Annotated in this window: 97 protein-coding genes (2 of these 97 running past the window's edge); 29 read left to right on the plus strand and 68 right to left on the minus strand. The window is 49.7% G+C overall.

The annotated features are described in order from the left end of the window. The 26 genes from VGN67_RS20145 to VGN67_RS20270 all read right to left on the minus strand — a co-directional run. Positions 1 to 183: the start of a glycoside hydrolase family 9 protein gene (locus tag VGN67_RS20145; protein ID WP_327488702.1), read on the minus strand. 1,572 nt of this gene lie to the left of the window's left edge; the window shows 183 of its 1,755 coding nt (coding positions 1-183); the start codon lies at positions 181 to 183; its stop codon lies beyond the left edge, outside the window. Between the two features lie 51 nt (positions 184 to 234). Beyond that, the gene (locus tag VGN67_RS20150) at positions 235 to 684 is read right to left on the minus strand and encodes a Dabb family protein (RefSeq protein ID WP_327488703.1); all 450 of its coding nucleotides are present in this window, start codon (positions 682 to 684) and stop codon (positions 235 to 237) included. A gap of 131 nt (positions 685 to 815) precedes the next feature. After that, positions 816 to 1,778 (minus strand): PmoA family protein, encoded by a 963-nt coding sequence (locus tag VGN67_RS20155; protein WP_327488859.1) that lies wholly within the window; start codon positions 1,776 to 1,778, stop codon positions 816 to 818. Positions 1,779 to 2,114: 336 nt separating this feature from the next. Next, positions 2,115 to 3,125, minus strand: coding sequence for a PmoA family protein (locus VGN67_RS20160; protein ID WP_327488860.1), 1,011 nt, complete (start codon positions 3,123 to 3,125; stop codon positions 2,115 to 2,117). A 114-nt stretch (positions 3,126 to 3,239) separates the two neighbouring features. After that, on the minus strand, positions 3,240 to 4,583 hold the full coding sequence (locus tag VGN67_RS20165; RefSeq protein ID WP_327488704.1) for a Gfo/Idh/MocA family oxidoreductase: 1,344 nt from the start codon (positions 4,581 to 4,583) through the stop codon (positions 3,240 to 3,242). Between the two features lie 48 nt (positions 4,584 to 4,631). Next, positions 4,632 to 6,011: a DUF1080 domain-containing protein gene (locus VGN67_RS20170; RefSeq protein WP_327488705.1), complete on the minus strand. Its 1,380-nt coding sequence runs from the start codon at positions 6,009 to 6,011 to the stop codon at positions 4,632 to 4,634. A 106-nt stretch (positions 6,012 to 6,117) separates the two neighbouring features. After that, the gene (locus VGN67_RS20175) at positions 6,118 to 7,050 is read right to left on the minus strand and encodes a sugar phosphate isomerase/epimerase family protein (RefSeq protein WP_327488706.1); all 933 of its coding nucleotides are present in this window, start codon (positions 7,048 to 7,050) and stop codon (positions 6,118 to 6,120) included. Between the two features lie 201 nt (positions 7,051 to 7,251). After that, positions 7,252 to 8,928 (minus strand): RagB/SusD family nutrient uptake outer membrane protein, encoded by a 1,677-nt coding sequence (locus VGN67_RS20180; protein ID WP_327488707.1) that lies wholly within the window; start codon positions 8,926 to 8,928, stop codon positions 7,252 to 7,254. Positions 8,929 to 8,957: 29 nt separating this feature from the next. Further along, complete coding sequence (locus VGN67_RS20185; RefSeq protein WP_327488708.1) at positions 8,958 to 12,047, minus strand: TonB-dependent receptor; 3,090 nt, start codon at positions 12,045 to 12,047, stop codon at positions 8,958 to 8,960. A gap of 422 nt (positions 12,048 to 12,469) precedes the next feature. Continuing rightward, positions 12,470 to 12,970: a hypothetical protein gene (locus VGN67_RS20190; protein ID WP_327488709.1), complete on the minus strand. Its 501-nt coding sequence runs from the start codon at positions 12,968 to 12,970 to the stop codon at positions 12,470 to 12,472. A gap of 363 nt (positions 12,971 to 13,333) precedes the next feature. Continuing rightward, positions 13,334 to 14,413, minus strand: coding sequence for an alginate lyase family protein (locus VGN67_RS20195; RefSeq protein WP_327488710.1), 1,080 nt, complete (start codon positions 14,411 to 14,413; stop codon positions 13,334 to 13,336). Positions 14,414 to 14,431: 18 nt separating this feature from the next. Beyond that, a complete protein-coding gene (locus VGN67_RS20200) occupies positions 14,432 to 15,754 on the minus strand; it encodes a BNR repeat-containing protein (RefSeq protein ID WP_327488711.1) in 1,323 nt (440 codons plus the stop codon). A 13-nt stretch (positions 15,755 to 15,767) separates the two neighbouring features. Next, entirely contained in the window at positions 15,768 to 17,675 is a 1,908-nt protein-coding gene (locus tag VGN67_RS20205; protein WP_327488712.1) for a heparinase II/III domain-containing protein, read from the minus strand. Positions 17,676 to 17,678: 3 nt separating this feature from the next. Beyond that, entirely contained in the window at positions 17,679 to 18,926 is a 1,248-nt protein-coding gene (locus tag VGN67_RS20210) for an alginate lyase family protein (protein ID WP_327488713.1), read from the minus strand. A 43-nt stretch (positions 18,927 to 18,969) separates the two neighbouring features. Then, complete coding sequence (locus VGN67_RS20215; RefSeq protein WP_327488714.1) at positions 18,970 to 21,030, minus strand: right-handed parallel beta-helix repeat-containing protein; 2,061 nt, start codon at positions 21,028 to 21,030, stop codon at positions 18,970 to 18,972. A 242-nt stretch (positions 21,031 to 21,272) separates the two neighbouring features. Then, entirely contained in the window at positions 21,273 to 22,259 is a 987-nt protein-coding gene (locus VGN67_RS20220) for a DUF4466 family protein (protein WP_327488715.1), read from the minus strand. A 16-nt stretch (positions 22,260 to 22,275) separates the two neighbouring features. Then, entirely contained in the window at positions 22,276 to 22,647 is a 372-nt protein-coding gene (locus VGN67_RS20225; protein ID WP_327488716.1) for a hypothetical protein, read from the minus strand. Positions 22,648 to 22,735: 88 nt separating this feature from the next. Continuing rightward, complete coding sequence (locus VGN67_RS20230) at positions 22,736 to 24,577, minus strand: RagB/SusD family nutrient uptake outer membrane protein (RefSeq protein WP_327488717.1); 1,842 nt, start codon at positions 24,575 to 24,577, stop codon at positions 22,736 to 22,738. Between the two features lie 11 nt (positions 24,578 to 24,588). Then, entirely contained in the window at positions 24,589 to 28,059 is a 3,471-nt protein-coding gene (locus tag VGN67_RS20235; protein WP_327488719.1) for a SusC/RagA family TonB-linked outer membrane protein, read from the minus strand. 197 nt (positions 28,060 to 28,256) lie between these two features. Further along, the gene (locus VGN67_RS20240) at positions 28,257 to 29,321 is read right to left on the minus strand and encodes a FecR family protein (RefSeq protein WP_327488720.1); all 1,065 of its coding nucleotides are present in this window, start codon (positions 29,319 to 29,321) and stop codon (positions 28,257 to 28,259) included. A gap of 220 nt (positions 29,322 to 29,541) precedes the next feature. Then, complete coding sequence (locus VGN67_RS20245) at positions 29,542 to 30,144, minus strand: sigma-70 family RNA polymerase sigma factor (RefSeq protein WP_327488721.1); 603 nt, start codon at positions 30,142 to 30,144, stop codon at positions 29,542 to 29,544. Positions 30,145 to 30,403: 259 nt separating this feature from the next. Continuing rightward, the gene (locus VGN67_RS20250) at positions 30,404 to 31,366 is read right to left on the minus strand and encodes an alpha/beta hydrolase (RefSeq protein ID WP_327488722.1); all 963 of its coding nucleotides are present in this window, start codon (positions 31,364 to 31,366) and stop codon (positions 30,404 to 30,406) included. A gap of 258 nt (positions 31,367 to 31,624) precedes the next feature. Further along, on the minus strand, positions 31,625 to 32,383 hold the full coding sequence (locus VGN67_RS20255; RefSeq protein ID WP_327488723.1) for a DUF2490 domain-containing protein: 759 nt from the start codon (positions 32,381 to 32,383) through the stop codon (positions 31,625 to 31,627). Positions 32,384 to 32,452: 69 nt separating this feature from the next. Beyond that, entirely contained in the window at positions 32,453 to 32,803 is a 351-nt protein-coding gene (folB, locus tag VGN67_RS20260; protein WP_327488724.1) for a dihydroneopterin aldolase, read from the minus strand. A 156-nt stretch (positions 32,804 to 32,959) separates the two neighbouring features. Then, positions 32,960 to 33,937, minus strand: a complete 978-nt coding sequence (locus VGN67_RS20265) for a DivIVA domain-containing protein (RefSeq protein ID WP_327488725.1) — start codon at positions 33,935 to 33,937, stop codon at positions 32,960 to 32,962. A 181-nt stretch (positions 33,938 to 34,118) separates the two neighbouring features. Continuing rightward, on the minus strand, positions 34,119 to 35,021 hold the full coding sequence (locus VGN67_RS20270; RefSeq protein ID WP_327488726.1) for a WD40 repeat domain-containing protein: 903 nt from the start codon (positions 35,019 to 35,021) through the stop codon (positions 34,119 to 34,121). Between the two features lie 177 nt (positions 35,022 to 35,198). Here VGN67_RS20270 and VGN67_RS20275 point away from each other — a divergent pair, with 177 nt between their 5' ends. Next, complete coding sequence (locus tag VGN67_RS20275; RefSeq protein ID WP_327488727.1) at positions 35,199 to 35,831, plus strand: 4'-phosphopantetheinyl transferase family protein; 633 nt, start codon at positions 35,199 to 35,201, stop codon at positions 35,829 to 35,831. Here the strand turns inward: VGN67_RS20275 and VGN67_RS20280 are convergent. After that, positions 35,828 to 36,676 carry a transglutaminase-like domain-containing protein gene (locus VGN67_RS20280; RefSeq protein WP_327488728.1) on the minus strand — a complete coding sequence of 283 codons (849 nt, stop codon included), beginning with the start codon at positions 36,674 to 36,676 and terminating at the stop codon, positions 35,828 to 35,830. The genes VGN67_RS20275 and VGN67_RS20280 overlap by 4 nt on opposite strands. Before the next feature lie 181 nt (positions 36,677 to 36,857). Here VGN67_RS20280 and galE point away from each other — a divergent pair, with 181 nt between their 5' ends. The 7 genes from galE (at position 36,858) to VGN67_RS20315 (ending at position 43,927) form a co-directional block, all read left to right on the plus strand. Further along, a complete protein-coding gene (gene galE, locus VGN67_RS20285) occupies positions 36,858 to 37,877 on the plus strand; it encodes a UDP-glucose 4-epimerase GalE (protein WP_327488729.1) in 1,020 nt (339 codons plus the stop codon). Positions 37,878 to 37,928: 51 nt separating this feature from the next. Then, positions 37,929 to 38,987 carry a dTDP-glucose 4,6-dehydratase gene (rfbB, locus tag VGN67_RS20290; RefSeq protein ID WP_327488730.1) on the plus strand — a complete coding sequence of 353 codons (1,059 nt, stop codon included), beginning with the start codon at positions 37,929 to 37,931 and terminating at the stop codon, positions 38,985 to 38,987. A gap of 85 nt (positions 38,988 to 39,072) precedes the next feature. Then, positions 39,073 to 39,936: a glucose-1-phosphate thymidylyltransferase RfbA gene (rfbA, locus tag VGN67_RS20295; RefSeq protein WP_327488731.1), complete on the plus strand. Its 864-nt coding sequence runs from the start codon at positions 39,073 to 39,075 to the stop codon at positions 39,934 to 39,936. A gap of 134 nt (positions 39,937 to 40,070) precedes the next feature. Next, on the plus strand, positions 40,071 to 40,715 hold the full coding sequence (locus VGN67_RS20300) for an O-methyltransferase (protein ID WP_327488861.1): 645 nt from the start codon (positions 40,071 to 40,073) through the stop codon (positions 40,713 to 40,715). A 61-nt stretch (positions 40,716 to 40,776) separates the two neighbouring features. Next, complete coding sequence (locus VGN67_RS20305) at positions 40,777 to 42,981, plus strand: LysM peptidoglycan-binding domain-containing protein (protein WP_327488732.1); 2,205 nt, start codon at positions 40,777 to 40,779, stop codon at positions 42,979 to 42,981. A 39-nt stretch (positions 42,982 to 43,020) separates the two neighbouring features. Further along, positions 43,021 to 43,608 carry a DUF3109 family protein gene (locus VGN67_RS20310; protein ID WP_327488733.1) on the plus strand — a complete coding sequence of 196 codons (588 nt, stop codon included), beginning with the start codon at positions 43,021 to 43,023 and terminating at the stop codon, positions 43,606 to 43,608. Continuing rightward, positions 43,595 to 43,927, plus strand: coding sequence for an MGMT family protein (locus VGN67_RS20315; protein WP_327488734.1), 333 nt, complete (start codon positions 43,595 to 43,597; stop codon positions 43,925 to 43,927). Before VGN67_RS20310 ends, VGN67_RS20315 begins: the two co-directional genes overlap by 14 nt. Before the next feature lie 59 nt (positions 43,928 to 43,986). On the opposite strand, the gene VGN67_RS20320 is transcribed toward VGN67_RS20315, so the two are convergent. Further along, complete coding sequence (locus VGN67_RS20320; RefSeq protein ID WP_327488735.1) at positions 43,987 to 44,391, minus strand: hypothetical protein; 405 nt, start codon at positions 44,389 to 44,391, stop codon at positions 43,987 to 43,989. A 506-nt stretch (positions 44,392 to 44,897) separates the two neighbouring features. Next, on the minus strand, positions 44,898 to 46,346 hold the full coding sequence (locus VGN67_RS20325; protein WP_327488736.1) for a sodium:solute symporter: 1,449 nt from the start codon (positions 46,344 to 46,346) through the stop codon (positions 44,898 to 44,900). A 111-nt stretch (positions 46,347 to 46,457) separates the two neighbouring features. On the opposite strand from VGN67_RS20325, the gene VGN67_RS20330 reads away from it, so the two are divergent. From VGN67_RS20330 to VGN67_RS20340, 3 genes are read left to right on the plus strand one after another with little or no spacing between them, the layout of a single operon-like run. Next, a complete protein-coding gene (locus tag VGN67_RS20330; protein ID WP_327488737.1) occupies positions 46,458 to 46,733 on the plus strand; it encodes an ATP-dependent Clp protease adaptor ClpS in 276 nt (91 codons plus the stop codon). Positions 46,734 to 46,779: 46 nt separating this feature from the next. Next, a complete protein-coding gene (recR, locus tag VGN67_RS20335) occupies positions 46,780 to 47,394 on the plus strand; it encodes a recombination mediator RecR (protein WP_327488738.1) in 615 nt (204 codons plus the stop codon). Between the two features lie 25 nt (positions 47,395 to 47,419). Continuing rightward, positions 47,420 to 48,133 (plus strand): superoxide dismutase, encoded by a 714-nt coding sequence (locus VGN67_RS20340; protein ID WP_327488739.1) that lies wholly within the window; start codon positions 47,420 to 47,422, stop codon positions 48,131 to 48,133. A gap of 73 nt (positions 48,134 to 48,206) precedes the next feature. Here the strand turns inward: VGN67_RS20340 and VGN67_RS20345 are convergent, their stop codons facing one another. Beyond that, entirely contained in the window at positions 48,207 to 49,553 is a 1,347-nt protein-coding gene (locus VGN67_RS20345; RefSeq protein ID WP_327488740.1) for a tetratricopeptide repeat protein, read from the minus strand. A gap of 254 nt (positions 49,554 to 49,807) precedes the next feature. Here VGN67_RS20345 and VGN67_RS20350 point away from each other — a divergent pair, with 254 nt between their 5' ends. Then, positions 49,808 to 50,350 carry a TlpA family protein disulfide reductase gene (locus VGN67_RS20350; RefSeq protein ID WP_327488741.1) on the plus strand — a complete coding sequence of 181 codons (543 nt, stop codon included), beginning with the start codon at positions 49,808 to 49,810 and terminating at the stop codon, positions 50,348 to 50,350. A 670-nt stretch (positions 50,351 to 51,020) separates the two neighbouring features. On the opposite strand, the gene VGN67_RS20355 is transcribed toward VGN67_RS20350, so the two are convergent. From VGN67_RS20355 to VGN67_RS20375, 5 genes are all read right to left on the minus strand, one after another. Further along, positions 51,021 to 51,833: a helical backbone metal receptor gene (locus VGN67_RS20355; protein WP_327488742.1), complete on the minus strand. Its 813-nt coding sequence runs from the start codon at positions 51,831 to 51,833 to the stop codon at positions 51,021 to 51,023. A gap of 130 nt (positions 51,834 to 51,963) precedes the next feature. Beyond that, positions 51,964 to 53,034, minus strand: coding sequence for a M42 family metallopeptidase (locus tag VGN67_RS20360; protein ID WP_327488743.1), 1,071 nt, complete (start codon positions 53,032 to 53,034; stop codon positions 51,964 to 51,966). Positions 53,035 to 53,185: 151 nt separating this feature from the next. Then, on the minus strand, positions 53,186 to 53,764 hold the full coding sequence (locus VGN67_RS20365; RefSeq protein WP_327488744.1) for an outer membrane beta-barrel protein: 579 nt from the start codon (positions 53,762 to 53,764) through the stop codon (positions 53,186 to 53,188). Between the two features lie 136 nt (positions 53,765 to 53,900). Further along, entirely contained in the window at positions 53,901 to 54,959 is a 1,059-nt protein-coding gene (locus VGN67_RS20370; protein WP_327488745.1) for a phosphotransferase, read from the minus strand. Between the two features lie 32 nt (positions 54,960 to 54,991). Further along, positions 54,992 to 56,551: an acyl-CoA carboxylase subunit beta gene (locus VGN67_RS20375; protein ID WP_327488746.1), complete on the minus strand. Its 1,560-nt coding sequence runs from the start codon at positions 56,549 to 56,551 to the stop codon at positions 54,992 to 54,994. Positions 56,552 to 56,633: 82 nt separating this feature from the next. Between VGN67_RS20375 and porQ the strand changes: the two genes are divergently transcribed. Both porQ and hslU read left to right on the plus strand, forming a co-directional pair. Next, positions 56,634 to 57,686, plus strand: a complete 1,053-nt coding sequence (gene porQ / locus VGN67_RS20380) for a type IX secretion system protein PorQ (RefSeq protein ID WP_327488747.1) — start codon at positions 56,634 to 56,636, stop codon at positions 57,684 to 57,686. Positions 57,687 to 57,827: 141 nt separating this feature from the next. Next, positions 57,828 to 59,231: an ATP-dependent protease ATPase subunit HslU gene (hslU, locus tag VGN67_RS20385; protein WP_327488748.1), complete on the plus strand. Its 1,404-nt coding sequence runs from the start codon at positions 57,828 to 57,830 to the stop codon at positions 59,229 to 59,231. Positions 59,232 to 59,316: 85 nt separating this feature from the next. Here the strand turns inward: hslU and VGN67_RS20390 are convergent, their stop codons facing one another. The 3 genes from VGN67_RS20390 to fmt are packed head-to-tail and all read right to left on the minus strand — an operon-like array spanning position 59,317 to position 61,941. After that, positions 59,317 to 60,417, minus strand: a complete 1,101-nt coding sequence (locus tag VGN67_RS20390) for an alpha/beta hydrolase (RefSeq protein ID WP_327488749.1) — start codon at positions 60,415 to 60,417, stop codon at positions 59,317 to 59,319. 54 nt (positions 60,418 to 60,471) lie between these two features. Continuing rightward, positions 60,472 to 60,966, minus strand: a complete 495-nt coding sequence (locus VGN67_RS20395; protein ID WP_327488750.1) for a dihydrofolate reductase — start codon at positions 60,964 to 60,966, stop codon at positions 60,472 to 60,474. Positions 60,967 to 61,011: 45 nt separating this feature from the next. Next, positions 61,012 to 61,941 (minus strand): methionyl-tRNA formyltransferase, encoded by a 930-nt coding sequence (gene fmt, locus VGN67_RS20400; RefSeq protein ID WP_327488751.1) that lies wholly within the window; start codon positions 61,939 to 61,941, stop codon positions 61,012 to 61,014. 237 nt (positions 61,942 to 62,178) lie between these two features. On the opposite strand from fmt, the gene greA reads away from it, so the two are divergent. Next, entirely contained in the window at positions 62,179 to 62,652 is a 474-nt protein-coding gene (gene greA, locus VGN67_RS20405; RefSeq protein ID WP_327488752.1) for a transcription elongation factor GreA, read from the plus strand. A gap of 75 nt (positions 62,653 to 62,727) precedes the next feature. Here the strand turns inward: greA and VGN67_RS20410 are convergent, their stop codons facing one another. Next, a complete protein-coding gene (locus tag VGN67_RS20410; RefSeq protein WP_327488753.1) occupies positions 62,728 to 63,432 on the minus strand; it encodes a hypothetical protein in 705 nt (234 codons plus the stop codon). Positions 63,433 to 63,549: 117 nt separating this feature from the next. Beyond that, positions 63,550 to 64,836, minus strand: coding sequence for a sodium:proton antiporter NhaD (gene nhaD, locus VGN67_RS20415; protein ID WP_327488754.1), 1,287 nt, complete (start codon positions 64,834 to 64,836; stop codon positions 63,550 to 63,552). A 135-nt stretch (positions 64,837 to 64,971) separates the two neighbouring features. On the opposite strand from nhaD, the gene VGN67_RS20420 reads away from it, so the two are divergent. Beyond that, positions 64,972 to 65,298 carry a hypothetical protein gene (locus VGN67_RS20420; RefSeq protein ID WP_327488755.1) on the plus strand — a complete coding sequence of 109 codons (327 nt, stop codon included), beginning with the start codon at positions 64,972 to 64,974 and terminating at the stop codon, positions 65,296 to 65,298. Here the strand turns inward: VGN67_RS20420 and VGN67_RS20425 are convergent. The 4 genes from VGN67_RS20425 to VGN67_RS20440 form a co-directional block, all read right to left on the minus strand. Then, entirely contained in the window at positions 65,281 to 66,477 is a 1,197-nt protein-coding gene (locus VGN67_RS20425; RefSeq protein WP_327488756.1) for a cation:proton antiporter, read from the minus strand. The two genes, VGN67_RS20420 and VGN67_RS20425, sit on opposite strands and share 18 nt — an antisense overlap. Positions 66,478 to 66,558: 81 nt before the next feature. Next, positions 66,559 to 67,566: a type IX secretion system membrane protein PorP/SprF gene (locus VGN67_RS20430; protein ID WP_327488757.1), complete on the minus strand. Its 1,008-nt coding sequence runs from the start codon at positions 67,564 to 67,566 to the stop codon at positions 66,559 to 66,561. A gap of 114 nt (positions 67,567 to 67,680) precedes the next feature. Further along, positions 67,681 to 67,791, minus strand: a complete 111-nt coding sequence (locus tag VGN67_RS20435) for a 30S ribosomal protein THX (RefSeq protein WP_327488758.1) — start codon at positions 67,789 to 67,791, stop codon at positions 67,681 to 67,683. A gap of 104 nt (positions 67,792 to 67,895) precedes the next feature. Further along, a complete protein-coding gene (locus tag VGN67_RS20440; protein WP_327488759.1) occupies positions 67,896 to 68,474 on the minus strand; it encodes an O-methyltransferase in 579 nt (192 codons plus the stop codon). Positions 68,475 to 68,932: 458 nt separating this feature from the next. Between VGN67_RS20440 and VGN67_RS20445 the strand changes: the two genes are divergently transcribed. Then, the gene (locus VGN67_RS20445) at positions 68,933 to 69,373 is read left to right on the plus strand and encodes a hypothetical protein (RefSeq protein ID WP_327488760.1); all 441 of its coding nucleotides are present in this window, start codon (positions 68,933 to 68,935) and stop codon (positions 69,371 to 69,373) included. Position 69,374: 1 nt separating this feature from the next. On the opposite strand, the gene VGN67_RS20450 is transcribed toward VGN67_RS20445, so the two are convergent. From VGN67_RS20450 to VGN67_RS20470, 5 genes are all read right to left on the minus strand, one after another. Further along, the gene (locus tag VGN67_RS20450) at positions 69,375 to 70,097 is read right to left on the minus strand and encodes a diphthine--ammonia ligase (protein WP_327488761.1); all 723 of its coding nucleotides are present in this window, start codon (positions 70,095 to 70,097) and stop codon (positions 69,375 to 69,377) included. A 69-nt stretch (positions 70,098 to 70,166) separates the two neighbouring features. Further along, positions 70,167 to 74,393, minus strand: coding sequence for a hybrid sensor histidine kinase/response regulator (locus tag VGN67_RS20455; RefSeq protein WP_327488762.1), 4,227 nt, complete (start codon positions 74,391 to 74,393; stop codon positions 70,167 to 70,169). A gap of 256 nt (positions 74,394 to 74,649) precedes the next feature. After that, a complete protein-coding gene (locus tag VGN67_RS20460) occupies positions 74,650 to 75,513 on the minus strand; it encodes a sugar phosphate isomerase/epimerase (protein ID WP_327488763.1) in 864 nt (287 codons plus the stop codon). 48 nt (positions 75,514 to 75,561) lie between these two features. Next, positions 75,562 to 77,274 (minus strand): GMC family oxidoreductase, encoded by a 1,713-nt coding sequence (locus VGN67_RS20465; protein ID WP_327488764.1) that lies wholly within the window; start codon positions 77,272 to 77,274, stop codon positions 75,562 to 75,564. Between the two features lie 118 nt (positions 77,275 to 77,392). Beyond that, positions 77,393 to 77,914, minus strand: coding sequence for a gluconate 2-dehydrogenase subunit 3 family protein (locus VGN67_RS20470; protein ID WP_327488765.1), 522 nt, complete (start codon positions 77,912 to 77,914; stop codon positions 77,393 to 77,395). A gap of 293 nt (positions 77,915 to 78,207) precedes the next feature. Between VGN67_RS20470 and lepB the strand changes: the two genes are divergently transcribed. Beyond that, a complete protein-coding gene (lepB, locus tag VGN67_RS20475) occupies positions 78,208 to 79,377 on the plus strand; it encodes a signal peptidase I (RefSeq protein ID WP_327488766.1) in 1,170 nt (389 codons plus the stop codon). Positions 79,378 to 79,470: 93 nt separating this feature from the next. Here lepB and crtD read toward each other — a convergent pair whose 3' ends face one another. Continuing rightward, positions 79,471 to 80,973, minus strand: coding sequence for a 1-hydroxycarotenoid 3,4-desaturase CrtD (gene crtD / locus VGN67_RS20480; protein WP_327488767.1), 1,503 nt, complete (start codon positions 80,971 to 80,973; stop codon positions 79,471 to 79,473). Next, positions 80,963 to 82,441: a nicotinate phosphoribosyltransferase gene (locus VGN67_RS20485; protein WP_327488768.1), complete on the minus strand. Its 1,479-nt coding sequence runs from the start codon at positions 82,439 to 82,441 to the stop codon at positions 80,963 to 80,965. Before VGN67_RS20485 ends, crtD begins: the two co-directional genes overlap by 11 nt. A gap of 408 nt (positions 82,442 to 82,849) precedes the next feature. Between VGN67_RS20485 and VGN67_RS20490 the strand changes: the two genes are divergently transcribed. After that, the gene (locus VGN67_RS20490; protein ID WP_327488769.1) at positions 82,850 to 85,282 is read left to right on the plus strand and encodes an outer membrane beta-barrel protein; all 2,433 of its coding nucleotides are present in this window, start codon (positions 82,850 to 82,852) and stop codon (positions 85,280 to 85,282) included. 197 nt (positions 85,283 to 85,479) lie between these two features. Here the strand turns inward: VGN67_RS20490 and VGN67_RS20495 are convergent, their stop codons facing one another. After that, the gene (locus VGN67_RS20495; protein ID WP_327488770.1) at positions 85,480 to 86,670 is read right to left on the minus strand and encodes a phosphoglycerate kinase; all 1,191 of its coding nucleotides are present in this window, start codon (positions 86,668 to 86,670) and stop codon (positions 85,480 to 85,482) included. Positions 86,671 to 86,895: 225 nt separating this feature from the next. On the opposite strand from VGN67_RS20495, the gene VGN67_RS20500 reads away from it, so the two are divergent. Further along, entirely contained in the window at positions 86,896 to 88,632 is a 1,737-nt protein-coding gene (locus tag VGN67_RS20500) for a VRR-NUC domain-containing protein (RefSeq protein ID WP_327488771.1), read from the plus strand. 188 nt (positions 88,633 to 88,820) lie between these two features. Beyond that, the gene (locus VGN67_RS20505) at positions 88,821 to 89,195 is read left to right on the plus strand and encodes a cytochrome C (protein WP_327488772.1); all 375 of its coding nucleotides are present in this window, start codon (positions 88,821 to 88,823) and stop codon (positions 89,193 to 89,195) included. Between the two features lie 218 nt (positions 89,196 to 89,413). Here VGN67_RS20505 and VGN67_RS20510 read toward each other — a convergent pair whose 3' ends face one another. After that, the gene (locus VGN67_RS20510; RefSeq protein ID WP_327488773.1) at positions 89,414 to 90,706 is read right to left on the minus strand and encodes a pitrilysin family protein; all 1,293 of its coding nucleotides are present in this window, start codon (positions 90,704 to 90,706) and stop codon (positions 89,414 to 89,416) included. Between the two features lie 83 nt (positions 90,707 to 90,789). Here VGN67_RS20510 and VGN67_RS20515 point away from each other — a divergent pair, with 83 nt between their 5' ends. After that, entirely contained in the window at positions 90,790 to 91,791 is a 1,002-nt protein-coding gene (locus VGN67_RS20515) for a glycosyltransferase family 9 protein (RefSeq protein WP_327488774.1), read from the plus strand. Between the two features lie 31 nt (positions 91,792 to 91,822). Here VGN67_RS20515 and VGN67_RS20520 read toward each other — a convergent pair whose 3' ends face one another. From VGN67_RS20520 to VGN67_RS20535, 4 genes are all read right to left on the minus strand, one after another. Then, the gene (locus tag VGN67_RS20520) at positions 91,823 to 93,232 is read right to left on the minus strand and encodes a tetratricopeptide repeat protein (protein ID WP_327488775.1); all 1,410 of its coding nucleotides are present in this window, start codon (positions 93,230 to 93,232) and stop codon (positions 91,823 to 91,825) included. A gap of 88 nt (positions 93,233 to 93,320) precedes the next feature. Beyond that, a complete protein-coding gene (locus VGN67_RS20525; protein ID WP_327488776.1) occupies positions 93,321 to 94,319 on the minus strand; it encodes an SDR family NAD(P)-dependent oxidoreductase in 999 nt (332 codons plus the stop codon). 135 nt (positions 94,320 to 94,454) lie between these two features. Next, the gene (locus VGN67_RS20530; protein WP_327488777.1) at positions 94,455 to 94,658 is read right to left on the minus strand and encodes a helix-turn-helix transcriptional regulator; all 204 of its coding nucleotides are present in this window, start codon (positions 94,656 to 94,658) and stop codon (positions 94,455 to 94,457) included. Then, positions 94,655 to 95,167, minus strand: a complete 513-nt coding sequence (locus VGN67_RS20535) for a hypothetical protein (RefSeq protein WP_327488778.1) — start codon at positions 95,165 to 95,167, stop codon at positions 94,655 to 94,657. The genes VGN67_RS20530 and VGN67_RS20535 overlap by 4 nt, the downstream gene beginning before the upstream one ends. 268 nt (positions 95,168 to 95,435) lie before the next feature. On the opposite strand from VGN67_RS20535, the gene metG reads away from it, so the two are divergent. After that, positions 95,436 to 97,511 (plus strand): methionine--tRNA ligase, encoded by a 2,076-nt coding sequence (metG, locus tag VGN67_RS20540; RefSeq protein WP_327488779.1) that lies wholly within the window; start codon positions 95,436 to 95,438, stop codon positions 97,509 to 97,511. Between the two features lie 120 nt (positions 97,512 to 97,631). Further along, entirely contained in the window at positions 97,632 to 99,185 is a 1,554-nt protein-coding gene (locus VGN67_RS20545) for a serine hydrolase domain-containing protein (protein ID WP_327488780.1), read from the plus strand. 94 nt (positions 99,186 to 99,279) lie between these two features. Here the strand turns inward: VGN67_RS20545 and VGN67_RS20550 are convergent, their stop codons facing one another. Together VGN67_RS20550 and VGN67_RS20555 are read right to left on the minus strand one after the other, a co-directional pair. After that, a complete protein-coding gene (locus VGN67_RS20550; RefSeq protein WP_327488781.1) occupies positions 99,280 to 99,687 on the minus strand; it encodes an Hsp20/alpha crystallin family protein in 408 nt (135 codons plus the stop codon). A gap of 751 nt (positions 99,688 to 100,438) precedes the next feature. Continuing rightward, a complete protein-coding gene (locus tag VGN67_RS20555; protein WP_327488782.1) occupies positions 100,439 to 100,753 on the minus strand; it encodes an HPF/RaiA family ribosome-associated protein in 315 nt (104 codons plus the stop codon). Between the two features lie 294 nt (positions 100,754 to 101,047). Here VGN67_RS20555 and VGN67_RS20560 point away from each other — a divergent pair, with 294 nt between their 5' ends. After that, positions 101,048 to 102,235: a hypothetical protein gene (locus VGN67_RS20560; RefSeq protein ID WP_327488783.1), complete on the plus strand. Its 1,188-nt coding sequence runs from the start codon at positions 101,048 to 101,050 to the stop codon at positions 102,233 to 102,235. Positions 102,236 to 102,323: 88 nt separating this feature from the next. On the opposite strand, the gene VGN67_RS20565 is transcribed toward VGN67_RS20560, so the two are convergent. Together VGN67_RS20565 and VGN67_RS20570 are read right to left on the minus strand one after the other, a co-directional pair. Continuing rightward, positions 102,324 to 103,250 (minus strand): sugar phosphate isomerase/epimerase family protein, encoded by a 927-nt coding sequence (locus tag VGN67_RS20565; RefSeq protein WP_327488784.1) that lies wholly within the window; start codon positions 103,248 to 103,250, stop codon positions 102,324 to 102,326. A gap of 161 nt (positions 103,251 to 103,411) precedes the next feature. Then, positions 103,412 to 105,133: a capsule assembly Wzi family protein gene (locus VGN67_RS20570; RefSeq protein WP_327488785.1), complete on the minus strand. Its 1,722-nt coding sequence runs from the start codon at positions 105,131 to 105,133 to the stop codon at positions 103,412 to 103,414. A 912-nt stretch (positions 105,134 to 106,045) separates the two neighbouring features. On the opposite strand from VGN67_RS20570, the gene VGN67_RS20575 reads away from it, so the two are divergent. Further along, the gene (locus VGN67_RS20575) at positions 106,046 to 106,516 is read left to right on the plus strand and encodes a YMGG-like glycine zipper-containing protein (RefSeq protein WP_327488786.1); all 471 of its coding nucleotides are present in this window, start codon (positions 106,046 to 106,048) and stop codon (positions 106,514 to 106,516) included. A gap of 83 nt (positions 106,517 to 106,599) precedes the next feature. Here the strand turns inward: VGN67_RS20575 and VGN67_RS20580 are convergent, their stop codons facing one another. Together VGN67_RS20580 and VGN67_RS20585 are read right to left on the minus strand one after the other, a co-directional pair. Next, complete coding sequence (locus VGN67_RS20580) at positions 106,600 to 108,966, minus strand: S9 family peptidase (RefSeq protein WP_327488787.1); 2,367 nt, start codon at positions 108,964 to 108,966, stop codon at positions 106,600 to 106,602. Between the two features lie 154 nt (positions 108,967 to 109,120). Beyond that, a complete protein-coding gene (locus VGN67_RS20585) occupies positions 109,121 to 109,609 on the minus strand; it encodes a CinA family protein (protein ID WP_327488788.1) in 489 nt (162 codons plus the stop codon). Between the two features lie 219 nt (positions 109,610 to 109,828). On the opposite strand from VGN67_RS20585, the gene VGN67_RS20590 reads away from it, so the two are divergent. Continuing rightward, positions 109,829 to 111,130 carry a DEAD/DEAH box helicase gene (locus VGN67_RS20590; RefSeq protein WP_327488789.1) on the plus strand — a complete coding sequence of 434 codons (1,302 nt, stop codon included), beginning with the start codon at positions 109,829 to 109,831 and terminating at the stop codon, positions 111,128 to 111,130. A 13-nt stretch (positions 111,131 to 111,143) separates the two neighbouring features. Here the strand turns inward: VGN67_RS20590 and VGN67_RS20595 are convergent, their stop codons facing one another. Together VGN67_RS20595 and VGN67_RS20600 are read right to left on the minus strand one after the other, a co-directional pair. Beyond that, positions 111,144 to 111,434 carry a type II toxin-antitoxin system RelE/ParE family toxin gene (locus tag VGN67_RS20595; RefSeq protein WP_327488790.1) on the minus strand — a complete coding sequence of 97 codons (291 nt, stop codon included), beginning with the start codon at positions 111,432 to 111,434 and terminating at the stop codon, positions 111,144 to 111,146. Continuing rightward, on the minus strand, positions 111,422 to 111,601 hold the full coding sequence (locus VGN67_RS20600; protein ID WP_327488791.1) for a hypothetical protein: 180 nt from the start codon (positions 111,599 to 111,601) through the stop codon (positions 111,422 to 111,424). Before VGN67_RS20600 ends, VGN67_RS20595 begins: the two co-directional genes overlap by 13 nt. Positions 111,602 to 111,653: 52 nt before the next feature. On the opposite strand from VGN67_RS20600, the gene VGN67_RS20605 reads away from it, so the two are divergent. Next, positions 111,654 to 112,193: a DinB family protein gene (locus VGN67_RS20605; RefSeq protein WP_327488792.1), complete on the plus strand. Its 540-nt coding sequence runs from the start codon at positions 111,654 to 111,656 to the stop codon at positions 112,191 to 112,193. 78 nt (positions 112,194 to 112,271) lie between these two features. On the opposite strand, the gene VGN67_RS20610 is transcribed toward VGN67_RS20605, so the two are convergent. Further along, positions 112,272 to 113,903 (minus strand): carboxylesterase/lipase family protein, encoded by a 1,632-nt coding sequence (locus VGN67_RS20610; RefSeq protein ID WP_327488793.1) that lies wholly within the window; start codon positions 113,901 to 113,903, stop codon positions 112,272 to 112,274. A 284-nt stretch (positions 113,904 to 114,187) separates the two neighbouring features. Between VGN67_RS20610 and VGN67_RS20615 the strand changes: the two genes are divergently transcribed. Next, positions 114,188 to 114,595: a DUF983 domain-containing protein gene (locus VGN67_RS20615; protein WP_327488794.1), complete on the plus strand. Its 408-nt coding sequence runs from the start codon at positions 114,188 to 114,190 to the stop codon at positions 114,593 to 114,595. 9 nt (positions 114,596 to 114,604) lie between these two features. Here VGN67_RS20615 and VGN67_RS20620 read toward each other — a convergent pair whose 3' ends face one another. Together VGN67_RS20620 and mnmA are read right to left on the minus strand one after the other, a co-directional pair. Then, complete coding sequence (locus VGN67_RS20620; RefSeq protein ID WP_349256115.1) at positions 114,605 to 114,889, minus strand: SelT/SelW/SelH family protein; 285 nt, start codon at positions 114,887 to 114,889, stop codon at positions 114,605 to 114,607. A gap of 160 nt (positions 114,890 to 115,049) precedes the next feature. After that, positions 115,050 to 115,343, minus strand: partial view of a tRNA 2-thiouridine(34) synthase MnmA gene (mnmA, locus tag VGN67_RS20625; protein WP_327488796.1) — the 3' portion only. Its footprint extends 816 nt past the window's final position; only the last 294 of its 1,110 coding nucleotides appear in the window; its start codon lies beyond the right edge, outside the window; it ends in the stop codon at positions 115,050 to 115,052.

A 115,343-nucleotide genomic window follows, 5' to 3' on the forward strand; every position in this document is an offset into this window, starting at 1 on the left:
ATTAGTTCCTGCTTCCTTTAACCGGAAGGTACTAGTCGTCCCCTCCCCTACTACCACGGCTAGTTTGGGAGCCTTGGGATAAAAGCCAATCTGGTTAAGACGAATGCGTTCGATGGGAGCCTGGGCTATCGACTGGCTTACCAGTCCGGTCAGTAGTACCAGCAGGGTATTTACCTTGTACATGTAGTTAAATAAAAAATGGATATTCAGAAAGTTGGCTTAGTGAGCTTACCACTACGCCCGCACCGGCCCTACTGAGTCGTAAACAATGACTTTTTCCCACAGATGCGAATAATCCTCAACAAACTTAAGGTGAATGGGATGCTTCTGGTAGACTTCCTGCTCGTCCAGGTTGTCAAAAAAACACAGCCAGGAAATGGCATACCCGCGCTCGATCACGTCCCGGGTAGTAGTGGCCGGAGTACCAATATGTACCATGCGAATGGTAGGTACTTTGGCCAACTTTTCCAGTCCTTCCAGCAGTTTAGCTTTGTCGGCCGCGCTGCCCGGTTTTTTCAGCCAGAAATAGACATGATGTACAAAAAGCCCTTTTTTTGGGCCCCCAGTGGAAACTGCCCCAGTGGATACTGCAGCATCCACCCTGGTGGCAGCGGCAGCTATGGTCGTACCAATACCCGCAAGAGTAGAATCTCTGAGAAATTTGCGTCGGGAAGAACTCTTCATTGAATTGATTAAATAAAAATGAATGTAAATAAAAGTAGTACAGCCGGTAAATGTACTGATAGTAATTCTATACAAAAAGCCACGGCGCAAGCCGTGACTTTCGGGAGTACTAAACCAGGGGCTGCTGCGTACTACTTCACCTTGGCGAACTCAGTTTCCAGTTCTTTCATCTCGGCATCCGGAATATGATCCGAATCAATCACCAGCCGGTAACGGAAGGTGGTTGACTCGCTATTTTTGAGCTTCAGGTTCAGGCTTTCTTTTCCGTTGGTAAACGCTTTCTGTCCCAACGGATTCACGGCAAAAAGCCCGTAGCCACGGGCATGCCAATAAGCCGGATAACCCACATTCTGAGGGTGATCGATGATGGCTACGCTGATTTTCTCCCCACCGATCTTTCCCCGCAGGTTAGTCCAGGCAGCACGCTTAGACCACACCTCTTCCCCTTCGACTCCATTACTGTTGCGGTAGTTGCCGGTTATACCTTCGTTGTTCATGACGGGTACTTTGGTCGCTACGCCGCTGGCGTCGGTATAAATTTCGGGCTTGGTAGAAGGATGCTCCAGCTCACGGGCTACCCGTATGGCAAAAAGACCATCTTTCACATCCGGAAACTCTACCTCGCCATTGGCAGCCGTCAGGGTGGTGATCCGGTCAATGATCCGGCGCTCACCCACGGCACCAAAAACATAGGTAGTATTCTCCTTTAGCATCACATTGCCGTTTTTATCCAGCCAGTCGGCCGTGACAGACAACTCACCCTTCCGCTTGCCGCTCTTCATAGACTTAACACCCGTATGGACAATAGTACCGTAGGTACCATTGGGCTTGGGCGGGGTATTAGAGTTATTCCAGAAATCGTGCTGATTTACATCTTCGTAGTTGAGCCAAACCCCCACGTGGTGCGGGTGGTCTACCCGCTCACCGGCGCGTGGATCCATGGGCCAGCCGCGGGTAACGAGGGTACCGTGCGAAGTACGGATGGGGTACAGGACCGCTTTCTTGAGCTTATCCGGTCCCGGATAAATGTAGGACGTAAAAGGCTTGCCGTCTACGGTCACTTCTACTTTTTGACCAGCTTGGTTATGGACCATTTCGACCCGCTGAGCACTGGCAGTACCCGCAAGTATTGCCAATGATAGGATTGCCGCAGCATTTGTGGTAGTTGATAGCTTAAATTGCACAGGTATCAGTAGTTAATTATTTATAGTCGGAAGCATTCTGAACAAGTTGCTCCCATCTGGCTTCAAACTTATAAATAAGCTACGAATGCCGGATATTTAATTGCTAAATTTTTAATAGTTCTAAAATAGTTGCGTCTGTTTCCGGCAGTCTTTGCTGACAGTTGATTTAAAACATAAAAATGATAGCCCCTTGAAAGCAGACCTTCAAGGGGCTATCATTAAAACAGAATAAGGATGTACCTGCTGTTACTTTACTTTGGCAAAATCAGTCGCCAGCTTATCCAGTTCGGCATCGGTCAGATGCTGTGAATCTACTACTAAGCGGTACCGGAACGTTTTGGATTCGCCTTTTTTTAATTGAAAATTCTGGGCTTCTTTTCCACTGGTAAACTCCTTGGTACCCATAGGATTTATGGCAAACAGACCGTAGCCACGGGCGTGCCAGTACGAGGGATAACTCACGTTCTGGGGATGGTCAATGATGGCTACATCAACTTTTTCTTTTCCGATCTGTCCGGTGAGGTTAGTCCAGACGGAACGCTTGGCCCATACGTCTTCACCCTTGATTCCTTCTTTATTATTATACTTTCCCGTAACGCCCTCATTATTGAGTGCAGGTACCTTGGTAGCAATTCCACTCGCGTCCGTAAAGAGTTCGGGCTTAGTGGAAGGATGTTCGAGCTGACGAGCCAGACGAATGGCGAAAACGCCTTCCTTGGAATCCTTAAAAGTAACATCTCCTTCCGGTGCGGTAAGGGTCGTAATCCGGTCAATGATCCGGCGTTCACCCTCTGCTCTGAAAACGTAGGTAGTTGTTTCTTTCAGCGTTAAGCCGCCATCCTGATTGATCCAGTCGGCAGTTACGGTTAGCTCACCTTTGTTCTTACCGCTTTTCATGGACTTGATACCCGTATGGTGAATATCGCCGTACTTGTTCTTGGTACGGTCTACGGCGTTAGAGCTATTCCAGAAGTCATAGCCGTTCACATCGCCGTGGTTGAGCCACACGCCCACGTGGTGCGGGTGATCCACCCGCTCGTCGGGACGAGGGTCCATGGGCCAGCCCCGGGTAATGGCCGTACCGTTAGCCGTCAGTACCGGATATAACACCGCCTTACGCAATACATCCTGGCCGGGATAGATATAAGCAGTAAAAGGTTTACCGTCTACGGTTACCTCTACTTTTTTATCAGCTTCATTATGGACCAGATCGACCCGCTGAGCACTGGCAGCACCCGCAAGTAATGCCAGGGCCATGGTAGCCGCCACCTTGGTAGTAGTCAACTTTATGGATTTCACAATAACAAAAGTTATAGGTTAATAAAATAAAAATCCGGTGACACGCGTGCCACCGGATCTAAAGCTATTGCATTAGCTGAGAACGATATCCGTCTTCTTAGGGTCCCAGGTAACACGCTTCCCGGTATGCAACGACTGTGTAGCCATGATATTAGCCACCGAGTGGTTGAATCCGGCACGAGCCGGTGCATTGGGCTGCTTGCGGCTGCGTACGCACTCCATCCAGTTACGCATGTGCATGGACGTCATCGGATCAGAACCTGTATTGGCACCGGTTTCCATTTTGATTCCAGCAGTACCCAGTTCCATTTTGGGCAGCAGGTTAGCCTGCATACCCATGGCTTTAGCCGGTCCGGCGGTCAGGCCGCCTTCGGGGGTAATCTGGTTGGTATCCAGGTTAATCATCCCGCCGTTAGAGTAGTAGTACTCCTTTACGTCACCAGCAGCCTGGTGCATCCGTGAGGAGTAGGTTACCTGGAAGCCTTTTTCTTTATTATCAAACGGACCGTAATCAAACACGGCCGTGAAGGTATCGGCATTGGTACGACCATCTTTCCAAACGTACACACCACCGTTGGCTACTACGCTACGGGGTGCATCCAGTCCCGTGAACCAGTGTACGGTATCGATCTGGTGTGACATCCACTGACCCGGAATACCCGATGAGTAGGGGTAGAACAAGCGGAATTCCAGATAGTAGCGGGGATTCCAGGCTACCTTAGGACGGTTGAGTTGGAAGCGATCCCAATCGGTATCTTCCTTGCGGATTTGAGCTACCAGATCTGGGCGACGCCAACGGCCAGGCTGATTAACATTCCAGGTCATTTCAACCATGGAAATATCCCCAAATTTACCAGACTTAATGAATTCATTGGCTGCGTGGTAGTTGGGGGCCGAACGGCGCTGCGAACCTACCTGTACGATCTGCTTTGAACCTTCCACCGTTCTAAGTGCCAGTTTGGCATCTTCCAGTGATTCAGCAAATGGTTTTTCGACGTATACATCACGACCCGACTTCACCGCATCAACGCAGTGCAGCGCGTGCTGGAAGTCAGCCGTACTGATAATAACGGCATCTACATCCTTACGGGCCAGCAGTTCATCGTTATTACGGGCTTTGAAAAAGTCTTTGGAAGCCGATTCTTTATCTTTGAAGTACTTTTCGGCCTCATCGCGGCGGCGATTCCAGATATCCGATACGCCCACAAACTCAAAATTCATCTCCTTGGCATGCCCGGCAAAGCTGGGAGCCAACGAGCTACGGAAACGATCAGAGAAACCAATGATGCCTACCCGTACCCGGTCGTTGGCTCCCAGTATACGACGATAGCTGGCAGCGCTTACTGCGTTGGCGCTTACGGCCAAGCCGGCCGAAGCCAGAGCAGTTTTCTTTATAAACTCTCTTCTACTGTTCATGGAAAGGTTTGATTTGAAATTTTAAGGGTTGATTATCAGAACGTAGTACTATATCTTTGGGTTCATTCTTTTTACCTTTAAATTACGATACGACACCAGGTCGCCGTGATCCTGTAGGAGCAGATTGCCCTGCTCAGCCACCCCAAACCCTTCGTGGTCTTTGTACTTGGAGCGGGCAACGAGCGCTTTATAAATAGCCGATCCGCGCTTAAACTCCAGTACTTTCTGACCATTCAGAAAATGTTCTACGGTACCATTCGCGTGTACAACTACCCGGCCGTTGTTCCACTCACCAATCTTCTTGACCGAGTTGCCGGGTTTTTCGGCCGGAATCAAATCGTACAAAGAGGCCAACGTACGGTTACCTACCACACCCATCTTGGCGTCGGGGTGGCGCTGATCGTCCAGCACCTGGTATTCGAGTCCCAGGCCAGACTTACCTTTTGAATTAAGCTCCTCATTTACAAAGTACTTAACACCGCTATTAGCCCCTTCGGTAAGTTTGAAGTCAAATTGAAATTCGAAAGCCGGGCCAAATTTTTCGCGGGTTACCAGGTCATTACCGGTCTCGGAACCGTCCGACTTGGCCACCGTAATGGTTCCGTCGGTGTGGCTCCAGCGCTTGGGAGGAAACTCCGTGCTGTTGTAACCACGCCAGTGGGTAGCGCTCTTGCCATCGAAAAGTAACTCCCAGCCCTGGGCTTTTTCGGCCTCAGACAAGTTATTGACCAGGTTATTAACTACCCTGATATTAGCCGGAGGCGAAGGCTGCAGATCGGTGGTTTTGATCCGTACGTTTTTCCAGCGAACCTGGGTACCTTCTTTTTTGGTGTCGTTGCCAATGCTGTGTACCTGTAGGCTGATAAAGCCTTCGGGCGTCATGTCATCAATAACGTGCGCCACGGGTACGCCGTTCAGGAAAGTACGGATAGAATTACCAATGGCTTCTATACGGTACTTATTCCACTCACCTTTTTTGAAAGCGGTTTTGGCCTCCGGATTCAGATCTCCGGGATAGAGCCAGCCCCGACGGGCTTCGTCGTATACGCCTGCTGACCATCCCCGGTCGCTGGGATCAATCTCAATCTGGTAGCCGTGTACGCGGCCATTCATGTAGTCAGGAGTGGAAAGGCTCCTGATCTGTATGCCGGAGTTAAGCTGGTTATCCACCATGACATCTGTTTCCAGAATAAAGTCACCGTAGTTCTTTTCGGTAGTCAAAAAAGAGTTAGGCGTATTCACTGCTGATGTGCCAATGATTACCCCATCTTTGACTTCATATTTGGCTTTTCCGTTCAGCTGTTTCCAGCCGGTAAGGTCTTTACCATTAAAGAGCATTTGCCAGCCATCTTTTGATTTCTGGGCTACGGCGCTGTTTAGAGAAGTTGCCAGGAAAAAGAGGGCAATCCAATACTTAAAGTTCTTCATGTATCTTTTATTTGAATTTGTTCCGCCCGAAGAAGGCGATGTACTTTATTATATATGTATATAACGAATATTTAGCTATGTTACCCTTACAACAATTTCGGGCTTATCAGATAAGCGGGTGGCGCAAAGTCTGTGTAATGTAATTTTTATTAATAATCGCGCATTCTCTAGGGGTCTTGCTCGGGTCAGGTACTCCGTCCAGCTCTACCACGGCCCAGCCGTTAAAGTTAATCTTGTTCAGGGCTTTAAATACGGCGGGTACATCAACACGCCCCTGACCCAGCTCCACAAATTTGTAGCCGTTTTTGGTATCGGCCGGCTTGGTATCTTTCAGGTGCAGCGCATGGATCATATCCTTGTATTTTAACACCGCTTTTTCGGGTTCACCTCCGCCCTGCTTGTAGTGGGCAATATCCAGTAACAATTTTACGTAGCGGGGGTCCATGGCCTGTACTATGACATCTATCTCCTCGGGGGTTTCGCCCAGCTGGTGCATGTGGTTGTGGTATACCGCCTGCACGCCCATATCGGCGGTTTGCTTCCCAATTTCGTTCATGACGGTAGCCAATCTTTTCAACTCTTCTGTAGAAGGAGCACGGTCTTTGGGACGGGCACTGTTAGTAAGTTGTAGAGAGCTACCTCCCAGCGCTTTTACAAAACTGGCGTGTGCTACGTGGGTATCAATGGTACTGGATTCCTTAGCCGGATCTATGTCCACATTTCCGCTCGAGAACATACATAACTGAAGTCCGTTTTCGGTGAGCAGCTGACGCAGTTCGGAGACTTTATTTCGATAGGGACCAAAGGTATTAGCCCGCAGTTGCACTCCTTTGTATCCAAGAGCCGCCAAATCTTTGATGGCCTGTTCGTCTTTCCCTCCCCAGGTGATGGACGAGTAGCCAATTCGTATGTTATTTTTTTTGTAAAGCTCTTCAGCCCAGGCCGAAGAAGTGACAAGTGCCGTAGCGGCTAAAGTGGCGTGGCGTAAAAAGGATCGGCGATCCAGCTCGTGGTACACCTTCTCGGTTTTAGTATTCATGGTACTTATGGTAGAAATGGGTATTCACTTAAAAGTATGAATCCGGAAATTTTTACTACTCCGAAAAGAGAAAAGCCCCCCAGTGGGAGACTTTTCATCTGCGGAATCAATCGTTATTCAGGTCAGTACTCCGGCCAACCATCGTGCGGCGACTTAATGCCGGAGTACCTCTCACTTTTCTACCTCACACAGGTAGTATTTTTAGTAACCGGGGTTCTGCGGGAAAGCAGTGTTATTGCCTTCCACCCGGTCAATCTGGTTTTGAGGAATTGGCCTTAGTACATGGTAAGCTTTGATGTTAGGCTCGGCCTGAGGATTGTATTTCTTCACTCGCTCCACCAATACGCCCCAACGCTTCAGGTCAAACCAACGCATCTGCTCACCCAGCAACTCTCTCGCCCGCTCATCCATAATAAACTCCATAGTAAGCTGAGCAGGAGTAATTTCTATTTCGCCCGCTTTTCCCGGCCAGGCTGCCCGGCGACGTACTACGTTTATGTTCTCAACGGCATCGGCTACTTTACCCTGCTTGAACTGTGCCTCAGCCAGCATCAGGTAGGTATCAGCCAGGCGGAAGGCGATGTAGTCACGGACGCCCTCAAACTGGGTACGGTCCGCACGACCACCATCAATGTGCTTACGCAACGCCGGGAATACACGTTCCGTGTACATGCTGGGAGTTAGAACCTGGTAAGGTCGCTTGGCACGCTCTGCCGCTGACATTTCAAAACCCGGATCAAAAATGGTAGTATCACCAAGTGCAAACGTTACCTTGGCCTTAGACTTATCAAAAGTAGTATTGTAAGTACCTGGCTTATTGCTATAGTATACATCCTTAAAGGTTTTGTAATAACGGCTGTCAACGGTACGGTTTACGAATACCTCATTGAGCGTATACTTTGTTGGCATATACCGCTTAAAGGGGCGTCCGTTCTCGGTGTCGCGCTGCATACCCGGTAGTACATCATACTCCATCAGGAAGAATACGTGCGAATTGTTACCACCATCATTGGTCAGAGGATCAGCCGTATACTGGACCGCAAAAATCACCTCGTCATTCTTCTCATTTCCCTGGCGATGTACATCCGCAAAATTGGGAAGCAGTCTGAATCCATAGTCTTTGATAACACTTTTAAAGAGCGCTTCTGCTTTTGCAAAATCATCCGCAGCTTTTGCTTCAGATGTCGCCTTGGTCAAATATACCTTTCCAAGCAAGTGCTGAGCTGCCGGACGGGTTACGCGACCATAGTCACCTGACCTCGCTTTAGCTTCCAGATTCGGGATGGCCTCTTCCAGATCTTTAATGATGGCAGCATACATTTGAGGTACTGTAGCGCGAGTAGCCACCTTGGTAGGTTCATTCGTTTCAGTCAGGCGCAGATCTACTCCTCCATACAATTGGGTCAGTATAAAGTAGTTGTGTGCTCTTATGAATTTCACTTCGGCTACCCGCTGCTTTTTTAGGTTGTCACTGATTCCGGTCACATTCGCTGACCGGTCAATGACTGCATTGGCCGTGTTGATTCCCTGGTAGAAAAGGTCCCATACCTCACGAACGTGAGATGATTGAGCATCAAAGCCTCCCTCATAAGTATTTATAAACTTATGGCTACCGTCGGCACCATTCTGATAGGTATCTGTGCCGAAGATGGTAAAGTTGTTTCCTCTCTCGGTGCCATACCAATTCCTGAGGCTTGAATAAACAGCATTCACCCCATCATTGAAGCCCGAAGTAGTGTTAAGATAGTTGTTACCAATACCCGAAACCACCTCCTCGTCAAGCACGCTGACGCTACAGGCCTGACCCATAAACAAGGCGCCTATAAGAGCACCTGTTTTGAGTACTCTTGATGATTTAAAATTGAGTTTCTTTTTCATATTAACTATTTTTCAATGTTCTGAATTACTTAGAACCGGGCATTTAAACCAAATGTAATAATTTTTGTAGCGGGTGCCAGGTCAGATCCAATGGAACGATTCTGGTTGCTGGGTCCATTATCCAACTCCACCTCCGGATCAATACCTTTGTACCTGGTACGGTACTCCGAGAAGATGAAAGGTTGCTGGATACTGGAATAAATCCGCAGACTCTGCATTTTTAATTTACTTGCCCAGGTTGCAGGAACGTTATAACCAATATTGATATTGCGTACCTTCAGGAAAGAACCGTCAAAATACCGGAGCGTAGAGCTAAATCGGGGCGATTCCTGGTTTTCATTGGGACGAGGAAACTCGTTAGTCGGGTTATTAGGAGTCCAGTAATCAATGTCCAGGTTGTTATAACGTCCGGCCAAAGAATTATTGCCCTGGTGAAAACCACTGGTGATAAATTGTCCGGCTCTCGCATACAAGAAAAACGAAAGGTCAAATCCTTTATAGGCAAAGCGATTAGTAAGACCTGCTACAAAATTAGGAACTGCTGATCCAAGAATAACCCGGTCATCTGCGTTAATTTTACCATCCCCATTGATATCCTCAATCTTGATCTCACCGACTTTGCTTTGGTATCTGGCAGCTTCGTCCGCTTCGTCTGATTGCCAGATGCCTATTTTTCTAAAATCAAACACCACGGAAAGGGGCTGACCGATAAAACGCCCGGCAGCAATATCATCTACTTTGCCATTGGCCAGTTCAACGATTTCCTCGCGGTTACGGGTAAACATAAAGTCGGTACTCCAACGAAAATCTCCTCTGTCCACGTTAATCGTAGATAGTGATAATTCAATCCCACGATTACGGGTGTGACCAATATTGGTTGTAAAGCCACCAAAGCCAGTCGAGTTTGGAAGAGGTTGGGGAGCCAACAAATCGGTAGTATTAGTGACGTAGTATTCCATGGAACCGGAAACCCTTCCGTTCCATAGACTAAAATCAAGCCCGGCGTTCGCAGTGGCCGATGATTCCCAGCGTAAATTTGGGTTACCAATAGAACCAGGTCGGTATCCAAAGGCGGCGGTATTGTCCCATGCGTAAGAGGTACGACTTAACAGAGCCTGGGTCTGATAAGGGTTAATGGCTGTGTTACCGGTTGAACCGTAGCTTAAACGCAGCTTCAGCATATCCATGGCCCGGAAGCTTTGCATAAATGGCTCACTGGAAATATTCCAGCCTACCGCCACCGATGGGAAGTAACCAAACTTGTTGTTGGCACCAAAGCGGGAAGAACCGTCAGCCCGGATCGTAGCGGTCAACAGGTATTTTTCTTTGTAGTCATAGTTCACCCGAGCCATATAGGAAAGCAATGCCCATTCACTTAAACCTGTACCTACGCCATTAACCTGACTGGCGCTACCCAGGTTATAAAACTGCTGTGTCGCTGCCGGAATTCCATTAACGTTGATCCCGGAAGATTCACTGTGATCCTTTTGATATGATTGCAGAAGAGTTACGTTCAGATTATGAATTTGATTGAACTGCTTGGAATAAGTCAGGATATTCTCAATAGTATAATTAAATCTGAACTGATTACCTACACTTCCTGAAGCAGGAGCTCCCCGACGGGCATTGGTCTGGCTCCCGAAGAAACGGCCATAGCGGTCAATGTCAAAATCAGGTCCAAAGTTGAAACGATACTTCAAACCATCAATAATATTCCACTCTCCGTATAGTGCATTGAAAATACGGTAATTTTTGCGTTCGTCAATAATGGCTCCCGGTACAATCTCCGCCAGCGGGTTGGTACGAAGTCCATCCTGTGTAGGCAGGAAGATCAGGTTGCCTTCGTCATCATAAGGCTTACCGAGCGGGTTTTCGGCTAAGGCTCCCCCGAGCGGGTTAAAGTTTTCGCCATTACGCTCACCATATACCGCCAGGGTAGAAGTACCTACCTTTAGCTTATCATTGATCTTGTGATCCAGGTTCACCCGGAAAGTATAGCGGGTAAAGTCCTGATTTTTCACCACCCCCTTATCCTGGAAAAAGTTACCCGAAATATTAAACTGCGTTTTTTCGGTTCCCCCTGATACCCCTACCTGGTGGCTTTGAATAGTTCCGGTACGGAGCAGGAATGATGGATAGTCAGTACTACGGCCTAATTTGATTGATTCAAGCTCAACAGGCTCAAATATTTTAGCATCAGCAGCATCAGTAGCTGGTCCTGCCGGGTAGTTTCCACCCGTCCGGCGCGACTCCCGCTTGTATTCGGCAAACTCGGCACCATTCATCACGTCAATTCTTCCTAATGCCTGGTTAAAGCCCGTATAAGTATCAATACTTACAGTGGTTCTCCCCGGAGTACCACGTTTGGTAGTGATAATTACTACCCCGTTGGCACCTCTTGAACCATAAATAGCCGTGGACGAAGCATCTTTCAATACTTCCATCGAAGCTATATCGTTGGGATTGATATCATCAATACCGCCTGATAAAGGAATACCGTCCACTACGAATAGCGGATCGTTAGAGGCATTGAACGAACGACGGCCCCGGATTCGAATCTGGGGACCAGATCCCGGCTTACTACCGGCCTGGTTTACATCAACTCCCGCAGCACGACCCTGTAGGGCCTGACGGGCATTCGTTACCGGAAGTTCACTAATCTCTCTAGCACTTACGGATGATATAGCACCAGTCAGCTGGCTCTTCTTTTGGGTACCATAACCTACTACTACTACTTCGTTGAGTGTTTTTAAATCCACACCCAGGTTGATATTCACCGTACTGCGATTACCTACCGTAACTTCCTGTGTTGTAAATCCAACGGCCGAAAACACCAGCACTGCATTATCGTCTGGTACTACAATCCGGAAGTTACCATCGGCGTCAGTAGTGGTACCCACGGTGGTGTTTTTTACTACTACGGTTACACCCGGAACAGGAGAATTATCTTCAGTAGATAGCACCTTACCTGTAACCGTTTTGTCAATGGCAATGCCAATTTTTCCACCCTTATCCGAAAGAGTGAAAGGAGTGGCTTTGACGACAGGAGAAGTACCTACCAGAGTAGCTACCGCACAGCCGTACAAAATTTTTTCGATGCGTGTAAAGCGTCTTTTCATAGCGCTTTGGGGTTAAAGTTTAACATTGATTAGGTAATAAAATATTAAGTGAGAAAAGTAAATTGGTTTCTTAATAGGTACTCTGGGGCCCTATTGGGCACTTTTGCTGTAAATTTTTAAGAAATAATTATATGTATCCGATAGTTACTTTGTGACCGATTTACTTTTACCGGTTGCAATGAAAATTATGACGACTCGTAGTCATATCTACCCCTACACATTTCTTTCAACTTTTTCTTCAAATTGTGTAAAGAAGTATAGAATAGAAGGAGCCTACTCAAAAAAAGTACTTTTATTTGTGACTGCTCCAAACGAAATAGCTACCCGACTCAACCAAAAATGAATTCTTTAGTAACCAGGTGGATAAAGGGAAATTTGGTGGGAATTGGGATACAGCTTGCAGGCAACAGGGTAACAAGAAATTACTTGTTGGAAAGGTCTTTTTGAAGATTAATGGTACTTCTGAGCGAATCAGCTGATGAATCAACCTGCACGCTATCGGTTTTTATGGGTAGTGGTTCAAATAACCGGTTATTGATTGGGGTAGGTTCCAGAAAGTACCAAAGCATAATAAGCAAACCGGTGGCACAGACACCAGCACTCCACCGAAAAAAATACCAGTTGGCAGCTATACTCCGCAGGGAAGGGTCGAGGGGTTCCACGTCCGGCAAGCGTTCTATAGAGCTACGAATCTTTGTCCAAAGGGAGCCTGCCTCCTCACCCGAAAGGTCCTCGGAGTTCCAGGCCGAAGCCTGTTCCACCAGTTGCCTGGCAGTGTGTACGGTTTCATTCATGTGGGGGTGCTGAACAAGCCAGTTTTCCCAAAATGACTGAATGGGGAGGTCATTCGGAAACCGAACCCACCTGATAAACAGGCGCTCCATTGCAAGCTCTTCGGCAGAATATTCCGAATAGGGTTTCATCGGCAGTTGGTGTAAATATGCTTTTTGTAGGTACTTCACCTCGCGGTCCGGATCAGCATTTTTGACACGAAAGGCTTTTTTTCTCTCCTTAAGACCTATTCAGGTCCTCTTTTTTTGATTATTTTAACAAAGGGTAGGGTTACTAATGTTCTACTCACCCCATTTTTTATTTACGGGTTGAATAACTTTTAGAATGTAATTCAGGAACAGGTAAATCCGTGATTTAAGGAAAATAGCTGCATTCTTCCTCATCCGAAATTATTTTGAAAACTAATAAAAATAAAAAAGCGCCTGCCTGGCGCTTTTTAAACTGTATACAACTAAGCTGGTAGCAGAGCAAGGGGCTACTCTGGCAGGTAAATGCTATTTATACTCCGTCAACTGAATTTTCATGAGCGTGGGGAAGGTCCAGGCGAAGTGATGCAGGTTATATATTAGTGGACGGGCGGGCTGAGTATAGTCTGCGAACCGTGGTTCCTGATACACATCAGCCAGTACTTCCAGCAGGTTACCGGGCCACTTCTGCGGCGAACCCTGGTTAGGATTTTTATACCATGTCCACTCCTCCGGATGCAGGTTGTAATAGTACAGGTAGTCTACCGCTTTCTTGATAGAGCGGTTGCCCTGGGAATAACTAAAAATGCTTTCACCCGTAGCGTTATAGGCGACCCAACTGGCTGCCGTAATGGGAGCCAGTGAGAAGTAGGTGTACCAGATGCCATTGTTCCCCCGGACGGTTTCGTGCGGCATATGGCCATCTTCGGCTATTTTTTCAAACAAATCGCTCTTGATGAGCCGGATGTTTTCGTTGACTTCAGCGGGTTCATCCAGGTAGTACGCCGACAGGATAGAGCCGTAACGGCCCCAGTCGGCCCAGTTGTTTTTGCGGTTCCTGATTTCGTTCGCTGATTTTCGGTATACCTCGCTTACCCAGCTCTTAAACTGCTTCTGGTCCGCCTCTTTCCACCCTTTATAGTTTGAAAGCAATTCGCCGGCTATCACCATGGCCGTACCCGAATACGCCATTACTAGGGAACCGTCGTGGTCCGAGTAGGTTTTGTTTAAATCGGCCCAGGCTTTCAGGTACTTGAGGGCCTGGTCGGCGTATCTCTTTTGACCGCTTAGCTGGTACGCCAGCGCGCAGGCGTAGGCATCAAAGGCATCCGACTGCAGCGAGCGTGAGTTGGTACGGTGGCTGGCGGCGTCAATGTAGTAGCCAGGTACCTTAAAATCAGCCAGGGCATGGGTTGGGTGCTGAAAAGCGGAGTCGGCGTACTGCATCAGCTGCAGGTAGGCATTTTGGTAGGGCTGCTCCCTGGCTTTTATTTTTTTCTTTACAAAATCAAGCTGCGCCTGCGGATGCATACCACCCGGGTGGGCGTACTGGGCCTGGCTTGTGGAAAAAAGGAGCGCTAAAAACAGGGTTACAATAAATGCTTTCATGGGGAGCCAGGTCGTTAACTACTTTATTTTATAAATCACCAGTTCAGAAGGGGCCGGATAGGGTGCCTGCCGGGCTTTATCCTGATTGGTTGGCAAGGTTTGCCACTGCATCAGGTACTTTCCGGTGTTGTCTGTCCTGCGGTGCTCGGTCATACCCGGCTGAATTGTCATGGCCGAAAGTACCGGCGCGGCGGAAGTCTCCTGCGCTGCCTGTTGTCTTTTTACCTTCAGGGTACTTCGATCCAAGGTCCAGGTACCTTTTCCGTGCTTTTCGTGGTGGTAAGAAACGGCCAGTTCGTTGGTCCCCTGCGTTTTTACGGAGTTAATACCCACGCTATTGGCCAGCGAACCGTTGCGGTTGAGGTCCCAGGTAAAGTCCTTCCAGTCGCTGATTTGATGAATCTGCCATTCGTTAGTATTCTTTTCCCACCGGGCCAGGTATAGCTGACTAACCCCCTTCTTGTCAAACTTGTGGTAACTGATGAGGGGTACTTGCTGCTGGTCCCAGTTAATCTGGAAACTCATGTTAATTAATCCGTTCCAGGGGCCAACGGGGTCGACAACTGGTAAGTTATCCCGCCACTTAATGGGCAGGGTAATGGGGTCGCCGCGTAGGTTTTCCCAGTGCACCAAATCCTTACTCCGGACGCACGACAGGTTATGGTTAGTATTGGCCGTGGGGGTAAGCCGCCACATCCATACGGTATAAAAGTAGCCATCGGGTCCCGGCTTCGGGTCGGTCATATAGGAGTTGGATTCCTGTTCGCCGTCAAAAAGGGGCGTATCGAAAAGGCCGGCCCACTGCTTCCTGTCGGCATCGTACTTGTTCCAGTAAGAAATCCCCTGCCCACTTCCACCGTTGCGGTACTGAAAATAAAGTTCGCCCTGCTGATCTTTAAAAAACACCGGGTAGGTAACCCGCTCCTCGTTCCTGCCGGTCATGGGTAATTTTTCAAAGGCATCGACACTTTCCGGTTGTACCGATCTGAAATAAATCAGGGGTACGTTGTGCATATTGCCCGACACGTGCAGGTAGCCATTGCGATCCATGGCTAATTTTACATAGTTGTGGCTGTCCCAACCCAGCACAGAGGGCAGTTTGGTGGTCTTCCACGTCTGACCATTCAAAGGTCGCTGCGCAACTACCATGTTCCGGTCGGCATCGTAGTAGGCCACGTACTGGTGTTTTTCGGTAGTCAGGAGGTCAAACCCAACCGGGTGTCCCGACCAGACTTTAGCCACCGGAATAACCTGAACAGTGGCACTGGCCGACTGGCTCTGACCAACTACCCAACCGGAACAAACAATAAACAGAAACAGCAGCAGAGGTACTTTTTTCATAAAATTAAATAGCTTACTTGGTACTCCCTTTCTGAGCCGCAGCTTTAACCGGCCACTGGGCTAAGGGTTTGAAAGGTTTTGTTGTCCGGTTGGTTGAAAAACTGGCATTAAATGCCTGTTCGGTACCGGCCGGAATTTCAGCTTCAAAACCTACGAGGTAGGTACCTGGGTTGGGGGCGTCGTAATCGTGCGTAGGTACCGTCGACCAGGTTTTCAGGGTTAGGGGTACCTTAGCGTCAAAAGTCAGGTACATTTTCTTTCCGTTTTGCGACAGTTCCACGGTTTTTCCGTCCAGGATGTTGACCTTGGCCGCCGTTAACAGCGTCCATCGCAGCGTGGTTGCTTTATCCAAAGCCTTTACCTCATCCCTTATCACTACGTATTTTTCATCTACAATGGCAATACCTCTTTGGGCCGAAGCAACCTGTCCGGCGTAAATACTGGACAGGTCGGAGGTCAGAGCCAGGTGGGACGGGGCGTCGGTCCAGCGGTCTATTTTAGCGTAACCTTTTACCTGCTGGTGCTGGTTGTCGAAAGTAAGGGTATTGTGTACCAGGTTATTGTACCGGAATATATCCCAGCGCTCGGCATCCTGCGTACGTCCAAACAGTTTGATTCCACGGGCTTCCAGTGAGTTATATTCCTGCGGGCCGAAGTCCATGGCCCATCGCTCACCCAGAGCGTCCAGCACAAACGACCCCGCGTCCATGTGGGCGTGATTCACCGAAGAAGACCCGCCTTTGAAACCTACAAAAATAGCGTTGGGGTCGGTCCAGGAGGTGCGCATCAGGGCCACCGGGCTATCGCCCTGTCCTACCCATATTTTGGTTTTGGGCGGCTTCACCGCGTTCATGTCTACGCTGGCCCCCCATACGAGCAGGGCGGGCAGCAGCCGGTTCCGGAAAGCATCGCTGGCCGCTTTCTCTGCCATTAAGGGTTTCTGATTCCAAAGTAGCGAGGGGTCGCGCTGCCGGGCCGCAAACCAGAACATGGCCGGGCTAAGCCCTCCTTTTAAGCCGCTATCGCCCCAGTTATGGACTAAGCCAAGCGGCCCAACCATGTTTTGCTGGAAGTACCCCGCCTGCAGGAATCCGGGGGTTTCGGACAGGCCAAAATCAGTCCCCAGGGCTTTTTCCAGCGCACTCAGAAACATCACATTGAAGCTGGTACCGTACTCCCAGTAGCCGAAGCCTTCGGGGTAAGCTCCGTCGGGACCGTAGGGGTGCATGGACTTGGGTATGGTTTCAAGAGCCCGGCTAATAACCCGCTTGGCCAACTCGGGTTCGTCTTCGGCAATAGCCAGTACTCCGTAGGTCATACCCGCGTTACATACCTGGTTCCAGTTGTGCTCGGCGTTTAGAAAACTATTGTACTTTTTGTCGAATGAAGGGTTAATACCTTTTTCTATGATAGCTTCTTTCAAAGTACTACGGGTGGAGGCGGGTAAAGCCTCATACAACCAGTCGTAGCCAATAGCCACGGCCATGGTCATCTCGGCCACATCCAGAAAGTGGGAGGGGTTCCAGTCAGAAAAGGCGGCCACGGCCAGTAGTTCCTTTTCGGCCCGGCGAAGGTACTTTTCCTCACCGGTGGTACGGTAGGCGTACGAAAGCTGAAATACCCGGCGCAAACATTCGCGGGACTTATCCAGCAGCCGTCGACCGATCTGGATTCTTTCCACCGGTGGCAGGTCTATGATCCGGTCAGATTCGGCCAGTATAGTAGTATGTACCCGTTGGAAGCCCTCATCCTTTTTTACCTGCCGGAGCAGGGTGGCTTCCTCGCCTTTGAGCAACAACAGGCGCGGATGGCCCTGCTTGAGGGTACTTAACAGGTTTTCAGGAGCCGGTTTTTGAGTACCCGGCTGGGCAACTACCGGTGTCCACAGGAGCAGGCAGAGCAAAATGTGTACAACTTTCATAGATCAAAAGGTCCAGTTAGTGAGTAACAACAGGCTATTGGTTGAAGCCTGCTGTTGTTTTAATAGCGGTTTCAGGTCAATTTCGGGGTACTTTTCGGTGGCAACTCGGGCCAATTCCAGGTACCCGTTCGTATCCCGGGGTTTTATCTGCTTGTGTTCCCATTGCTTTTTCCCTTCGGCATAGGGCAGCATCCACTGAAATGCCTTCCGGATACTTTTACCGTCGGCTGTTTCGTAATTCCAGAGGTCCAGGTTTACCTTTTCGGCCAGCATAGCCAGTTCAAAAAATCCCCGCAGGTTCATCTGTGAGTAGTTCCAGGAGAGGGTACGGGCCAGTTCGTGCGGTTGGCTCCCATCGGGTTTCAGCTGACTTTCCAGCCGGGCTTTGGTATTTTCTTCCAGTATCTTCTTTGCCAACTGGGACTGATCGGTGAATAAGGCGATAGCAACCGCTTGCACGTCATACCAGGTACCGTGGTTGTTATGTTCATCGGCTTCATCTTTGCCTATGGGACTATTGAGCATCCAGTCGAGATACTTTTTATACCAGTCTCTTATGCCCTGGTACTCCGCCGGCGATAAGGCGGGCGAATCTTTTAACAGCTGTACCCCGTCAATCAGCTTGGCTAGGTTACGGGTATCAATCAGCCCAATGCCCCTTCCCTCCGTCCGGCCCGGAATAGCCTGCCCGTAGTTCAGGTGGGGATTCATGCGGGTAGCTTCGTCCAGAAACCAGACCCGTAACAGTTTAGCCGCGTGGTTGGCGTACCTGGGGTCTTCAGTAAAGTACCAGGCGGTTCCCAGCAGGTGTACATCGCGGCTGAGGGCGGTGTGGTACTCGGCATCTTTAACCGATTGCCGCTCCGGGTTGACCTGTCCGTCTTTTCGGATATAGGGCAGGCCGTCGGCTTTGGAAGAGTCAGGCCACCAGTAGGGTCCTACGCTCAGGTAATCGTGCTTGTCGCCACTGGGAGGTACTTTGCTCTTATAGGTAACCGAGTAGGGCCCGTTTTTCAACGCCTCATCTGCCATTTGTCTTAATCCCGCTAAGGCCTGATTAAGCTCTTTGTCCTTCTTTTTCAGCTTATCCTTATTCTTTATCAACAGCTCAGGACTTAGTAGAAAAGTCTGGGGCCGGGGGTCCTTTTGCATCGGCCCAGCATGGAAATGCCGGGTACTACCATAAAGTCGTATTCCCATCAGCAGGAGCAGGACTAGTATGGATAGTTTAAAGGTTTTAGGTTTAGTCATGGTATTCTCTAATGGGTTGAGCAGGAATCAATAAATCTTGTTTTTATTCCATCACCAGATATTTATCACTACTAATTTTCTCCTGATGGGTGTGGTTACCATTTCCAATATAAGTATTTAAATCAACCTTTGTCTGCCGGGCGGCGTAGGATTCCACGCCGTAGCCATTATTATACTGAATAAAATTATTTCTTACCGTAATCTCCTCGGAACCAAGCGACAAGTACTCGATCATAACACCACTGTGGTCATTCCCCTCGATCAGGTTTCCCTGCACTGCTACCTGTTTGCTTTCGCTAATCAGGATACCATAGTAGGCGTTCCGGGCTATCTCGTTTTCCTGAATGGTGACATCGCGACAGTGGCTAAGGGCAATACCGCTCCCAAAGGGCGAGGTATCGAGGCGGCTGTCCTGGACGGTAACTTTTTCGCAGTGGGTCAGTAATAGGTTATGCTGGAGCTTAGGGCCGGGTACCATACTGGAGCCATTCTCGTCGAAGTTGCAACTGACCACCTTCACTCCGGAGGCTCCGCTAATAAATACACCGTTAACGGTACAGTTCTGTACGGTCAGGTTAATGAAGCTGATATTCTTCATCTGCCCCTCTTTCAACGATAAAAACCTAAGCCCTCCCCGATTGCCCGGATTCCGAAACGAGCGGTTGCTGTTGGGGTCCGAAGGTGGAACGGGGCGGTTGGAACCCTCCACTACCAGGTCCCGGATGATGACGTCGTGCATGTCAGGCTCAGCATTGACCATGGCATCTCTCTCTCCCGACTTTGGATCAAGAAACAGCACGGTACTTATCCCCTCCCCAGCCAGGGTAACGCCACTGGGAATCTTTAACGTAGCCGGAAGGGTATGAAGCCCGGCTTTGGCAACTACCCAGCCTCCGGTCCCTGCCGCTTTGTTGAGTGCTTCCTGCAGCGACTGCTCAGGAGTGACAAAGATGGATGTAGCGGGTGCCTTAGCCGTAGGTGCTTCCATAGCTCCTACCCTGCTGGCAATAGTACCTGGCCTGGGAACACCCTGTTTTTGGACCACCTTCCCATCAGGTGCCCGAAAAGCGGTTAATACACTACGGGTAGCTTTGGGACGGGCCGAATCGGCGGCCATTCGGGTATAGGGCATTTCCAGTCCCCTTGCGGTATAGTGGCGATACACGTACTCGTAGTCGTCCCGGATGGTTTTGGCCCGTTCAGAAATAGTACCGTAGCTATGAGGTTTTTCTCCCATCAAAAACCCGGCGGTGTATTCGTATCCTAAGGCCAGCCGGTTATTTCCAATCGAAAAAAGGTCTACGCCCTGCGTATAGGCTATTTGGGCTGCACCGGCAAATTCGCCCAGCCCGAGCTGTACGTGGGCCTGGTCACGGGTAGTTTCCTGGCACTGCCCGCTTGGATAAATATATTTAAAAAGGCTACCGTTAACTGGCCCGCGCAGGAAATGGTCCAGAGCGTTGTTAAACAGGGGGCGGTTATCGGTGAAAATGGCAATAGCCATGAGAGAATGAATAATGGCCCCGTCCCAATTGCCGTTGGCCTGGGGGTAATAATTGCGCATCAGCGGATAGTACACCGTCATGAGCATGTGGCTGAAGCCATCAATGTCTTTTTGTTGCCAGCCCGCATCGGTATAACGCAGAATTTCGGCGGCATTGCAGAATATATGTCCGGTCCAGGCGGCTAGGAGTTTGGCATCGTTAAAATCAAAGTCCCGGATTACCGGTGCCCAGGCATTTAAGATCTCAATGGCTTTTTTGGCGTAGGCCTTATCGTCGGTGATGTACCACATCAAAGCGCAATTATAGGCCATGTTCGCACTTTTAGACAAGTCATCCCCGCCAATATTGGGTCGGCCGTAGGAACCCCGGATAACATGGGTGTGAGGTTTTACAATAAAGTGCAGGTCGGTAGCGGCTTTGAGTAGTTCGAAGGCTCCTTGCCAGGGTTGTTCGCCTTTAAGTACCTGTTGCTTCATGTAGGCAAGATCCGCCGAAGACTGGCTGATACCCGGATGAATGAATTTTTGGGCCGAAGCCGTTTTTGCCAGAAGTACCGAGACAAGTACCAGCCCGAAGAAAATTGTGTTGAAACCTCTCATACTATGATTTTTTAACTACCAGGGTCTTCCTGCATTTTCTGACGCATCTTCAGGTTTTTTTAACCCGCAGGAAACAAGGGAAAGAGGTGTGTGAAGAATTGGAAGTACTACCTTACAAACAGCGGCGAAATTCTGATAAGATTGTATAGTCGCAGCCGGTACTCCAGGGTACTATTAGCAGGTACCTGAAAAATAAATGGGGTAGTAAACCAGCTACGGTTTACTACCCCAATAATAACTACTTACAATGTATAACGCTTGATACTGATGCGCGCGCTTTTACCTCCGTTGTTAACGGAGTTCACGTAGATGTATGCCCGGTACTTACCATCAGCGGTCTCAACCCAAGCCCCGGATTCTGCTCTCATATTGATTGCATAGGCCGGTGAATCAGCAAGGTTGATTTTCTCGAAATCAAGATCATCAACATATACACCGAATTGCAGGCGAGCCAGGTGAAAGTCCCGCAGGTTCCATTCTTTTCTCACTTTTGACCTTCTGTTTACCCCTGATGGTAAGGTTATTCCAGGCAGATACTCGGCACTGGCTCCTGGTGAAACCAAAGCATGGTTAAAAGTAATATTCGGAATAGAACGGTATAAATATACGAGATCAATTTTATTGGCCCGAGTAGCGGCCTCTGCTGCTGTATAGACAGCCATGTCCTCAATGGAAATATAACTGGCCTTATCATCCGTAACAGTAAGGTCCAGTTTCATATCCATCTTCGCGATTTTGTAGGGTCCCATCTGGTAGGACACCGTTTCTCCTGTACTGCTGGTAGCCGAGAAGTTGAAAGTAACCTCCTGGCCACGAGCTGCCTCAGGAATAATGTAGTAGTAACGAAGCGTAGAGGCCGAGGTATCTTTCGTAAAATTTACCTTCGTGATTTTACCCTCAGTAGGTAGTGCCGTACCCACCACAATTCCTACGTCCTCCCCACTTCCGTTGGTAGAGTAAGTCTTGGTTTCCAGATAAGTACCTCCGGCACCCGGAATAGACGCTTCTACCTGTGCCGACACAAGCTTGCCTCGTTCCGGAGCCAGGGCCATTGCATACGCAAACTCAATGTTCAGACCTACCAGATTCGGCCCTAGGGTTCTTTTGATTACATCATTCTGAAGCTGCGTTTTGGCGGCAGGTATGATGCTTTTCTCTTCCTCGCAAGCTGTCATCAACAGGAGCAATGACAGCAGTAAAGATGTATACTGAAAATAGTTTCGTTGCATGATCTGTTAGTTAAGATTACGGTTTTTGAACTGTAATAGAGACAGTATAGGGTTTTCTAACCTTACGGTTTCCTGATACTACCGTGTACGTTTTGGGGGTAACCATATCAGAAAAGTCTACCTTACCCGTAATCTTGGGGTCCAGTTTTGCGTCAGTTACCAGTGAAAACTGGGGATACAAATTCCGAAGGTCTGTTCCGTAGAATACCTCTACGTTTATTGTCTGAGCTACTGTATCAATGACCGCGTTCTTGGTTCGCACGGTCTGAAAATCAGGTCCCAGCAACTCAAAGTTACTTACGTAGCATTCAGCTCTTTCTGTAATAAGCAAACCATCCTCATCTACGGGAAAATCCGGCGAACAACCTGCCCAGACTACCATTGCCATAAAGAGTGCGATAGCTATTTTACTATATTTTATCATCGCATTAATTAGTTTTAATTTCAGTACTATTTATTGTTTTTCCTTTTCCAGATTACAGCCACGGTGTGTTCTGTGTCAGATTCGGATTACGGTCGCGCTCACCCGGCGGAATACGGAAGATATAAGCCTGCTCGTAGATTCTTTCCGAACTATTCTGGAAGTAGCGTTGCTGGTTGGCTCCGTGGGTATCAATACGCCACTTTCCATCACTGTAAGGAGCCCCCCACACGCGCTCAAGAGCTCTCCATCTGCGGAGATCAAAGCCACGATGGCCTTCACCCAGTAGTTCAACAATACGCTCCTGCTCAATGGCATCAAAGAAGGCATCCTTACCAGCCACATCCTCGGGATCCAAAGGAGGCAGATTACCCCGGTGACGAATCTTGTTCACCAGCGCGATAGCGTCGGCCTGCGGGCCGTTGATAGCATTGGTAGCTTCAGCATACATCAGGAATACATCGGCCAGACGCATAACCGGGAAATTATAATTTCCATCACTACGGCCTTGTCCGGCGTAGTTACGAAGAAACTTACGCAACACATAGCCTGAGTTGGTACCATCCGTATTGTAAGTAGTGTACTTTACGCCGTCAATAGTGATTGGCTGATTATACGTTTTGTAGATAAAGGGTACCCAGCCGGTAGGTTGCAGGGAGATCATACCTACGCTCTTCTCGTAGTCCCACATGATAGAGGATTTCATGCGGTAATCGCGGTTGGCATAACTTTGCGGGTTCACCGCTGAGTTGGGCTTGGTCCGGGCACCCGCCGTTGCCGGGTTCATAGGTACAAGCGGCTCAACGAAATCTCCGGTGATGGTTGACTGATAGCGATCGGCAATTTCGTAACGGGGAGTAACCCAGGCCTGGGAACCTTCGTGCGAACGACCCGACACATCACGCATCAGTTCTTCGCCCTGGTTAGTACCGATACCTCCGTGGGTAAAAGTCATAATCATTTCGGGGTCACCGTTGGCTAGAGGCGTAAAGAGGTAGTAGTAGTTAGGCAGCTTTTCGGCCTGCCCTAATGCGTCAATTTCACCCGGCTCACCGTTGCGGTATAGCGTAAGACCAAAATCATTGATTACTTTCCGGAAATCCTCAGCCGCCCCCGCATAAGCAGCGTCTGCCTCGGTAGCGCTGGGTTTGAATGTAGTTAATTCTGGCCAGCCAAAGCGGTTCCATGAAGCCCAGTAAAGCTGCAGCTTACCCCGGAACGCCAGCGCGGCCGGCTTGGCCGCCCTACCCACTACCGGAGCTTTAACTGGAAGTTTTTCGTAAGCATAGGTAAAGTCGGCCATGATGGAATCCTTCACCTGAGCCATTGGCGTACGGGCAATATCCGCTACCTCGGCGTTATCATACACTACCTGACCTATGTAGGGTACATCGCCCCACATGGAGATTAACCGGAAGTAAACCATACCCCGCAGCAGACGAGCCTCGCCAATGATGGCTTCCAAATTCTCGCGGGACGAGGGACTGGCTGTCGCCAGCATCTTATTTACGTTCTCAATAACGTAGTTGGTCCGGTTGACACCGCCGTACAGGTAGCGATAATACTTGTCAAAGTTATCACCATATCCAACCGGGTTGTAGTCTCCTCCATGATACGCATCTCCCCGCTGGAGGTTATTGTTGGTAGCGCTGGTACCCCGGGTCCGGATAAACTCGCCGTGGCCACTAAAGTAGTAATCCCGGTCAAACAAGGGACGTACGGAAGAATAAGCTCCCTGCAGAGCAAAGGTAGCATCGGCTTCTGTTTTCCAGAAAGCGTTGGCTCCGAGTTCGGTGGTGGGTTCCTGCTCAAGCAGGTCCTCAACACACGAACTTGTACAAATCAGCAGTCCGGCCAGGGCCGAAATGGATAGTATTTTTTGAGTTAAATTTTTCATTAGTAATAAATTTATATTCCAATATTAAGACCAAGTGAATAGGACTTATTCAAGGGATAGGCGTCGCTCCGGTTGCCATCCTTTTCTGGGTCAAGACCACGGAACTTGGTGAAGGTAGCCAGGTTTTCAGATGAGGCAAAGATGCGCACGTTGCTTAGCCCGATCTTTCTTAGCAGTACTTTGGGGACAGCATAGCCTAATTGCACGTTCTTCAGACGAACATAGCTCAAGTCATCCAGCCAGAAGGTGGATTCTTCGCGGTTACCACTTCCATTTAAGCGAGGCCAGGCACCGTCCCGATTTTCTACTGACCAGGGGTTATTCCATTGGCCCCAGCCTGAGGCGTAACGCTGGTTACCTATGTTAATATTGTTATAGATATTCAGCCAGTAATCTTTACGACCCGTTGCTCCCTGGAATAAGATACCCACGTCAAAGCCTCTCCATGAGAAATTAGTATTCAGGGCAAAAAGTGTAGTAGGTCGATCACGCTGGATACCAGGATAGGCTTTTCTATCCTCACCCGTAATACGGCCATCGCCGTTCAGATCCTTACGAAGAATATCTCCCGGTGAGGCTCCCTGGGGGGTTGCGTTAAAGATATCTTCCCAGGTTTGAGCGATACCAGCGTCTTCGTAGGTGTACAGGAAGTGGTATGGCATATTCAGGAACACCCACCCTTTACCCAGAAACTCATTCCATTTTTCCAATTTTGTAGCATTGTAAGAGGCATTCAGGCTAACAATATATTTGAGTTCGCCATAAGTATCTCTCCAGGTAAAGTTACCTTCAATACCACGGTTACGCAGGTTACCAATGTTCCGGCGGGGTGCATCGTAGGCACCCGTCAGGTGAATAGACATATCCGACGGGCGGTTCATGCCGGTAGTCAAACGGTCGTAGAAATCGATTTCGGTGGTTAAGCGGTTGTTCAGGAAGCCGAGGTCTAGCCCCAGGTTAAATACGGTGGTTGTTTCCCACGACAGATCGCGGTTCACCATCTTCTCATTAACAAACCCTTTCACAATGCTTCCACCAAGCATGTAATTGCTGGCTGCCAGGGTTTCCTGTTGCTGATAACGACCAACCCCGCTGTTATTACCCAAGGCTCCGTAAGAAGCACGAATCTTTCCGTTAGTTAACCAGCGGGAGGTATACGGCTGCAGGAAGCTTTCTTCGGTGAAGCGCCATCCGGTAGCTACCGATGGGAAGAAACCATACTGGCTGCCGGGAAGGAACTTAGACGATCCGTCAACCCGGAAGTTGGCCTCGAACAGGTACTTATCAAAAGCGGTATAGTTCAAACGACCAATGAACGAGCGCAATCCCTCGGTACTTGAGTTACCACCGGTAGACTGAATGTCAGTCAGAGCGGCGTCAACTTCACGCAACGTAGGATGCAGACGGTCGTTACGGGAAGTGAACTGGTAGCGATCCGACCAGAACTCTTCGCTATAGACACCCAGTACATTAATCTCGTGATTTTGCGCAATAGTTGTATTGTAGCTCAAACGGCCGTTCAGCAGGGTTTTGTAGCCTGTATTAGTAGCGTTGCTTACGCCCGCGTTGTCTCCTACGTACACCCGGCTACCAAATGAGTTGGTCTGGAAGTTATAAGAACGGTTAGGCATGTTGGCATTCCAACTGAACTGGTTGTAGTAGTTAAGTCCATAGTCAACCCGGGCGGTCAGGCCTTTAATTGGCGACCAGTCCAGGTACATCATGGTATTGGCTTCCTGTCGGTTCCGGCGCGTTAGGTTATTGATGTAAAGCGTATACGGGTTATAAGCCTGCGGGTCTTCATTATAAGCCATTACACCACCGTAGTACCCGGTAACAGGGTCATAGGGAGTAATACCTGCAATGGCATACTGCATATCAAAGCCGGCCGTATTACTGCCGTTATCATCGGTAAATCCATCTTCGAGCGCATAGCTGAAGTTAGACCAGTTCCCCTGGAATTTCACTCCGGTATTGATGTTGGGACGAATCTTATAGTCGTAGTTGAAGCGGGCGTTGTAACGGCTGTAGTCATTATTGATCTGCAAGCCCTTCTCGTCCATCATTCCCACGGATATAAAGAAGTTGGACTTATCACCACCACCCGATGCCGATAGGTTGTGGTTCTGAATGGCTCCGTTCCGCATAATAATGTCCCACCAGTCGGTATTGGGGTAGCGCAGTGGGTCAATCATACCCAGGGCCATCCATTGGTCAATGGTACCATCCTTGAAGAAATAATTGGAGCGTAAGTTATTAACTGCAGCAGCCCGTTGATGTATTGTCAGAGCACGGGGGTAGTCAGCCATGAAATCGTAAGCCCGGGTTGGGGTAGTTACCGCATAAGAACCCGTATAGTTAATAGTGGCTTTTTCCTGACCTCTTCCGGACTTAGTAGTGATCAGGATTACTCCGTTGGCTGCCCGTGAACCATACACCGAAGCCGAAGTAGCATCTTTCAGTACTGATATGCTCTCGATGTCGTTCATGTTCAGGCGGTTGATATCCACATCGGGCATTCCGTCCACTACTACCAGCGGGCTGGCGTTGTTTACGGTACCCAATCCGCGGATGATCAAACTGGCGTTGTTACGGCCGGCCATACCGGTACCCTGCGTTACCGCCAGACCAGGTACCAGACCGGAAAGACCCGACGATACGTTGGTAAGGGCGCGGCTGGTGATTTTTTCGTCAATGTTCACCGCCGACACAGCTCCTGTCATGTTTACCTTCTTCTGGGTACCGTACCCTACTACAACTACCTCTTCCAGTGATTTAATGTCCGTTTTCATACTGACATCCAGAGTAGTACGGGCACCTACCTCAACTTCCTGCGTGAGGTACCCGATACCACTGAACACCAGTACTGAGCTTTGGTTGGTTACGTTGATTTGGAACTGGCCTTCTACGTCAGTATTGGTACCGTTGGTAGTACCTTTTTCTACGATACTAACGCCCGGAATACCTACTCCGTCTTCGCCCGTTACTTTGCCCGAAACGGCAATGGCCAGCAGTTGAAACTTGTTTTCGGTCTGCTCAGAAATGGTTCTGGCCCGGAAAGGTACCGGCAAGCCCTGGTTTTCGCGGGCAGCCAGCTGCACCGGCAGAAGCGTCTTGGTTGGGATAACGAGTTCGGAAACCATTTCCTTTTTGCCAGCGCTTTGGGCTACATAAATGGTTTCATTGATCCGACGAAAACTCAGACCCGTCTCCCGCGAAATAGCTCTAAGTACCTGACCCAGGCTTTCGTTCCGGAAATTCTGGTTGAGTTTTTTGCTGGCTACCAGTTTTTGGTCATACTGAAAATTCAGATCAGTCATTTCGACGATCTTCACAAAGGCATCTTCCAGCCCGACATTTCTAAGGTCAGCCGAAAGGTAGATATTCTCAATGCTTTTTTCCTGCGCCTTGAGGGTGGCCGCGGTCAGCAGCCCCACGAAAAGACACTGAAAAAACACCCCGATCATTGCATACCTGGTCATTGCTACGATTTGTGGTATTAATTTGAATTTCATAAATTTAGGTTTTAAAATACTTACCTTTTTTAAAAACGGTTATGGCCCTGCCCCGGGAGCGCCAACTCTGAGCAAAGCTTAACCAGGAATGCAGGTCGGCAATAGTACTATTGCCGACCTTTTTATTAGCTGCTATTCATTGATTGCATATAAACTCTACTTTACTAGTTGATTATCACCTCCTTGTCAGTTACCTCGTACGTAAAACGGTTGGGATAACTGCATACATCCAGGATATATTCAAGGGGTTTGTTTTCGAACTTTCCACTAAATCGCCACTCCGATTCAATTTTCTTAGTATTATTAACCTTGATTTTTACCCCGTACCATCTTTCCAGCTTTCTTACGATTTCTGAAAAGCTGGCCTTCTCAAAAAACAGGATTCCGTCCTTCCAACCCAGCAGGTCATTTGTGTTGAAGCTGGTCACAACCAGTTCATTTTTGTCTTTTTGGAAAGTGGCCATTTCATTTTTAGTCAGGTATACTTCTTCCTGCTGTTTTTCCTTCTCACCGGAGGTTTCAGAGGTATTTACTCCTACTTTTCCTTCGACCACTGCCACTTTCACGTTTTCACCTTCCGGGTAAGCCTTTACGGTAAACTTGGTACCCAACACTTCTATACGGACGTTATCGGTGTGGATAATAAAGGGAGCTTCGGGCCGGGAAGCAACTTCAAAATAGGCCTCACCCGTTAACTGTACTTCCCGCTTGTTGGAAAGGAATTTTTTCGGATAGGACAGCTTCGAACCTGCGTTTAGTTTTATGACCGTTCCATCAATCAGTTTGATAGTGAGTTGCTGACCATCGGCTACCTCCTGCTGCATTAGGGTCGCAGTAGTAACCTCATCAGACCATTTCATGCCCCTGCCCGCCCAAACCATAAACAGGAGCAGTACCGCCGCGGCAGCCACCCGAAACAGTACCGGTAGTACCAGGTTCTTTTTTTCTGTTTCGGCCGGAAACCAGTCAATCTGCCTTTCTTCGATCACCGGTTTTATTTTTTTCCACTCGGTATTCACCAGGAGCGGTTCCACCTTTTTCGCTTTCGCTGACATGGCCAAAACCATCAGCCTTGCCTTTTCAACTTCCTTTTTCCGGGACGGATTTTCAGAAAGCCACTGTTCCCAGATCTGGTCTGATTCAGGCGCTGCACCTTTTATCCAGGCCAGAAAATCGTCGTCGAGTAAAAATTCGGAGGCGCTAAAATTTGTATATCTCTGCTTTTCCAATAGCTTCCAAATTGTCTTTTACTACTATAAAGCTATACTATTACTGAAGTGACCCTTTGGGAAGAATAATTTTTCTAAAAAAAACAATGAACTTAGTAACACCATGTAAGTCAACCCATTACTGCGTCGGGGACCTCCTGAAACTTGTAGATGAACTAAGTACATCCAGCACGTGCCGCGCACCGCTACTGGACAGTTGAAGGGAAGAAGTACGGTGGATTTATAACAGAATAAAGTTAAACAGAAAAGGTACTTTGTCGGTAGTGAGGCGAAGCTCTGCGCTTAGGGTATCCAGTCCTTTGTAGATTAACTTATAAACGGCCCGGGTCGAAATGTCCATTATTTCCGCGATTTCGGCAAAGGATTGTTCGCCGTAAAACTTAAGGTACAGGGCTTCTTTCTGGCGAGTCGGCAAACTTTCCAGGGCCTGCTGTAACAGACGCAAATTGTCCTGAGTAGTTTGTTCCCGGATCATCAGGGCTTCCGACGACAACTCCGGCTGGAAGTCAAAGGTGTCCGGATCAATGGTCAGGTACTTACTGTTTTCTTTGATCCGCTTCAGCACGAGGCGCCGCAACGAAGCCAGCAGGTACCCACGGATGGAAGTAGTTGGACCCAGGTATTCCCTTCTTTCCCAAATAGTCAGGAAAAGTATCTGGAGGCAATCCTTTATTTCATCTTCGTCGTTTTGAAAACGCAGGCAGTAGTTAAACAAAAGACTATAATACGATTTAAAGACCTCCTCAAACACTGCAGTATTACCTGCCCTTAACAACTCCCACTGCTGAGCTTCTGTACGGATAAATTCGTCCCCCAAATTCATAAAAAATATATATTGCAGGATAATGGGTTCCTGCGGATTAAAGTATGGGTACCTCTGGTTCTAACTACCTGCTGTCAAAAAAGTAGAAGTAACTATTACTACTCCAATTGACACTTATAAAACCGGTAGTTACATAATGTAAGGGGACGAGATTTTGCAGAGGTACCCTTACCTGATCCTGTACTTTTTCTACGGTTTTTTGGAATTATTTGGGTACCATTCAAATGATGGTGGACAATAGAGTACTTAAAAAGAGTAGTTAGAAGAAAGGCCCCGGCTCCTCAATAAATCGTCGGGCCGCTTTGACAGATTGCTCCGGCGTTTCTTCCATTGGCATGTGCCCGGCGTTGGGAATAACCACCAGGGTACTATTGGGCAGGTCCTTATCAAACCGCTGACCGTACTCCAGCGGGATGAGACGGTCCTGCTTTCCCCAGATCAGTAAGGTGGGCGTTTTGATAGAAGGTAGCTGATTCCAGGGACCATCCTCCCCGATACTTTCCATCCGCTCGGTCAGGGCTTCACGGTTTCCTTCCCGACGGGTCATATCATAGTACAGGGTAACCAGGCTGTCGGTCACTTTGGTGGTGTCGGCATACAAGTAGTGAAGACTGTTACGGATTACCTCCCTGGTAGTTGCCTTTTCAAATACTTCCCTCAATAAGGGCAACCTCATTATTATATAAGAAACGGGTACATCCTGGGACTGCGTAGGATAACCCGCCGCACCAATCAGGATCATCTTTTTGACCTGATCCGGGTACTTCATGGCATACTGCCAGGTTATTTCTCCCCCCAGTGAATTGCCCGCCAGAATACACCTTTCAACGCCCCTCTCCTGCAAAAAGGAATGGAGAAAATTGAGATAGATTTCCTGCGTGTAGTCATCTGTGGGGTGGGGGCCCGTCAGGCCGAAACCCGGCAGATCAAAACGAATGATCCGGTGCTTGTCTTTCAGCGACTGCGTCCACTCGTTCCAGGTAAACAGGTTGGAACCCGTGCCGTGGATCAGCACCAGCGGCACCGAGTCATTGGCTGGACCTTCGTCCCGATAATGAACGTTCATACCGCCTATGGCAACAAAATCAGTAGGTTTAATATTATATTTGGTCTTTAGTTGCTCCACCGGTATATCCGGAATTCTTCGGCAGGAGCCAACGGCAAAAAGCAAAATCAGTAGCACCAGCGGACTGGCAATAACTCTATTTAGTACATTCCTCATAGTAGGAGTAGGTATATAAAATGAAAACAGAAAAGCTTACATTCCGCTACACGTGAATAGCGCTACCCGCATCCCTCTCTTTCTCTCCCTGGCTATTCATCATAGTACTTTTAAAACCAAACAATCGTAATGACTGCCACCAGGCAGGTTCGGCTATAACTGCACATGTAGAACTAATCAAATAAAAAATTGTGCCGCGGTAATGAAGAAAGAGATTGAGCAAAGCAGTTTCACCAAAGAAGTGTCGGCTTGCCGGTATTAGCGGGGAAAGCGGGCTCCGCCGAAGCGCCCGAACAGGGTGAGACGAAAGACATCCCGGGCTAACATGTTCTGCCGCCCCTGCTGGTAGATATACATATAACCAGCTTCGGCCGACCAATGGGAGGTCACCGGGTACTCGAAACCCGTATAAAAACGGTATTGATCAAAAATACCCGGGCTGTTCTTGCCCGCATTGAGCATAACATCATTCGCTAATTTGACCAACGTACCCGGCTTTATTGACCTGAGGGAATAATTTAGCTGTGCCTGGTAAGCAAAGCGCCAGTTGTAGCGGTAGCCTTCGGTAAGCCGGAGGCCATCGTGGTTACGAAAAAATCGTTCGTCGATGCGGTACCGGTGCTGTAGTCGCAGCCGGTTAGTCAGCGGGTGGCTAACCACCAGAAACTGAATTGGACGAATTTCGGGCACGATAAGGGTACCTTTTTTGGTGGTTGTATAAACCCACGACAACGATACACCCGACCCGAGCAGCAATCCTTCCCTCAAAGTAAAAATAGATTGTCCCTGAAACAAGGCTTGCTGCTGTTTGTCCGGTTGCCAGAACCTCCGGTTTTCCAGGTCGGCATTGACTTGCCAGCGGGGTGCTACCTGGTACTGCAGATTTAAGCGGGTCCAGTAAAGTTGCTGATGAACCGGAGCCTGAGCCCGGGCGGCAGGGATACCAGCTATCCACCCCAACAGTACTACTACCGGAATGAAAAAGTTGGCGCCTTTACTACCCAAAAAAGTTGTCATGAATTCAGACCAGAGAAGAAAGGCGCTTTTCACTTTCCAACATAGGACTACAAGTTAGCCCTGAGGAAACTACCCTTCGAGCGTAATACGGGCGCGGGTACATACTCCACCTACCGGCGGATTGAACTTAGAAACCGCTACTACCACCTTATCAACCTGGGGGTAGCGCTCCCGGATACGTTCAATAACCCGCAAAGCTACGTGCTCCAGCAGGCGCGAGCGCTCCTGCATAGCCTCGGCCGCTATATGGTACAGTTCTTCGTAATTAACAGTTTCACTCAGGCGGTCACTCTGGGCCGCGTCTTCAAAATCAGTGGTAATGGTAATATCCAGCGAGTACTTGTTCCCGATTTTCTGCTCTTCGGCATAGTAGCCGTGGTAGGCAAAAAACTCCAGTCCTTCTAATGCTATTGTTCCCAAGGTAGTATTTCAAAAGTAAGAGCGTACCAGACCTGGCCTCTGCCGCTGTCTGCTCTCCAAAGGTAGTTAGTTTTCAATACTATAAAAAAGTGCAGCAAGGTACTCCGCCTGAGCGGTTGCCTTGCTGCACTTCTCTCTGATGTTTCTTCTTATGTTTTATCCAATCTGGTCAAAAAACGATCCGCCCGATTTTTTATCTTCGACCGGCTCGGGCTCTTTGCTACCGTTTTTGAGATTACCCGCCGCCTGCCTTGATGACTCCGAAACTTGTTCCGCTTCGGCCATGGCCACCACTGCTTCCTCGGTACTCGGCGCTTCTTCTGCTTCGGTACTTGCTTCCGCTTCAACCACTTCCGTCTTCACCTCTTCCGTTTGGGCAGGAGCTTCTTCGGTTGCTTCGACTGTATCAACTACTTCGGCTTGGGTTTCAATGGTATCGGCTGGCTGGATGGTTTCTTCCGGAGCAGGTGCTGTTTCGGCGGCCTCGGTAGCCGCCACTTCTGCTTCTTCCATTCCGGCTTCGGTCTGAATCTTATGGCCGTTAACGGCTTTGTTGGTACCGGCTTCGGCTATCTGCTGCTTCAGTTCATCCATCCGAACCTGGTAGGACTCCTTGGTGAATTTCTTCTCGAACCGGTCCACGGTGTCGTTGGTATTGTTAACCAGGGTCTTGAGCTGCACAATAAGATTATCGCGGTACTTCTCAATAGCTTTGAAATCACGCTCCTGGTTTTTGAGCTCGTTAAGTAGCTCTTCTTTGGCGTAGCGAGACTGGTTTTCGGCATCCTGTAGCAGGATACTCGCCTTGCGCTTGGCTTCGTTGACTATTTCATCTGACTTCTGCCGTGACTCCTGCAGGTATTTTTCAGCGGCCTTGTTGGCCTGTTCGGTAATCTGGGTACTGGTATCTTCGGCTGTTTTTAACGTACGGAAAAGCGTCAACTCTACATCCCTAAGTTTATTAAGCTCTTTTTCCGCTATTTCAAGCTGCATCTTGAGCATCTTGCTTTCATTGGTCACCCGCTCCCACTCCTGCGAAAGTGAATTAAGGAATGCGCTTACTTCGTCTACATCATACCCTCTGAACCCCTTTTCAAAAGTATGCTGCCGTATATCAATGGGCGAAATCTTCATTAGGACTGTACGTTTTGGTGTATTGCTTACTTGATTACCTTTCTCACTTAGTTACCTAAACCTTCAATTACTGACTAAATTTACAATTTTCAAAAACATATCTTATAGTATTGTATTTCCGGTCATTATCAACAGCAAAATAAAGCAAATCATAGGTTTAATCCCTACAAATTCTGACATTTTATTCCTGTACTTCCCATACCGATACCATTCGGTCGTCACTGCACGAAACCAGCAAATCGTTGTAGGCCGACCAGAGTAGTTTATTAACCGAAGTACCATGTCCGGCGTGCCGGGCGCGGTCAATCACTTTTTTTAGCTGAAAAGTCACTGCATCCCACACTTTTACTGACTTATCCATGCTACAGGTAGCAAAATATTTCCCATCAGGGCTATACGTCAGGTGATTGATGGCGAATAAATGCGCCGGTATGTCCTGGACCAGTTCGTAGTTATTGTTTACGTCCCAAACTTTCAGATGCGCATCGCGCCCCGCCGAAAGCAGAAAACGCCCGTCCGGTGAGTACTGTACCGTGAATACCGAATTGTTGTGCGCCAACAGCCTCTTCTGGAGAGAAAAACCCTCGCTGTCGAACAGGGTAAGGTGGTAGTCGCTGCTGCCGGCGGCAATATCGCCGGTAAGGGGATTGTAAGCCAGCGACCGCATACTTTTATGGGAGGCCTTAATATGTTTCTGCACGGCAAAGGTGGGCACATCCATGACAATAATTACGCCGTCACCCAGCGCCAGTAGGGCTTTGTCGCCCACCAGTTGAATATCAAATATTGCCGCGGAGGCTAACTTTGAGGAAGCTACCGGGGCTTTCCTGACCGGATCAACGAGCTGAATTCCCTCGAAGTTGTGGCCGATCCAGAGGTAGCCGGCGGTGGGGTCGTACGCCAAAGCGTATACGGAAGCTCCTACCTGCGCAACCAACTCGCCCAAATCGGGCTTGTGCAGGTCCCACCTGACTACCAGGCCATCGCCCCCGGACGAAAAAAATTGCTGTGGGTTGTTACTCCCGGTCAGGGTATATACACAGTCGCGGTGACCGGAGAAAGTATCAAGTTTACGAACGTTCATGTAGAGAAAGGATTGCCAATAAAATGCTGCAGTACCTGGTTTGTTAGAAACAACGTAATAAACGGGTAGCGGGTTTGACAGAACGAAAAATAGCCCCCTGCCTCCTACCTGCGCACTGCTTTGCTGCACTAATGTACTACCTTTACGGCTATGGTTAACTACCTCACTCATCAAGCTATGCCCCTTCACTACTCCGAAACGCTGGCCGGAGACTGCCGGATACTCCTCTGGAAGCTGGAAGAAAATGAGGATAGCCTGCGGGCGTTGCTACCCGTTACCGACGACCACACCGAGTTGGCTACTATTACCCATCCGCAAAAACGCCGCGAATGGCTGGCCGGGCGGGTACTTATTAAAACCCTGGCCGAACAGCAGCTTACTACCTCCTACAAAGGTATGTGGAAGGATGAGCACGGCAAGCCGTTTCTGGTGGATAGTACCTGCCCGATTTCAATTACCCACACCGTCGACTACGTTGCCGGGGTACTTCATGAGCACAGGCCGGTAGGGATTGACATGGAGAAAATACACCCGAAGCTAATCCGGACCGCACCCAAGTACCTGTCAGAAGCGGAACTGGCACACGCGGGAGAGGATGTCGCGAAGTTATGCATTTACTGGTGCGCCAAAGAAGCACTTTATAAACTGCACGGCCGTAAGAAAGTGAGCTTTAAGGATGCTATTGCTATTGAATCTTTTGAGGTAACATCTACTACCCTATACGGCACCCTTACCGAAGCTGACCTTCGGGTGAGTGCTCGGGTACATATCCGCTGGGTAAAGGACTACTGCCTGGCGGTGGCCCTTTAGTCTTCCAGCATATCGTCCATAATGGACATCAGTATGGATTCTACTTCCTTTATTTTTTCCGGCTCGCCCGCTTTTTCATACGAAAGAATCAGGTTGCGCAGCACGCGCTGCACAATTTCAAGGTTGGAGCAGGGCTGGTAAAACGAATCCTTGGGTTTGAGATTTAACTGAGCGATGTAGTGATCAATGTCGGTTTTGGAAAAGATGATTCCCCGATTAAACACATTGATGTAAAACTGCACCTTGTCCTGCTTATAGGTAAGTACAAACAGGTTAGGCAGATTTACGCCATGGACCGGCATTCCCAGCTTACGGGCTACCAGCATATAAATAACGCACAGCGTGATGGGATTACCCCGACGGTTCTCCAGTACCACGTTGATCATGGAGTTAGAAGCCGAATGAAAGCTTTTGGTATTGGCACCAAAATTCATGTTGCCGTAAAAAACCCCGTTCATCATCTTTACCTGGTCCACGGGGTTCATATCTTCCCGGACCTGTAGCCAGATATCGTAGTAGAGTTGTTCAATGTCGCTCCGGAGTTTGTCCAGCGACAACTCGGGGTACTGGTAGGTAGCAATGATCCACATACCTTCCAGCAAATCAAGGGCACCCCCGTTCTTCCAGGACTGCAAGCGCTCTATCATCACGCTCAGCTGCAGGTCATGAATCAGCTCCTCAATCCGGCGTTGAATAACCGGACTAAAACTTTCTTCCCATTCGGTTTCCAGGAAGGGAATCACACTGCTTCCCAGCGAACGAATTTTTTCCTCTACATGGGTAGTAACCTCCGCATCCTCATCATCCAGTAATGAAACCAATGCCTTTATTTCTCTTTCCGTCATAGCCTCCATGGTGTATTTGGTAACGAATGCTTAAATAAAAACAATTTTTGTATGGCTGTCAAATTTTCTACTTTTGCCCTGCCTACTATTGTACTATTGACGTACCAGGCAGCCGGTATTATTTTAGTAAATCTGGTTTTTAAACTTTCATTTTATTTTATTTCCACATTAGTATACTTATATGAAAATTCTGGTAACCGGTGGAGCAGGTTTTATTGGATCGCATACCGTTGTTGAGCTTCACAACGCTGGATTCACCCCCGTCATTATTGATAACTTATATAATTCCAATCGGGAGGCCCTGACCGGGATTTCCAATATTATTGGTCAGGAAGTACCTTTCTATGAGGTTGACTGCAACGACGAGCCGGCCATCCGGGCTTTGTTTGAAAAAGAGAAGTTTGACGGAGTTATTCACTTCGCCGCCTACAAGGCCGTGGGCGAATCGGTAGAGAAGCCGCTGGCCTACTACGAAAACAACCTTCTATCGCTCATTGTTCTGTTAAAAGTCATGCGCGATTTCCAGGTAACCAATTTTGTATTTTCTTCTTCGTGCACCGTTTACGGTCAGCCCGATACCCTACCCGTTACGGAAGACACGCCCCGTCAGGAAGCCGCTTCTCCCTACGGGAACACAAAAGCCATCAGCGAAGACATTATCCGGGACCACGTACATTCCAAACCGGGTATAAAAGCCCTGGCCCTGCGGTATTTTAATCCCATTGGCGCGCACCCTTCGGCCGAAATAGGTGAGTTGCCCAACGGGGTACCGGGCAACCTGGTCCCGTACCTTACGCAGGTTGCCGCGGGCTTGCGAAAGTCTCTGACCGTTTTTGGCAGCGACTACAACACCCCCGATGGTACCTGTGTCCGCGATTTTATTCACGTGGTAGACCTGGCCAAAGCCCACGTAAAGGCGATTGAACTCCTGCAGGAGCAAACAATTGATAACTATTATGATGTTTTTAATGTAGGAACCGGACAGGGCCATACCGTACTGGAGCTGATAAAGACCTTTGAGGAGGTAAACGGGGTTCCCCTGAACTATTCCATTGGCCCCAGACGGGCCGGTGATATTGAAAAAATATACGCGCAGTCGGATAAAGTGAATACCATTATGAAATGGAAAGCGGAAAAATCCCTGGCGGATTCCCTACGCGATGCCTGGCGCTGGCAGGAAAAGATCACCAAAAGTGTCTGATAAACTTATTTTCACTAAAAGTACCTTCACCTGATTTAGTAGAATAACAGTATGACCAAGAAAATCTTAATCACCGGGGGAGCCGGTTTCATTGGTTCGCACGTGGTGCGCCGCTTTGTGATCCAGTACCCTCAGTACCATATCTACAACCTCGATGCGCTCACCTACGCGGGCAACCTCGAAAACCTGCGCGACATAGAAGAGGCTCCCAACTACAGCTTTGTGAAGGGAGATATCGTAGACGCTGATTTTCTGGATCAGCTTTTTGCCGAACATGATTTTCAGGGGGTTGTTCACCTGGCGGCCGAGTCGCACGTAGACCGCTCCATCACCGACCCGCTGGCTTTTGTAATGACCAACGTAATAGGTACGGTGAATCTGCTGAATGCTGCCCGCAAAGCCTGGAAGGGCAACATGAAAGATAGACGCTTCTACCACGTCTCTACGGATGAGGTCTACGGCGAGCTGCACGACCCCGGCGAATTTTTCCTGGAATCGACCAAGTACGATCCCCGCTCGCCTTACTCGGCGTCCAAGGCTTCTTCGGACCACTTTGTGCGGGCCTACTATAATACCTACGGACTACCGGTGGTCATCTCCAACTGCTCCAACAACTACGGCCCCAACCACTTCCCCGAGAAGCTCGTGCCGTTGATGATTCACAACATTATCCAGAACAAGCCCCTGCCCGTTTACGGCAAAGGAGAGAATATCCGCGACTGGCTCTACGTAGAAGACCACGCCCGGGCCATTGATGTTATTTACCACCGCGGTGCCAACGGCGAAACCTACAACATAGGTGGTCATAACGAGTGGAAAAATATTGATCTGGTGCTGCTTCTTTGCCAAATCATGGACCAGAAACTTGGCCGCGCAGAGGGTACTTCCCAACAGCTGATAACCTACGTCACCGACCGCGCCGGCCACGACCTGCGCTACGCTATTGACGCTACCAGGCTGAAAGAAGAGTTAGGCTGGGAGCCGTCGTTACAGTTTGCCGAAGGACTGGAAAAAACCGTAGACTGGTACCTTACCAACCAAACCTGGCTCGACAACGTCACCTCGGGCAACTACCAGAAGTACTACGACGCCATGTACGAAGGAAGATAATATTCATTGAGTGAATTGTGAAGGAGTGGATTTAGAATGTATTATTCACTCATTCACAATTCACTCATTCACTCAATCAACATAAATGAAAGGAATAATTCTGGCCGGAGGCTCCGGCACCCGGTTGCACCCCCTGACGCTGGCGGTGAGCAAGCAACTAATGCCGGTTTACGACAAACCCATGATTTACTACCCGCTTTCCATTCTGATGCTGGCGGGCATTCGCGAAATCCTGATTATCTCGACACCCCACGACCTGCCGCACTTTGAGAAGTTGCTGGGTGACGGCAGCCGCATTGGCTGTGAATTCAGCTATGCCGTGCAACCCAGCCCCGACGGACTGGCGCAGGCTTTCATCATTGGCGAAGAGTTCATTGGCAACGACAAAGTGGCGCTGGTGCTGGGCGATAATATTTTCTACGGCTCGGGGCTGTCAAAGCTGCTGCAGTCCAACAATAGTCCTGAAGGTGGCGTAATTTATGCCTACCAGGTGCATGATCCCGAGCGCTACGGCGTGGTGGAGTTTGATGACGATTCCAGGGTACTTTCCATCGAGGAAAAACCCGAGAAGCCCAAGTCACACTATGCCGTACCGGGCCTTTATTTCTACGACAACCAGGTAGTAGAAATAGCGAAAAACATCAAGCCATCGCCCCGGGGCGAACTGGAAATAACGGACATAAACCGGGAGTACCTGCAAATGGGCAAGCTGAAAGTAGGTGTACTTGACCGTGGTACGGCCTGGCTGGACACGGGTACCTTTCAGTCGCTGATGCAGGCGGGACAGTTTGTGCAGGTGATTGAAGACCGGCAGGGGCTCAAAATTGGTTGTATTGAGGAGGTAGCCTACCGCATGGGCTTTATTAACGAGCAGCAGCTGAAGGAAGTAGCGTCGCCGCTGCTGAAAAGTGGCTACGGCAAGTACCTCATGCAATTGCTCGAGTCATAGGGGAATCCAGCCGTTCCAGACAGGTAATTTGACCCGGCAATTGCATATTTTTGTACAACAACTATAGGGAGATGTCGTTTTCTTTGATAAATTTGAAGAAACGACCCTTTTAATTTTTGCGTCTCCCCTACGGAATGGAGTTTTTACCCGAAGAGATAGAAGCCTACGCCGAAGCTCATACCGATGCTGAAAGCGAGCTCCTTCGTGCCCTCAGTCGCGAAACCCACGCCAAGGTACTTATGCCCCGCATGCTGTCGGGGCACCTGCAGGGGCGGGTACTTGCTATGATTTCCCGCCTGGTTAAACCCAGCCGAATCCTGGAGATTGGTACGTATACCGGGTACTCGGCCCTGTGCCTTTGCGAGGGCTTAACTCCCGCCGGAAAGCTTATTACCCTGGATAAAAATGAAGAACTGGAAGGCCTGGTGCGCAAGTACCTGGCCCGGTCGGGCTATTCGCCACAAGTAGACTACCGGATTGGCCGGGCGGCGGATATTATTCCTGCTCTGGAGGAAACCTTCGACCTGGTTTTTATTGATGCCGATAAGGTTAATTACGCTACCTACTACCACCTGGTCCTGGATAAAGTAAGGCCGGGAGGACTCATCATCGCCGACAATGTACTCTGGAGTGGCAAGGTGGTCCAACCAACAACCAAAAAAATTGATAAGGAAACCCAGGCACTCCTGGACTTTAACCGGATGGTCCAGCAGGACCAGCGGGTCAGAAATATGCTGCTGCCAATACGTGACGGTCTTATGATCGTAGAGAAATTGTGAGGGGTCCGCCCCGCGGTGATTGAATTTTGTTTGTGTGTCCAACCATTAGCTGCAATGTACTATGCTTAAATTTCCTCTACAATACCTCTTCCTTTTCTGGATGTGCGTAGGATTAGCCTGCGGAGAAGTAGTAGCCCAGGAATACCCGGATATCCCCAGTAACGTTTCCTTTACGGGTATTAACGTAAAATTTGACGCGGGAGCCCGGCGGATAATTGAATCTGATGTTCGCAGCCTGATGGCCAACCGGCGTTTCTGGGACGATAAACTGGACCGCGCTATTCTGTATTTCCCAATTATTGAAGGGGTATTGATAGAAGAAGAGGTACCCATTGATTTCAAGTACCTGGCGGTTCAGGAAAGCTCCCTGGCCCCCGATGCCGTTTCGACCTCCAACGCCGTGGGTTTCTGGCAGTTCAAGGCGGAAACCGCAACCGAGTTTGGTATCCGGGTAGACAATGAAATTGATGAGCGGAAAAATATCTCCTCCTCTACCCATGCGGCCGCTAAGTACCTGAAGCGCAGCAATAAGCAGTTTAACAACTGGGTTTCGTCACTCTATTCCTACTACCTGGGTATGGGAGGTATCAATCAGCTTGTCCCCCCCGACTGGGCCTACGCCCGTGAAATAACCCTGAACGCCAGAACCGACCGCTACGTACTCCGTTTTTTTGCGCATAAAATCGCCTTTGAATCGGCCCTGGATCGGCATCGCACGGCCAACACCATTGTCCTGCTCGAAGCCAAATACGGCAAGGGACGCAGCTTCGAAGAAATAGGTACCAATTTGGGCGTAAATGCCCTGGATCTGCGGCGTTACAACCTGTGGGTCAGCGGCGATATAATCCCGGCCGACAAAGACTATATGATGGTTATTCCGGTGTCCTCGGACCAGATTAACCTGGTTCGTGACCGGTTAGCAATGGGTGGTACTATGCCCACCGTAGAGCTTGCCCGCGAAGACATTGGTTTTCCCATGCTGCGGAAGGCCAGTGTCCAGTTGAAAGGCCGGAACGACCCGGTTTTTTACGAAATAAATGGTTTACCGGGCATTCAGGCGCGACCAGGCGACCAGGCGGCGACCCTGGCCAAGGCGGCCAAAATAAGCTTGTCAAGCTTTCTTCGCTACAACGACATGGGCCCCAAAGACCCGATTATAACCCATGAAGTGTACTATCTGGCCAGCAAAAACAAAAAAGCCATGGTACCTTTCCATACGGTCCGGGAGGGCGAAACCTTGCGTGGCATTTCCCAAACATATGGAATGCGGCTCCGAGAGCTGATGAAGTACAACCGCATTCCTAACCAGAACCTTCGCCTTGCTACCGGACGGGTAATGTGGCTGATGAAGAAAAGGCCGACCAATCAGCCGGTGGAGGTAATAGACAAAACCAGTCCGGACAATCTGCCGGGGCAGGAAAGTCGGCCTGCTCCGGCCACCACGCCCATTGCCTCTACTTCGGATATTCCCCAGACGGCCGCAGAGCGCAGAAAGTATACTCCCAAACTGGCTGACAATTCGCAACCTTCAGAGGCAGCCCCCGCGACAACAACCAGTAGCCCCGCACGGGTAAGTACTACTACCAGCCAGCCAGGTACAGGTACTACACCCGTCGTAACTACCGAGACGAAACCGGAAACCAAACCGGCCTCCCAGACCCCGGTTGCGCAATCCGGGATTTACCAGCCCAGCCGCACCGAAACAGCCCCGGCAAAACCTGCTGCCACTACTACTACCACTCCTACCCCCACGGGCCCTACCAACGACCGTGTAGTCATTATTTCGGAAGAAGCCCCCCGTAGCTCTTCTACCAGTTCGGTAGCGTCAGCTACCGGTACTGATCTGGACCCCTGGGCCTCGGACGTCAGCAAGCCCCGTACACGTCCTGCCAGCCCCAAACCCAGCGAGAGCCGCTCTGCCGGGTCTGGCACGGAGTACCATACCGTCCAGAGCGGACAGACGTACTTCAGCATTTCCAAGCTGTATGATATTTCTATTGATAACCTGCTGGCTCTGAATAAACTGACTACCAGCGATAAGTTGTCGGTAGGGCAGCGCCTGTTGGTAAAGGAAACCAGTAGCCCGGCTGCCGTAACTACCAGAACCGGAGGAAACGAATATCAAACCCACACTGTTATAGCCGGTGAAACGCTTTTCCGGATTTCTCAAAACTACCAGGCCAGCATTGAGGAGATAAAAGAACTCAATAGCATGAAGGACAATACCGTGAAAGTGGGCCAGAAATTAAAGGTTCCGAAGCGTTAAATCCTAAAATTTGAACCGCTAAAACAACACCTCCTCCTTATGATTTTGATTGATAACACCTGCATTAGTGACGACATCGGGGACCAGTTTTTTGTGTGTAACCTCGAGAAATGCAAAGGTGCGTGCTGCGTAGAGGGGGATTCGGGCGCTCCACTGGAACCGGAAGAACTACCTATACTGGAAGAGATTTACCAGCACGTGGAGCCCTACCTGACCGAAGCCGGCAAGAAGGTAATTGCCGAAGAAGGCGTTTATACCAAAGACTGGGAAGGCGACGTAGTAACACCGGTCATTGACGGCAAGGAGTGTGCCTACGCGTTTTATGACGACAAAAAGGTACTTAAGTGCGGTATTGAAGCAGCCTACAACGACGGTAAAATTAGCTATAAAAAGCCAATTTCCTGTCATTTGTACCCTATTCGCATTACAAAGTACGACCAGTACCACGCCATCAATTACGACCGCTGGGATATCTGTTCGCCCGCCTGCTCGTTTGGTCAGGAGTTGGGGGTACCTGTCTATAAATTTCTCAGGGAACCCCTGATCCGGGCGTATGGTACTGCCTGGTACGAGCAACTGGTACAGGAGGTAGAAGAGCGAAACGCCGCTAACAATGCCCGGGAGTGACTATTTTGAGGATGTGTACGAGGTAGTGAGGCTTATCCCGGCCGGACGCGTTACTTCCTACGGGGCTATTGCGGCCTACTTAGGTTCAAAAAGAGGCGCACGAATGGTGGGTTGGGCTATGAACAATTGTCACAGCCGACCCGATGTACCTGCCCACCGGGTGGTAAACCGCCAGGGACTACTCACGGGCAAACATTTCTTTGGCAGCCCTACGGCCATGCAGGAAATGCTGGAAGCCGAAGGGGTAGCTGTAAAGAATGACCAGGTTCAGGAGTTGGACACCCATTTCTGGGACCCTCTGGTGGAGCTTCATCTGTGATATTAAAAAGCCCGGACCATTAACTGGCCCGGGCTTTTTCTTTGCAAACCTTCCGGTACTTACTCTACTTCAATAACCTGTTTTGTGGCTTTCGACAAATGAACGGTCTTGGTAACTTTTTGTCCATCTACTTCTATTTCAAAGTAAAAGGTACCGCTACCGATGTGCTCAAAGTTGAATTCCCGCTTGTATAACTCCTTGCCTGTGCCCTGATTTTCCTGATGGAGTACCGTTCCGTCTTGGTCTTTCAGCTTAATGTTCAGTCGGGAAGTACTATTCTTGGCCACCGCCAGGCTAATCTTTGCGGAGTTAATAATCCGGTACATTCCTACATTAAAGGCTTTGGGAGCTTTGGTGTCGGCCACCCGGAGCATGTGGTTGTCGGCACGGGCAGAGGTAACAGGCAGGACAATAGCAAGGGCTACTACAAGGGTAATGATGGTTGAAACAATAAACGTTTTCATGGCTTTTGATGGATTTAAGAATTTTTGAGTGTTATTTTCATGGCTATAAACTTTAAAGAGAAAAGTCCATGCCACTCGTGCCACACTCTATCCACCAAAGCACAATTTAAACTATATAACGCTTATTTTCAATAACTTAATTTGTTTTTAACTTACTATTCCAAACGTTAAGTACGAGTCCTTTCTGTTCAAAATCGAACAGTTTTGTACGCTACCGAACAAGCGATCAAAGTCTGGACCGGCGCAAAGGTCGGGTAAGCAAACTAGTATACTTACAGCTCGCGCTGGGTTTCTTTCTTTTCCAGATATTCTACAAAATAGGCGCACCAGATTCCACTGGTAACCGAGGCAACAAAAAATAATAATGCATCCATTTTACTATATCACATTGATTCTAATGCTTTACAGTAAAAACCTGAGCCGAGGCCTTTCGGGCTATTATTAACCTGACTTTAAGGAATTCTTGTAGAATAGGTTTCCCGTACACGGGTCCTTTTGTAGCAATCCTAGTCTTTCCGGCCCACCGAAAGCAGGAACAAACCCAGAAAGGTAAACAGACCATTCAGGATTAAGCGCTCGAAGCCGATCTGATACCCACCAAACCAGGCCGCCGAATTTTGATTGACAATGTACGTCAGTACCGGAGCCAGTATACAGACAATAGGTACCCAGCGATCACGAACGGGACGCCGCAGTAACATACCGAATGCGAAAAGTCCCAATAATGGACCGTAGGTATAGCCCGCCAGATCAAATACGGCCGTAATAACTTCCTTACTGTTCAGCCGCCTGAACACAATAATAACCAGGTAAAACAAGACCGAAAAGCCGATATGGACCCAAAACTTGATTTGGGAGCGCTGCGCCTCGGGTTTGCCCTCCACATTCATAAAATCAATACAAAAGGCCGTAGTGAGGGCGGTAAGGGCCGAGTCGGAGCTGGCGTAGGTAGCGGCCGTTATTCCCAGCAGAAACGTAATACCCACCAGTAGCCCCAGGTGATTGAGCGCCAGCATGGGATAAAAGTCGTCGGTACGGGCCGTAGCGGGGATACCTTTTTCCTGAGCATACATATAAAGCAAAGCCCCCAGAGACAAAAACAAAAAGTTGACTACCACCAGTACTACCGTAAACCAGAACATGTTCTTCTGGGCTTCACCAATATTCTTACAGGTCAGGTTTTTCTGCATCAGGTCCTGGTCCAGCCCGGTCATGACTATGGCTATGAAAGCCCCGGCAATAAACTGCTTAAAAAAGTTTTTGGGGTCGTTGCCATCCCAGTAAAATATCTTCGAATAACCGCTTTCCTGCACCGTGTTGAACACGTCGGCCAGGCCGCCCAGCTGCAGTTCGCGCGCGACCAGCACAATGGTCAGGATTACGGCGGTTACCAGAAAGACCGTCTGGAGAGTATCGGTAATGATGATGGTCTTAATGCCGCCTTTGAAGGTATAAATCCAGATGAGTAATATGGTAATGGCCACCGACACTTCAAAAGGCACCCCCAGCGGCTGAAATATGGCTAACTGAAGTACCCCGGCGGCTACGTAAAGCCGCACCGCCGAACCCACCGTACGCGAAAGCAGAAATACCGCCGAGCCGGTCTTGTACGACCAGAAGCCAAAGCGCTGGTCCAGGTAGGTATAAATGGAGATCAGGTTGAGCCGGTAGTACAGGGGCATCAGGATAGTACCTATCACCAGGTACCCTACAATGTACCCAAGTACTACCTGAAAATACGAAAACTGAATAGTTGCCACCGCCCCCGGCACCGACACAAACGTAACGCCCGAAAGCGAAGTACCTATCATTCCAAATGCCACCAAGTACCAGGGCGACTGACGATTAGCCGTAAAAAAAGTATTAGTATCAGCTCCTTTCGAAGTGTACACTGATACGACAATCAGCATGCCAAAATAGGCAACTAATATGGAAAGAGCTATGTAGGGGTTCATGCAGTACAGTAACTTTTTAGAGGGTTTCTACGTTGTAAAGAAGGAGCCGGAAGGCTTCCATTAGTGCCTATTTATGATTAGATTTGCTAATCAAACGGAAATTTGATTGTTATGCAACCCTTAATAGAAACCGACGTTGAAATAGTAGTAGAAACCATTGAGAAAGAGGTAAAAGCACTGGTAGTTTTCAACGACGAAGTTAATACGTTTGACTGGGTTATCGAAACACTTATTCAGGTTTGCGACCATACTCCCCAACAGGCCGAGCAGTGTACACTTATTATCCATTATAAGGGAAAATGCCGGGTAAAGGAAGGGGAGTTTGAAGATTTGGTACCTATGCGCAACGAAATCTGTCGCCGGGGTATATCAGCCGAAATCCTTTAATAGATTACTCCAACCATTGCCCTACGACCGTTTGTATCGTTAGCCCATGAATTATCCTTCCAAATTAATAGAAGACGCCGTCAACGAAATTTCCAAATTACCCGGAATTGGCAAAAAAACGGCGTTGCGACTTGCTTTACACTTACTTAAACGGGAAGAAGAACATACCCGCTCGCTTTCGGATGCCCTGGTGGCTATGCGAACCCAAACCCAGTTTTGCCGGCAATGCCACAACATTGCCGACGAAGAGCTTTGTAATATCTGCAAAAGCGCCAAGCGTGACTCCTCCCTGGTTTGTGTAGTAGTAGATACCCGTGATGTACTCGCCATTGAAAACACCAGCCAGTACAATGGTCTTTACCATGTATTGGGAGGGATAATCTCCCCGCTGGAGGGCATTGGCCCGGCCGACCTGCACATTGAATCGCTGGTACGGCGAATTGCCGACGCCCCTTCTGATGAGCCCGTGCGGGAAGTAATTCTGGCGCTCAGTCCGACCATGGAAGGTGACACCACGGCCTTTTATTTACAAAAGAAACTCAGGCCCTCCGGGGTTAAAGTAAGTACTATCGCCAGAGGAGTACCCGTTGGCGGTGACCTTGAATACGCCGACGAGGTAACTCTGGGGCGTAGCATTGTGAGCCGGGTGGCTTACGATTGATTCATTTTTCCTAATCCGTATACCTATGAACCGTAAAGAATTTCTTCGCTCCCTGGCTGGCACTTCCTTTGCATTTGGTGCCTTTACTACGCCGTCGATTTCACGGGCTACCGCAGTTGCGGGTGCCGTGGCGGCTCCTTTCAAGCAGGAGCCACTCCCCTATGCGTTTGATGCGCTTCAACCCAGTATTGACAAAGCTACCATGGAAATCCACTACGGAAAGCATCATGCGGGGTATGTGAGTAACCTGAACAACGCGGTGAAAGGTACCAAGTACGAAAATATGTCCCTGGAAGAAATTCTCAAAAATATAAAGGGTGCTCCCGCTGCTATCCGGAATAATGCGGGTGGACACTGGAATCACTCTTTTTTCTGGGATGTAATGGCACCCGGCAAGGGAGGGGCACCCAAAGGTGCCGTAGGTGACGCCATTAATGGTCAGTTTGGTTCTTTTGACAAATTCAAGGAAGCCTTTGGGAAGGAAGCCACCGGTCGCTTTGGCTCGGGCTGGGCCTGGCTGGCCGTACAGAACGGCAAACTGGCCGTTGGTTCCACGCCCAATCAGGACAACCCCATGATGGATGTCGCTGATTTTAAAGGTACGCCTGTCCTGGGCCTCGACGTGTGGGAACACGCCTATTACCTCAAGTACCAGAATAAACGTGCTGACTACGTGAGTGCCTTCTGGGATGTAGTTAACTGGGACAAGGTAAATCAGGCTCTTGCTAAGGCCAAATAACAGGAAGTACTCCAACAAAAGAGGGGCCTCCGCTGATGCAGCAGGGGCCCCTCTTTTTACTTCTTAAGGTACCTTAATTACAGAAATCGCTGATTACCTTGTAAACCGGCGTGTAGCCTAACTCACCGGCCTTACTCAAATCCAGGCAGCCGCCGTTTACATCGCCCAGGCTGTGCTTGGTAATACCTCTTAGGTAGAACGCTTCGGGGTAATTGGCACGTAGCTTGATGGCGCTGCTGCAATCTAAAATGGCTCCCATCTGGTCGCCCACGGCTGACTTTACAATACTCCGCGAGAAGTATGCATCGGAGAAGGTAGGGTTCAGTTCAATAGCGTTGTTCATATCCAGGATAGCTCCTTTGCTGTCACCGCTCTTGCTTTTGCTCAATCCGCGAATAAAGTACGCCTCAGCCCTTACGTCCGACAGTTCGTTGATAGTAATCCGCTCCTGTACCTGATTGCGCAGGTTATCCAGCACCGAACGCGATATGGGCCCTAAATAGACGATCTTTTTAGGGTCGGTTGTGTAGGAGTTGTTAATTTCAACGGCGTGGTTCAGGTCCAGAATTGCGCTTTTCTGGTCGCCGAGTCGGCTTTTGGCAAAACCACGGCCGTAGTAGGCATCAATATTGGACTGGTCCATCTGAAGGGCTTTATCGTAGTCAGAAATGGCACCGGCAAAGTCATCAATCTTGGACTTGGCGTAGGCCCGTTGACCGTACGAAAATGCTTCGTTGGGACTCAACTCAATGGCCTTGGTATAATCAGAAACGGCTCCTTTAAAATCACCCAGTTTTATTTTGGCGTAACCCCGTCCCGAGAAAGCGCCCGCTTTTTTGGGATTCAGGTCAATCACCTTTGAAAAATCGGCCAGCGAACCGGCGTGGTCTTCCAGTTGCTGTTTGCTGCTTCCCCGGGCGTACAGCGCTAAGGCATCGTTGGGGTCCAGTGAAACGGCCTTGTTAAAGTCCTGCAAGGCGCCGCTGTTGTTGTTGAGCTTGGACCGGCTTACACCCCGGTTATAGTATGACTTGGCATCGTCGGGGTTTAGTTCAATAGCGCGGGTATAATCCTGAACGGCCGCCCGGTGGTCATCCTGCATGCTTTTGCTCACCCCCCGGCTCTGGTAGTACAGGGCTTCCTTGGAGTTGATATCAATGGCTCGGTCGTAGTCAATAATGGCCCCGCGGTGGTCTTTCAGATTGGCTTTGGCCAGTCCACGGTTAAAATAGCTGGGGGCGTGCTCGGGGCTCGAGGAAATAACGGCACTGTACGATTGTAAGGCTCCCGCAAAATCACCGGCGCGGGCTTTCGTATTCCCTTCTTCAAAAAACTCGGCGGCAGAGCGCTGGGCCATAGCCAGATTCCCCGCTCCAACCCATAGGGTTACAACAGCCAAAGACAGCATTAATTTTTTCATGAAACTTTGAGGAGTTTAATTAACAATAGCATTCCATACACAATCAGGCCTTAAAAGTATCTAAATTCAAGACATGGGGCAAACGCTATTTTGTTAATTTTTTGAAGGTCAAGCCAAAACTAGTTCAGACAGGTACTTTAGCGTACTTTCTCAACAGCTATTTTGTATAACCCTACGGGCCGCAATTTGGGATTGCCAGCCGGTTTCAGTAGTTTGGGTCTAAAATTTCGTTTTGCGTTTAACCCTTTTTGCTCATGCAGTCAAAATTTGTCAAATACACATTCATCATAGTGCTGGGGCTTTTTGCACTTCTGGCGGTTTACTACACTTTCAGCTCGTCATCTGCCCCCGAAGAAACCACGGCCGTGGAAGAAGTACTTCCCACTGGGCCTGAATCGCTGTACCTGCCGCTTACCGATATGGAGGGCAATCCCGTGCAGATCGATAGCACCAAACTGGCTTTTGTCAATGTGTGGGCTACCTGGTGCGGCCCCTGCAACATGGAAATGCCAAGTATTCAGACGCTTTACAATAAGTACAAAGACAACAGCAAAATGGCCTTTTACATAATTTCGGATGAGGACGCCGCTACGGTTACGCCCTTTATCCAGCGAAAAGGCTACCAGCTTCCGTTCTTTCAGTACGCAGGTACGTACCCCCGCCAACTGGATGGCGACGCCATACCCCGTACTTACATTCTTCGCAACGGTCAGGTACTTGCGCAGGAAATAGGTGCCAATAACTGGGATGATCCCAAGGTAATTGCCTTTATTGAGCAGCAGCTTCAGTCGCTGTAACGCAGCCCACCCTCTTACCTAATCAGGTACCTGCAGCCTCCGGGTTTATCGGGAAGAGTACCTTTCTTTTTCAGGCACAAATTGTCTAAGTACTTCAAATGCAAAGAGGCCGGGCTATATTAGCCCGGCCTCCTGTTTTTAGAAAATGAGGTGGTTTTAAAAATCAAACCGGTACATTTCCAAAGTCTGGGGTTGGTTAAACCCACATGTATTCGCTGACAACGATTGACCTGCGTCGACGTGCCCAAACGGCGGCTGAACTTACTGCCAAAGCTACCGGAAATAACCATAATGCTTTTTTCATGGATGGCTCTCTTTAAAATAGTATAAAATATATAGACAGGATAATAATGAAATCCAGATTATGCGAATTTTCGCTTTATAATACTAACGTAATTTTTGCTTATTTGTTGACAACTTTTTCTTCTTATTTTATAATTTTTTATTTGAATAGGCTCACTTTCCCCTAATTCCTCCAATAATAATACCATTTCTGACTTTTGGTCAATAAAAATTGAAGCTGACAGTTGAAAGCTGATAAGAATCATAGTCAATAGACTGATGCACAAGGCAAAGAAATAACAAAAGCAGCCGACTTGGCCGGAGAAGACCCACCGCTACCCAGGTGACTATACGCAGCCCTGGCCGCGCATCCGGAAGGTACTGTTAATTATGGAAGCAAAGCCCTCAACTGGCGGAGGTAGTCGGGGGTACGCAGGAGTCGGCTTCCGTACCAGCTGAATAGCTCCCCGTCAACGAGCCGAATGGTAGCCTTAGGAAATATCTCTCGCAGCTCAGCTAGGTGCTTTTGTTTGAACGGGTAAGGCTCGGTGGAAAGCAGCACCTGGTTGGGTGCGTAGCGGCGCAATTCTTCTTGGGAGAAAGTGGGATAGCGGGGTGTATCCGCAAAGACATTCAGGTAACCGGCAGCCTCGAGCATCGAGTGGATAAAAGTACCACCGCCCGCCACCATCCAGGGCTTTCGCCAGATAAAATACGCTACCTGAGGTGGTCCTGCCGGTCGGGCCGCCCCGCGCTCGGCCAATTCTCCCGAAAAGATTAAAAACCGCTCGTTGATTTTATCGGCTATCCAGTTGGCCGTTGGCTCTTTCCCCACTATTTCGCCCAGGCTGCGGATCATGGAGGTAGCCTCGGCCAGGTTATTCACATCCGACAGCCACACGGGGTATTCGTCGCGCAGCAGCTCAACTACTTCCCTGGTGTTTTCTTCCTTATTACCAATAATCAGTGTGGGCTTTAGGCTGTGAATGAGGTCAATATCCGGGTTCTTGGTACCTCCTACCTTGGTTTTGGTCCGTATTTTGGGTTCCGGATGCAGGCAATAGGTAGTTACGCCTACTACCTCTTCGTTGAGCCCCAGGTCAAAGAGCAGCTCGGTCTGGGAAGGTACCAGCGATACAATCCGGAGGGGAAGGCCGTCCAGCCCGATTTCGTAACCTGTCTGATCCGTGTAGGTGCGCATAAGTTTAAATATACAGTTTTATTGGGCTTACTGCCAATTTTATCCGGGTAGATATAAAAAAATTCCGAAGGCTAGGGCCTTCGGAATGTAGTATCAACTCTTTACAAGTACCTGAGGTACTTAGAGGTACTTATTTGATATAGCGGTAATCTTCGTCACCTTTCAACTGCAGCAAAACTTCGTACATGAGCTTGATGACATTCTGAACGTCGTCTTTATGCACCGTTTCGACGGTAGTATGCATGTATTTGAGTGGTAAGGAAATCAGAGCGGAAGCCACGCCTTCGGTAGCATAGGCAAACGAGTCGGTGTCGGTGCCGGTAGAGCGGCTGACGGCCTGCCGCTGGAAAGGAATTTCCTTTTCTTCCGCCACCTTTATCAGCATATCCCGTACGTTGTTCTGCACGGCCGGACCGTAGCAGATCACCGGGCCATTGCCACATTTCATATCTCCCTGTTCCTTTTTGTTGTACATCGGCGACTGCGTATCGTGCGTTACGTCGGTACAGATAGCCAGGTCGGGCCGGAGACGGCGCACAATCATTTCAGCCCCGCGGAGGCCGATTTCTTCCTGTACGGCATTGACAATGTATAGGGTATAGGGCAGCTGTACTTCGTTCTCTTTGAGCATCCGGGCTACTTCGGCGATCATGTACCCCCCGATACGGTTGTCCAGCGCGCGGCCTACGTAGTACCGGTTGTTCATTTCGGTCAGGCCGTCGGCAAAGGTTACTACCGTACCCACGTGGATACCCATTTCGAGTACTTCTTCCTTTTTCAGGGCACCTACGTCAATAAACAGCTCGTGTACCTTAGGTACCTGGTCCTTGCTGATATCCCGAACGTGAATAGCCGGCCAACCAAACACCCCCGGAACCGTGCCTTTGGCCGTATGCAGATTCACCCGCATGGAAGGCGCAATGGCCGCGTCGGAGCCTCCATTACGACGAACATAAATATAGCCATCATCACTGATGTAGTTCACGAACCACGCTATTTCGTCCGAATGTGCTTCGATAACCACTTTATAGGACTGGTCGGGATTGATAACGCCCACGGCGGTACCGTATACATCTATGATCTGCTCGTCAATGTAGGGCTTCAGGTAGTCAAGCCATATTTGTTGCCCCGTTACTTCAAAACCGGTCGGGGAGGCGTTATTAAGGTACTTATAAAGGAATTCTCTGCTTTGGTCACTCATAGGTTATTAATTAGTTAAAAGCTTTTTGCTGTCATTTGAACTAGGTCCATCGATTAATGCCAGAGCTATCCCTGGCTATCATTGCAAGTTATCAAAATGAGTATTATTAGGAAATAAATGTAAGGCTATTTCAGTAGCATACGCCATTAATTCAACGCAGGTAAAAGGATATTCCCATTCGAAGTTTTACAGCACTAATTTTACTATCATCCAAATCATCATAAAAGTACTTTTGGTAATTGGCTTCTGCTTCTAATGCTACTTTAGGCGACATAAAGTAAGCCAGACCAGCGCCTAACGAAGCATTCATCCCCTTACTATATTCAGTATCTACTAAAAAACCACTAACACCTTCCTGTAAAACCATATACCTACTGTATCCAGCCATAAGATTTAGGTAGGGTTTGACTTTCCAGTCCCCAATATAATATCGAACCATTCCGTGTATACTCCTATTTCTTTCCTTATGATAGGGAGTAGGACGATATGGGTTGGGATTTAAATACTTTGTGCTATTATCCAGGTTAAATTGAATACCTACAGCCAGATTTTTGCTAACAAAATAGCCCAACAGAGGCGAAACCTGAAACCTTGAGTCTTTTCTTAGATCACTACTTTTAAATGATCCGTTTCCTGATACTCCCACCAGCCAGGTACCCTTTTCAGTCTGAGCAAAAGAAGATATTGATAAAAGTAAAAGCAATCCTACCAGACAGAGTGATTTTTTCATGGAGAAAATAAATAGACAGTAATTAGATATAATTTATTATTGTTAGGTCCAACAAAATGACCCACAAGTTATTGTTTATAAAGAAATAGTGAATTTTTGTAAAACAGGCGTCTTGCTCTCCCCTCGTGCCTTTTAATTACCACAAATCACCAAAAATGTTTCCCTGTTCCGGATTCAAAAGCTGTTCCCGCGCCAGGGCCAGTAGCTCAGCCTTCTCGTCCAGGGTCAGGTCCAGCGGGAGCTGAGCCAGCCCCAGGATCCGACGAAGTACCTCCGCTCCGCAAAAGTTGGCAAGAAGTACAGGATCAAAATAGGTCGGGCGTTGGTAAACATCCAGGGCTATCCGAATGGTCGTTTCGGGGGTACGGGCCATCAGGAGGTGCGCCACCAAGACCCCCAGATCAAACTCTGCCCGCCCCAGGTGAGCAAACTCGGGATCAATGACCCTGGGGCCAGACGGCGTATTTAGCCAGCTACCGGGGTAGTAGTCACCGTGGACCAGCGTTGCTCCGGTACTTAAGTAAAGCTCTCCCAGTTCTTCCACCCTGACTTTCAGGACTTCGTCCTGCCTGTACGGTGTAGCCAGCGTGCTAAGGCCTTCCTGTACCTGATCCAGGTCAAAACCATTGTCTGACTGGTAAGGGTACCTGAATATATGCTCGTAGTTAAGCCTTCTCAAATCCAGATTATCCGGGAAAGAATCGGGGCTCACCTTTATGCTGTGCAGGTGGGAAAGAAACCGGACCAGTTCTACGAGTTCAGAAGGAGTAACGGGCTCCGCCGATTTGTAGAGGTGCGTATAATCGGAAGCCACGCCCAAATCTTGCATTACCAGTATAAAATTGTCCGGCTGGTAGGCCATGAGGGCCGGTACGTAGGGCCGTAGTTCGGGAACTCCCGCAACCAGTTGATAAAACCGGGCCTCTACCGCCGCCCGCTCCACCGGTGCGGGAATCTGCGGATACTTCTCCACCCACGGCCGGGCCTGTTTTATAATAAATGTCTGGGCCTCGGTCTTTACCCTAAGTACATAATTCATGTTGCCTTCACCCGGCTTACTTACCGACAGCACCGACTCATAGGGTTCAACCCAGCCCTGGTCCTGCAGGAAGTAGGTAAGTTCATCGGGTTGATTACCATCCAGAAAAAACCGGCCTGGATACTGCTGCCGGAAACGCGATTTGGGGTCGGACATGGAATTGGGTAAGGTGGTAAAAATAATCTCTTTTACAGGGGAATATTGCCGTGTTTCTTACGCGGTAGGGAGGCGGCTTTATTCTCCAGCATGGCAAAAGCCCGGATCAATTTTTCGCGGGTTTGCTCGGGATAAATTACTTCGTCAATATACCCCCGGTGCGCTGCCCGGAAGGGGTTAGCAAACTTGCGGGTGTACTCCTCTACCTTCTCCTGCAACTTGGCCTGAGGGTCTTCGGCCTGTGCTATTTCACGTTTAAAGATAATCTCGGCGGCTCCGCTGGCCCCCATCACGGCAATTTCGGCCGATGGCCAGGCGTAGTTCATGTCCGCGCCAATGTGTTTGGAGTTCATTACGTCGTAAGCGCCACCGTAGGCTTTTCGGGTAATAACCGTCACGCGTGGTACCGTAGCCTCGCAAAAGGCGTAAAGAAGCTTGGCTCCGTTGGTAATAATGGCGTTCCACTCCTGGTCGGTACCCGGCAGAAAACCCGGTACATCTTCCAGCACCAGCAGCGGCACATTAAAGCTATCACAAAAACGAACAAAGCGGGCGGCCTTCTGGCTGGCGTTAATATCAAGTACCCCCGCCAGTACCGCCGGCTGATTGGCCACGATACCGATACTCCGACCGGCCAGCCGGGCAAAACCCACTACTATGTTTTCGGCAAAGTACTTGTGTACTTCAAAGAATGAACCCGCATCGGTCAGTTCCTCAATAATTTCCCGCATATCGTAGGGCTGGTTGGGACTATCCGGAATGAGGGTGTTCAGAGCGGGCCTTTTTTCATTGCCCGGCTCGTAGGGTACCCGCGGCGGCTCTTCCTCGCAGTTTTGCGGAATATAGCTCAGTAGTTGCTTCAGGTACTCGATACACTGTACTTCATTGGCCGCCACAAAGTGGGTTACCCCCGACTTGGTGGCGTGGGTCATAGCGCCCCCCAGTTCTTCGGAGGTTACGTCCTCATGGGTTACCGTTTTGACCACGTTTGGTCCGGTTACGAACATATAGCTGGTATTTTCTACCATCATGATAAAGTCCGTAATGGCCGGAGAATAAACGGCTCCGCCCGCACAGGGCCCCATAATAGCCGAAATCTGGGGAATAACGCCCGAAGCCAGGGTATTGCGGTAAAAAATGTCCGCGTAGCCCGCCAGCGATAAAACCCCTTCCTGAATGCGCGCGCCACCCGAGTCGTTCAGACCAATGACCGGCGCTCCGTTTTTCATGGCCAGGTCCATCAGCTTACAGATTTTTTCGGCGTGGGTTTCGGACAGGGACCCGCCAAATACGGTAAAATCCTGGGCAAAAACATACACCAGCCTTCCACCCATAGTACCGTAGCCGGTTACCACGCCATCGCCCAGGTAATGCTCCTTATCCAGCCCAAAGTCCTTGGAACGGTGCATGACAAATTTGCCAATTTCTTCAAACGTACCTTCGTCCAGAAGAAGCTCCAGGCGCTCCCGGGCCGTCAATTTGCCTTTTTTATGCTGTGACTCTATCCGTTCCTTGCCTCCGCCCAATAGCGCTTCGGCGTTTTTTCTATCCAGAATTTCTGTTTTACTTGCTGTACCAGTCGTTGATTCCATGTAATCCAATCGTTATATATACTTTTGCTACTATGTGGCGTATAAATATACAGTCTATTTTACGGAATCAAGAAATTTTTGCATGATGCCCCTTTGCCGGAACATAAAAGCAACCGTATTCGTGGCCAGCCTGCTGCTGCTGTCGGGTACTTGGTTGCTGGCTCAGCCCACGGGCGGGCGCACCGGCCTCACGTTCCTGCAATTACCTACTCAGGGCCGAAGCGCCGCTTTGGGAAGCTACCACCTGACCCTGCCAGGCGCTGACCCCCTGCTATTTGTGCAGAACCCGGCGCTGCTCGACAGCAGTTCCCACCAGCGCCTGTCCCTGAGTCTGATGCCCTACCTGGCCGACACCCGCTTCTTGAACCTGGGCTACGCGCACTCCCTACCCAAAACGGCAGGTACCTGGGCCGTGGGTTTACAGTACTTCAATTACGGTACGCTCGTACAAACCGATCCGCTGGGAAACACTACGGGCGAGTTTCGGGCGGCCGACTACGCCCTGACGGTAGGGTACGGCCATACCCGGGGGAACATTACCCTGGGAGGGGCCGCCAAATGGATAGGTTCCGGCCTTGAAAGTTATCAGTTGTGGGGCCTGGCGCTGGACTGGGGGGCGGTGTTCCGGCATCCCCGGCATGACCTGACGGCTGGCTTTGTGGTTAAAAATCTGGGCTTTGTCCGGCAGAACTACGGGGGCGGCGACCCGCCTCCGCTCCCGTTTGATGTCCGGGCCGGCCTTACCTTCAAACCAACCTACATGCCGCTGCGTTTTTCGGTAACGGCCCACCACCTGTACCGTTTCGACATGGTATATAACGACCCGGCCCTTTTTTATTCGTTCGATGACAACGGCAATCGGGTAGCCCGGAAAGTAGCAGTACCTGAAAAATTAGTACGGCACCTGGCGGCCGGGGCCGAAATCCTGTTTCACCCCCGGTTCAGGCTCATGGTGGGGTACGATCACCTGCGCCGCCAGGAACTGCGCCGGCTTGAGGCGGGCGGACTGGCCGGTTTCTCGTTTGGTGCCTGGCTGCACATCAATCGGTTCGATATCAGCTACGGGCGGGCCCAGTATATACCCGGACTGGGTAGCCATACCCTTTCTTTAACCATGAATCTCAAAAATGACTGATTCGCCAGAACGAAGGACCTATTTTTGCCGTTTTTAAACAATAGAGTGATTTCTTAGATATATCATACAGGAATCGTCTTGTTACCATAAGTTATTTTAACCCACTAACTTTTTTAATACAAAAGCCTTTATCAACCCGATATGACTGAACACTTAGATCAGCTGACACCACGACAGATAGTTTCTGAACTTGATCAATATATAATTGGCCAGCACGATGCTAAACGCAATGTGGCCATTGCGCTGCGGAACCGCTGGCGCCGCATGAACAGCCCCAAAGAGATTCAGCGGGAAATTATGCCTAATAATATCCTGATGATTGGGGCAACGGGCGTAGGTAAAACCGAAATAGCCCGTCGCCTGGCCAAAATTGCCGATGCTCCCTTTGTAAAGGTAGAAGCTTCAAAATTTACCGAAGTAGGCTACGTAGGGCGCGATGTAGAAAGCATGGTGCGTGACCTGGTGGAGCAGGCCGTAGGCATGGTAAAAGCCCAGAAGAAGGAAGAGGTAAAGATTAAGGCCGAGCAGATTGTGGAAGACATTATTCTGGATACGCTTATACCGCCCATGCATTCAACCGCGGCCATGGGGGTTGGCTTTGAGAGCACTTCCGATAAAAATAAAGACCGGATTCCGGACGACGACCATGAACTCAACCAGCGTACCCGGGAGCGGTTCCGGGAAAAGATCCGGAATGGTGAGCTCGACAACCGCAAGATTGAGATTGAAGTACAGCAGAACCAGAGTCCGAACATTGGGATGGTTGGCGGCGCGGTGGACGATGTTTCGATGATGAATATTCAGGAGATGATCGGCAACATGATGCCCCGCCGGGGCAAGAAGCGCCGGGTTACGGTAGAAGAAGCCAAAAAGTTACTCCTGGAGGAAGAAGCTTCCAAACTCATTGATATGGACGAGGTTAAGGAAGAAGCCATTCAGAAAGCGGAAAACCTGGGAATCATCTTTATTGATGAAATTGACAAAGTAGCCACTAACCGTTCCGGCGGCAGCGGCCCCGACGTGAGCCGTGAGGGTGTCCAGCGCGACCTGCTTCCCATTGTGGAAGGCAGTGCCGTTACTACCAAGTACGGAATTATTAATACGGACCATATCCTGTTTATCGCGGCGGGTGCTTTTCACGTAGCCAAGCCATCGGACCTGATTCCGGAGCTACAGGGCCGGTTCCCGATTCGGGTCGAACTGCAAAGCCTGACCCAGGATGACTTTTACCAGATCCTGAAAGCGCCTAAAAATGCCCTGACCAAGCAGTACGAAGCCATGATGCGGGCCGAACAGGTAGAGCTACAGTTTCAGGATGACGCCTTGCTGGAGATTGCCCGCATTGCCTTTGAAGTAAACAGCGATGTTGAAAATATTGGGGCCCGCCGTCTGCAAACCGTAATGAGTTCGCTGCTCAACGACTTTATGTTTGATGTTCCCGATGTAATTGGTCCCAATGCCCACCTGGTAGTGACCCAGGAACTGGTTCGGGAACGGTTATCTACCCTGGCCCAGAACCGCGACCTCAGTCAGTATATTCTGTAAAGGAGAAAGGGAGGGAAGGATTAAAGGAGATAAGTAAAAAAGGAGAGCCGCAAGATTGATTCTGCGGCTCTCCTTTTTTATAAACCTATTTTTCGAAATAGAGCCACTCCAGGGCTTTGGGAAACTGCTCGGCCCAGCGCTCGCGGTCATCGCCTTCCTTGTCCATTGTTAGCGTAACCTGTACGTGCTTGTAGCCGTAGCCCTGCTGCTCCAGGGTATCGCTCAACCGCTTTACCGACGGCACCTCCTCGGTTTCTCCCTGCTCTCCGGCGTACAGGTACACCCGCGTCGGATAAGGCTCAAAAAAGTGGAACGCGTCGTAGAATATCTTTTCGGATACCCACAGGGAAGGTGAAAATATCATAAGCCGACCAAAAATATCCGGGTACATAACACCCGCGTAGGCGCTTAACAACCCACCCATAGCACTGCCTCCTATTCCGGTATTCAGCCGGTCGGGCAGGGTGCGGTACAGGCTGTCGATTTTAGGTTTTAGGGTATTCATCAGGAACCGCAGCAGCATAGTACCTTGCCCCTTTCCCAGCCCGGGGTTGTCGTAGGGCGAAAACTCATGCACCTGCTGGGGGTCCAGGTTATCAATCGTTACTACAATTATATCACCCTTTCCCTGAGCAGCCAGTTTCTCAAGCTTTCCAATGATCGTCGAACTATCGGATAGCTGCTCATTACCAAACAACGAATGAGCATCGCTCAGGTACAGTACCGGGTACCGGCGGGTAGTGTCAGCGAAGTACTTATAAGGCAACAAGACCTGAATCCGGCGTTGGGGCTGGTTGGGCAGAATGGTGTCATCCAGTACTTCTACCAGGGGCTTTCGATCAGCACCAATGTCTGACCGGGAAGCACCCCAATGAGGTACGAAATCGCGGGTCCAGCCTTTCTTCTGCTCGGTAACCCGGTTACCAGAAGCATTGCCGGTGGCGTCTAATTCCACCTGATTCCAGTCTCCACGGGTATACTTGTACTCAATGGTTGAGGGTAGGTCTTCGTCTTTAGGAAAATGGAATATGTACCGCCCCGGTGCTACCTTCTGCATTCTGTACTTTTCCTGATCAGGCAGCCAGTTACAAAAGTTTCCCGTTATAAAAACAGGACGTTCATCAACAATGGGGGTACTCAGTTCCAGACTCAATGTATCAAGCAAAACATTTGTATTTGAACTCATATTTTTTCACACTCACAGATAGGATCTCTAATATTATAAATAAAACGAAATCTATCAAGCTTTACGTTCTAAATCTAAAAAAATAAAAGAACATTCATGTTTATCGTCGGCTGGGTGGTACTCACGATATGTTTCCTGCCACTGGTCTGGACGAGGAATTTCAAAAAAAGTATCGCCTTCGAGGCTGGTGTGGACCTGCGTCAGGTAAATCCGGTCGGCCAGCGGCAGGGCTTGCTGGAAAATTTCACCACCCCCGATAACAAAGGCTTCGTCCTTACCCAACGATTTTGCCAGGGCCAGCGCTTCATCAAGGGAATGAACCACTTCGGCCCCCTCGGCCTGGTAGGTACGGCTGCGGGTCAGGATTATGGAAGTACGGCCGGGCAGGGCCTTGCCGATTGAATCAAACGTTTTTCTGCCCATGATCATCGGACTACCCATGGTAAGGCGTTTAAACCGTTTCAGGTCGTCGGGGAGTTGCCACGGGAGTTGGTTATCTCCGCCTATTACCCCGTTTTCTGCTACGGCTACTATAAATGATACGAGCATGACATCGTACAGTAATTGGTAAAAATAAAAATTATGACTCGCCTGTTAAGGCTCTATTTTCATACCCCGCAACAGCTCTCCGGTACTCATCCGGCGTTTGCCTTCCAGCTGCAGTTCCTCCACCGAAAGCCACGCGTCGGCCGCCCGGAAGTAGAGGTACTTCCGGTTATCGGTCCGGTAGTCGCCCGGTTGCCCATCGGTAGGGTCTTCCTCCACCCTTTGCACGTTGAAAAGTTTACAGGTACTGCCGTTTAGTTGGGTCCAGGCGGCGGGGTAAGGGGCCAATCCCCGAATGAAGTTGCGGATGTCGTCGGCCGGGCGGTTCCAGTCAATTTCACAGGTTTCTTTAAAAAGTTTGGGGGCCAGCTTTGGCTCCGTCAGCTCAGGCTGTGGTTCCTGCGGGTAGCTTCCCCCGGCAATGGCCTCCACGGTACGTACCACCAGGTCTACACCTTGGTGCATCAGGCGCTCATAAAGCGTACCGGCCGTGTCGTCGTGGTAGATTGGCTCTTTCTCCTGAAAGATTATTTTTCCGGTATCAATCTCTTTTTCGATAAAAAAGGTAGTTACCCCCGTTTCGGTTTCGCCGTTGATAATCGCCCAGTTGATGGGCGCCGCGCCCCGGTACTGCGGCAGCAGCGAAGCGTGCAGGTTAAAAGTACCCCGGGGGGGCATAGCCCAGACTGCCTCGGGCAACATCCGGAATGCAACTACTACCTGCAGGTCTGCCCGCAGGTCCCGCAGTTGTTCCAGGAAAGCAGTTTCCTTCAATTTTTCGGGCTGAAGCACGGGTATCCCCTGTTCAACGGCATACTGCTTAACGGGCGAAGGCGTCAGCTTCAGGCCCCGACCCGAGGGGCGGTCGGGAGCAGTAATAACCGCCACCACCTGGTACTTATGCTCAACCAGCCCCCGCAGACTGGGTACTGCAAAGTCGGGTGTGCCCATAAAAATGATTCGAAGCGGTGCGGCCATGGCAATTAATTATATTAAAAAATAGTACTTGTTACGATTTACAAATATTGCTATTTTTGTCATCCTTACTGGGACTATGAAACAAAATTTCCGATACGGCAACCGAACCGCAGCGCCTTAACAGCGCTACTACGAGGTACTATTACTCTTGTAGAACGGTCGGCAGCCGTTCTTTTTTGTTTTTTTAGTCCCTTCAAACCTAACACCAATAAGACATTTATAAAGAATATCTGATCCATGGGAAAAATTTCTTATTACACGGAGGAAGGTCTTAATAAGCTGAAAGCTGACCTCAATGACATGAAAACTAAGGGCCGCACCGAAATAGCCCGGCAGATTGCCGAAGCCCGCGACAAAGGTGACCTCAGTGAAAACGCCGAGTACGATGCCGCCAAAGATGCGCAGGGTATGCTCGAGTTAAAAATCGCGAAGCTGGAAGAAATTCTTTCAAACGCCCGGGTCATTGACGAATCTTCGATTGACACCTCTCAGGTGGCGGTGCTCTCGACCGTAAAGATTAAAAACCGCCGCAATGGCGCTACCCTCAGCTACACGCTGGTATCCGAAGAAGAAGCGGATCTTAAGCAGGGTAAGATTTCGGTTGGCTCCCCCATCGGCAAAGGCTTGCTGGGTAAAAAAATTGGCGAACTGGCCCAGATCCAGGTGCCGGCCGGTATGATGGAGTTTGAAGTACTTGATATCAGCCGGTAGTTTTTCATCCCTTTTATACAAAGAGGCCGGAAGTTTTATTTCCGGCCTCTTCGCATTTTGTAGTACCTGACGTTTCTATTTCAAACGGAACTGCTTGTCGTCAATGCCTTTGTTAATTTTGACCGACTGGGTTTCCATGCTCATCTCAAACTGCCCGTTCTTCTGTACCCTTTTAAAGGGGAATTTTATCCCGTTTACATCTTTATAATCACTGTAAAGTACCTTAGCATCCATTTTGCCGCGCGGGGTGTCGACCGTTGCGGTACGCATTACTTTAAGGCCAGTGGCTACATCAAAGTACTCCTGCCAGGTACGTCCGTCGGCCGAGTACTCAATTTTATAGGTGTCTTTCCCTTCAACCGATTCCTTACCCACCATTTTTTTCTCTACTCCCAGCGAGTCATAGTACAGCTCGGGAAAGGGATAGCTCTGCAGGTACTCCTGAAAAGCCTCTTTGCCTTCCTTGACCTGCTCCTGACCCCGCATGGACCGTGACAGGCGACTACCGTCGTATACCGTACCCCCAACCTCGTTGCCCATCATGTAGCTGGACTGCCGGAACTTGTGCGGCATTTTGTACTTGGCCTCCATCTCCATGGTCCGGCCCTGCATGTCGGCCGTAGCGGAGGTAGTAATATCCCGGATTCCTTTTAGCTTTTCCCGACCGCCAATGGCGGTAAGGTACTTCTCTACGACGTCGTTGGCCGACGCATCCTGGGCTTTGGTCGCTCCGCCTGCCATGATCAGCAGGAGGCCGGCAACATAAAAGACGTGTTTCATGCGCGATTTTGGATAAAGGTTAAATTGAGGAAACCTACTGACAGCGCTGCTTAGGGTACTTCAAAGGAAAGCCCAACCTGCCGCGGCTATACTACTGACCGGCCGTAACTTTCCTGGCTAAAACATCAGCAGGTACACCCCCGCACCAGCCAGGTACCCAATTAAAGCTAACAGGGAAATACGCTTGATGTACCAGATAAAATCCAGCTTTTCAATACCCATTACGGCCACCCCGGCGGCCGAACCAATCACCAGCATACTTCCACCCGTACCGGCACAGTAAGCCATGAACTCCCAGAGGCGGTGGTCGGTAGGGTAAGTGGCCAAATCGTACATACCCATGGCCGCGGCTACAATGGGTACGTTGTCCACGATGGCCGATACCACCCCGATTATAAGTACTATAACATCCAGATTCCCTACCAGGGCATTGAGTTGCGCGGCCAGGTCACTCAGTACCTCGGTGGACTCCAGCACGCCTACCGCGGCCAGAATGCCCAGGAAGAACAGGATACTGGAAGCGTCAATTTTACTAAGTGCGTAGGCGGGAGTAAAAGGGGCGCGGTCTTCCTCGTCCTTGTCTTTGTGCAGAATTTCGGACAGGACCCACAGCGTCCCCAGCGACAAGAGCATACCCATGTAAGGCGGCAGGTGGGTGACGGTTTTGAATACAGGGACGAACAGCAGGCCCAGGGTACCCGCTATCAGCATCAGACGACCTTCAATGGGCGATGCTCCGTTTTGTTCTCCTTCTGCTACCGCCGCACTGCCAGTCATTACCGGAATAGCCTGCAGGCTACTTTTCATGGCGAAGGTCATGTACAGCAGCGGAACCGCCAGCGAAACAATACTGGGTAGTATAAGGCGTGAAATAATGTTCAGGGTAGTTATCTGTCCGCCGATCCAGAGCATGGTAGTAGACACATCCCCGATGGGCGACCAGGCGCCCCCCGAATTGGCCGAGATAATAATCATACCCGCCATAAGCTTACGCTGCTCCGACTCCGGTACGATTTTCCGCAGCAACGATACCATCACAATGGAGGTGGTAAGGTTGTCCAGCAAGGCCGACAGAAAGAATGTAAGGACACAAATAATCCAGAGCAGGTACACCGGATTCTTGGTCTTTATTCGTTGGGTAATAATCGCGAATCCATCGTGGGCGTCAATCAGCTCCACTATGGTCATGGCCCCTAACAGGAAGAACAGGATTTCGGAGATGGAGGCCAGGTGTTCGGAAAGCTGGTCAACTACGATTTCTGAATCGGTACTTAGCAGTACGTAGGCGGTCCAGCATAAAACCCCGGTAATAAGCGCGGAGGCTGTTTTGTTTACATTTATTACTTCTTCTAAGGCAATGGCAAGGTACCCTACTACAAAAATGGCGATAATAGTGGTAAGCATAAGTACTAAAATATAAGAGGGATAGTAAATAAGCAAAAAGACGTCGGGCGTAAAAATAGCAGGACTTACCCAGAGAATTGTAATTTTAAGGTCTGAAAGTTATCCAGAGGCTGAATTTAAGCATAATTAATTAGGATGCGATTCCGTGGTTTTGTGTTGTACGTACCCTTTCTGTGGGTGGAAGGCATGGCGCTCTTTCCGCTGATTCTGATCAGGCGGCGGAAGCTGAATCCTACCCTACTCAACCACGAGCGTATCCACCTCCGGCAGCAATTGGAAATGTTGATTATTCCGTTTTACGTCTGGTACCTGCTTGAGTACCTGGTGCTGCTGCTCTATTTTAAGAACCATGACCGCGCCTACCGGTATATTTCGTTTGAAAGGGAAGCCTTCAGAAATCAAAGGCGGACGAACTACCTCAGGAACAGGCCGTTCTGGGCATTTCTACGGTACATCTTCTAATCTTTCTTCTTCTTCAGGTTTATGGCTCATGACAGCTACCATCATCATGAGGGCCGTAAGAATGACCGTAATCATCAGGATTCCATCCCGGAAGCCTACCACCAAATACTGGGGCGGAATACTCAGAAACAGGAGTACAGTTATAAGTCCGCGTGGTGCCACGTACAGGATGGGCTTCATATTACCTTTAAAGGTAGCTTTTAAGGAGATGTAACGGGTACCTATCATAGCCAGAACCAGTAGCATACTTACAATCCAGGCGTCAATATCGACGAGTTCACCTATGTTGGTTGAGTACCCAAAAATCAGGAAGAAGAAGGTACGAATTACAAAGGCACTCTCTGCATTCAGCTTCTTGAATTGTTCCAGCTCGGTTTCAAACAGGTCATTTTTAAGATAGTTCTTCAGCTTACCCCGTACGAACAATTCGGTATTATTAAGAAAAAGCCCGAATACCAGAATAGCCAGCAGAGAGGACAAGTGGTACATTTTTCCCACCGCATACACTATAAAAAGAGTGGAAATAATGGGCAGGTACTTTACATGGTGATTAATGCGGCTAATCAGATATAACAGGAGGAAACAGCAGATTACCGATATGATGACGACCAGTACGGTACTCTTAACAAACTGAAATGCTGACTCCCAGCCTGACCCGGCGGGTATAACCAGGATATTAAAAATCATCAGTCCGATGATATCGGACAGTGATGATTCATAAACCATAAACTCACGCGGCTTTTCACTAAGACCCCGCACACTGGGTATGGCTACGGCACTGCTGATAATCGCAAAAGGTGTAGCTGTAACCAGTGCATTGTAAAACTTTTCGCCCAGCAGGACGTAAAATATCCCGGCTATGGCGAACATACTGAGCAAGATACCTAACAAAGCGGCCACAAAGGTACGCCCGATTAGCCGGTGTTTTCCTCCGCTTAGCTCCAGGTCCAGACCTCCTTCCAGCACAATTAGAATAAGCCCCAGGGTACCCAGCGTGGGCAGAATTACATTTACAAAAGGAATAGCGATACCAAAGTAATCCGTAGCCTGTCGGATCAGCATTCCGGTGGCCAGAAGGAGTACCACGGAAGGTAGTTTTGTTCTACTACTCACTAAATCAAATCCGTACGAAATCAGTACCGAACTGCTTAGCATTATTATCAATAAGGAAGAATCCATTCAAAAGTCGCGGGTTGTACTATCTCCGCAATAATACAAAATAATAACAGCTTCTGAGCACGAGCAACTGCGTAAGGTACCTCACCAACCCATGGGAGGGTTATAGACAAAGCCGCGATTATTGAACCGAAAAGCCAGCATAAGCTCGTGGCTGCCGGTAGTAGTCAGCCGCATAAGGGAGACCGGGTACTCGTACGCATAACCCACACTGAGAAAATCGGACAGGGCCATTCCAAGTTGGGCCCCCAGGCTCTCTCCCTGCCGGTACTGTACGCCGGCCCACAGCCGGTCGGTATACTGCAACCTTAGCTGGGTATCGAAGGAAAGGGGAGCGTTTCGGACGGCCTTCATCCAAACCTGCGGCAGTACGGCTACATCCTCGTTGAGTTCTATCCGGTACGAAGTGGTAAGGTAATAGTGAGGAACAATTCGGTTGCTGAAGGTGCCGTTGGTGGTTTCAAAGGCAAGTCGGGGGGAATTGGGTGCCAATACCGAAGCCCCCGCCAGAAAGTTTTGCCGACGGAGCAGCAGACCGGCCGACACCAGCGGCCTCACCAGCGAAACATTGCCCGAAGAAAGCAACGGATCGGAGGGGTTTGCGGTCTGGATGCGGTCGTAGCGAAGCGAATACTGAAGTACCCCTACCCCGGCCCCCGCTGACACCAGCCACTGGTTGGGCAGACTCAGGTGCGCGGCTCCGGTTACGAGCGCCATATTGCGGGCGGTAGGGCCGGTTTGGTCACTCAGGAACTGCAGGCCACCACCCCAGCGCCAGGTACCGGCTGGTGCCACCGACTTATACCCCTGGTTGCGGGCGTAGCGGGGTGACCGAACCCCATGAATGGCTTTTTGACTATCCCCGACGGGCATGTGGGCAGTTAGGGCGGCGGTAGAGGGAGCGTCGTCCAGGCCCAGCCATTGCCGCCGGTAACTCAGGCGGACGTCCGTGTAGTCGTTGGCCCCGGATAGGGCCGGATTGACCAGGAAGGGATTCAGGGAAAACAGGCTGCTTTGTGGTAATTGCTGGGCGCGCACGCCCAGGCCTACTCCAAGTAGTATCAGTACTCCCCACAAACGCTTACATGACATTACTGTGCCTGATTTAGCTCCCAATTTTTATATACCCTAACGGTTCACAAGCAAAAACCAGGCCGATTAATATATTCAGCGAAATAAAAGGTGGAACCCCGGGGGTTCCACCTTTTATTTCGCTGTTCTTTTGCCCTTGGGCTTGTTGTTTTTCCGTTTTCTTTTATTTCCGTAAGTACCCCTCCAGAGCTTTCCCCGCCGACTTTTCTTATCTCCTTTTCCCATAGCTTTAGAATTGTATTTGCGTTTGAAAATAAATTTACAGAAACAAAAATAAAGGCTAAAACTTCGGTTGTCAATAGAAAATCTACGGAATTTTCGGGCGGAGTCTATTTTTTTACGGCCACCAGAATACCCGTAGCCCAGTGCTGTTGTGTAACCCACAAATCCGGACGTTGGGCCAGGGCTTCCAGTAGTTTTTCGGCCTTTAAGTGGTGGCCTTCCGGCCAGTTGGGCTGCGGTAGCATGTCGTCGATTATATACAAGCCGCCTTTTTTCAGCATGGAGAGGGCTTCATCCAGCAGGAGGTACTTACCGTGCCAGGTATCGGCAAAGATGTAGTCGTACTGCTGCTCTTTATTTTCTTCCATCCAGGCGGCACCGTCGGCGCAAACCAGCCGCAGCCGTGGGTCTTCCCCCAGGTAGGTGGCCGCAATCCGGAGTACTTCCGGGTCGTTGTCTACCGAAACCAGGTGGGAGTCGGCGTCCATACCGTCCAGGATCCAGGCAGTGGAAAGGCCGGTGCCGGTACCTAATTCGAGGAAGCGGCCACCGGGCTTTGTACCGGCCAGGGTACGCAGCAGCGAACAAGTCAGCCGATCGGAGGCCATCGAAAAGCCCGAAGCCTGCGTGGCCTCGTCAATGGATAAATAGTGGCGGGGTAACGGTTGTGGTTGAAAATCAATCATCAGGAAGGAGAGTATGCCAGTCAGTTTTTGCCCGGAAAGATACAGACAGTTTTCGGATTGTTTTAGCGGGTCCGGTTCCAACGGGGCTGAAAGTCCTGTACTTGAAGGTTCCTTAAAAAAATACCGGTTACGAAATAGGCGCTTCAAACTTAGCGAAGCTCCCCGGATTTTTCTTTATTGTAATCCGAACGTACTCTGAAACCATTTTAAAGCTTTGTTTGTAGCAGCCTCTCTGACTATAAGGGTAGCCTGCTCCGGGACTCAATGGAAAGAAAATCCGGGAAGTAATACGTTTTATTTGTCAGCACCGTTTGATTCAGGACGCACTACCACTTCCATGTCAGATAGTCCCAACTACGGCTGCCTCGGGCGGAGCGCGCAGCAATTTTGTAACAGTAACACCATAATAACTATATTACCATACCGCCCCTCCCGCGGGAGGGGCTTTTTTTCTTTATATGTACCCGTATTTTCATCTACTTCTGAGCCTTATTGTCCTGGCAGGTTTCCCCCCTACCTCCTGCGCACCGCAGTCGGATATTAAAAGCCTGCTCCTAACCGAAAGCACGCGCGGGCTGCAGCGGAGCATTAGTGTTTCTCCCGCCCGGACCCTGGTGGTGATAAATGAAGACTCAAGCCAGACCAGCACGAGCCCCGCTACCTGGGAGGCCCTCGTAAAACGGGTACTGGCGGTTCCGCCGGATAAAGTACCCCAGCTGCGCTCGGGAGGTACCCGCCACCAGGTAGATGCCGCCCTGCAAAGCCAACTTACCGTGGAAACGTCCGCAGGTACTTTCTCTTCTCCTTCTTTTGACCACAACCGCCCCCCCGCTGAGCTTACTGACCTGCATCAGGCGCTTTACAAGTTGATTCCGGAAGGTATGAAGGACAGGTTCTGATTTATTTCCCTGCGGGCAGTAGATCACGGAAATAAAAACCGGTGTCGTAGGGAACAGGGGTAGCATCCGCCGCTTCCTGAGCGGCTGGCTGGTAGCTGCGGTAGGTTAACTCTCCCAACTCAAACGGTATTGGATAGCTAAAAATAGGTCCGTCAAAAACAAAAGAGTGATACTCACCATTTTCACCGCAAGGGTCCACGTCGGCAGGTAAGTCTTCCAGGAACGTGTGATCTATGAACCGGCCGGCAATGGACTGGTCCAGGTACTTTTCGTTGACGCACACGACCACGGCCTTAAACCCCTTGTCAATAAACTCACGAAGGAGCTCGTGCGTATTTCGCTGCCAGAGCGGAAACACCGCTTCCATGGTAACCTGTGCCAGCTGCTGTTCACGATAGTATCGGAGGTCTTCCAGAAATATATCCCCGTAGATAGCATAATCAACCCCCTGGCTCTTCCATTCACGCAGGGTATCGCCTACAATCCGGTTATATAGTTCCATGGATGGCATTTCCGGCAACAGTAACTTTTTTAACGGAATACCTATACTAGCAGCCTGCGCCTCAAGAAGAGTAGTACGTACTCCGTGCATACTAACCCGATCAAAGTGCTCATTGACCGAAGTGAGCAGACATTTTACCTCCCACACTTTCTCTCCCAAGACCTGCTGAAGCGCAAGGGCCGAATCTTTCCCCCCACTCCAGTTAAACAGAGCATCTTTCATAGGTAACCGGCATTTTTCCTATAACTGACCACCCAAAGTAAGAAATTATCCCCCGAAGGCAACCCTTGTTTAAGATGGAAAATGCTCCGCTTGCTGCTTTCTATTGGATGCGGCCTCCTTAAGCGTGTTTTTCAGTTCTTCCAGTAGGATGGGCTTGGACACGTAGTAGTCCATTCCGGCTTTGAGGCAAATTTCGCGGTCGCCCTGCATGGCATTGGCGGTCATAGCCACAATAACCGGCTGTTGGCTGAAGTTTTGGCGGATCAGCTGAGTAGCTTCCAGACCATCCATTTCCGGCATTTGCACATCCATCAGAATTACATCATAAAACTTCGACTTGAGTAGCTCAAGTACCTCCAGACCATTTTGCGCGACATCGGCCGGGTAACCCAGTTTTTTCAGGATTTGAAAAGCGAGCTTCTGGTTAAACAGATTGTCCTCCGCAATGAGAATTACGAGGGGATACTGTTCCGAGAATGTTTCCGAGAGTACCTGGACCGGGGCCGGACTAACAGCTACGTGCACTTCTGCTTGTTGCTGCCGTAACTCCATCTGAATTAATTTGCTAAGCTGCTGCTGCTTGACCGGTTTGGTCATGACGGCCGAAAACAGGTCCGGATAGGCTTTGCGGGTTTCGTCCCCAATGGAACTCAGCAGCACAATCGGCAGTTCCGGTTGCCGTGCTTTAATGGCCCGGGCGAGCTCCACCCCATCCATACCCGGCATTTGCATATCGCTGATGACCAGTTGAAAGGGCGCCTCCCGCTCCAGAATATCCAGGGCTTCTTTGCCCGAAGACGCCAGAACCGGAACGAGTTTCCACTGCTCCATCTGGGCCTTTAATATGGTCAGGTTGGTTTTGTTATCGTCAACGACCAGGATCCGCTTTCCTTCGTTACCTGCCGTGTTGAACACAATGTACTGGCGGCGGGTTTGGCTGGTGGCGGTACAGCGTACGTTGAAATAAAAACAGGTACCTTTTCCCTCTTCGCTCTCCACCGAAATCTCCCCGCCCATCAGATTCACCAAACGCTCGCTGATGGCCAGTCCCAGACCGGTACCCCCGTACTTGCGGGTTGTGGAGGAGTCAACCTGGGAGAACGCTTTGAACAGACGGTGCAGCTTGTCTTTGGGTATACCTATGCCCGTATCCCTCACCTGAAAAGCCAGGTCTATTTCTTTGTCGGCCATCGTTCTTTTGAGTTCAACTCCCACAAAGATCTCCCCGCTGGGGGTAAATTTAATGGCGTTCCCCACCAGGTTTATCAATATCTGACGTATCCGGAGGCTGTCCCCAATAATATGGACAGGTACCTGGGGGTCTATCTGATACACGAGGTCCAGACCCACCTGGCCGGCTTTGGTGGCAAAAAGATCCAGTACTTCTTCAATGCAGGTTCGCAGGTCCATTTCCTGCTCATCCAGTTCCATATTCCCCGATTCAATCTTGGAAAAATCGAGGATATCGTTGATCACGCCCATCAGGTTCATGCCGCATTGCTTAATTGTATCGGCAAATTCCCGTTGTTCTTCGGTGAGGTTGGATTCCTGCAGGAGTGAGGTCATACCCAGTACCCCGTTCATGGGGGTTCGTATCTCGTGGCTCATCGTGGCCAGGAACACACTTTTGGCCCGGTTGGCCCGTTCGGCTTCTTCCCGCGCCTGCTGTTCCTGTATTTTCTGTTCGTTTAGTTCTTCATTGAGTACCCGTAAGTGGCTGGCCTGCAGCAGGAGTTCTTCTTTTTGCTGCATTACCTCGGAAGTACGCTCCACGACCTGCCGTTCCAGATGCTGCTTCTGGATACGTACCGCATTCATTCTTAGCTGATAGTACCCCACCGCACTCCCTACAATGACCAGGAGTACCAGGAGCCGGAACCATAAGGTTTCCCAGAATGGGGGGGTAATAATTATTTTGATAGAAGTACCCGTTTCATTCCAGATACCGTCGTTATTGGAAGCTTTAACCCTTAAGATATACTCTCCCGGGTCCAGGTTGGTATAGGTAGCGGTTCGCTTGTCGCCCACGTAGTTCCATTCTTTATCAAAATTTTCCAGCAGGTAAGCGTACTGATTTTTTTCGGCCTGGCTGTAATTCAGGGCAGCAAATTCAAACGAGAACACCGACTGCCGGTAAGAAAGCGTAATTTCTTTGGCTTCGCTGATATGCTGCTTCAGCTCACCTTCCGCTTCTCCAATGGAAACAGATTTATTGAATACCTGAAAATCGGTAAAATATACGGGTGGAACAAACTGATTGTCTTTTAAACTGTCCGGATGAAAATGATTCAGGCCGTTTAACCCGCCAAAGTACATATCACCACTTCGGGTTTTAAAGGAAGCATTGCGGTTGTACGAATTCCCCTGCAGCCCATCGTTAATCCCGTAATTGCGGAAGGTTTTGGTGGTAGGGTCAAACCGGGAAAGACCTCTGTTGGTACTTAGCCAGAGCACGCCGCGGGCATCTTCCCGTATAGCCTGAATTACATGGTTAGCCAGCCCGTCCTTTTCGCCGTAAGTGGTAAACGAACGGGTTTGGGGGTCGAAAAGGTTCAGGCCGTCGTTGGTACCTATCCATAGTTGCCCTTTCGCATCTTCATAAATAGAATTTACCAGGTTGTTGCTCAGGCTATTGGGTTTATTGTCATCATGAAGGAAGCTGGTAAATGTACCGGTTTCGGGAAAATACAGGTTTAACCCACCGCCGGCAGTACCTACCCACAGGCGGCCGTTACGGTCAACGAACAACGCGTGGATTACGTCGTGGCTGAGACTTCCGCGCCGAACTTTATTTTGTTTGAAAGAAGTGTAGACCTGTTTTTGTTTGTCGTAGCGCAACAGCCCATCCCCAAAGGTTCCCAGCCACAGGTACCCCTCCTTATCTTCTACAATTCTACTGATGCTGATAGGAGCTTTTCCGCCCAGGCTCTCATTCCGGTCCATATTCAGAAACTGGCCGTTCTGAAACAGGTTAAGCCCGCCCTTGTAGTTACCGATCCAAATATTCTGGACCTTGTCCTCAAAAATACAGAGTACATAGTTACTGCCTATGCTGTTGGGGCGGCGGCTGTTGAGGTAGTGGGTAAAGGTTCCGGCAGCTTTGTCATACAGGTTTAGCCCTCCTCCGTCGGTACCTATCCATAACCTGCCGCGGCTGTCTTCCATAACATCTAGGATATTATTGTTGCTCAGGCTATTGGCATTGTTCTTATCCTGCACCCACTTAGTAAACTTCTGGGGCTCATGATCCATAAAGTTGACACCTCCGCTGTAGGTACCTACCCACATATTCCCCCGTTTATCCCGGAATAATGAATAAATAGAACCGTTGTTCAGCCCGTCCGGATTTTTCTCGTTGCAGGGGTGGTGCGTGAACGTTTTCAGGTCCGGATGCATGACGCTGATGCCCCCGTTGCGGGTGCCAATCCAGAGGTTATGGTCACAGTCCTCTTCAATGGCTATGACGTCATTATGACTTATGCTGTTAGGGTTGGAAGTACTATGCTGAAAACGGGTAAAGGTACCCCGCTCCTGGTCGAACAGGTTCAGCCCACCGCCTTCGGTAGCTACCCACAGGCGGCCCCAGGCATCTTCGTGCAGGTCGGTAATGTCATTCAGGCTAAGCGAAGCCGGATCAGATGGGATATGCTGGTAATGCACAAAGCCCTTGCGCGCCTGGTCAAGCAGGTCCAGCCCCCCACCGAAGGTAGCTACCCATACCCTCCCCTTTTTATCCACCTTAATGTCACTGACTAAATTATGGCTCAGACTACGGGGATTCGCGGGATTATGAACAAAGTGAGAGAAAGTACCGGTAGCCGGATCAAACAAATTAAGCCCTCCTCCGTAGGTACCCACCCATATTTTCCCGTCTTTATCCTGGGCAATAGCCATTACTTTATTGTGGCTCAGACTTTTAGGATCGCCTGGCTTATGTTTGTAATGCCTAAAGCTGTCGGTGGTCCGGTCAAAAAGATTCAGACCCCCGTCTTCAGTACCTAACCAGATGCGTCCTTCGCGGTCTTCAAACACCCTCAAAATGTAGCTGTCGCTCAGGCTGTTGCGGCGATTGGGGTTATTGCGGTACACCCTGAACTCATAGCCGTCAAACTTATTGAGGCCATCCTGCGTACCAAACCACATAAACCCCCGGCTGTCCTGTAGGACAGCGGTAACGTTGTTCTGGGAAAGCCCCTGGTTGGTCGTAAAGTGTTTAAAGCGAATCGGAACGTTTTGAGCCCTACTAGGACTGATATTTAATAGAAATACCAGAAGAAAGAGACAAGGTGCTTTCATTTAAGATAGAGGTTGGCGTCGGGTAAAGTCAAACTATTCGCAAATAATTCCTATTTCCGTTCAATATTCACCTGATAAAGCAAATACCGTGCTGTTTTTTAATTTTTATAAATCCTTAGAAAAATAATAGAAATGGCGTTTGTCCGGCTGGGCTATACCGCGTACTGAATGGACGTCGGAAGGGGCCGCAAAAAGGCGGCTACGTAACCTGAAACCGTTACGTAGCCGCCTGGCGATTCTCATCGCTGGTAAAAAGTTATTCCCTCAAACTTTTCAGATAAGCGATGGTCTGAGGTACCTGCTGGGTCTGAATGGGGCTTTCGTCCTCGATGAAGTAGTGCTTCACCCCTGCCTTCTTGGCAGCTTTCAGGATACCCGGAATATCAATTTGTCCGGTACCCAGGGCTACGTCGTTGGTGATGGGAGTACCTCCGGAGAAATCACCTTTCACTCCTTTTTTCAGGTCCTTGAGGTGCATGAGTTTATAGCGGCTGCCGTACTTGTTGAGCAACGCCACCGGATCTGCGCCGGGGTGTGCGGCCCAGAGTACATCCAGCTCGAGCGACACGTATTCAGGATTGGTATTCTGGACAATATAGTCGTACAGGGTACCGTCACCATAGGGTTGAAATTCATAGCCATGATTATGGAAGGCAAAGGTCAGGTCGTTTTCTTTCAGGATTTTACCAACCCGGTTAAAATCTTCTACGGCCTTTTTAGCATTCTCAATAGTAAAGTTGTTTTTTTCGTGAGGGATCCAGGCTACCATCACGAACTTAGCTCCCAGTGCCTTGGCCTTCTTTACAACACTCATGGGATCCTTCACAATCTGCTCGTACCCGGCTCCCGTACCCGGAATGGATATCCCCCGGTCGTTGGCCAGTTTCCGGAACTGCTCCTCGGTATAGCCTTTTGGAGCACCGGCTTCCAGTTCGGTAATCCCTAAGGCTTTGATGCTGTCGAGGGTAGCCTCTACGCCGTGCGGCCAGCTAAACCGGTAGGTATAAGCCTGGGCAGCGAACGGAGCAGTATAGAGAGGTTTATTTGACTTCTGTGCCTGTGACTGATAGCCTCCTGCCAGCATAAGGGCCATCCCAAGGGCGATGGTTACTTTCTTCATATTTTTCTTTTTAAATTGTAAGGTTTGAACTGGTGCTGTACTAAAATTCTATAAATTTTTCTTTTTCAACTCTTTAACTGCATAATCAGCCGCGCGGGCGGTCAGGGCCATGTAGGTCAGGGAGGGATTTTGGGTTGAGGTAGAAGTCATACAGGCCCCGTCGGTGACGAATACATTAGGTACCGTGTGTAGCTGATTCCACTTGTTCAGGAGCGAGGTCTTGGGGTCTTTGCCCATCCGGACACCTCCCATTTCGTGTATGTCCGAACCGGGTGCAGAATGGGAATCAGTAGCCCGGATATTGGTAAAGCCCGCCAGGGTAAACATCTCGGTAAATTGCTCGTGGTAATCCCTGATGATTTTCTCGTCGTTGTCGTCCCAGTCGGCCGATATCCGCAACTGCGGAATACCGTACTTGTCTTTCAGGTCAGGGTCAAGCCGGACAAAGTTAGTTTCCTTGGGTAGTACCTCGGCCATCATCCAGGAACTTACCCGCCAGTTGCCCAGGGTGGGGTTCAGCAGGCTATGTTTGAGGTCTTCGCCTACTCCATCGCGGTCCTGAATGGTACTTCGGCCTCCGGCAAAGCCCGCCGCATAGCCCCGTAAAAAGTCCGTTTCCTGCTTATACACATTGCGAAAACGGGGGAAGTAGCTATGGTTGGGAGTGCGGCCGTCGGTAGTTTTGTCCAGGTGGCCCTCGTATTCGGCCGATATACGGGCGCGGTAGTTGTGCCAGGCTATGTACTTACCCATGAGTCCGTTGTCATTTCCCAGACCATTCGGAAAGCGGCCGGAAACAGAGTTAAGCAGAATAAGGGTACTGTTCAGGGCCGAGCCATTTACAAAGATGACCTTGGCGTAAAACTCAATCATTTCTTTAGTAGTGGCATCAACTACCCGTACGCCCGTTGCTTTCTCTTTTTTCTCATCGTAGATAAGCGAATGTACTACCGAGTGCGGACGCAGCGTCATGTTTCCGGTTTTAGCGGCCCAGGGTAAGGTAGAGGCATTGCTGCTGAAGTACCCTCCCAACGGACAGCCCCGCACACACAGCGCCCGGTTCTGGCATTTGGCCCGCCCCTGCTCGTTATGGATGGGTTTGGGGTCGGTAATATGCGCGCAGCGCCCCTGAATCAGGTGGCGGTCCTTATAATTTTTAGCTATTACGCTCTGTAAGTGCGTTTCGACGCAGTTCATTTCAAAGGCGGGCAGAAACTCGCCGTCGGGCAGGTTGGGCAGGCCATCCTTATTGCCCGATATGCCCGCAAATTTCTCCACGTAGCTGTACCAGGGGGCAATATCCTTGTACCGGATAGGCCAGTCAACGGCAAAGCCATCGCGGGCCGGTCCATCAAAATCATACTCGCTCCAGCGCTGGGTCTGGCGCGCCCACAACAACGACTTTCCACCCACGTGGTAACCACGCGTCCAGCGAAAAGGCTTCTCCTCTACGAAAGGCTGCTCGTCGTCCTTTAAGGCAAAGTGCAGCGTAGCCTCACTATAGAGTCCGCTGCGACTGTTTACCGGATTCTGTTTACGTACATCGAGCGGTACCTGACCGCGGTGCCCCAGCTCCCAGGGGTGCAGGTTGGCCGTTGGGTAGTCGATACCATGCTTCACGTCGCGGCCGCGCTCCAGCACCAGGGTTTTGAGCCCTTTTTCACTCAGCTCTTTGGCGGCCCATCCGCCACTAATCCCCGACCCTATGACAATAGCATCGTAAGTGTTGGCTTTGGTAGAATCTATATTGAAATAAGACATAGATAGTTTTGAATTTCGATTGCTGACCGGGGCGCCGGAGCGCTGTCATTTTTTTAAACGCAGAGTAAAAGGGAGTTTAGCGCAAAGTTTTTTACTCATTCACTCATTCGCTCTTTCACTATTGAGTCACTGGTACGCAGCCGTAGTAGTGGCCGGGCATGGGGTTGTACTTCATGTGGTTGACCATTACGTACTCGGAGGTGGTATAGCCCTGAATGGTAAGGCGCTTCAGCAAGTCATAGTACTCTTTTTCTTCTTTGTTTTCCAGGGCTTGTACTTTCATCAGCAACTCCCGGCGTTGGGCAGGTTCAGCGGCGGCAAAATCTTTACCGTACGCCTGTTTAGCCGTACTATTGAGCGCATCCAGCCCCTGAGCAACCTGTTTCTGTACCTCCGGCTCATAACAATCCGCCAGCATTTTCTGGATAAAGTCAGGTACTTTCAGGTCTTTGGCACCGGGTGTATCGGTAGCCGGAATCAGCGTATCTGCCAGCTCAACCAGCATGGCCTGTTGTGATACGGTCAGAAAAGCCGGAGTACCTGCCACCGTCGCCTGGTTCCAGCCCCTGGCCCAGGCAGGCATTGCCAAAAGGCCTCCGGCCGTTACAGCCATGCTTTTTAACGCCGCGCGTCTTTCCATTATGGTTTCCGAATAAAAAAGAGTAGTAAAGTACAACTCCTACTAAAAGGCTGATTTCGGCTAGTTTACCTATGGTGGCTGATTATTTCGCAGAGAAGAGCTAAGTAACTACCTCTAGCAGCGAAGTTCCGGACTTATTTAAGATGTGTTTTTTAACCTGAGAAGGCTTTTAATTCTGCTGGGTTAGAGTACTTATTGCTCTAAACAAATAAATTATGTCCTGTTTATTCATGAATTCCAGATTTTGCGATATTTTCACCCCAAATACATTCAAAAATAACTCTAACTTAGCCATGTTCAAGAAGAAAAAAGTGACCGGGGAATCTTCTGCCAGTCCTAAAAAATCACCCTTGCGCGAATGGTCCGATTCGGTGCTGTTTGCGGTTATCGCCGCTACCCTGATTCGCTTTCTGACTTTTGAAGCTTTTGCCATTCCTACGCCTTCCATGGAAAATAGCCTGATGGTAGGCGACTATTTGTTTGTGAGCAAGCTCCATTACGGCATCCGCACGCCCAAAACGCCCCTACAGGTACCTCTGACGCATCAGAAAATCTGGGGTACCGATATCCCTTCCTATCATACCGCCATTCAACTGCCTACCTTTCGGCTTCCGGGATTTTCCAAGGTTAAAAACGGCGACGTCGTAGTCTTTAATTTCCCTCCGCCCAAACCCGGTGAACCCGACTACCCTATTGATTTAAGGACCAATGTGATTAAGCGTTGCGTTGGAATACCGGGCGACAAAGTAGAAATCAGGCAGGAACAGGTATTTGTAAATGACAATGCCCTTCCTGTTCCAACCCGCTCCGAAACTACCTACTTCGTCAGAACGACCGAAGTACTTAACGAGCGTTTTTTCAGGAAATACAATATTATTAACGACTACCAGTCACCCGAGGGCCCTTTCATCAACTGGCAGCCGATAGAGGTATACGATGAGGCTACCAATGCCACTACTTTGAAGGGCTACTGGTTTAATACTACTCCTGATGTTATTTCACAGTTTAAAGAATTTGAATGGGTGAAGGGGGTTGAATTGACCACCGAACAGCCAGGTACTGTTGCTCAGGGCATTTACGGAGGCTCGGCTTTTGCCTGGAACCGGGATAACTTTGGACCACTGACTGTTCCTCAAAAAGGGATGACCATTCCCGTAAACCGCCAAACCATCGCGCTGTACGGTTTGGTTATTGAACGGTACGAAGGAAACGATGCCGTAGAAATTACAACGGAATCCATCCGACTGAAAGGCCAACCCATAACCAGCTACACCTTTCGGCAGGACTACTACTTTATGATGGGCGACAACCGCCATAATTCGGATGACTCCCGCTACTGGGGTTTTGTGCCGGAAGACCATATCGTAGGCAAAGCCGTATTTGTATGGATGTCCCTGGACCCCGTTCCGGCTAATGCCTGGAATAAAATACGGTGGAGCCGTCTTTTTCGGGTAATTGAGTAAATCCAATACTCACCTGGAGTGCGTAGCGAATTCGAAGGAGGCTACGCACTCCCCATTTCTTACCTTTCCTCCTTTCCAACCCTTCCTCCTTTCTTACCTTTCCTCCTTTCTACCATTCACCAAATCTCCCACTATCTTGGCCGATAGCAGGCACAGAGGAATACCGCCTCCGGGATGAACGCTACCGCCCACAAAATAGAGGTTGCTGTAGTCGGAAGAAAAGTTGGCGTGGCGCAAAAAGGCCGCGAAGCGGTTGTTGGAGCTATTGCCGTACAAGGCACCCTGGGAGCTGGATGTGCGGGATTCGATAAGTCGTGGGTCGAGCAGTGATTCACATTCAATCAGACTCCCTATGTCCTGGCCCAACAGGCGGCTTAGTTTGTTGATGATGTTCTGGCGGGTCTGGTCAATGAGGGCGTCCCAGTCCTGACCACTGTTGGCCGGTGCGTTGACCATGACGAACCAGTTTTCGGAGTCAGCGGGAGCGTCGGCTGGTTCGTACTTAGAGGTGATATTGATATATACCGTGGGATCTTGGTGAATGGTCTTCTGCTGGAATAGGTGGTTGAACTCGGTCGAGTAGTCGTTACTGAAGAAAATGTTGTGCAGTCCCAGCTCCGGAAAGCTCCTTTTTATTCCCCAATAGAAAATAAGGGCCGAACTGGACTTGGGCTGACGCAGAATACGCTCCGGCTGCCGGGCCTGCGGCAGTAGTTTCCGAAAGGTATTCACCACATCCATATTACTAACTACCCGCTCAAAGGGTAGAAATAAATCCTTCACCCGGATACCCGTTACCCGTTTTCCTTCAATGACTATTTCCTGGACCGGCGTAGAAAAATGGAACTTCACGCCCAGGTCTTCGGCCAGTCGCACCAGACTATTGGTAATAGCTACCATACCGCCTTTCGGAAAAAAAGCCCCGATGTTGTACTCCAGGTGCGGGATAATATTCATGGTAGCGGGCGTCTGGTACGGATCGGAGCCATTGTAGGTAGCATAGCGGTTAAACAGCTGCACTACCCTCGGGTCCCGGAAGCGGGTACTATTGGCGCTATGCATAGAGCGGAAGGCATCCAGCCGGTGCAGGTTGAGGTACCCTTTCAGGGCGTCCCGATTAAAGTAGGTACTTAGCTTGTGCAGGGAGCGGTGCAGGAAAAGCTTTTCTGTCACCTCAAACTTTGTCGCGCTATCGCGCAGGTGCGACAGTACGTGGTCAGCGGGCTCACCCAGGTGGGTTTCGATTTCGCGGGCCAGCCGCTCAGGTTCAGCGTGAGCGGTGAAGCGGGTGCCGTCTTCGTAAAAGTACCGGCAGGTTTCGGGTAGCCTAATGTACTGAAAGTAGTCCTCCGGAGTTTTTCCGGCTACCCGAAAAAGGTCATCGACCAGTTGGGGCATGGTGAAAAGCGAAGGACCCGCGTCAAAACGGTATCCCGCCATTTCAAAACTGGACAGCTTTCCACCTGGATAAGCGTTGCCCTCAAATACCTCCACCGGATACCCTTTGGCCGCCAGGCGTACGGCCGTGGCAATACCGGCTATGCCCGCCCCGACTACGGCCGTCCGGCCCCGGAGGCCCTCCTGCTTATTGGACATCTGCTTTTCTGGTCGAGCGAAGTGAGAAAATCAAATCGGTTTTGAGGTCAAAGAGCTGCTGCTCCAGCCCCACCGGGTAGGTATGCGGATTAACAAAACGCTTTATACCCCCGTGGAAGGAACTTAACTGTTGTTGCACCCGCCGGCGGGCCGCCTCAATGGTGGGTAGTTCATACACCAGCTTTCCTTCCCTGAACACCGGTACCAGCAGGTCTTCGTAGGTCAGTGAAGCCGCCAGGGAAGTACGTCGGGTAAAATCATAGGGATCAACCATAGTGGGTAAGGCAGGTGGCGGGGCTTCTTCATTAAAAATCATGTCCGCTTTGTAAGTACTATTTTCACAGTAACGCCGTACCTGCTGGATACCCGGCGTAGACACCTTCACGGCCTGTTCGGACAGCTTGAGCTTGTATTCCCATACATTCTCTTTGGTACAGATAGCCGCCAGCTTATATACTCCTCCCAGGGCCGGCTGGTCGTAAGCCGTTACCAGCTTGGTACCTACACCCCATACATTTATTTTGGCACCCTGGTTTTTAAGGCTGGCCATGATGTGCTCGTCGAGGTCGTTACTGGCGACGATGGAAGTAGAGGTGAATCCGGCCCCATCCAGCAACTTGCGGGCTTCAATACTCAGGTACGCCAGGTCGCCCGAATCAAGCCGGATGCCACCCAGGTCATAGCCCCGCTGCCGAAGCTGCTCCCCTACCCTGATGGCATACTTTACCCCCTGAATGGTATCGTAGGTATCTACGAGCAGGGTAACGTTGTTGGGCATGATACGGGCGTAGGTCTCAAACGATTCCAGTTCGCTCTCAAATGACATCACCCAACTGTGGGCATGGGTACCCCGCACCGGTATACCGTAGAGCTTACCGGCCAGTACGTTGGCCGTAGCGTCAAAACCACCAATGTAAGCAGCTCGGCTGGCGGTCATGCCACCGTCGGGACCCTGGGCGCGCCGGAGGCCAAACTCAAGCAGGGTGTCCTGCCCGGCTACCAGGCGCATGCGGGCGGCTTTAGTGGCAATCAAAGTCTGGAAGTTAATCAGGTTCAGCAAGGGTGTCTCGAGGAGCTGGCACTGAAGGATTGGTCCCTTGATGCGCAGCAGCGGCTCGTTAGGAAATACGATGGTACCTTCCGGTACGGCTTCTACCTCACAACTAAACTCCATGGTGCGCAGGTACTCCAGAAAATCCGGCGTAAACAGGGGCTTGCCGTCGCTACCGGTAAGGGTACCTAAGTACCGGAGGTCATCTTCCGATATCCTGAACGCAGTAAGGTAGTCAATGACGCTGCTTAGTCCGCAGGCTACGGTAAAGCCGCCCTGAAAGGGGTGCTTCCGGAAGTACAGATTAAACACCGCCTGCTGCTCGGCCTTACCCGACTTAAAGTACCCGTAGGCCATGGTAAGCTGATACAGGTCCGTCAGCAGGCTGAGCGATCTATCGTAAAGTTGGTTAATCATGCCCGGGAAGTAAGGTACTCTTTTTTAAGGATATTTGGGAACAGCTGCTCCAGAAGCACTTCCTGCCACCTTTTTATTTCATATAGTACCTCAAAATTAACAATCTTGTTTGATTTGGCTATACCCTCATGATCAGGCTTCCATTCAACCTCTCTTATTAACCATTCAAATTTTTTTTCTATTCCCGTGCAACATTCTTGCTTCACTTTGTATCTATCTACCGACACACACCCGCCGTTCCGGTAGCCAGCTTGTTCCGTTCATACAACTTATTTGCCTTTCGTGTAATGAAAGGTTCTATGTTATACAAAGTACTTACCTTTGCCATGTAGTATCTACAAAAGATAAGCAACCTTGTACTGACATCTATTAGCCATGAAACTTTTTTTTACTCGATTATTTGCCGTTATGACTCTCGCTGCTGCCCTGCTTTCCGCCCATCCTGCCTCCGCCCAATCGGGTATGAGAGGTCAGGTTTCGGGCGTTGTACAGGATGAAAAGCAACAGCCATTCCCATTTGTAAACGTATTATTATTAAAAGCGAAAGACTCCACCCTGGCAAAAGGTACCACTACTGATGTGGATGGTAAGTACCTGATTGAACAAATAGAAGCGGGTAAGTACCTGACTTTGATTTCCATGGTTGGGTACCAGAAAGTATACAGCCAACCGTTCATCGTCGCCAGCGACAACGTACAACTTTCTTCGATTTCCTTATCAACGGATACGCAAAACCTGAAGGAGTTGACCGTAGTAGCCAAGAAGCCCTTTATTGAGCAGCAGATAGACCGCACCGTTCTGAACGTGGAGAATAGTATAGTAGCGGCGGGTGCCACCGCCCTGGAAGTACTGGAACGTGCTCCCGGTGTTACCGTGGACCAGCAGAATGAGCGCCTTATGCTACGCGGTAAAGACGGCGTAATTGTTCAGATTGACGGAAAGCAAACCTTTCTTTCCCAGCAGGAGCTTATGAATCTGCTGCGTAACACGCCCAGCGATAACATTGAGAAAATCGAGCTGATTACCAATCCTTCGTCCAAGTACGATGCCGCCGGTAACTCGGGTATTATCAATATCAAATTCAAGCGGAACAAAAACTTCGGTACCAACGGGACTTTTACCGTAGGTGGTGGGGTAGTAGGTGACAAGTACGGACGCGGCAACTCTTCGCTTTCTTTGAATCACCGCGAAGGCAAAATAAGTACGTTCGCCAACCTGAACGGGTACAAAGGCCGGGGCTTTAACACAAACGAAATTTACCGGACTATTCCTTTCAACGACAACATTACCATATTTGACCAGGAGAGCTCGCGTATCAACAATTCAGCGAATTATAGTCTGCGGGCAGGCATTGACTACTTTGTAACCAAGAAAACAACTGTTGGTGCTCTGGTGTCGGGATTTTATAACGACTGGAGTACCCCAATCGGCGAAACCAACACCCGCATCCTGAACGGTGACCTGAGTGTGCGTCAAACCTACCGCACGGTTTCGGAAAGTGGCTCCAAAATGAATAACCTCAGCGCCAATGTAAACCTGAAACACCAGTTCGATGACAAGGGGAAAGAACTGACTTTTGATGCGGACTACGTACAGTACAACGGCAAAAGCAACAACCTGCTGGATACCCGCTATTTCAATCCGGGCGGTGAGTCGGCCGGTACTCCCGAACTGGTGCGTAACAGCATGCCATCTAATATTAACATTGGCGTAGCCAAAATGGATTACACCCAACTGGTGGGCAAAGCGAAGCTGGAAGCGGGCCTTAAAACCAGCTACGTAGCGTCGGACAACAACATGCGGTTTGAGATTAAGCTGGATGACTGGAGCCTGGACCCCACCCGTACCAACCACTTTAAGTACACTGAAAATATCAACGCGGCATATACCAACCTCAGCGGAAAAATTAACGCCAAAACCCAGTACCAGTTAGGTTTGCGCGCCGAACATACGCACTCTGTCGGAAACTCGGTTACCCTGAATGACATCCGCGACCGCAACTACGTTAACCTGTTCCCGAGCGTGTTTGTATCGCGCCAGCTGGACAGCAGCAACGTTCTGAACCTGTCGTATAGCCGTCGCATTGACCGTCCCGACTACCAGTCACTTAACCCGTTTGAGTTTTACCTGGACCCTTTTACCTTTCAGCGCGGTAACCCTAACCTGAAACCCCAGTTTACCCACGCGTTTCAGTTGGCGCATACGTACAAGAGCTTTCTGAATACCACCCTGGCTTATAGTAAAATTAAAGATGTCATTGTCAGGGAAGTACCTCGCCAAATCGCGTCTGAGAACAAGACCTATATAACCACCGAAAACCTGGACAATCAGGATAACCTGAGCCTGACGATTTCGATGCCCCTGCCAGTAACCAAGTGGTGGACCGTACAAACCAACTTTACCGGAGTATATAATCGTTACCAGACATTCTACCAGAATGAACTGTTTGACGTAGAGCAAATTAACTGGAACGCCTATGTGAATAACCAGTTCCGTTTGCCCAAAGGCTGGTCGGCTGAGGTGTCCGGCTGGTACAACAGCGCCAGCATCTACGGTTTCTTCCAGGTAAATCCACAGGGTATGCTGAACCTGGGCTTGCAGAAAACCATGCTGGATAAGAAAGGTACCTTACGCCTGAACGTCAACGACCTTTTCTGGACCAACCAGTTCAAGGGTGTAGCTGAGTTCAATGAAATTAACCTGAGGGTGCAGTCAAGATGGCCCAGCCGTCAGGTACGGGCAACATTTACCTACCGCTTTGGCAATCAGAATGTGAAGGGTGCCCGTCAGCGCAAAACTGGTTCGGATGAATTACAGCAGCGCGTACAGACAAATAATTAATTCCAAAAGGAGTATCAGTTGACGAGAGTTGACTTTATTCATACGATTAGTTTAGGTTAAGAAAATGGAAATCCACTCCCGAATTGAGGAGTGGATTTTTTATTTTGGGCAGGTACCAAAAAAAGTAGAGAGGCTCGTACGAGCCTCTCTATCAATCTATACCAAATCGTAAATGGGGTACTGAGGTCCGCCTGGGATCAGGCTTCCAGGGCGGCTACGCCCGGCAGAGTTTTGCCTTCCATGTATTCCAGAAGGGCACCTCCCCCCGTTGATACGTAGCTTACGCGGTCACCGTAGCCGGCGTTGTTGACGGCCGAAGCGGAGTCGCCCCCACCAATCAGGGAGAAAGCATCGTTTTCTTCGGTCGCTTTTACAACGGCTTCGGCGATGGCGTTGGTACCTACGGCGAAATTAGGGAACTCAAACACGCCCATGGGACCGTTCCAGAGAATGGTTTTGGAATTGGCTACTATATCCAAAAACAACTTTACGGATTCGGGTCCAATGTCGAGGCCTTCCCATCCATCAGGAATTTCACCGGCTTTTACCGTCTGGCGGTTGGCGTCATTGCTAAAGTCATCCGCAATAACGTTATCAAGCGGAAGTATGATATTTACGCCTTTGCTCTTTGCTTTTTCCAGTATTTCGAGGGTGAGGTCCTGCTTATCGGCTTCCAGAAGTGACTTCCCTATGTTGCCGCCTTTCGCTTTGGAAAAAGTATAGGACATGCCCCCCCCAATAATGAGGTTATCTACATTATCGAGCAGGCGCTCAATAATCAGGATTTTATCCGATATTTTGGCTCCGCCCATAATGGCCGTGAAAGGACGCTCGGCATGTTCCAGAATCCGCTGGGCATTGTCCAGTTCGGCCTGCATTACGTACCCACAGACTTTATCTGGAAAGTACTGTCCAATAACGGCCGTAGAAGCGTGAGCGCGGTGGGCGGTACCGAAGGCATCCATCACCCACACATCTCCCAGTTTGGCCAGCTTCTGCGCAAACTCCTCGTCTCCTTTTTCTTCTTCCTTATAAAAACGCAGGTTTTCCAGCAGTAAAATCTCCCCCGGCTGCAGGTTAGCAGCCAGTCCAGTCGCCTGCTCACCAATGCAATCATCCGCAAACTTTACCGTACGACCAAAAATCAGCGAAAGTGGTGTCACCAGGTGCTTTAGTGAGTACTTTTCGGTGGGTCCGTTTTTGGGACGCCCCAGGTGTGACATCAGAATACAGGCCCCTCCGTCGTTCAGTATTTTGGTTATGGTAGGAACTGTGGCCTTAATGCGGGTATCATCAGTAATCTCAAATTTATCATTGAGCGGTACGTTGAAGTCTACCCGAACCAGGGCTTTCTTTCCGGAAAAATCGTAAGAGTCAAGTGTTCTCATAGAGTAATTGTGATTGGATTTGGACGGAAACAAATGTAAACCAATTCTTTCCTAAATACTATATAAGTTGCAGACAATTAGCTATTTACATAAACATAGTGCAATTTTTACTATTTATTTTTCTATTTGTCTGGTATATAATAATCATGAACTCATCGGGTACTAATACCGTTTTATCCCTAGCAAAAGCCACTACCCATCCACCCTTAATAGTACTTACAATCCGTGAGCAGCAGCGACCCCTCGCGTACCGAACTACCTCCCAAATACTACCTCGACTACTTTGGGTATGTACTGGATTTTGTTCAGAAAATGTACGGCCATATCCTGAACAAAAACGAGGAGGAGTTTCTGCGCTCCTACCACGCCTTATCCGAAGACGCCCGCTGCCTTTTTATCCGGTTCAGCAACCGAAGGGGAGCATTTTTCCGGATAAATACCCTGGCCTACGCGGAAATCTGCGATATACCCGACGCCCTCACCGAACTTATTCAGAATGGCTTTGCGGAAGTAATTTCGGAGCAGCACGCCCACCGGGCCCCGGAGGTACTTAACCTGTTCAGCAAGCCCGAACTGCTGTTGCTTACGCAGTCGCTGGCGCCGGTTATCATGCCTCCCAAAACTATTCACAAGCCGGACCTGATGCGTTGGCTCTTGCACGAATATTCTTTTCCGGTCCTTTTTGAGGCCATTGAAGCGCTTGACCCAATCGTGAAAGTAGGCTACGAACTGGAAGTCATGATGATGAAGTTTCTCTTCTTCGGAAACCGCCACGCCGACATGACCGAGTTTGTGGTACGTGATCTGGGGCATGTGCGCTACCAGTCGTTCGACGAGGAACAGCTGTCTGTCCGCTTTGCTACCCGACAGGACGCCGACGACAAGCTGATGATTTCGCTGACCAAAGAAACCTTTCACGAGCTGAAAGAGGAGCTGCCCCCCGAAGAAATTTACGACTGGTTTATGAACTGGCAGGGCGGGCTCCCCGAGGAGCTGAGCGCGGTGGCGCTGCCTTCGTTCCGGCAGCTGGTACTTCGGGTGGGGGCCTGGCTGGAACGCAGGAAACTGCCCGAGCAGGCCCTGACGGTCTATCAGCTTACCGACCACGCCCCCTCGCGTGAGCGACGCGCCCGGCTGCTCCACCGCCTGGGCGATACCGAAGAAGCCCTGGCCCTGTGCGATGACATGGAGGCGCACCCGCAAAATGCCGATGAACGTTTTTTTGCGCTGGATTTTCGGGAAAAAATCTTGAATAAGAAAAAGCGAGCCACCCGTCGTACTACGCAGGCTCTGCAGGCAGCCGAATCCGTGGGGATACCAATCAATTTTCGCTACCGGGTAGAGCGCGGCGTGATTGAGTACTACCAGGAGCGGGGATACAATGCTCTTTTCAGTGAAAATGAACCCTGGCGGGCCTTGTTTGGGTTGCTGTTCTGGGACATTATTTATGATACCAATGTCCAGGCCATTCACCATCCCCTACAGCGGGTACCTTCAGACTTCTTTCTGCCGGATTTTTATTTCAAACGACACAGTATGCTCAAGGCTCGGATACTGGAGCTGGGTCGGAAGGAAGACATAGTGGCTGCTGTAGAGACTACCTACGCCGAAAAGTTTGGTATTTCTAATGTACTGGTGGGCTGGTACCCGGAGCTACTGGCCGCGGTACGGGCGGTGGTAGAGTTGGTCCGGCCTACGCAGTTGCACGCGGTCCTGCTGGAGATGGCTGCCAACCTGCGGGAAAATACCCGGGGGTTTCCGGACCTGCTGGTATGGAACGAGGAAGAGTACGCCTTTGTGGAGGTTAAATCACCCACGGACCATCTTTCGGCCCGACAACTTCACTGGCAGCACTTTTTTGCCGATCTGGGTGTTAGCAGTAAGGTACTTCGGGTGGTATGGGTAAAGGATAACCCGGAGCAGGAAATGCAGGAAGAGGATAATAAAAACCCGATTGAATAAAAGATACCGTTTTGTTCTTCGTTTTTTTTCCGGTACCCGATTAGTCAGGAACTAATAAGCCTCTGGCTGGTCTTTTTCAGGAATTATACAAAAGTAGGTCAATAGCATTCGGTAAATCAGTGTAGTGTATGTACTTTTGTTCCGTTTTTTGGTCTGAATAGTTGTTTTAATTTTCTTTAATTACTCTCATGAAAAAAAGCTTTGGATTTTTGCTGGCAACCGTAGTTGCCACACTTTTGGGCGCTGTCTCGGCAAATGCACAAGTTAAAGTACCTGATGACATCAATGCGTTGCTCACTAAGTATACCTGTTTTGCCTGTCACCGCGCCGACACCCGTCTGGTAGGTCCGGCTTATGTAGATGTAGCGAAGAAAGGGTACAAGAATGAGCGGATTGTTGAGCTTATCTACAAACCAGAACCAGCTAACTGGCCTGGTTACCCTCCCATGGCTCCTATGACCCAGGTACCTAAGGAAGATGCTCTGAAACTGGCGGTGTGGATTAACTCCCTGGCTCCCAAAACTGCTCCTGCCAAAGCAGCAGCTACTAAGAAAAAGAGCTAATTAGCCGATAGCGATTAGTTATTAGCTTTCGAAGTCTAAGTAAAAAGCCATATTGAAAATAGCACAAAAGAGCGGGAGTGCAGCCAATGGCTACGCTCCCGCTCTTTTGTGGTTTATAAGGTACTCACTCTGAGACTCTTGTCCTGAAATTTTATTTTAAAATAATTTAGAACTCAGAATTCATCGCAGCGACGACCGCTAATTCATAATCTCACTCCCTACTCCTCCGGCAGGAAGGTCAGGTAGCTGAACTTCGTTTCGTCGAACATATCCTGCGCCAGCTCCTGCAACTGCCGGGCCGTTACCTGTTTAATCTCTTCAAATATTTCGGGTAGGGTATCTACCCGGCCGGTATCCAGCAGGCTCTTGGCCATCATCAGCATAAAACTCATGTTGCTCTCCTCCGACATCGCCAATTGCCCCATCAGTTGCACCTTGGTATGGTGCAGTTGGGTAGTAGTAAGCGGCTGCTCGCGCAGGCGGCGCAGTTCTTTATGAATCAGCGAAATACTGCGAATAAGCTGCTTCTGTTCCGTACCAAAATAAATGCCCAGGAAGCCCGTATCCAGATAAGGAGTATAGTTGGCCTCAATAGAGTACACGAAGCCATAGCGTTCACGAAGGGCCATGTTAAAGCGTGAGTTCATACCCGGCCCCCCCAGCAGATTTACCAACATGAAGAAAGGCAACCGACGGTCGTCCGTCAGAGCGTAGGATGGACGTCCCATTGCACACTGGGCCTGCGTAATGGACCGCGCTACTTCTTTTCGTTCGGGGGTATAGAGGTGGGGAGCTACCCGCACCCGGGATGTTTTTTGGGCCGGTAAACTCGACAGGTACTTCTCGGCGGTACGTACTACCTTCGCAAAAGGCAACCGGCTTACCGAAGCCACTACAATCCGTTCGGTATCGAGGTTATCCACAATAAATTTTCGCAGGTCGGCGGCTCCGAACGAACGAACCGTGTCGGCAGTACCCAGTATATTGTTACCCAGGGCGTGCTTCGGGAAGAGTAATTCATCAAAATCGTCCTGAATGGCATCTTCGGGAGAATCGTAGTACATGGACATTTCTTCCAGAATCACGTTCCGCTCCCGCTCAATCTGCTTCTCGGGAAACACCGAATGAAAGGCAATGTCAGCTAACAGGTCCAGGGCTTTGTCAAAATGCTCGTCCAGTACCGAGGCGTGAAAGCAAATTTTTTCTTTGGTAGTATAGGCGTTTAGTTCACCGCCTACGGTTTCCAGCCGGTTTATAATATGGTGGGAGCGGCGTTTCTCCGTACCTTTAAATGCCATGTGTTCCCAGAAATGCGCCAGTCCCTGCTGCTCGGGAAGTTCGTCGCGGCTCCCGATGTCGAGCATAATACCGCAGTGGGCAATTTGGGTGTAGGGTACCTGTTTATGAGCAATACGTATGCCATTGGGAAGGGTATGGAGCTGGTACTCTTCCGAAAGGGTTGTTTCCGGGTGTGTATTACCTACCTTTTTACGGGGTATGTTTCTCTTCATTCTTATTTAACACAAAATCACTTCCGATAATTTTCGGTGGTAAGGGCAAAATTACGGAATTTTGTCCGATACCTGTTTATTCAATGAACCCACAGCGCATTCTGGTCATTCAGACCGCTTTTATCGGCGACGTTATTCTGGCCACCTCCCTGCTTGAAACGCTACATAGCCACTTCCCCGCCGCTCAGATTGACCTGCTGGTTCGTAAAGGAAACGAAGGGCTGTTTCAGCAGCACCCCTACCTGAACAAGGTACTTATCTGGCAAAAAAAAGGGGGAAAGTACAAGAGCCTGCTGCAACTGCTGCGGCAGATACGCGCCCAGCGATACGACTGGCTGATTAATGTGCAACGCTTTGGCTCCACCGGATTCCTGACGGCCTTTTCGGGCGCTGCAGTTCGTACGGGTTTTGATAAAAATCCTTTTTCCTTTTTATTTACCGATAGCATTCCGCACCGACTCGAAAAAGGAGTCCATGAAGTAGACAGAAATCATGAATTACTAAAGAAGTACCTGCCCGGCCCGGTAGCCCGGCCCCGCCTCTACCCTTCCGCCTCCGACTACCAGAAAGTAGCGCCGTACCAAACGCAGCCTTACCTGTGTATTGCACCGGCTTCGGTTTGGTATACCAAACAGTACCCCGCCGAACGCTGGGCTGAACTCCTGAGAAAGCTCCCCGATCAGTACCGAGTATTTCTGCTGGGTAGCCCCGACGACCGACACCTGGCCGAGCGTATTATCAAAAGTTCCGGACGAAGTACTTCGGTAGTGAATTTGAGTGGTCAGCTCCAGTTTCTGGAATCAGCGGCTCTGATGGAAAAGGCCACGATGAACTATGTCAACGATTCGGCACCTATGCACCTGGCCTCGGCGGTGAACGCGCCGGTTTGTGCGGTATATTGCTCCACAGTACCCGAATTTGGTTTTGGTCCCTTATCGGCCGGGGCGTACATTGTCGAGAAGAAGGAGCCGCTCTACTGCCGTCCCTGCGGCCTCCACGGTCACAAAGCCTGTCCCGAAGGGCATTTTCGCTGTGCTTTTGATATTGAGCTTACGCAGCTACTGCAGGTACTTCCCCAACCATAAAAAAAGCCCGCCGATTGGCGGGCTTTTCTCTTTATTGATTCTTGGTTCGGTACTGTTCTATAATCCGGTACAGCGCTTTTTGTTTTTCCAGTTCGGGGAAGAAATCAAAAAGTTGCACGTGCCGGTCGTAATCAAGTGTAAGACCAATTTCCAGGTTAAGCAGTGCTTCGCGGTACTCACCGGCGTGGATCAGGTACACCGCCGAACGGTAATACAGGTCCGATTCCTCGGGCATCTCGTCGACGGCAGCGGCCAGCAAATCGCAGGCGCGGCCGTAGTTACCCTGGTCAAAAAGTACCAGCGACCACTTCAACCATACCTCCGGATTTCCCGGCTCAATCTCGGCTGATTTTTCAAACGCCTCAAAGGCCGACACCACGTTGCCCAGTTTGTATTCCGTTTCGGCCAGTGCCATCCAGTAGTCGGGGTTCAACTCAGAAAGCTGAATGGCTTTGCGGAAGAAGCCAATGGCTTCGTGCCAGCGACTCAGCTCGGCCATACAAATACCCAGACCAAACCAGCCGTCATCCCACAGGCTATCCAGTTTTACGGCTTCCCGGTAGTATCGGATGGCCATTTCAAAGTCACCCAGTTTCTCGTAACTATTGGCCAGGCAGCAACAGGTTTCGGGTTGCTTGCCTTCCAGCTCAATGGCTTTTTCGTAGCATCCCCGAGCCTTTTCGTACTGTTCCAGATTCATGTAGGAATTACCCAGATTGAAATAGGCCGATGCGAAGTCTTCCTTAATCAGGGTAGCGTACTCGTAGGCCTCCAGCGCTTCTTCAAAGCGCTCCAGCTTGCTGTAGGCAATCCCCAGGTTATACCAGGCATGGTGCGAAAAAGGATCAATGTCAACAAGCCTGGTATAAAAACCCAGATGACTTTCCAGCTCCCCGATCAGGTCCAGGCAGTGTGCCAGTTCATATAACGCATGCTCATTCTGCAGATTGAGCTGTATGGAATGCTTGTAATTTTCAATAGCCTCGGTATACTTGCCCCAGTTCTGGTAGGACTGCCCGATCTGGTAGTAGATATCATCTTTTTCATCGGCCGTATCGAGCATTCCTTCCAGAATAGTAACGGAAGTTTCGTATTCACCCATCAGGTTATAGATAGCTCCCTGCATGAAGGGTATTTCGTTATCGCCGGGGTGGAAAAGACGCGCACGCTCAAGGAGTTCCAGGGCCACTTCAAACTCTCCGCGGTTGGACAGCAGTTGGGCTTTGTTAAGCATGAGATCTAAAGAATACGGATAGTTTTCTAACCCTAACTCACAGGCTTTGAACGCTTTTTCCCAATCGCCATTATCCAAATAATGTTCAGCAACTTGTTCGTATGTATCCAGGTCGAAGAATTCACTCGCCTCTGTTTTCAGCATGTGCTCAAAGCGAAGCAATGTCTCTTTCATAAAATCTTTTCTTTCCTCAAAATCTTGCTCCATGTACACTAATTGTGGTTAGAGTAGTAAGTACAAGAGTACTTATTTCAAAATGTAATGTAGTAGAAAGATAATGATAATAATCCTATTATCAAACCCCTTTACCAAAACTTTCACAGACCCGCCGGATGGTTTCTTCATAGCTTCTGAATGTCAGCCCGATAGCCTTTTGAACCTTCCGCCCATCGTACCGAAACCGGTGCGTAGCCGACTTGGCGGTCTCTCTGGTGATGAGCGGAGGGCTGCCCGTCAGCCAGGAGCGGAGGGCTTCAAACCGCCAGATAACCGCGGTCAGGGAAGAACTCACCCGCAGACCGGGCCTTTTCTTGCCAAAGACATCGGCTATCTGGTTAAATAACTCCTGGTAGGTCATACTGCCGGCACTCAGTATAAACCGCTCGGCCGTTATATCAGAGAACAGGAGCCGGTACACTGCCTCGGCCACGTCTACAACATCAACGTAATTCATCAGGCCATCGGTATAAAACGGCTTTTCGTCATACACGTACCGGAAAATCTGCGTGCTGCTGCGGTCCCAGTCACCTTCCCCCAATACCAGCGACGGGTTCACGATGACGGCGTTCAGGCCTTCGGCCACGCCCCGCCAAATTTCCAGTTCAGCCAGGTACTTGGTCTTTGCATAATGAGAATTGGAAGGCGACTCCTCCCAGCGTTGATCTTCGGTAATAACAATATCGTGCCCCGCCTCCACCTTACGCAGGTCGGGTCGTCCCAGGGCGGCTACACTACTAATATGACAAAGTTTAGTGGTCCCGATCTTCTGGCAGGCGTTGACTACATTGGCCGTTCCTTCCACGTTGACTTTGTACATAGCATCGCGGTCGCGGGGTACAAAAGATACAACCGCGGCGGCATGTACTACATAGTCGGCTTCCCGGATTGCGTTTTCAAGCGAGTAAATGTCCAGAATATCCCCTTCCACCCATTGTACCTGCTTCTCCACTTCCCGCAGAAGGCTGCGGTCGGAGTTGCTACGGTGTAAGGCCAGCACGGTATGCCCTTCCTTAATAAGACGCCTGGCAACGGCGCTGCCAACGAGCCCGGTAGCTCCGGTAATGAGGATATTCATGCAGTAAGAACGGATAGTACGTGGTCAAAGTTCGGGGATAGAAATCAGCATTCCAAAAGGGCGGCAGCCCCAAAATTCTTCCTTTCCGGTCAAAACCAAAACCGGCCAGAGAAGTACTTCTCTGGCCGGTCATGTTTACAAATCTCCCTCTTCCAGCTCAAAAATCTCATCTACCGATTTATTAAAGATCCGGGCTATTTTCAGGCCCAAAGCCAGGGAAGGCGAGTACTTTTCGGCCTCAATGGCATTAATAGTCTGGCGCGATACCTGAACCCGATCGGCCAGTTCGGCCTGGGTAATATTCAGGATGGCGCGTTCAATCCGGATGCGGTTCTTCATGCCACCCTCCTTTCCCGCTTGGCTTCCAGGGCCGGTGCTACCAGGAGCAACCAGTGGAAGCGTAGTACAAAAATCAGCAGGGGCGTGAACATGTTGTAGATCATCACATTGATGAAAGACAGCCCGTGCACCAAAAGGATACACAACACCAGCACAAGGGTGTTGCCATAGATAGCCCACTGAAGTGACTCCAGCCGAAGTTGCGCGATGCGCTCGTCTTCCACTTTCAGGCGGGCAAAGCCTACAATCATCAGACCCGCAATGACCGCCAGCGCCATTAGCTCATCAATCAGGTCCAGGGTAATGGTACCATCCTTGTGGTCCAGCATGTCAATGTTCTGGAAAGCACCGGACTTTTCCGAACCAAAAGGCCAGGGGAATTGAATAACCAGATTGAAGGGGAAAGCGGAATCATCCACCAGCAACCACAATCCAAACGGTACACTGATAATAAGCAGAGCCCAGCCGACCGGCTTCCAGGCGTTGGGTAAAAGGTTTTTTGTTTTCATGGCTAATAGAGTTAAAAATGGCTAATAGATTAATTTCGAATCAAAGGTAAAGCAAACCATACTATATGTCAAGTATTTTTTACATAAAGATTAAAATAGTTGACACAAATAAAGGTAAATCTTACAAAAAGGCCTTTCCAGAGCCCTTTTTGCTAATTTTGCAATTAGGAATATAAAATCTTCAAGTACCAACAAAGCCTGAACCTAAACCGGAACCCGGTCTTGTTGGTAGTATAAGTACCTGGTTTTCATCATTTACAATTATCTAATGCCCATTACTAATCCAAAACGATATACCGTTACGGCGGCTCTGATTTATGCCAATGGACCCATTCACATCGGTCACCTGGCTGGTTGTTACATTCCGGCCGATACCTATGTAAGGTATCTGCGCTCCAAAGGAGAAGAGGTAGCTTTTATCAGTGGTACCGACGAGCATGGGGTACCCATTACCATCCGGGCTCGTAAAGAAGGCATGACGCCCCAGGAGGTGGTGGACAAGTACTACACCCAGATTGATAAAGCCTTTACTGAACTGGGAATTTCGTTTGATGTGTACTCACGCACGAGCAAGCCCATTCACCACCAGACTTCCCAGGAAATTTTCAAGGACCTGTACGACAAAGGCGTATTTATAGAAGAAGTTACCGAGCAGTACTACGACGAAACAGCCCAGCAGTTCCTGGCCGACCGTTATATAGTAGGTACCTGTCCGGTATGTGCCAATCCAAACGCCTACGGCGATCAGTGCGAGCGCTGCGGCTCGTCGCTCAGTCCGCTGGAACTGAAAGAGCCACGTTCTATGCTGTCTGGCGCCAAGCCGGTAATGCGGTCAACGAAGAACTGGTTCCTGCCCCTTGACAAAATGCAGGCGGACGTGCAGTCCTATGTCAATAGCCATCCCGAGTGGAAGAGTAACGTGGCGGGGCAGGTGCAGTCGTGGCTGAAGGAAGGACTAAAACCCCGCGCCATGACCCGCGACCTCGACTGGGGTATACAGGTACCCCTGCCCGACACCGAAGGCAAGGTATTATATGTTTGGTTTGAGGCCCCGATTGGGTATATATCGGCTACCAAGGACTGGCTTATCCAGAAAAATGGTACCGACGAAGGATGGGAAAAGTGGTGGAAGCAGGAGGATAGCAAACTGGTCCATTTTATTGGCAAGGATAATATCGTATTTCACTGTATTATTTTCCCGGCTACGCTCCTGGCCGAAGGTACCTTTATCCTGCCCGACAACGTACCGGCCAATGAGTTTATGAACCTGGAAGGCGACAAAATATCAACTTCCCGGAACTGGGCCGTATGGCTGCACGAGTACCTGGAAGAATTCCCCGGCAAGCAGGATGTACTGCGCTACGTACTGACCGCCAATGCTCCCGAAACCAAAGACAGTGAGTTTACGTGGAAAGATTTCCAGACCCGCAACAACAGTGAGCTGGTGGGTATTTATGGCAATTTTGTTAACCGGGCGGTGGTACTTACGCATAAGTACTGCGAAGGTAAGGTACCTGCTAAAGGCCAGCTGACCGAACAGGACCAGGCGGTACTGGCCGAACTGGCGGCCTTTCCAGTGCGCATTGGCGAAGCCATGGAAAACTACCGTTTCCGCGAGGCGCTGGCCCTGATTATGGATCTGGCGCGCCTGGGCAACAAGTACCTGGCCGACACCCAGCCGTGGCACGTCATCAAGACAGATCCAGCACGGGTAAATACCATTCTAAACATTGCCTTACAGATTACGGCTTCACTCGCCATTGTGTCGGAGCCCATTATGCCATTTACGTCCGAGAAGCTCCGTCAACAGCTGGGAATTAAGGACGATCAGCTAAAAAAATGGAAAGATGCCGGCCAAAGCAACCTCTTACCCGAGGGACATTCTATTGCCGAAGCTACGCTGCTGTTTGAGAAACTGGAAGACGCCACCATTGAAAAACAAATTCAAAAACTTCACGACACCAAACGCATGAACGAACAAGCCATCACCGAAGAAAAAGCCGTACCCGAAGTAAAAGCTGAGATACAATACGATGACTTTGCCAAGCTGGATATACGGGTAGCTACTATTCTGGAAGCTGAGAATGTCCCCAAAAGCAAGAAACTGCTCAAACTGAAAGTAGATATCGGCAGCGAACAGCGGACAGTCCTGAGCGGTATCTCGGAGCATTTTAAAGCCGAGGAAATCATTGGTAAAAAGGTACTTTACCTGGCCAACCTCGCCCCGCGTAAAATGATGGGGATGGAGTCACAGGGTATGATTCTGATGGCAGAAGATAAAGATGGTAGCCTTGCTTTTGTACAGCCCGGCAAGGACGTCTGGAACGGGGGAACCGTTAGTTAGAAGCATTCAAAGTCAGTCCTTTCCTGAAATTCAGGAGAGGACTGACTTATATACGGAGAAAACAGATCCTTACTTGCCGTTTGGTCAATAACTTTACTACTCTAAAGATATAAGTACCTTATGACTTCCATCTCTACAAGGACCTGGCTACTGCTGTTCCTGCTGGCAATTGTCGCCGGAAGCTGTTTCCCTGAACCCGAGCCGGTTGAAGACTTCACCTTCACCGACTCCACCATGGTCAGGCAGCGGCTCGATGTCTCGGCCGTAGCTGCCACCATCATTACCGACGCAGGCAGCGGTACGGTACTTCGCTACGGGCACGTATGGTCAGACCTGAATGAGGAGCCTACCACCCGGGAGGACAAAACTGAATTCAGCAAAGCCATTACTGCTCTGCCTTTTACCTACAACAGTACCCTGACCGGCCTGTTGCCTAATACTACCTATTACGTCAGAGCCTACCTGGAACTGAAAGAAGGCATTGCCTACGGACCCGTCACTACTTTCCAGACGCAGGCCGGCTTCATTGACCGCCTGGCAGCTACCCTTGAAGACTCCCTCCAGAACCGTGATTTTGGTTATAGTTTCGCCATTTTTGAAAAAAGTGAACTGGTAGCATCCGGCAGCGGCGGACTTCAGTCCCGGGTGGTGGAGGCCGCGGGGGAACTTCCCTTTACCCTGGATTCGAGGATGCAAATAGCCAGTATGTCCAAGACACTTACCGCTATGGCTTTTCTGAAGTTGGCAACGGAGAAGCGCATAGATCCCAAAGACCCGATTACCAATTACCTTCCCCCTAGCTGGAAGAAAGGCACAAACCTGGAAAAAATCACCTTTCATGACCTGCTCACGCACCGGAGCGGCATTATTGGGCTGCAAAGCAATTGTAGGAACGGTGCCTACACCGAAAACTACTGGTATGGCCTGAAGAATATTGTGGCAAAAGGCATCCAGCCGGAACACTACGGCAACTACTGCTATCAGAATGCCAACTTCGGACTCTTCAGGGTACTTATACCGGCCCTGCTGGGTTACAACTTCACCGGCAATGACCAAACCGACGACACCCGTACCCAGGAGTTATACGAAGAGTACCTTCAAAAGAATATTTTCGAAAAAGCAGGATTGACTACCAACTTATGGCTCAATAATTCCCCGCAAAGTCCCACCTTTGGCTACGACTATCCGTACACAGGTTCACGGGGCTTTAATCCCGGAAACTTCGCCGCTTCGGCCGGTGCTTATGGTGTTTATTTATCGGCCCGGGAAGCGGCCACAGTTTATGCCAGGGTACTTTCCACTACCGACCAGGCCGTCCTTTCCAGCCCGTTGAAAGAAACACTTCTTACCAATGGATACGGAGCTTTTAGTACCGTAACACCCGACGGGCGGTTTAGCTACCACGACGGCTGGTGGTACATAACCACCGGCGGAGGCCGGGCGCAGGGGTTCAGAAGTGCCTGGATTAAAGGCCCCAACGACGTTACGGTGGTACTCCTGACCAATGCCCTCCGCACGGGCGACAATCTGTTTCCCCTGAAGTCGGCCCGTTATCTGGATATTGTTTCGTTTTTGTTGTGGGCGCACAGTGAAGCCAAAGTTGTAAAGCCGCAGAATAGACCCAATGCCGAAAGTAATTTCCACGACTACCTCGACTATCCCGAGCCACATTAACAATTCGAGAGCCTCCCATTACTAGTACATACAAAAAGCCCGTAGCTTGTTATTGCTACGGGCTTTTGCCTGAATACTAAAGTATGCGAACTAATTATTTCCAACGCTCAATATCCACCTTGCGGTGAAAACCCTGGTGCAGCTGATTATAGGGTAAATGAATTACCACATGAAGCAGTGTTTCATCATAATGGGCTGCTATACTTTCCAGATCCACATCATTAGGGATCGTTAAATTACTGATGAACCGGATGGAGCGATACTCACTGTTGGCTTCGGGATCGTGAGCAAAAATAGGCAGCAGATGAAATACCATTAATTTGTTCTTAATGATCTCTACCTGCAAATCTTCGGCCTCAATACCCGGTGCCTTTACCATCACCTGATAACCATCCTGCCCGCTTTCAATCTCTACGGTAGGCTGGCTCATTCCTCCATTGACGGTATTTATGAAATCTATATTCATCAGTACTTCCTGAGGTATTTTCATCTTGTTTTTCATGGTCGTACGTCGTTTCTGGATATTCTATTTCTTCAATACTTTTAAGATTAAAAACACTATACCAAATCAAAAAAGGGTAGGACCTGGCTAGTAAATGTGCCAAAATTTCATAAATTGTGGCTTCGTTCCGACATATTGTCATAACAATTAAAAAGCCCTTCAACATAGGTATCTTTTGATTTTAGGCTTTATAATTTTTGGGATTTTTGCTCCTACCATTTTAGGCGACTTGTAACCAGTTTCCTACAACCTCAAAAACTGGTAGTAGGTGCCCGGCCAACAGTCTTTAAAATACAGTCAAAGTCTTGGAAAGCTGGTTTTCAATCAATCTGTACTTATTGCTTCTTCCCCATTTCATCTTACTTTTTCAAAGAATAGTTTTCTTTTTTGCACCCTACTTAAAACAAAAATGGGATGAACTGGCAATCGAAATTGCATCCCGGAAAATGAGTAATTTAAGCTGCAAAATGGAGGAAAAAGGAGGAATTTTAGGCTACTCTCTAAATAGAACTTATATCTACAACATCCACCTTTTTGTGGGGATTCTTCGCCCCACCTATCCTAAATATGGTCAATGCTAACTGTGAGACCTCTTTCGGGTTTAATTTCCGAACGACTTGGAACAGTACCTCTCCCCGAACAGGTACCCGGATTAACTTTGGCAAAAAGTACTACCTTACGTTAACAACAAAAAAGCCCCGCTATAAAAGCAAGGCTAATGGACATTGAATGTTTACGCAAAGCAGCGGATTTATTTGCGGTAGCGGTTCAGGATTTGATGGCATAGCATTTCACTTACCATAGACAGAGCCGTAGCCCACGACGAGGAAGAGGCCTCGGCTATGAGGTCTTGCCCGGGGATACCCACCCGCATTCTCGCCAATTTATTGTTTTTTCTGGATTGGCTGATTTCTTTCAGGAATACATCCGCCCCTACTATACTCCCATATAGGCGCATCAGTTTCTTGAGTTCATTCCGCACCTTGTTGATAGTTTCTGCGTCGGGTTCCACATCAACTGTGCGAATATCCAGCTTGATATGTTCCAATTGTTCTATTCTATTCATGGCTAATCTTGTTTTATTCTTAATTTCAACTGATTCAATATATTACCTCTATTAGTATCATTAATTTTTATTGAAAAAATTCCTCAAACGTGGTTTTTTAACCTCACGCTACCCAGGCTGACTGCCTTATCTTTTGTTTCTAAATCACCCATAGTCAGGCATATATGTGCTTTTTTGACCTATGCCGGGCGTTTGGAACAATCTTATCAATTTAATATATAAAAATTGCTTGCCCAACAGCAGCAACCCACATGACTTCAAATTATTTTTTAAACTACACCTATATAAATTATCATGGAATTATTCAGCATAGACCAACTCAGCGAACTGGTGACCAATAAGTTACCACATAGCGTAACTATCTATTCGCCAACAAGAAGACAGTCCACTGATAATTTTCAGCAGGATAAGATACATTTTAAAAACCAGCTTCAGGACGCCCGCCAACAACTGGGACAGCTTTACGGAATGGATGAAAGCGAGGTGAATGAGTACCTGAAGCCAGGCTTTGACCTGCTGGACAACAACAATTTCTGGCAGTACGCGTCGGATATGCTGGCTTTTTTTCTTACGCCTAAAGGCAGTACCATTTTTCAATTTCCGCTTGAGGTCGAACAGCCGATGCTTCACGTTGGTAAGGGGCTGAACCTGCGCCCGTTGTTACCTCTCTTTAACAGCAACGGACGTTTTTATATCCTTAATATAAATATGGAGAATGTTCGTCTATTCGAAGCTACTCCCTATTCACTCAAAGCCGTGGAGCTATGGGATGATGTACCTACTTCGGTAGATAATTATCTTAAATATTTCAATGGCATTGAAAGAGAAGCCACCGTACAGCGCCGGTTAGGTACCAGCCAACCGGCTGCGGGGGGTGTTTTTCACGGACAGGGAGCCGATGAATCCGAAAAGGAGCACACCCGTCAGTGGTTTTATACGCTTAGCCATGAACTGGAAAAGAAATTTAAAGAAGACCAGCTACCGGTAGTTTTGGCGGGTGTCGATTACCTGATTCCGCTGTACCGGACTACGATTGAGTACAACAAGTACCTGGAAGAATACATTACGGGGAATTTTGATAATAAAAATGACCCCCACGCGCAGGGACTTTACGCGCAGGCCCTGGGCATTATGGAACCTAAGTTAAATCAGCAGCAGACAAAGGCCATTGAGCAGTATCACAATCTGAAGGCGGGTGATTTCGCCGCTTCTGATACCGAAAAAACCATCCTGGCCGCTCTGACCGGTCAGGTTGATTCGCTGTTTCTTCGTAAGGACGCTTCCCTATGGGGCCACTACAACGCCCAGCGGTACGAATTACAGATTGACCGGGCATCCACCCCGGAAAATACCGACCTGCTTACCGAAGCAGCCGTTCAAACCGCCCTGATGAAAGGAAAGGTGTACCTGTTTGACCAGGACGACATGCCCGAAAAAGATAGCGTAGTAGCCGCCGTATTCCGGAATCCGGTGGTGGCCTGAAAACAGTATTAATCATACAAAAAGGAACGGGATGAAATTTTTCATCCCGTTCCTTTTTGTAAACAGGTCAGCAATATTTTTTCCCAGACTACGAAATACCTTCTGACGCCTTTTTCAGTTTTGCCAGACTGGTCTTGGCCACCACCATGGCGTCCTGAGCGTAGTATGCAGGGTTAAATACTTCCAGCGAAAGAATAACGGGCCGGTCGGGATTCCTCAATGACTTCAGCAGTTTTCCTAGGGGCGCTACGCCGTCGCCCGGATATACCCGGTCCGCGTCGGTTAGCTTTTCGGCCGGAATGGTAGAGGGGTAGTCGTTCATGTGGAAAATTTCAATCAGAGGCTTACCTACCAGGTTCACACTATCCAGGCCGGAGCCTCCCCGGTGCAGGTGGTACACGTCCATAAGTACCCGGGCGGATGGATGGCCGCTTTGGGCCGCTACAAAAAGAATTTCCCCGACAGTACTCAGGTTTTTAGAAAAGCCCCACAGTTCCAGATGAGGTACCACGCCAGTCTGATCGCCCAGTTCCAGGATAGTCCGGTACCGCTCCGCTACCTGGCGCAGGTCCAGGTATTCGCCTTTGGTGGCTCCCATGGCCGGGGCCGCAATACGCTTGCATCCAATGCCCGCCAGCATTTCTGACTCACGTTTCAGCTGGTCGAGGGCTTTTGCTCTTACCGCATTGTCATCTACGATCCATTGCGCAAACCCGATGGCGTCCTCCGCCGTGACCCCATGGTCATTAAGATGACGCCGGGCTTCGGCCAGGGTACCGCCATTTTTAAGGTAGTCTTCCAGGCTGTTGATCCATATCTCTACCGACCGGAAACCCGCCTTGGAGGCTACTTCAATTTCTTTCATAAAGCCCAGCTTGTGGCCCCGCAGGGTACTCATGTTGAGGCAGTAGGTAAAAGGAGCAGCCGGTTTAATATTTTCGGCAGAGGCTCCCCCGGGTAAAGCAGCTGCTCCGGCCGCGGCCGAAAGTCCCGTTAGTACTTGGCGACGATTCATAGAGGATATTCGAGTTGAACTATTAGTTTATTTTTAGAGCAAAAGCATTGGCCTGCCACTATTTACCCGAAAGTACTTCAAAAGGCAGGAAATAGTATCTTTCATTTAGGGATGTACCACTACCTTCGCCTTATCTATACCTACAACTCCTGGTGAAAGTACTACCGGGGCAAAAGGTTATTTTCGGTCAGTACTTTCTGATAATGATCCACCCAGGTTTTCCGGATGCGCAGATTAAGCCCCAGCGCGTCGTTGAGCAGTTGGCCCCGGTCCCAGCCTACTGCCCCACTCACCTGCACCCCCGGCCAGAACCTCAGCGTTGTACCTATGCTCAGGTAAGCCGAAAGTTGAGAAAGGCGGGGGTCGAAGGGGACATCGTAAGTACCGCCGTTGCGGGAATAGGAAACTTTACCCATAAAAGAAACTCCATCTATAAACTGACCCGCTGCTCCCAAATGCCAGACCTGCACCCGGTTGTTGCTGGTAAAGTACCCTCCGGCCGGAAACACTCCCTGTCCAAGTTCGGTATTGGCCGTAATAAAAGGAGTACCCAGCGTGCGTCCAAAATAGGACCAGCCGTCGCGGTACTGACCGTGGTTGAAGTAGTTGTCGCGGCCGCGGTACCGGGGGTCATCGCTAAAAATATCCCCGCCCTGGCTCATGGTGTGAAGGTACTCCAGGTTCAGATTAGTCAGAAAAAAGCCAGCAGAAGACGGCTGCCGGTTTTGCCAGCTAATACCGTTGAGGCCGTCGGCCAGGCTGGTCATATGAAACAGGGAACCGTCATCATAAACGCTCTGCCGATAAACCAGAAAGGTCGATTTTGCCAGATCCAGTTCCAGGGCCACATCTACACTTCCCAGGTGATTCCCCACCCGGTTGCCCCCGTCGAAGCTGTTCCCAAACTTCAGCGAATCGCCCGCTACACTTTTAGCCAGAACGACGTACTTATAGGCCTCCCGGTTATCGGGAAGCCGGCCTTCGGTAGAGAAATAGGGAGAGTACCCGGCCCATTGTACCTGGTGATTAAAGCCTCCGTAAATTTTAAATAAGGATTTTGGCCTGCCCAACCGTACGTACAGCGCCTTCTGGTGTAGCCGTCCGCCCGTAACAACGGGGCGCGAGTTTTCAAAGTACCCGTGGGCATACATAGCCTTAATCCCCACCAGAGATCGGGCGGGCCAGTAGTCGGGAATACTGAGCTGGAATTTGGGTATGGGTAAGGTATTACCCGACCAGATGTAGGAGCCTGAAGTCAGCAGGGTATCTACCAGCCCGGTTATTTCGCGCCGTCGCCCCCCGTACAACTCAAATGGCCCGAGGCGCATTTTGAGGTAGGCTTCGGGTACCAGTACCTGCCAGCTCCGGTCTGATACATTCAGTACTACGTCCAGCCCACCCCCAAAGTCTACTGAGCGGCCCGGGGTGGCTGTAGCAGCTACCTGTTTATAATCGGTGGACAATCCTCCCCTGAGTACCCCAGCTGCCGGGCCGGTGGGTACAATCCCGTACTGGTTGGAACGCAGCCAGAAGGGGACCGAACTGGCTGGCCAGGGTCCGCCCTCACCATAGCCGGCGTGGGATTGTTTGCTTTGGGAAAGGTAGGTACCCGCTTCGAAAAAGTACCGCGTCACGCGGAGTTCGGCCTGTTGTATATAGGCGGTGATGCCGCTTAGCCCGGTAGGTTTTGGGGCGGTAGGTACTTCTTCCCTGATTTCGGTTTCCCGTCTCAGGAGTGGCTCAATAACCGGAAAGTAAGGATTGTAAGAATCCCGGACATTACGTTCTTTTTCCTTTTTGAATCTGTTTTTCTTTTGTGCATTCGCCTCTTCAGCCCCCCAGCACATTGCAATCAAAAGACAACATAGTAGTCTTTCCTTCATGCTTATTTGGTGGTATTAGTGGTAGTGTGATCTAAATTCCTGGTAGGCCGGTACCCCGCAAGAGCGGTAACCAACCTTTTGTATAAATAAATAATGATCAAATCAGTAGCGGTCAAAGAAACGGCTGTTGACAAATTGCCGTAACACAAAGCCTCGCGGTTGCACTTTTTGATAGGACCGGCTAAACTATTGGCCGCGCGAACTGCAAAAGCACAGCGGACTCCCTAAGTGCAAGCTACCAGAGAGTGCTGCCACTAAGTCTGTAAAAATCAGGAGATTGAAGATGTAGTTTTTTCAAATATAGGTGTGTTTGGTGGATTAATCGAACGCCAGGAAATAATTCCAAAAAATCTGTACCTCCAAAACGGTACTACACATACGTAGCTATGGCTGCACCCTCTCCCGGCCCCATAACGGCCTAAGGAATAAATAAGCCCCAAGGTGAGGTCTACAATCGCCCATATAATAATAACAAAAAAATTAGTATTTGGATTAAACTTCTCCTTCCCGTTGCCATCTAACCCATAGTAAGAGCAGGAAATAAAATTTGGATTGAGCAAATAATCGTAAAGACCATAAACTATAAATCAATCAATACGAAAGTCTTAAATAAATGAGTAGTTTATTAGTCAAACCTCAATATTTAAACAAATTCATTACAATCTTAGAATTAAAATAAAACTTATATTGTTATAGTAACAAGTGAGGCATAGTACTTTTTAATAGTTAACTTTTTTCACTTTTCGCCGAAACCAGCTCAGTTGTTAAATGTGCCGGTTGTAGGACTAAACATTAGAAATCATGAAAAATCTCATAGCAATAATAGCAGTCGCAAGTGTGTTGTTTTCCTGTAACGGTGTAAACAATACCAAATCTGATACACAGTCTACTGCCGATTTGCAGGCAGAACTCATGCAAGCAAAGCATGAAGCCGAGATTCTGAAACTGAAGTCTCAACTGAATGCGCACCAGGCCAAGCAATCAGCCATTGACTCCATGCAATCGATAGCAATTGCAAACGGTACCGCCCGTCCTGGTACTACCGGCGACGCCCGCAGTACCCAGCAGGTCAACGACGACTGGACTCCCCGCGAAAGAAGCGTATCCAGCACTGATGCCTACAAGCCTAGTGTAAATACTACACCAGTAGCGGTAAAGCAGAAGAAAAAAGGTCTGAGTACACCGGTTAAGGGTGCCATTATCGGTGGTGCGGTAGGTGCTGCCACTGGTGCGGTTGTATCCAAGAAAAAAGTTAAAGGTGCCGTAATAGGTGGTGTAGTGGGTGCCGGTGCCGGTGCTGCTACCGGGGTCATCATTGACAAGCGGAAAGAGAGAAAAGCCGCTAGTACCCCCGACTACTCGTATGCCTCATACCTGAAGTAATGAATAGATTGCACAAAAAATCGCTCGCCGGAACCCTTTCCGGCGAGCGATTTTTTGTGCTCTGCCCTGAAAAAAACAGATCGCTACCGCAGCCTTTCCTCGAACAGTTCAAGAATCCGATTGTATTCGTCGGTCCAGGAGGAGGGTTCTACAAAGGCGTGGTCTTCCATGGGGTACACGGCCAGTTCCCAGTTGTCTTTGCCCAGCTCGATCAGCCGCTGGGTAAGTCGCACCACATCCTGAAAATGCACGTTGACGTCGACCATGCCGTGGCAGATCAGCAGGTGGTTTTTCAGTCCGGCAGCGTGGTACAGGGGCGAACTCCGGCGGTAGGCCAGGCTGTCGGCCTGGGGTTCATTCAGGATGTTGGCTGTGTAGGGGTGGTTGTAGGCGGCCCAGTCGGTAACCGGCCGCAGGGCGGCTCCGGCCTTTACCAGGTCCGGCTCTGTAAACAAGGTCATCAGCGTAATAAATCCGCCGTAGGAGCCGCCGTACATCCCTACTTTTTTGGGGTCAAGACCGTACTTTTTTATCAGCCACTTTACACCATCCACGTGGTCACTGAGGTCTTTGCCGCCCATGTGCCGGTAGATACCCGTCCGCCAGTCGCGTCCGTAGCCGGCGCTGGCGCGGTAGTCCATGTCGAGCACGGTATAGCCCAGGTCGGTCAGCAGGTTGTGGAACATATACTCGCGAAAATACTGGCTCCACCACTTGTGGGCATTCTGCAGGTACCCGGCTCCGTGCACAAATACCACCGCCCGGCCGTTGGATTTCTTGGGCTCGTACACCCGGGCGTATACGTCGGAGTCGTCGGAGGCTTTGATGGTAACTACCTTGGCTTCCCGCCACGGATAGGAGCGGAATTCTTCCGTGGTGGATCGGGTAACTTGGTCTTTACCAGTATCGGGTTTATTTTCCATTACGAACAATTCCCAGGGGGTGTTGCTGTTGGAGGAGCGCACCGCCAGTCTGGTTTCGTCGGGTGAAAGTACGGCTTCGTGGGCTCCGGTACCTTGCGTGATACGCGTTCGTTCACCTCCGGTTACGGCCATTTTATACAGGTGCTGCTCGCCCGGATGTACCTCGTTGGTAGTTAAATAAAACCATTTTTTGTCGTTTGAAAGTACCACATTCTGAACTTCAAACTTACCTTTTGTGAGCTGCTGTTTCTGCCCCGTTACTACATTGACAGTATACAGGTGCGAATAGCCATCGGCTTCACTTTGAAAATAAACGGTCTGGTTGTCGAGCCAGCCCAATTCACCCGCCGACATTGGGTAGTTGCCCATGCCCGGGCCACCAATCCAGGCCTCGTCGCGCTGACGGTCCAGGAGGCGCAGTGACAGCGAGTCCGGGTTAAAAGCCATAATCCAGCGGTCCTTGTTGTCCTGCGAACGTACTACCACCACCGCCCGGCGGCCATCTTCCGACCAGAAGGGACCGTGTATCAGTACATCGCGTTCCTTGTCTTTTTTCCAGGCCGAATCCTGCTTCGGATAATCTTTAAGGTAGTTGGGTTTGTCGGATATACCCACGATCTGCTTAACTGGTACCTTGCGGGTGGTATCTTTCTGTACATCATACACCCAAAACTCGTAGCTGGTGGGTGGCGCACCTACCTTCGTCCGGGCCGGGAGATCCTCGGTAAAACCCGACTCGGTAACATAATTGGGCACAATAGTACGTTTGGCTTTTTTGTCCGGCTCGGACAGGCGGTAGGTTACAAAGCGGCCGTCGGGGCTGAGGCGGGCGTTATCGACCCGTTTTTCTCCCAAGAAAATCTCTTTGGGCCGCCGGGACTTTTCGGCTTCGCTGATTTTCTTGCCCGCATCTTTTTTTTCTTTGCGTTCCTTCAGTACCTGAAACTGGGCCAGTTGGTCATTTTTCAGCCATTGCTCCTCTTCGCTTAGCTTAGGGTCTTCCTTTTTCTTGCCGGATTTAAAATCAGTATGTTGGGTTAGCAGCCCCGTCGCCAGCGTCAGACTGTACAGGTTGTCGCCTCTTTCAAAAATAACGCTCTGCTCATCGCCGCTAAACAGGGGGTTGCTTTCACTTTCGACGGTGTTGGTCAGTTGACGAATGGCAAATCCATTGCGGTCCAGCAGGTAGATATCTCCGTCTTTGGCGTATACTTTAAGCGTACGCATCCGATTGTAAGTACCCTGGGCAACAGGGAGCTGCTTACGCTCCTGCTGGGGTACCTTGGTTATTTTTTTATCCGCAATAGAATACCGGTACAGCGAATCGGAAGGAGCCTTGTCGGGATTCCAGCTAAAATAAATTGTTTGCGAATCTTCCGACCAATACACGTTACTGGGCGAAGTACCGATCCAGAGCCTGGGATCGCGCATGATTTTCTCTACGGTGAGAGTCGAAAGCTTTTGGGCAAAGGAGAGGTTCGTTCCCAGGAGCAGTAGCAGCCCCAGGAGTCGAAGCGTTTGTTTCATGAAGTTAAGGTAAATCAGGTACTAGTTTCAACCCGCAATTTACCATAAATCCCTGACTTTTGAAGTACCGGAAAAGGACAGCAGCATCTGCTTCAGCCGAAACAGGCACTGCCCGCGACGTTTTTTATCTACCAGGAAGCAGCCCCTCTACCTGTCAGGCATACACGCGCTGTACCTCTTCCAGCAGAAAAGCCGCGGTGCTGTCAATGGTTTGTTTTATTATTTCGTCCGGTTCGCCGTCAAATACAAAACGCTTGCGAAAAAGTTCGTCACCAATGTACCCGTGTACAAACATGGTACCCACGGGCTTTTCGGAAGTTTCGCTCCCACCCGGCGACGCCAGACCCGTCACAGCTACGATTAGGTCGGCCGGAATCAGCCCCCTGAGGCTGTCGGCCAGGTACTGCGTGACCTCCGCCGACTCCGCCGTGTACTGTTCAATAACTTCCTTGGGGACTTTTAGCAACGTTTCCTTTACGCTTACATTGTAGCAAACAATACTGCCCTTTACGGTAGTACCGCACTCGGGTACGCTGGTAAAATCGTACACAAAGCGGCCGGTGGATGCGCTCTCGACAAAAGAAATGGTCAACTGGTGGTCCCGCATGAAGTGGGACATCTTAACTACGGATTCAGCTGGCATAGAATATAGATAAAACTAGTGTCCAAATGGGATCTAAAAAAGTTTGCCAGTGGAGTTTATTGAGTGAATGAGTGAGGGGGTGAATGAGAGAATTTTAAGTTTAGAAGTGAATGAGTTAAAAAACCTGACTCTTAACAGAGCACCTCGGTGGTTTTACAATTTCTCCCCTACCTTTATAAGTACTTTACGAAATCTGATTCCAGACTACTACCCACTGTTATGCTTAATAAAGTACTTGAAAACTTGAAAATTGAGGCGCTGAACGCCATGCAGCAGGCTTCCATCCAGGCTGCACAGGATAAGGACGTAGTACTGCTTTCTCCCACCGGCTCGGGCAAAACGCTGGCTTTCCTGCTGCCGGTTCTGCAGAGGCTTTCCGAAAAGGCAACGGGAGTTCAGGCGCTGGTACTGGTCCCTTCGCGGGAGCTGGCCATGCAGATTGAGCAGGTTTTTCGGCAGATGGGTACGGGCTTCAAGGTTCTTAGCAGCTACGGCGGCCACCCAACCTACATTGAAAAAAACAGTCTGGTGGAGCCCCCCGCCCTGCTGGTAGGTACCCCAGGCCGAATCGCCTACCACCTGCGCCACCACACCATTGATCCTTCTCCTATTCATACGCTGGTTTTGGATGAATTTGACAAAGCGCTGGAACTGGGGTTCCAGAACGATATGGCCTACATCATCGGACAGCTGACGGGAGTACGGAAACGCATCCTCACCTCCGCTACCCGCATGGATACTATTCCTGACTTTACAGGAATACAAAATCCGGCGGAACTGGACTTTCTGGGAGAAAGTACCAGTAAACCCGACCTGACCCTAAAAGCAATACGTGCGGAATCGACGGAAAAGCCCGAAACATTGTATTCTCTGCTGTGTGCCCTTGTGAGCGGGGCCACGCTGGTGTTCTGTAACCATAGAGAGGCGGTGGAGCGCATCAGTGAGCTACTCTGGAATCGGGGGCTGGAGCACGGCGTATTTCACGGCGGCATGGAGCAACCCGACCGGGAACGGGCTTTGCTCAAATTCAGAAATGGCAGCCATCGGGTACTCCTTACCACCGACCTGGCCTCCCGCGGTTTGGATATTCCGGAGATTGAACATATAATCCATTACCAGCTACCGCCCACCGAAGAAGCCTTTACCCACCGCAACGGCCGTACGGCCCGTATGCACGCCAAAGGTACCGCCTACCTCCTCCTGACCGACGACGAAGTACCTGCCTACCTGAGCCAGCCTCTTGACTATTTACAACTACCCGAGCGGGACGAGCTTCCTGAACCAACCGACTGGAGTACCCTGTACGTTGGAGCGGGTAAGAAAGATAAAATCAATAAAGTGGATATTGTGGGGCTGTTGTTACAGAAAGGCAATTTACAGAAAGAGGAACTGGGGCGGATTGAAGTGCAGGACCATGCGGCCTACGCGGCCGTAAAGCGGAACAAGATCAAAGAGGTAGTGCAACTGATCAGGAGCGAGAAGATTAAGGGAAAAAGAATAAAAATGGAAATTTCGAGATAATATGTTAAGTACCTTACAATTCTCTCAATAAACGAGCCGAATGATGAATCCGAACAATCCCTATTTTATCCTCACTTTCCAGAAAATAGATTATCCGGTAGTTTCCTTCAATTAGCTCCCGTAGGTTATCATTTTCAAATTCAGGCACCTTCCTTCCAACATGGGGATGGCTTTTAAGTACCTCTACCCTTTCAACAATTTTATCGATTAACCTCTCGGCATATAATGGAGAATCACTAGATATATAATCATAGATAGTCCGTAAATCATCCAAAGCAAGATTCGACCAAATTAATTGCGCCATGTCTTTATTGTCTGCTTCACCTCTTCGTGCGTATAGGTCTGGCCTTTATTAAGTTGCTCCATTCCCTTCTCTACTTTTTCAATAAAAAGTAGCCGCTCAATGAGTTCTTCTAATTCGAATTCAGCCGGCAGTTCATTAACAGCTTCCAGCACTTTCTCTTTTCGCATATTCCATTTTTTTACCAATTTACCAAAATTACACTAAACAAGTACCTCCACTATGAATAAATCAACTATTAATCCCATGCCTGTTTTCTTCGACCGGTACATCAATCGGGTGGAAGAAATGGCCCTGCTGGAAGCTTTACAGCGGTATGCCCCCGACATTGTGTTTGCCGAAACGGACCTTCTTACGACACTTGGTGATAAAATTTACGCGCCGGGCAAATGGACGGTAAAGGAAATTTTGCAGCACTGCCTGGACACCGAGCGCATAATGACCTACCGGGCCCTGCGCTTTGCCCGTAACGATAAGACCCAACTGCCCGGATTTGAAGAGGACTACTTTGCCGCCCACGCCAAAGCAGACCGGCGCACACTACCCGACCTGCTGGAAGAGTGGGCGCTGCTGCGTACCTCTACCCTCGCGCTGTTCAGGAGCTTTGATGAGGAAATGCTAATGCGGAAGGGTTTAACTTTCAAAGGCGACATTTCGGTACTGGCCCTGGGTTTTGTCATCTGCGGACATCCCGTTCACCACTATAGCGTAATTGAGGAGCGGTACTACCCGCTGCTTGATTCTAAACCGGCTACTACGTAGGTACCTAAAGCCAAAGTACCCGGCACCATTCATTGATGCCGGGTACTTTGTTTTCTTATCTGAGCAGAAATAAATTCTCTACTTTTTGCTTGACAGCTGATCCAGAAACTGGAACCTCGGCCGGGTAGTATCTTTTTCCAGCCGGGTGTTTTTATCAATAATCATAATCATGGAAGGCTCCTGGCCGGGTTTAACAGCGGGCCAGTTGGGTACTCCCAGTCCGTTCGGATTTCCGGTTTTGACAAAGTTGAGATACACCTGCTGAAAAATCTCCGATACCTTGTAATCTTCGGGCTGCCAGTCATATACTTTATTAGTCGCCAGATTCCCCATGGCATACTCAATATCAGCCGAATGCACCGCGCCCTTCGGAGCGGGCGGACGGTTGGCCGTGGCGGCCGCGCCCCGGATCACGCCACCGGCCAGTCCGGCTACGGCGTCACCCATTTCGGGCCGCATGGCCGGGCGTGGGTGGGTGTAGAAGTACCGGTACACGGGCTTGCCACTGGTTTTGGCGTGTACATCGCCCCATTTCCAGCTGCTGAATCCGGTGAAGCGGTCACCAGCCAGCGCCGTAGCCGCCTCCATTACCTCATCGTTGGTAGTAGCCGGATACAGTTTTAACACTTCTTCGGCGTTGCTTCCGTACAAATTCTGAACCGCCTTGCGATAATTCGCCGGGCTAGGCTCCTCTTTTCCCAGTATAGACCGGTAGTTATTTTCTTCGGAGTTCCAGCCGATTAGAAGAGGTACTTTGGCCTGCTCACCCGCCATAAATATATCTACCGGCGCTTTGGGGAAGTAATAGCCATCTACCACGGCACCAAAGCGGGGTACGCCCTGTTTGGCGGTAGCTTCGAGTATTTCGGTAGCCGACATCTTACGCAGGTCCGCCAGTGACTTAGCCCCTACCATAGTCGCGAACTTCACCCCGTTTTCTTCGCCCTGCGCCAGGGTTGTAGCCGACAAGGTACCCAGTAGGGAACCACTGGAACCAATGGCCCCTGCAATCAGATTTTTAGCCAGCGGAGAAGCCATCTGGGCACTCACCGACACCGAACCGGCCGATTCACCGGCCACGGTAATCTTATTGGGATCACCACCAAAGGCAGCAATGTTATCTTTCAGCCAGCGCAGCGCGGCCGTCTGGTCCATGAAACCGTAGTTACCTGACGCATTGTTGGGTGACTCCTTCGTGAGTTCGGTGTGCGCCATGAAGCCAAAAACGGTGAGACGGTGGCTGAGGGTAACGGTAATCATGCCCTGCCGCGCCAGGGTTTCGCCGTCGTAGCGGGGCTCGGAGCCGTCTCCGGCAATCAGGCCACCTCCGTAAATGTACACCAGTACGGGTAGCTTTTCATTACCGGTTTTGGCGGGTGTCCAGACGTTCAGGTACAGACAATCTTCGCTCATTCCGTCGGAGCGGAAATTCATATCCCCAAAGACGGATCGCTGCATGGGGCGGGGACCAAATTTCTCGGCTTTCCGGACGCCCTGCCAGGTTTTGGGGGGCTGGGGCGCTTTCCAGCGTAACTCTCCTACCGGAGGCTGAGCAAACGGTATACCTTTAAACGTATAAACCCCCGACTCATCCACGCCTTCCAGCGTACCCTGAGCGACCTTCACACGGGGCGCTGCACCTTCTTTTTTTAATTGGGCCAATACCATCAGTGGTGTACTTAGCAGTAATAAAACCAGGATTTTTTTCATAGGTTTTCTCATGAACAAAGCTTTTACTTTATCTTGTAAACTATACACAAAGAGTCATTAGGTGGTTTAATCTACTACAACAGGCCGGGCCCCTATTGGTAAAAGTTAAATTGTTAACCTTTAAAAAAGCCAGACCGTTGAAAAACTAACTTAGGTGGAGGTACCTTTACGGCTAAAAAAAGACTGACCGCCGGAATTCGGAGGGAATGGCACGGAGTTATGGAGTAGTCAGGCAACAGAAGAAATAAAGCAAACGACAAACCTCTAACCTATACACAGCTATTATGGCCTGGAAAGAATCACGACTGTACAGCATCTTCAAATTTAAGTGTCCGCGCTGCCACGAAGGCGATATGTTCACGCCGGGTACGCTGTTTAATCCCGCCAAGTTTTCCAAAATGTACCCCAAGTGCAGCTGCTGCGGCCAGTCCTTTGAGCCGGAGCCGGGCTACTACTTTGGGGCTATGTTTGTGAGTTACGCCATCAATACCGCTCTGTTCGTGGCGGTTTGGGTAGCCCTGAACGTGATCCTGGGGGACTATTCGATTACAACCATGGTCGTCACCATTGTCATCATGGCCATCCTGTTCCTTTCTCTGATATTCCGGCTCTCCCGCTCCATCTGGATCAATATATTTATTGGCTACGAAGGCCCCTGCGATCAGATACCCAAGAAGCAAGGTTTTAAGTAAGTACCTGGCTCAGCGGTCGCTGTGGCCCAGGCTGCGCTCGGGATCAATCCGGTCGCGGACCAGTTGTTTGACTTCCTTGGGTTCGGGAAAGCGGCCTTCCTGCTTCCGGTCCCAAAGTACCTCTTCCCCCATGGTGATGGAGTACCTGCCGGCCACTTCGGCCGGATGCAGCGTTACACCGTGCAGGTCTTCCGAAAAAGTAGTGAGTAGTTCCTGCGCCATCCAGGCGGCCCGCAGCAACCAGCCACATTTTGGGCAGTATTCGATAATAATGGTTGGTTTCATACGAATCAGTTTGGAATGAGTGAGTGGTGAATGAGGGAATGAGCCGCCCTAATTTCTCTGGCCTACATAGTTCAAAAACGACAAACACTTTGTAAAAAACACCCCTTGTCCTGGTAGGACCAGGCCGCCAGAGCCGGAAGGGGGCAGAAGAGACGCGGGATGAGGTACATTAAATACTTTGCTGAAAGCTTTTCATAATCCAGCCGCCACCCACTACGTCGTCGCCTTCGTAAAATACGGCTGCCTGGCCGGGTGCAATTCCGTTGACACCGTCGTGGAAGAGTACCTTTATCCTGTCGGGTTCTTCCTGAATAACAGTGGCCGGGGCACCATCGTGCTTGTAACGGACTTTTGTAACGGTTTCAAGGGGTTGGTCAAGAGAAGCGTACTTCTGTAGGTTCAGTTTGCTGACATACATGCCGTCCCGGTAGAGTGACGGCATATCACCCAGTACTACTTCGTT

Origin of the sequence: Telluribacter sp. (assembly GCF_035998675.1) — a bacterium.
Classification (GTDB): domain Bacteria; phylum Bacteroidota; class Bacteroidia; order Cytophagales; family Spirosomataceae; genus Telluribacter.

Bases quoted from the DNA above. Each gene is read 5' to 3' on its own strand.
- VGN67_RS20570 (WP_327488785.1), bottom strand. From the start codon at position 105,133: ATGAAGGAAAGACTACTATGTTGTCTTTTGATTGCAATGTGCTGGGGG.
- VGN67_RS20230 (WP_327488717.1), bottom strand. From the start codon at position 24,577: ATGAAAAATTTAACTCAAAAAATACTATCCATTTCGGCCCTGGCCGGA.
- VGN67_RS20395 (WP_327488750.1), bottom strand. From the start codon at position 60,966: ATGCTCGTATCATTTATAGTAGCCGTAGCAGAAAACGGGGTAATAGGC.
- VGN67_RS20580 (WP_327488787.1), bottom strand. From the start codon at position 108,966: ATGAAACAAACGCTTCGACTCCTGGGGCTGCTACTGCTCCTGGGAACG.
- VGN67_RS20265 (WP_327488725.1), bottom strand. From the start codon at position 33,937: ATGAAGATTTCGCCCATTGATATACGGCAGCATACTTTTGAAAAGGGG.
- VGN67_RS20390 (WP_327488749.1), bottom strand. From the start codon at position 60,417: ATGAGTTCAAATACAAATGTTTTGCTTGATACATTGAGTCTGGAACTG.
- VGN67_RS20210 (WP_327488713.1), bottom strand. From the start codon at position 18,926: ATGACTAAACCTAAAACCTTTAAACTATCCATACTAGTCCTGCTCCTG.
- VGN67_RS20160 (WP_327488860.1), bottom strand. From the start codon at position 3,125: ATGGCCCTGGCATTACTTGCGGGTGCTGCCAGTGCTCAGCGGGTCGAT.
- recR (WP_327488738.1), top strand. From the start codon at position 46,780: ATGAATTATCCTTCCAAATTAATAGAAGACGCCGTCAACGAAATTTCC.
- VGN67_RS20510 (WP_327488773.1), bottom strand. From the start codon at position 90,706: ATGAAGAGAAACATACCCCGTAAAAAGGTAGGTAATACACACCCGGAA.
- VGN67_RS20435 (WP_327488758.1), bottom strand. From the start codon at position 67,791: ATGGGAAAAGGAGATAAGAAAAGTCGGCGGGGAAAGCTCTGGAGGGGT.
- VGN67_RS20585 (WP_327488788.1), bottom strand. From the start codon at position 109,609: ATGCCAGCTGAATCCGTAGTTAAGATGTCCCACTTCATGCGGGACCAC.
- VGN67_RS20170 (WP_327488705.1), bottom strand. From the start codon at position 6,011: ATGAAGAACTTTAAGTATTGGATTGCCCTCTTTTTCCTGGCAACTTCT.
- VGN67_RS20245 (WP_327488721.1), bottom strand. From the start codon at position 30,144: ATGAATTTGGGGGACGAATTTATCCGTACAGAAGCTCAGCAGTGGGAG.
- hslU (WP_327488748.1), top strand. From the start codon at position 57,828: ATGACTGAACACTTAGATCAGCTGACACCACGACAGATAGTTTCTGAA.
- VGN67_RS20305 (WP_327488732.1), top strand. From the start codon at position 40,777: ATGCTTAAATTTCCTCTACAATACCTCTTCCTTTTCTGGATGTGCGTA.
- VGN67_RS20465 (WP_327488764.1), bottom strand. From the start codon at position 77,274: ATGTCTTATTTCAATATAGATTCTACCAAAGCCAACACTTACGATGCT.
- rfbB (WP_327488730.1), top strand. From the start codon at position 37,929: ATGACCAAGAAAATCTTAATCACCGGGGGAGCCGGTTTCATTGGTTCG.
- VGN67_RS20420 (WP_327488755.1), top strand. From the start codon at position 64,972: ATGCGATTCCGTGGTTTTGTGTTGTACGTACCCTTTCTGTGGGTGGAA.
- crtD (WP_327488767.1), bottom strand. From the start codon at position 80,973: ATGTCCAATAAGCAGGAGGGCCTCCGGGGCCGGACGGCCGTAGTCGGG.
- VGN67_RS20410 (WP_327488753.1), bottom strand. From the start codon at position 63,432: ATGAAACACGTCTTTTATGTTGCCGGCCTCCTGCTGATCATGGCAGGC.
- VGN67_RS20600 (WP_327488791.1), bottom strand. From the start codon at position 111,601: ATGCGAAAAGAGAAAGTGCTGGAAGCTGTTAATGAACTGCCGGCTGAA.
- lepB (WP_327488766.1), top strand. From the start codon at position 78,208: ATGTTCAAGAAGAAAAAAGTGACCGGGGAATCTTCTGCCAGTCCTAAA.
- VGN67_RS20320 (WP_327488735.1), bottom strand. From the start codon at position 44,391: ATGAAAACGTTTATTGTTTCAACCATCATTACCCTTGTAGTAGCCCTT.
- VGN67_RS20175 (WP_327488706.1), bottom strand. From the start codon at position 7,050: ATGAATACTAAAACCGAGAAGGTGTACCACGAGCTGGATCGCCGATCC.
- VGN67_RS20250 (WP_327488722.1), bottom strand. From the start codon at position 31,366: ATGAGGAATGTACTAAATAGAGTTATTGCCAGTCCGCTGGTGCTACTG.
- VGN67_RS20365 (WP_327488744.1), bottom strand. From the start codon at position 53,764: ATGAAAAAATCACTCTGTCTGGTAGGATTGCTTTTACTTTTATCAATA.
- VGN67_RS20455 (WP_327488762.1), bottom strand. From the start codon at position 74,393: ATGAAAGCACCTTGTCTCTTTCTTCTGGTATTTCTATTAAATATCAGT.
- VGN67_RS20445 (WP_327488760.1), top strand. From the start codon at position 68,933: ATGTACCCGTATTTTCATCTACTTCTGAGCCTTATTGTCCTGGCAGGT.
- VGN67_RS20325 (WP_327488736.1), bottom strand. From the start codon at position 46,346: ATGAACCCCTACATAGCTCTTTCCATATTAGTTGCCTATTTTGGCATG.
- galE (WP_327488729.1), top strand. From the start codon at position 36,858: ATGAAAATTCTGGTAACCGGTGGAGCAGGTTTTATTGGATCGCATACC.
- VGN67_RS20520 (WP_327488775.1), bottom strand. From the start codon at position 93,232: ATGGAGCAAGATTTTGAGGAAAGAAAAGATTTTATGAAAGAGACATTG.
- VGN67_RS20375 (WP_327488746.1), bottom strand. From the start codon at position 56,551: ATGGAATCAACGACTGGTACAGCAAGTAAAACAGAAATTCTGGATAGA.
- VGN67_RS20605 (WP_327488792.1), top strand. From the start codon at position 111,654: ATGAATAAATCAACTATTAATCCCATGCCTGTTTTCTTCGACCGGTAC.
- VGN67_RS20560 (WP_327488783.1), top strand. From the start codon at position 101,048: ATGGAATTATTCAGCATAGACCAACTCAGCGAACTGGTGACCAATAAG.
- VGN67_RS20440 (WP_327488759.1), bottom strand. From the start codon at position 68,474: ATGATTGATTTTCAACCACAACCGTTACCCCGCCACTATTTATCCATT.
- VGN67_RS20490 (WP_327488769.1), top strand. From the start codon at position 82,850: ATGACTCTCGCTGCTGCCCTGCTTTCCGCCCATCCTGCCTCCGCCCAA.
- VGN67_RS20460 (WP_327488763.1), bottom strand. From the start codon at position 75,513: ATGAAGAAAGTAACCATCGCCCTTGGGATGGCCCTTATGCTGGCAGGA.
- VGN67_RS20150 (WP_327488703.1), bottom strand. From the start codon at position 684: ATGAAGAGTTCTTCCCGACGCAAATTTCTCAGAGATTCTACTCTTGCG.
- VGN67_RS20505 (WP_327488772.1), top strand. From the start codon at position 88,821: ATGAAAAAAAGCTTTGGATTTTTGCTGGCAACCGTAGTTGCCACACTT.
- VGN67_RS20225 (WP_327488716.1), bottom strand. From the start codon at position 22,647: ATGGCAATGGTAGTCTGGGCAGGTTGTTCGCCGGATTTTCCCGTAGAT.
- VGN67_RS20530 (WP_327488777.1), bottom strand. From the start codon at position 94,658: ATGAAGAACCGCATCCGGATTGAACGCGCCATCCTGAATATTACCCAG.
- VGN67_RS20345 (WP_327488740.1), bottom strand. From the start codon at position 49,553: ATGAAAAAATTAATGCTGTCTTTGGCTGTTGTAACCCTATGGGTTGGA.
- VGN67_RS20535 (WP_327488778.1), bottom strand. From the start codon at position 95,167: ATGAAAACAAAAAACCTTTTACCCAACGCCTGGAAGCCGGTCGGCTGG.
- VGN67_RS20360 (WP_327488743.1), bottom strand. From the start codon at position 53,034: ATGAGTGACCAAAGCAGAGAATTCCTTTATAAGTACCTTAATAACGCC.
- VGN67_RS20525 (WP_327488776.1), bottom strand. From the start codon at position 94,319: ATGAATATCCTCATTACCGGAGCTACCGGGCTCGTTGGCAGCGCCGTT.
- VGN67_RS20555 (WP_327488782.1), bottom strand. From the start codon at position 100,753: ATGAATAGAATAGAACAATTGGAACATATCAAGCTGGATATTCGCACA.
- VGN67_RS20610 (WP_327488793.1), bottom strand. From the start codon at position 113,903: ATGAAAAAAATCCTGGTTTTATTACTGCTAAGTACACCACTGATGGTA.
- nhaD (WP_327488754.1), bottom strand. From the start codon at position 64,836: ATGCTTACCACTATTATCGCCATTTTTGTAGTAGGGTACCTTGCCATT.
- VGN67_RS20190 (WP_327488709.1), bottom strand. From the start codon at position 12,970: ATGAAACCCTATTCGGAATATTCTGCCGAAGAGCTTGCAATGGAGCGC.
- VGN67_RS20485 (WP_327488768.1), bottom strand. From the start codon at position 82,441: ATGATTAACCAACTTTACGATAGATCGCTCAGCCTGCTGACGGACCTG.
- VGN67_RS20545 (WP_327488780.1), top strand. From the start codon at position 97,632: ATGACTTCCATCTCTACAAGGACCTGGCTACTGCTGTTCCTGCTGGCA.
- VGN67_RS20200 (WP_327488711.1), bottom strand. From the start codon at position 15,754: ATGAAAAAAGTACCTCTGCTGCTGTTTCTGTTTATTGTTTGTTCCGGT.
- VGN67_RS20310 (WP_327488733.1), top strand. From the start codon at position 43,021: ATGATTTTGATTGATAACACCTGCATTAGTGACGACATCGGGGACCAG.
- VGN67_RS20315 (WP_327488734.1), top strand. From the start codon at position 43,595: ATGCCCGGGAGTGACTATTTTGAGGATGTGTACGAGGTAGTGAGGCTT.
- VGN67_RS20155 (WP_327488859.1), bottom strand. From the start codon at position 1,778: ATGGTCCATAACCAAGCTGGTCAAAAAGTAGAAGTGACCGTAGACGGC.
- VGN67_RS20575 (WP_327488786.1), top strand. From the start codon at position 106,046: ATGCAAGCAAAGCATGAAGCCGAGATTCTGAAACTGAAGTCTCAACTG.
- porQ (WP_327488747.1), top strand. From the start codon at position 56,634: ATGATGCCCCTTTGCCGGAACATAAAAGCAACCGTATTCGTGGCCAGC.
- VGN67_RS20470 (WP_327488765.1), bottom strand. From the start codon at position 77,914: ATGGAAAGACGCGCGGCGTTAAAAAGCATGGCTGTAACGGCCGGAGGC.
- VGN67_RS20565 (WP_327488784.1), bottom strand. From the start codon at position 103,250: ATGAATCGTCGCCAAGTACTAACGGGACTTTCGGCCGCGGCCGGAGCA.
- VGN67_RS20495 (WP_327488770.1), bottom strand. From the start codon at position 86,670: ATGAGAACACTTGACTCTTACGATTTTTCCGGAAAGAAAGCCCTGGTT.
- VGN67_RS20180 (WP_327488707.1), bottom strand. From the start codon at position 8,928: ATGAAAAAGAAACTCAATTTTAAATCATCAAGAGTACTCAAAACAGGT.
- fmt (WP_327488751.1), bottom strand. From the start codon at position 61,941: ATGGCCGCACCGCTTCGAATCATTTTTATGGGCACACCCGACTTTGCA.
- metG (WP_327488779.1), top strand. From the start codon at position 95,436: ATGCCCATTACTAATCCAAAACGATATACCGTTACGGCGGCTCTGATT.
- VGN67_RS20430 (WP_327488757.1), bottom strand. From the start codon at position 67,566: ATGTCATGTAAGCGTTTGTGGGGAGTACTGATACTACTTGGAGTAGGC.
- VGN67_RS20355 (WP_327488742.1), bottom strand. From the start codon at position 51,833: ATGCGCACCTACACGGATCAGACAGGTTACGAAATCGGGCTGGACGGC.
- VGN67_RS20255 (WP_327488723.1), bottom strand. From the start codon at position 32,383: ATGACAACTTTTTTGGGTAGTAAAGGCGCCAACTTTTTCATTCCGGTA.
- VGN67_RS20370 (WP_327488745.1), bottom strand. From the start codon at position 54,959: ATGTCCGACCCCAAATCGCGTTTCCGGCAGCAGTATCCAGGCCGGTTT.
- rfbA (WP_327488731.1), top strand. From the start codon at position 39,073: ATGAAAGGAATAATTCTGGCCGGAGGCTCCGGCACCCGGTTGCACCCC.
- VGN67_RS20340 (WP_327488739.1), top strand. From the start codon at position 47,420: ATGAACCGTAAAGAATTTCTTCGCTCCCTGGCTGGCACTTCCTTTGCA.
- VGN67_RS20280 (WP_327488728.1), bottom strand. From the start codon at position 36,676: ATGACGGAAAGAGAAATAAAGGCATTGGTTTCATTACTGGATGATGAG.
- VGN67_RS20450 (WP_327488761.1), bottom strand. From the start codon at position 70,097: ATGAAAGATGCTCTGTTTAACTGGAGTGGGGGGAAAGATTCGGCCCTT.
- VGN67_RS20515 (WP_327488774.1), top strand. From the start codon at position 90,790: ATGAACCCACAGCGCATTCTGGTCATTCAGACCGCTTTTATCGGCGAC.
- VGN67_RS20425 (WP_327488756.1), bottom strand. From the start codon at position 66,477: ATGGATTCTTCCTTATTGATAATAATGCTAAGCAGTTCGGTACTGATT.
- greA (WP_327488752.1), top strand. From the start codon at position 62,179: ATGGGAAAAATTTCTTATTACACGGAGGAAGGTCTTAATAAGCTGAAA.
- VGN67_RS20590 (WP_327488789.1), top strand. From the start codon at position 109,829: ATGCTTAATAAAGTACTTGAAAACTTGAAAATTGAGGCGCTGAACGCC.
- VGN67_RS20330 (WP_327488737.1), top strand. From the start codon at position 46,458: ATGCAACCCTTAATAGAAACCGACGTTGAAATAGTAGTAGAAACCATT.
- VGN67_RS20215 (WP_327488714.1), bottom strand. From the start codon at position 21,030: ATGAGAGGTTTCAACACAATTTTCTTCGGGCTGGTACTTGTCTCGGTA.
- VGN67_RS20220 (WP_327488715.1), bottom strand. From the start codon at position 22,259: ATGCAACGAAACTATTTTCAGTATACATCTTTACTGCTGTCATTGCTC.
- VGN67_RS20615 (WP_327488794.1), top strand. From the start codon at position 114,188: ATGGCCTGGAAAGAATCACGACTGTACAGCATCTTCAAATTTAAGTGT.
- VGN67_RS20270 (WP_327488726.1), bottom strand. From the start codon at position 35,021: ATGAACGTTCGTAAACTTGATACTTTCTCCGGTCACCGCGACTGTGTA.
- VGN67_RS20275 (WP_327488727.1), top strand. From the start codon at position 35,199: ATGCCCCTTCACTACTCCGAAACGCTGGCCGGAGACTGCCGGATACTC.
- VGN67_RS20550 (WP_327488781.1), bottom strand. From the start codon at position 99,687: ATGAAAAACAAGATGAAAATACCTCAGGAAGTACTGATGAATATAGAT.
- VGN67_RS20195 (WP_327488710.1), bottom strand. From the start codon at position 14,413: ATGAAAGCATTTATTGTAACCCTGTTTTTAGCGCTCCTTTTTTCCACA.
- VGN67_RS20350 (WP_327488741.1), top strand. From the start codon at position 49,808: ATGCAGTCAAAATTTGTCAAATACACATTCATCATAGTGCTGGGGCTT.
- VGN67_RS20165 (WP_327488704.1), bottom strand. From the start codon at position 4,583: ATGAACAGTAGAAGAGAGTTTATAAAGAAAACTGCTCTGGCTTCGGCC.
- VGN67_RS20300 (WP_327488861.1), top strand. From the start codon at position 40,071: ATGGAGTTTTTACCCGAAGAGATAGAAGCCTACGCCGAAGCTCATACC.
- VGN67_RS20205 (WP_327488712.1), bottom strand. From the start codon at position 17,675: ATGAAAGTTGTACACATTTTGCTCTGCCTGCTCCTGTGGACACCGGTA.
- VGN67_RS20595 (WP_327488790.1), bottom strand. From the start codon at position 111,434: ATGGCGCAATTAATTTGGTCGAATCTTGCTTTGGATGATTTACGGACT.
- VGN67_RS20235 (WP_327488719.1), bottom strand. From the start codon at position 28,059: ATGACCAGGTATGCAATGATCGGGGTGTTTTTTCAGTGTCTTTTCGTG.
- VGN67_RS20185 (WP_327488708.1), bottom strand. From the start codon at position 12,047: ATGAAAAGACGCTTTACACGCATCGAAAAAATTTTGTACGGCTGTGCG.